The sequence below is a fragment of the Flavobacterium sp. KS-LB2 genome, assembly GCF_036895565.1.
Classification (GTDB): domain Bacteria; phylum Bacteroidota; class Bacteroidia; order Flavobacteriales; family Flavobacteriaceae; genus Flavobacterium.
This window is the reverse complement of the sequence record NZ_CP145904.1, coordinates 461,371-576,713: the sequence shown is the minus strand read 5'-3', so window position 1 is coordinate 576,713 and position 115,343 is coordinate 461,371. Positions and strand designations below refer to the sequence as shown.

Annotated in this window: 102 protein-coding genes, 5 tRNA genes and 1 pseudogene (2 of these 108 only partly in view); 48 read left to right on the top strand and 60 right to left on the bottom strand. The window is 34.1% G+C overall.

The window, feature by feature from the left end; all coding sequences use genetic code 11:
* From ftsA to mraZ, 12 genes are all read right to left on the bottom strand, one after another.
* Positions 1-88, bottom strand: partial view of a cell division protein FtsA gene (gene ftsA / locus V5J73_RS02560; RefSeq protein WP_338647387.1) — the 5' portion only. 1,292 nt of this gene lie to the left of the window's left edge; only the first 88 of its 1,380 coding nucleotides appear in the window; the start codon lies at positions 86-88; the stop codon falls past the left edge of the window.
* Positions 89-94: 6 nt separating this feature from the next.
* Positions 95-817, bottom strand: a complete 723-nt coding sequence (locus V5J73_RS02555) for a cell division protein FtsQ/DivIB (protein ID WP_338647385.1) — start codon at positions 815-817, stop codon at positions 95-97.
* Positions 804-2,153 carry a UDP-N-acetylmuramate--L-alanine ligase gene (murC, locus tag V5J73_RS02550; protein ID WP_338647384.1) on the bottom strand — a complete coding sequence of 450 codons (1,350 nt, stop codon included), beginning with the start codon at positions 2,151-2,153 and terminating at the stop codon, positions 804-806. The genes V5J73_RS02555 and murC overlap by 14 nt, the downstream gene beginning before the upstream one ends.
* 31 nt (positions 2,154-2,184) lie before the next feature.
* Positions 2,185-3,279 carry an undecaprenyldiphospho-muramoylpentapeptide beta-N-acetylglucosaminyltransferase gene (gene murG, locus V5J73_RS02545; RefSeq protein WP_338647382.1) on the bottom strand — a complete coding sequence of 365 codons (1,095 nt, stop codon included), beginning with the start codon at positions 3,277-3,279 and terminating at the stop codon, positions 2,185-2,187.
* A 30-nt stretch (positions 3,280-3,309) separates the two neighbouring features.
* A complete protein-coding gene (locus V5J73_RS02540; RefSeq protein ID WP_338647380.1) occupies positions 3,310-4,596 on the bottom strand; it encodes an FtsW/RodA/SpoVE family cell cycle protein in 1,287 nt (428 codons plus the stop codon).
* 74 nt (positions 4,597-4,670) lie between these two features.
* Positions 4,671-6,002, bottom strand: a complete 1,332-nt coding sequence (gene murD, locus V5J73_RS02535; protein ID WP_338647379.1) for a UDP-N-acetylmuramoyl-L-alanine--D-glutamate ligase — start codon at positions 6,000-6,002, stop codon at positions 4,671-4,673.
* 1 nt (position 6,003) lies between these two features.
* On the bottom strand, positions 6,004-7,233 hold the full coding sequence (mraY, locus tag V5J73_RS02530) for a phospho-N-acetylmuramoyl-pentapeptide-transferase (RefSeq protein ID WP_338647377.1): 1,230 nt from the start codon (positions 7,231-7,233) through the stop codon (positions 6,004-6,006).
* Positions 7,234-7,239: 6 nt separating this feature from the next.
* Positions 7,240-8,703 carry a UDP-N-acetylmuramoyl-L-alanyl-D-glutamate--2,6-diaminopimelate ligase gene (locus V5J73_RS02525; RefSeq protein WP_338647376.1) on the bottom strand — a complete coding sequence of 488 codons (1,464 nt, stop codon included), beginning with the start codon at positions 8,701-8,703 and terminating at the stop codon, positions 7,240-7,242.
* Complete coding sequence (locus V5J73_RS02520; RefSeq protein WP_338647374.1) at positions 8,700-10,706, bottom strand: penicillin-binding protein; 2,007 nt, start codon at positions 10,704-10,706, stop codon at positions 8,700-8,702. The genes V5J73_RS02525 and V5J73_RS02520 overlap by 4 nt, the downstream gene beginning before the upstream one ends.
* Positions 10,697-11,044: an FtsL-like putative cell division protein gene (locus V5J73_RS02515; RefSeq protein ID WP_114754267.1), complete on the bottom strand. Its 348-nt coding sequence runs from the start codon at positions 11,042-11,044 to the stop codon at positions 10,697-10,699. The genes V5J73_RS02520 and V5J73_RS02515 overlap by 10 nt, the downstream gene beginning before the upstream one ends.
* Before the next feature lie 12 nt (positions 11,045-11,056).
* Entirely contained in the window at positions 11,057-11,965 is a 909-nt protein-coding gene (gene rsmH / locus V5J73_RS02510) for a 16S rRNA (cytosine(1402)-N(4))-methyltransferase RsmH (RefSeq protein WP_199074766.1), read from the bottom strand.
* Positions 11,940-12,413: a division/cell wall cluster transcriptional repressor MraZ gene (gene mraZ / locus V5J73_RS02505; protein WP_338647372.1), complete on the bottom strand. Its 474-nt coding sequence runs from the start codon at positions 12,411-12,413 to the stop codon at positions 11,940-11,942. Before mraZ ends, rsmH begins: the two co-directional genes overlap by 26 nt.
* A gap of 382 nt (positions 12,414-12,795) precedes the next feature.
* Between mraZ and V5J73_RS02500 the strand changes: the two genes are divergently transcribed.
* Positions 12,796-13,569 carry an alpha/beta fold hydrolase gene (locus tag V5J73_RS02500; RefSeq protein WP_338647371.1) on the top strand — a complete coding sequence of 258 codons (774 nt, stop codon included), beginning with the start codon at positions 12,796-12,798 and terminating at the stop codon, positions 13,567-13,569.
* Between the two features lie 32 nt (positions 13,570-13,601).
* Positions 13,602-14,222, top strand: a complete 621-nt coding sequence (gene yihA / locus V5J73_RS02495) for a ribosome biogenesis GTP-binding protein YihA/YsxC (RefSeq protein ID WP_338647369.1) — start codon at positions 13,602-13,604, stop codon at positions 14,220-14,222.
* A 77-nt stretch (positions 14,223-14,299) separates the two neighbouring features.
* Here the strand turns inward: yihA and gldC are convergent, their stop codons facing one another.
* Together gldC and gldB are read right to left on the bottom strand one after the other, a co-directional pair.
* Positions 14,300-14,635 carry a gliding motility protein GldC gene (gene gldC / locus V5J73_RS02490; protein WP_091165314.1) on the bottom strand — a complete coding sequence of 112 codons (336 nt, stop codon included), beginning with the start codon at positions 14,633-14,635 and terminating at the stop codon, positions 14,300-14,302.
* Positions 14,635-15,591 carry a gliding motility lipoprotein GldB gene (gene gldB / locus V5J73_RS02485; RefSeq protein WP_338647368.1) on the bottom strand — a complete coding sequence of 319 codons (957 nt, stop codon included), beginning with the start codon at positions 15,589-15,591 and terminating at the stop codon, positions 14,635-14,637. Before gldB ends, gldC begins: the two co-directional genes overlap by 1 nt.
* A 101-nt stretch (positions 15,592-15,692) precedes the next feature.
* On the opposite strand from gldB, the gene nadE reads away from it, so the two are divergent.
* Both nadE and V5J73_RS02475 read left to right on the top strand, forming a co-directional pair.
* Positions 15,693-16,493: an NAD(+) synthase gene (gene nadE / locus V5J73_RS02480; RefSeq protein WP_338647367.1), complete on the top strand. Its 801-nt coding sequence runs from the start codon at positions 15,693-15,695 to the stop codon at positions 16,491-16,493.
* A gap of 95 nt (positions 16,494-16,588) precedes the next feature.
* Positions 16,589-17,218 (top strand): response regulator transcription factor, encoded by a 630-nt coding sequence (locus V5J73_RS02475; RefSeq protein WP_099714433.1) that lies wholly within the window; start codon positions 16,589-16,591, stop codon positions 17,216-17,218.
* On the opposite strand, the gene dnaG is transcribed toward V5J73_RS02475, so the two are convergent.
* From dnaG to rlmN, 6 genes are all read right to left on the bottom strand, one after another.
* Positions 17,215-19,188, bottom strand: coding sequence for a DNA primase (gene dnaG, locus V5J73_RS02470; protein WP_338647366.1), 1,974 nt, complete (start codon positions 19,186-19,188; stop codon positions 17,215-17,217). The two genes, V5J73_RS02475 and dnaG, sit on opposite strands and share 4 nt — an antisense overlap.
* A gap of 131 nt (positions 19,189-19,319) precedes the next feature.
* Positions 19,320-20,912 carry a hypothetical protein gene (locus tag V5J73_RS02465; protein WP_338647364.1) on the bottom strand — a complete coding sequence of 531 codons (1,593 nt, stop codon included), beginning with the start codon at positions 20,910-20,912 and terminating at the stop codon, positions 19,320-19,322.
* Between the two features lie 34 nt (positions 20,913-20,946).
* Positions 20,947-21,717, bottom strand: a complete 771-nt coding sequence (locus tag V5J73_RS02460; protein WP_338647363.1) for a hypothetical protein — start codon at positions 21,715-21,717, stop codon at positions 20,947-20,949.
* Positions 21,704-22,264: an RNA polymerase sigma factor gene (locus V5J73_RS02455; protein ID WP_338647362.1), complete on the bottom strand. Its 561-nt coding sequence runs from the start codon at positions 22,262-22,264 to the stop codon at positions 21,704-21,706. Before V5J73_RS02455 ends, V5J73_RS02460 begins: the two co-directional genes overlap by 14 nt.
* Positions 22,265-22,412: 148 nt before the next feature.
* Positions 22,413-23,390: a polyprenyl synthetase family protein gene (locus V5J73_RS02450; protein ID WP_338647361.1), complete on the bottom strand. Its 978-nt coding sequence runs from the start codon at positions 23,388-23,390 to the stop codon at positions 22,413-22,415.
* Positions 23,391-23,469: 79 nt separating this feature from the next.
* Positions 23,470-24,513, bottom strand: a complete 1,044-nt coding sequence (rlmN, locus tag V5J73_RS02445) for a 23S rRNA (adenine(2503)-C(2))-methyltransferase RlmN (protein WP_338647360.1) — start codon at positions 24,511-24,513, stop codon at positions 23,470-23,472.
* A gap of 110 nt (positions 24,514-24,623) precedes the next feature.
* Here rlmN and V5J73_RS02440 point away from each other — a divergent pair, with 110 nt between their 5' ends.
* Positions 24,624-25,265: an O-methyltransferase gene (locus V5J73_RS02440; RefSeq protein ID WP_338647359.1), complete on the top strand. Its 642-nt coding sequence runs from the start codon at positions 24,624-24,626 to the stop codon at positions 25,263-25,265.
* Between the two features lie 96 nt (positions 25,266-25,361).
* Here V5J73_RS02440 and V5J73_RS02435 read toward each other — a convergent pair whose 3' ends face one another.
* The 7 genes from V5J73_RS02435 to V5J73_RS02405 all read right to left on the bottom strand — a co-directional run bounded on the left by V5J73_RS02435 (position 25,362) and on the right by V5J73_RS02405 (position 31,800).
* Positions 25,362-25,937: a phosphatase PAP2 family protein gene (locus V5J73_RS02435; RefSeq protein WP_338647358.1), complete on the bottom strand. Its 576-nt coding sequence runs from the start codon at positions 25,935-25,937 to the stop codon at positions 25,362-25,364.
* Positions 25,937-26,338: a Sec-independent protein translocase subunit TatA/TatB gene (locus V5J73_RS02430; protein WP_338647357.1), complete on the bottom strand. Its 402-nt coding sequence runs from the start codon at positions 26,336-26,338 to the stop codon at positions 25,937-25,939. The genes V5J73_RS02435 and V5J73_RS02430 overlap by 1 nt, the downstream gene beginning before the upstream one ends.
* A 111-nt stretch (positions 26,339-26,449) precedes the next feature.
* Positions 26,450-28,693, bottom strand: coding sequence for a M1 family metallopeptidase (locus V5J73_RS02425; protein WP_338647355.1), 2,244 nt, complete (start codon positions 28,691-28,693; stop codon positions 26,450-26,452).
* 60 nt (positions 28,694-28,753) lie between these two features.
* Positions 28,754-29,260 carry a DUF6702 family protein gene (locus V5J73_RS02420; RefSeq protein ID WP_338647354.1) on the bottom strand — a complete coding sequence of 169 codons (507 nt, stop codon included), beginning with the start codon at positions 29,258-29,260 and terminating at the stop codon, positions 28,754-28,756.
* Positions 29,261-29,341: 81 nt separating this feature from the next.
* On the bottom strand, positions 29,342-30,097 hold the full coding sequence (locus tag V5J73_RS02415; protein ID WP_338647353.1) for a hypothetical protein: 756 nt from the start codon (positions 30,095-30,097) through the stop codon (positions 29,342-29,344).
* A 229-nt stretch (positions 30,098-30,326) separates the two neighbouring features.
* Positions 30,327-31,055, bottom strand: a complete 729-nt coding sequence (locus V5J73_RS02410) for a hypothetical protein (RefSeq protein WP_338647351.1) — start codon at positions 31,053-31,055, stop codon at positions 30,327-30,329.
* Positions 31,045-31,800, bottom strand: coding sequence for a hypothetical protein (locus tag V5J73_RS02405; RefSeq protein WP_338647350.1), 756 nt, complete (start codon positions 31,798-31,800; stop codon positions 31,045-31,047). Before V5J73_RS02405 ends, V5J73_RS02410 begins: the two co-directional genes overlap by 11 nt.
* 147 nt (positions 31,801-31,947) lie before the next feature.
* Between V5J73_RS02405 and pepE the strand changes: the two genes are divergently transcribed.
* The gene (pepE, locus tag V5J73_RS02400; RefSeq protein WP_338647349.1) at positions 31,948-32,655 is read left to right on the top strand and encodes a dipeptidase PepE; all 708 of its coding nucleotides are present in this window, start codon (positions 31,948-31,950) and stop codon (positions 32,653-32,655) included.
* 50 nt (positions 32,656-32,705) lie between these two features.
* Here pepE and V5J73_RS02395 read toward each other — a convergent pair.
* Together V5J73_RS02395 and V5J73_RS02390 are read right to left on the bottom strand one after the other, a co-directional pair.
* A tRNA-Gly gene (locus V5J73_RS02395) sits at positions 32,706-32,778 on the bottom strand.
* Positions 32,779-32,825: 47 nt separating this feature from the next.
* Positions 32,826-32,898: transfer RNA gene (locus V5J73_RS02390), tRNA-Gly, on the bottom strand.
* Between the two features lie 494 nt (positions 32,899-33,392).
* On the opposite strand from V5J73_RS02390, the gene V5J73_RS02385 reads away from it, so the two are divergent.
* Positions 33,393-34,982 (top strand): L,D-transpeptidase family protein, encoded by a 1,590-nt coding sequence (locus tag V5J73_RS02385; RefSeq protein WP_338647347.1) that lies wholly within the window; start codon positions 33,393-33,395, stop codon positions 34,980-34,982.
* Here V5J73_RS02385 and V5J73_RS02380 read toward each other — a convergent pair.
* Entirely contained in the window at positions 34,971-35,693 is a 723-nt protein-coding gene (locus V5J73_RS02380; RefSeq protein ID WP_338647346.1) for a murein L,D-transpeptidase catalytic domain family protein, read from the bottom strand. The two genes, V5J73_RS02385 and V5J73_RS02380, sit on opposite strands and share 12 nt — an antisense overlap.
* Before the next feature lie 188 nt (positions 35,694-35,881).
* Between V5J73_RS02380 and V5J73_RS02375 the strand changes: the two genes are divergently transcribed.
* From V5J73_RS02375 to V5J73_RS02335, 9 genes are all read left to right on the top strand, one after another.
* On the top strand, positions 35,882-38,275 hold the full coding sequence (locus tag V5J73_RS02375) for a DUF5916 domain-containing protein (protein WP_338647344.1): 2,394 nt from the start codon (positions 35,882-35,884) through the stop codon (positions 38,273-38,275).
* A 127-nt stretch (positions 38,276-38,402) separates the two neighbouring features.
* Entirely contained in the window at positions 38,403-40,820 is a 2,418-nt protein-coding gene (locus V5J73_RS02370) for a DUF5916 domain-containing protein (protein WP_338647343.1), read from the top strand.
* A gap of 140 nt (positions 40,821-40,960) precedes the next feature.
* Positions 40,961-42,478: a 2,3-bisphosphoglycerate-independent phosphoglycerate mutase gene (gene gpmI, locus V5J73_RS02365; protein ID WP_338647342.1), complete on the top strand. Its 1,518-nt coding sequence runs from the start codon at positions 40,961-40,963 to the stop codon at positions 42,476-42,478.
* Between the two features lie 123 nt (positions 42,479-42,601).
* Complete coding sequence (locus V5J73_RS02360) at positions 42,602-43,273, top strand: TetR/AcrR family transcriptional regulator (RefSeq protein ID WP_338647340.1); 672 nt, start codon at positions 42,602-42,604, stop codon at positions 43,271-43,273.
* An 18-nt stretch (positions 43,274-43,291) separates the two neighbouring features.
* On the top strand, positions 43,292-44,953 hold the full coding sequence (locus V5J73_RS02355) for a peptidase domain-containing ABC transporter (RefSeq protein ID WP_338647339.1): 1,662 nt from the start codon (positions 43,292-43,294) through the stop codon (positions 44,951-44,953).
* A gap of 2 nt (positions 44,954-44,955) precedes the next feature.
* Positions 44,956-46,302 carry an HlyD family secretion protein gene (locus V5J73_RS02350; protein ID WP_338647338.1) on the top strand — a complete coding sequence of 449 codons (1,347 nt, stop codon included), beginning with the start codon at positions 44,956-44,958 and terminating at the stop codon, positions 46,300-46,302.
* Positions 46,302-47,690, top strand: coding sequence for a TolC family protein (locus tag V5J73_RS02345; RefSeq protein ID WP_338647337.1), 1,389 nt, complete (start codon positions 46,302-46,304; stop codon positions 47,688-47,690). Before V5J73_RS02350 ends, V5J73_RS02345 begins: the two co-directional genes overlap by 1 nt.
* A 44-nt stretch (positions 47,691-47,734) precedes the next feature.
* Positions 47,735-48,553, top strand: a complete 819-nt coding sequence (gene map / locus V5J73_RS02340; protein ID WP_338647336.1) for a type I methionyl aminopeptidase — start codon at positions 47,735-47,737, stop codon at positions 48,551-48,553.
* Complete coding sequence (locus V5J73_RS02335; RefSeq protein ID WP_338647334.1) at positions 48,553-49,323, top strand: class I SAM-dependent methyltransferase; 771 nt, start codon at positions 48,553-48,555, stop codon at positions 49,321-49,323. Before map ends, V5J73_RS02335 begins: the two co-directional genes overlap by 1 nt.
* 64 nt (positions 49,324-49,387) lie before the next feature.
* Here the strand turns inward: V5J73_RS02335 and V5J73_RS02330 are convergent, their stop codons facing one another.
* On the bottom strand, positions 49,388-52,198 hold the full coding sequence (locus V5J73_RS02330) for a M16 family metallopeptidase (protein WP_338647333.1): 2,811 nt from the start codon (positions 52,196-52,198) through the stop codon (positions 49,388-49,390).
* A 167-nt stretch (positions 52,199-52,365) separates the two neighbouring features.
* Here V5J73_RS02330 and V5J73_RS02325 point away from each other — a divergent pair, with 167 nt between their 5' ends.
* The 3 genes from V5J73_RS02325 (at position 52,366) to pruA (ending at position 56,017) form a co-directional block, all read left to right on the top strand.
* The gene (locus V5J73_RS02325; RefSeq protein WP_338647332.1) at positions 52,366-53,631 is read left to right on the top strand and encodes a type IX secretion system plug protein; all 1,266 of its coding nucleotides are present in this window, start codon (positions 52,366-52,368) and stop codon (positions 53,629-53,631) included.
* 81 nt (positions 53,632-53,712) lie between these two features.
* Positions 53,713-54,099 carry a Co2+/Mg2+ efflux protein ApaG gene (gene apaG / locus V5J73_RS02320; RefSeq protein WP_338647329.1) on the top strand — a complete coding sequence of 129 codons (387 nt, stop codon included), beginning with the start codon at positions 53,713-53,715 and terminating at the stop codon, positions 54,097-54,099.
* A 289-nt stretch (positions 54,100-54,388) separates the two neighbouring features.
* Positions 54,389-56,017 (top strand): L-glutamate gamma-semialdehyde dehydrogenase, encoded by a 1,629-nt coding sequence (gene pruA, locus V5J73_RS02315; RefSeq protein ID WP_338647327.1) that lies wholly within the window; start codon positions 54,389-54,391, stop codon positions 56,015-56,017.
* Positions 56,018-56,152: 135 nt separating this feature from the next.
* Here the strand turns inward: pruA and rsmG are convergent, their stop codons facing one another.
* The gene (rsmG, locus tag V5J73_RS02310; RefSeq protein WP_338647325.1) at positions 56,153-56,782 is read right to left on the bottom strand and encodes a 16S rRNA (guanine(527)-N(7))-methyltransferase RsmG; all 630 of its coding nucleotides are present in this window, start codon (positions 56,780-56,782) and stop codon (positions 56,153-56,155) included.
* A 106-nt stretch (positions 56,783-56,888) separates the two neighbouring features.
* On the opposite strand from rsmG, the gene V5J73_RS02305 reads away from it, so the two are divergent.
* From V5J73_RS02305 to purT, 6 genes and pseudogenes are all read left to right on the top strand, one after another.
* A complete protein-coding gene (locus V5J73_RS02305) occupies positions 56,889-57,983 on the top strand; it encodes a fatty acid desaturase family protein (RefSeq protein ID WP_338647324.1) in 1,095 nt (364 codons plus the stop codon).
* Positions 57,984-58,052: 69 nt separating this feature from the next.
* Positions 58,053-59,240 (top strand): pyridoxal phosphate-dependent aminotransferase, encoded by a 1,188-nt coding sequence (locus V5J73_RS02300; RefSeq protein ID WP_338647323.1) that lies wholly within the window; start codon positions 58,053-58,055, stop codon positions 59,238-59,240.
* A gap of 464 nt (positions 59,241-59,704) precedes the next feature.
* The gene (locus tag V5J73_RS02295) at positions 59,705-60,511 is read left to right on the top strand and encodes a hypothetical protein (RefSeq protein WP_113665117.1); all 807 of its coding nucleotides are present in this window, start codon (positions 59,705-59,707) and stop codon (positions 60,509-60,511) included.
* Positions 60,498-60,974, top strand: a complete 477-nt coding sequence (locus V5J73_RS02290) for a hypothetical protein (protein ID WP_113665116.1) — start codon at positions 60,498-60,500, stop codon at positions 60,972-60,974. Before V5J73_RS02295 ends, V5J73_RS02290 begins: the two co-directional genes overlap by 14 nt.
* Before the next feature lie 159 nt (positions 60,975-61,133).
* The gene (locus V5J73_RS02285) at positions 61,134-61,490 is read left to right on the top strand and encodes a bleomycin resistance protein (RefSeq protein WP_338647322.1); all 357 of its coding nucleotides are present in this window, start codon (positions 61,134-61,136) and stop codon (positions 61,488-61,490) included.
* A gap of 62 nt (positions 61,491-61,552) precedes the next feature.
* Positions 61,553-62,713, top strand: a pseudogene (purT, locus tag V5J73_RS02280) (formate-dependent phosphoribosylglycinamide formyltransferase).
* A gap of 106 nt (positions 62,714-62,819) precedes the next feature.
* Here the strand turns inward: purT and V5J73_RS02275 are convergent.
* Positions 62,820-63,683, bottom strand: a complete 864-nt coding sequence (locus tag V5J73_RS02275; protein WP_338647321.1) for an AraC family transcriptional regulator — start codon at positions 63,681-63,683, stop codon at positions 62,820-62,822.
* A 92-nt stretch (positions 63,684-63,775) separates the two neighbouring features.
* On the opposite strand from V5J73_RS02275, the gene V5J73_RS02270 reads away from it, so the two are divergent.
* Together V5J73_RS02270 and V5J73_RS02265 are read left to right on the top strand one after the other, a co-directional pair.
* Entirely contained in the window at positions 63,776-64,138 is a 363-nt protein-coding gene (locus tag V5J73_RS02270; RefSeq protein WP_338647320.1) for a DUF983 domain-containing protein, read from the top strand.
* Positions 64,139-64,178: 40 nt separating this feature from the next.
* A complete protein-coding gene (locus V5J73_RS02265) occupies positions 64,179-64,502 on the top strand; it encodes a DUF6370 family protein (RefSeq protein ID WP_338647319.1) in 324 nt (107 codons plus the stop codon).
* Between the two features lie 38 nt (positions 64,503-64,540).
* Here V5J73_RS02265 and V5J73_RS02260 read toward each other — a convergent pair whose 3' ends face one another.
* Positions 64,541-66,184 (bottom strand): hypothetical protein, encoded by a 1,644-nt coding sequence (locus V5J73_RS02260; protein ID WP_338647318.1) that lies wholly within the window; start codon positions 66,182-66,184, stop codon positions 64,541-64,543.
* 225 nt (positions 66,185-66,409) lie between these two features.
* On the opposite strand from V5J73_RS02260, the gene V5J73_RS02255 reads away from it, so the two are divergent.
* The 6 genes from V5J73_RS02255 to V5J73_RS02230 all read left to right on the top strand — a co-directional run bounded on the left by V5J73_RS02255 (position 66,410) and on the right by V5J73_RS02230 (position 71,717).
* Positions 66,410-67,084, top strand: a complete 675-nt coding sequence (locus V5J73_RS02255) for a response regulator transcription factor (RefSeq protein WP_338647317.1) — start codon at positions 66,410-66,412, stop codon at positions 67,082-67,084.
* Positions 67,085-67,200: 116 nt separating this feature from the next.
* The gene (locus tag V5J73_RS02250) at positions 67,201-68,475 is read left to right on the top strand and encodes a HAMP domain-containing sensor histidine kinase (protein WP_338647315.1); all 1,275 of its coding nucleotides are present in this window, start codon (positions 67,201-67,203) and stop codon (positions 68,473-68,475) included.
* A gap of 80 nt (positions 68,476-68,555) precedes the next feature.
* Positions 68,556-69,281, top strand: coding sequence for a hypothetical protein (locus V5J73_RS02245; RefSeq protein ID WP_338647314.1), 726 nt, complete (start codon positions 68,556-68,558; stop codon positions 69,279-69,281).
* Positions 69,282-69,342: 61 nt separating this feature from the next.
* Positions 69,343-70,269: a bestrophin family protein gene (locus V5J73_RS02240; protein ID WP_338647311.1), complete on the top strand. Its 927-nt coding sequence runs from the start codon at positions 69,343-69,345 to the stop codon at positions 70,267-70,269.
* A gap of 205 nt (positions 70,270-70,474) precedes the next feature.
* On the top strand, positions 70,475-71,350 hold the full coding sequence (gene fabD, locus V5J73_RS02235) for an ACP S-malonyltransferase (RefSeq protein ID WP_338647309.1): 876 nt from the start codon (positions 70,475-70,477) through the stop codon (positions 71,348-71,350).
* Positions 71,351-71,465: 115 nt separating this feature from the next.
* A complete protein-coding gene (locus V5J73_RS02230; protein ID WP_338647308.1) occupies positions 71,466-71,717 on the top strand; it encodes a hypothetical protein in 252 nt (83 codons plus the stop codon).
* A gap of 35 nt (positions 71,718-71,752) precedes the next feature.
* Here the strand turns inward: V5J73_RS02230 and galE are convergent, their stop codons facing one another.
* Positions 71,753-72,766 (bottom strand): UDP-glucose 4-epimerase GalE, encoded by a 1,014-nt coding sequence (galE, locus tag V5J73_RS02225; protein WP_338647306.1) that lies wholly within the window; start codon positions 72,764-72,766, stop codon positions 71,753-71,755.
* A gap of 84 nt (positions 72,767-72,850) precedes the next feature.
* On the bottom strand, positions 72,851-73,981 hold the full coding sequence (locus V5J73_RS02220; protein ID WP_338647305.1) for a DegT/DnrJ/EryC1/StrS family aminotransferase: 1,131 nt from the start codon (positions 73,979-73,981) through the stop codon (positions 72,851-72,853).
* A gap of 230 nt (positions 73,982-74,211) precedes the next feature.
* Here V5J73_RS02220 and V5J73_RS02215 point away from each other — a divergent pair, with 230 nt between their 5' ends.
* From V5J73_RS02215 to V5J73_RS02200, 4 genes are all read left to right on the top strand, one after another.
* Positions 74,212-75,453, top strand: coding sequence for a 3-deoxy-D-manno-octulosonic acid transferase (locus tag V5J73_RS02215; RefSeq protein ID WP_338647304.1), 1,242 nt, complete (start codon positions 74,212-74,214; stop codon positions 75,451-75,453).
* A complete protein-coding gene (locus tag V5J73_RS02210; protein WP_338647303.1) occupies positions 75,440-75,886 on the top strand; it encodes a GNAT family N-acetyltransferase in 447 nt (148 codons plus the stop codon). Before V5J73_RS02215 ends, V5J73_RS02210 begins: the two co-directional genes overlap by 14 nt.
* A gap of 23 nt (positions 75,887-75,909) precedes the next feature.
* Entirely contained in the window at positions 75,910-78,078 is a 2,169-nt protein-coding gene (locus tag V5J73_RS02205; protein ID WP_338647302.1) for a S46 family peptidase, read from the top strand.
* Positions 78,079-78,266: 188 nt separating this feature from the next.
* Positions 78,267-78,491, top strand: a complete 225-nt coding sequence (locus tag V5J73_RS02200; RefSeq protein ID WP_338647301.1) for a PG1828 family lipoprotein — start codon at positions 78,267-78,269, stop codon at positions 78,489-78,491.
* Positions 78,492-78,658: 167 nt separating this feature from the next.
* Here V5J73_RS02200 and V5J73_RS02195 read toward each other — a convergent pair whose 3' ends face one another.
* The 4 genes from V5J73_RS02195 to mutS all read right to left on the bottom strand — a co-directional run bounded on the left by V5J73_RS02195 (position 78,659) and on the right by mutS (position 82,073).
* The gene (locus tag V5J73_RS02195) at positions 78,659-79,006 is read right to left on the bottom strand and encodes a DUF1508 domain-containing protein (protein ID WP_338647300.1); all 348 of its coding nucleotides are present in this window, start codon (positions 79,004-79,006) and stop codon (positions 78,659-78,661) included.
* A gap of 138 nt (positions 79,007-79,144) precedes the next feature.
* Positions 79,145-79,230 (bottom strand) — tRNA-Leu (locus V5J73_RS02190).
* Between the two features lie 12 nt (positions 79,231-79,242).
* A tRNA-Gly gene (locus V5J73_RS02185) sits at positions 79,243-79,318 on the bottom strand.
* Between the two features lie 148 nt (positions 79,319-79,466).
* Positions 79,467-82,073, bottom strand: coding sequence for a DNA mismatch repair protein MutS (mutS, locus tag V5J73_RS02180; RefSeq protein ID WP_338647299.1), 2,607 nt, complete (start codon positions 82,071-82,073; stop codon positions 79,467-79,469).
* 157 nt (positions 82,074-82,230) lie between these two features.
* Here mutS and V5J73_RS02175 point away from each other — a divergent pair, with 157 nt between their 5' ends.
* The 3 genes from V5J73_RS02175 (at position 82,231) to V5J73_RS02165 (ending at position 85,521) form a co-directional block, all read left to right on the top strand.
* Positions 82,231-82,680: a DUF1573 domain-containing protein gene (locus tag V5J73_RS02175; protein ID WP_338647297.1), complete on the top strand. Its 450-nt coding sequence runs from the start codon at positions 82,231-82,233 to the stop codon at positions 82,678-82,680.
* Positions 82,681-82,749: 69 nt separating this feature from the next.
* Positions 82,750-83,286: an RNA methyltransferase gene (locus tag V5J73_RS02170; RefSeq protein ID WP_338647296.1), complete on the top strand. Its 537-nt coding sequence runs from the start codon at positions 82,750-82,752 to the stop codon at positions 83,284-83,286.
* A 93-nt stretch (positions 83,287-83,379) separates the two neighbouring features.
* Positions 83,380-85,521 carry a T9SS type B sorting domain-containing protein gene (locus V5J73_RS02165; protein WP_338647295.1) on the top strand — a complete coding sequence of 714 codons (2,142 nt, stop codon included), beginning with the start codon at positions 83,380-83,382 and terminating at the stop codon, positions 85,519-85,521.
* Positions 85,522-85,559: 38 nt separating this feature from the next.
* On the opposite strand, the gene folK is transcribed toward V5J73_RS02165, so the two are convergent.
* Positions 85,560-86,696, bottom strand: a complete 1,137-nt coding sequence (gene folK / locus V5J73_RS02160; protein ID WP_338647293.1) for a 2-amino-4-hydroxy-6-hydroxymethyldihydropteridine diphosphokinase — start codon at positions 86,694-86,696, stop codon at positions 85,560-85,562.
* A gap of 136 nt (positions 86,697-86,832) precedes the next feature.
* Between folK and sppA the strand changes: the two genes are divergently transcribed.
* Together sppA and V5J73_RS02150 are read left to right on the top strand one after the other, a co-directional pair.
* Complete coding sequence (gene sppA / locus V5J73_RS02155) at positions 86,833-88,593, top strand: signal peptide peptidase SppA (RefSeq protein ID WP_338647291.1); 1,761 nt, start codon at positions 86,833-86,835, stop codon at positions 88,591-88,593.
* A 185-nt stretch (positions 88,594-88,778) separates the two neighbouring features.
* On the top strand, positions 88,779-91,400 hold the full coding sequence (locus tag V5J73_RS02150) for an AsmA-like C-terminal region-containing protein (protein WP_338647289.1): 2,622 nt from the start codon (positions 88,779-88,781) through the stop codon (positions 91,398-91,400).
* 293 nt (positions 91,401-91,693) lie between these two features.
* On the opposite strand, the gene V5J73_RS02145 is transcribed toward V5J73_RS02150, so the two are convergent.
* Complete coding sequence (locus V5J73_RS02145) at positions 91,694-92,488, bottom strand: DUF2797 domain-containing protein (RefSeq protein ID WP_338647288.1); 795 nt, start codon at positions 92,486-92,488, stop codon at positions 91,694-91,696.
* A gap of 94 nt (positions 92,489-92,582) precedes the next feature.
* Between V5J73_RS02145 and V5J73_RS02140 the strand changes: the two genes are divergently transcribed.
* Together V5J73_RS02140 and V5J73_RS02135 are read left to right on the top strand one after the other, a co-directional pair.
* The gene (locus V5J73_RS02140) at positions 92,583-94,106 is read left to right on the top strand and encodes a GH3 auxin-responsive promoter family protein (protein WP_338647287.1); all 1,524 of its coding nucleotides are present in this window, start codon (positions 92,583-92,585) and stop codon (positions 94,104-94,106) included.
* Between the two features lie 12 nt (positions 94,107-94,118).
* Positions 94,119-94,268, top strand: a complete 150-nt coding sequence (locus V5J73_RS02135; RefSeq protein WP_338647285.1) for a hypothetical protein — start codon at positions 94,119-94,121, stop codon at positions 94,266-94,268.
* Between the two features lie 58 nt (positions 94,269-94,326).
* Here V5J73_RS02135 and serB read toward each other — a convergent pair whose 3' ends face one another.
* From serB to V5J73_RS02115, 4 genes are all read right to left on the bottom strand, one after another.
* Complete coding sequence (gene serB / locus V5J73_RS02130) at positions 94,327-95,565, bottom strand: phosphoserine phosphatase SerB (protein ID WP_338647284.1); 1,239 nt, start codon at positions 95,563-95,565, stop codon at positions 94,327-94,329.
* Positions 95,566-95,727: 162 nt separating this feature from the next.
* Positions 95,728-96,960, bottom strand: coding sequence for an ATP-dependent Clp protease ATP-binding subunit ClpX (gene clpX, locus V5J73_RS02125; protein ID WP_338647283.1), 1,233 nt, complete (start codon positions 96,958-96,960; stop codon positions 95,728-95,730).
* An 87-nt stretch (positions 96,961-97,047) separates the two neighbouring features.
* Positions 97,048-97,722, bottom strand: a complete 675-nt coding sequence (gene clpP / locus V5J73_RS02120) for an ATP-dependent Clp endopeptidase proteolytic subunit ClpP (RefSeq protein WP_073351820.1) — start codon at positions 97,720-97,722, stop codon at positions 97,048-97,050.
* Between the two features lie 409 nt (positions 97,723-98,131).
* On the bottom strand, positions 98,132-99,457 hold the full coding sequence (locus tag V5J73_RS02115) for a trigger factor (RefSeq protein WP_338647282.1): 1,326 nt from the start codon (positions 99,455-99,457) through the stop codon (positions 98,132-98,134).
* 358 nt (positions 99,458-99,815) lie between these two features.
* Here V5J73_RS02115 and V5J73_RS02110 point away from each other — a divergent pair, with 358 nt between their 5' ends.
* Positions 99,816-100,907: a hypothetical protein gene (locus V5J73_RS02110; protein WP_338647281.1), complete on the top strand. Its 1,092-nt coding sequence runs from the start codon at positions 99,816-99,818 to the stop codon at positions 100,905-100,907.
* 171 nt (positions 100,908-101,078) lie between these two features.
* Here V5J73_RS02110 and V5J73_RS02105 read toward each other — a convergent pair.
* The 14 genes from V5J73_RS02105 to V5J73_RS02040 all read right to left on the bottom strand — a co-directional run bounded on the left by V5J73_RS02105 (position 101,079) and on the right by V5J73_RS02040 (position 113,439).
* Positions 101,079-101,150: transfer RNA gene (locus V5J73_RS02105), tRNA-Glu, on the bottom strand.
* A gap of 176 nt (positions 101,151-101,326) precedes the next feature.
* Positions 101,327-103,558: a multicopper oxidase family protein gene (locus V5J73_RS02100; protein WP_338647280.1), complete on the bottom strand. Its 2,232-nt coding sequence runs from the start codon at positions 103,556-103,558 to the stop codon at positions 101,327-101,329.
* Position 103,559: 1 nt separating this feature from the next.
* The gene (locus V5J73_RS02095; RefSeq protein WP_338647279.1) at positions 103,560-106,136 is read right to left on the bottom strand and encodes a heavy metal translocating P-type ATPase; all 2,577 of its coding nucleotides are present in this window, start codon (positions 106,134-106,136) and stop codon (positions 103,560-103,562) included.
* A 60-nt stretch (positions 106,137-106,196) separates the two neighbouring features.
* Complete coding sequence (locus tag V5J73_RS02090; protein ID WP_338647278.1) at positions 106,197-106,646, bottom strand: heavy metal-binding domain-containing protein; 450 nt, start codon at positions 106,644-106,646, stop codon at positions 106,197-106,199.
* A 106-nt stretch (positions 106,647-106,752) separates the two neighbouring features.
* On the bottom strand, positions 106,753-107,313 hold the full coding sequence (locus V5J73_RS02085) for an AraC family transcriptional regulator (protein WP_338648649.1): 561 nt from the start codon (positions 107,311-107,313) through the stop codon (positions 106,753-106,755).
* 2 nt (positions 107,314-107,315) lie between these two features.
* A complete protein-coding gene (locus tag V5J73_RS02080; RefSeq protein WP_338647276.1) occupies positions 107,316-108,053 on the bottom strand; it encodes a DUF3347 domain-containing protein in 738 nt (245 codons plus the stop codon).
* Positions 108,054-108,141: 88 nt separating this feature from the next.
* A complete protein-coding gene (locus tag V5J73_RS02075) occupies positions 108,142-108,951 on the bottom strand; it encodes a hypothetical protein (RefSeq protein WP_338647274.1) in 810 nt (269 codons plus the stop codon).
* Positions 108,951-109,481: a heavy-metal-associated domain-containing protein gene (locus tag V5J73_RS02070; RefSeq protein ID WP_338647273.1), complete on the bottom strand. Its 531-nt coding sequence runs from the start codon at positions 109,479-109,481 to the stop codon at positions 108,951-108,953. Before V5J73_RS02070 ends, V5J73_RS02075 begins: the two co-directional genes overlap by 1 nt.
* Positions 109,482-109,487: 6 nt before the next feature.
* Positions 109,488-109,958 carry a TlpA family protein disulfide reductase gene (locus V5J73_RS02065; protein WP_338647271.1) on the bottom strand — a complete coding sequence of 157 codons (471 nt, stop codon included), beginning with the start codon at positions 109,956-109,958 and terminating at the stop codon, positions 109,488-109,490.
* An 18-nt stretch (positions 109,959-109,976) separates the two neighbouring features.
* Positions 109,977-110,852: a DUF3347 domain-containing protein gene (locus V5J73_RS02060; RefSeq protein WP_338647269.1), complete on the bottom strand. Its 876-nt coding sequence runs from the start codon at positions 110,850-110,852 to the stop codon at positions 109,977-109,979.
* A gap of 153 nt (positions 110,853-111,005) precedes the next feature.
* Positions 111,006-111,377, bottom strand: coding sequence for a hypothetical protein (locus V5J73_RS02055; RefSeq protein ID WP_338647267.1), 372 nt, complete (start codon positions 111,375-111,377; stop codon positions 111,006-111,008).
* Between the two features lie 87 nt (positions 111,378-111,464).
* Positions 111,465-111,809 carry a phage holin family protein gene (locus tag V5J73_RS02050; RefSeq protein WP_338647265.1) on the bottom strand — a complete coding sequence of 115 codons (345 nt, stop codon included), beginning with the start codon at positions 111,807-111,809 and terminating at the stop codon, positions 111,465-111,467.
* Between the two features lie 44 nt (positions 111,810-111,853).
* Positions 111,854-112,621: an alpha/beta fold hydrolase gene (locus tag V5J73_RS02045; RefSeq protein ID WP_338647263.1), complete on the bottom strand. Its 768-nt coding sequence runs from the start codon at positions 112,619-112,621 to the stop codon at positions 111,854-111,856.
* Between the two features lie 104 nt (positions 112,622-112,725).
* On the bottom strand, positions 112,726-113,439 hold the full coding sequence (locus V5J73_RS02040; RefSeq protein WP_338647261.1) for a pyridoxine 5'-phosphate synthase: 714 nt from the start codon (positions 113,437-113,439) through the stop codon (positions 112,726-112,728).
* 114 nt (positions 113,440-113,553) lie between these two features.
* Between V5J73_RS02040 and V5J73_RS02035 the strand changes: the two genes are divergently transcribed.
* From V5J73_RS02035 to porG, 3 genes are all read left to right on the top strand, one after another.
* Positions 113,554-114,213, top strand: coding sequence for a CBS domain-containing protein (locus tag V5J73_RS02035; protein WP_338647260.1), 660 nt, complete (start codon positions 113,554-113,556; stop codon positions 114,211-114,213).
* A gap of 76 nt (positions 114,214-114,289) precedes the next feature.
* Positions 114,290-115,174 (top strand): NAD kinase, encoded by an 885-nt coding sequence (locus V5J73_RS02030; protein WP_338647259.1) that lies wholly within the window; start codon positions 114,290-114,292, stop codon positions 115,172-115,174.
* Between the two features lie 168 nt (positions 115,175-115,342).
* Position 115,343, top strand: partial view of a type IX secretion system protein PorG gene (porG, locus tag V5J73_RS02025; RefSeq protein ID WP_338647258.1) — a 1-nt sliver only. It continues 683 nt past the right edge of the window; only 1 of the gene's 684 nt is visible here; its start codon straddles the right edge of the window (only 1 of its three bases is visible, at position 115,343); its stop codon lies off the right edge, out of view.

Genomic DNA, 115,343 nt, shown 5'->3' with positions numbered 1-115,343 from the left:
ATTTCCCATACTCATTCTTCTTGCCTATCATGGCAACTATTTTAGTTGTCCCAATATCTAGACCTACTGCAATATTCTCTTTTTCCATTATCTATTATTTAGTGCAAACTACTTGTTCCGTAAATCGGAGGTCAATTTTTTTATATTTATACAACGAACTATCTAAAACCGCCTTTTGAAAAAAAGCTTTATAATTCTTGAATTTACGCTCAACATTTATCATTCTACCAAAATCTATTTGATAATCGAAATTTCTATTGAGCATTTTTAAACTTCCGTTAGGCATAATTTGAATTCCGATAATGTTTTTTTTCAAAAACGCATCGTCATAGATTAAGCGTAACAAACCAGATAAATCTTCGTTATTTTTTTTATTTATTCCCCCTGAAACAAGCGGAACTCTAGCTGTAAAATTCGTTGACAATGGCATTCTATTTCCTTTGTAATCAATATAAAAAGAACCATTATTGTCAAAAACTCTAGCAATAGGAGTCTTTTGTTTCACCACTGCTTTTAACACGCCGTCAATACTCACAAACACATCTGATTTTTCAATCATTTCTTGTGCATCGAGACTTGTTTCCAGTTTATTCAAATCTAGATTAACTTTTTCAATGCTTGATGCATCTTTTTTATTTTCTATTAACAATTTATTAACCGTTTCCGGCCTTACGAATGGATCGGTATTTCCTACAAAAAAAACAACAGATTTACTCAATTTTCTATTAGCATTACGATTTGACGTAAATGAAAACAGAAAAATTACCAAAATAAACATCAGTATTAATCGAATATTTGTCCAATTAAAGAGTTTCATTTATCGCTTTTTTAATTGATGGTACTAATTCTCCAATATCACCAGCACCAATTGTAACAATAATTGATGCATCACTTGCTAAAATGGTTGTAATTAAATCGTCTTTTGCAACTATTTTTTTATGACTATTAGTCATTTTACCCATCAGCCACTGTGAGTTTATTCCTTCCATAGGCAATTCACGAGCTGGGTAAATATCCAGCAAAACAACCTCATCAAAAGCAGATAAACTTTTGGCAAAATCATCTGCAAAATCTCTCGTTCTACTAAATAAGTGAGGCTGAAAAATAGCCAACACTTTTTGGTTTGGATACAATTCTCGAACTGCCTGATGTACTGCATTTATCTCCGTTGGGTGATGCGCATAATCATCTATATAAACCTTCGCTTTAGTTTTAATCTGATAGGAAAATCTTCTTTTTATTCCTTTAAATGAAGCTATGGCTTTTGCAATGGCATCGGTTGGGGTGCCGAATAATTTTGCCATTGCGATAGCCATTAATGCATTCATTAAATTATGTCTTCCCGGTAAACCAAAATGTAAATCTTTGATTACTTCCGTAGGCGTTTGTACATCAAAAACATAACTGCCATTCCCTATCCTAACGTTAAAAGCATTATAAACGGCATCTTCATTAACAGCACAAGTTACTCCGTCTATTGGCAATTCATTTGTTATAAAAAGATTGCTCTTATCCTCAATTTTAGAAGCAAATTCAAGGAACGATTCTTCAATCGCTTCACTAGTTCCATAAATATCCAAATGATCTGCATCCATAGAAGTTATACAAGCAATATTTGGATGCAAATGCAAGAAGGAACGATCAAATTCATCTGCTTCTACAACAGTTACTGTTTTTCCGCTTCCTATTAAATTCGAATTATAATTCTCTACAATACCGCCAATAAAAGCAGTAACATCGGCTCCACTCTCCTGCAAAATATGACCTAAAATCCCTGATGTAGTTGTTTTTCCATGCGTTCCAGCAACAGCAAAACAAAAAGTATCTTTGGTGATTATTCCTAAAACCTCTGCTCTCTTTTTTACCTGAAAATCCCTTTCTAAGAAATAATTCCACTCGAAATGTGTCTTAGGAACTGCGGGTGTAATAATAACCAAAGTATTTTCTACATAATAATCTTTAGGAATCGCATCGATGCTATCTTCAAAATGAATTGAAATTCCACTTTCAATTAATTCATTAGTAAGTGCAGATGGCGTTTTATCATAACCTGAGACATTCTTGCCTAGATTCTTGAAATAACGAGCCAAATTACTCATCCCAATGCCTCCGATTCCGATAAAATAGACGTTATGTATTTGATTTAAGTTCATTTTATTTTGAGTCTTTGGTAAATTATCTTTTTTATTTCTGTTTGATTAGCTTTACAATTTCGTCAACAATTTGTTTTGTCGCTTCTGGCATTGCTAACGCTTTTATATTTTCACTTAGCTGATTTTGCTTTCCCTGATCTTTCAGTAAGACTTCAAAAACGAGGCCGAATTGTGAATCAAGTTCTGCTTCTTTCAACATTAAAGCTCCTTTTTTATCGACTATGGCTTGCGCATTTTTAGTTTGATGGTCTTCGGCAACGTTAGGAGATGGAATAAAAATCACTGGTTTGCCCACTATGCACAATTCCGAAACAGAAGAAGCGCCTGCGCGTGAAATAACAATATCAGCAGCGGCGTACACTAAATCCATTCTTTCAATAAAAGCAACTACCTGAACATTTGCTGAGTTATATTTTTTATACTCTTCTAAATATAATTTTCCGCATTGCCAGATGACCTGAACGTTTTGAGAAAGCATACTAGCTAACTCTTTTTCCATTAATTGGTTTACTCTTCTCGCGCCAAGGCTTCCACCTAGAACCAATACTGTTTTTTTATTTGAATCTAAATTAAAATATTGAATTGCTTCTTCTCTTTTACTTTCGATATCAATTAAATCCTGACGAACAGGATTGCCAGTTAGTACCATTTTTTCTTTTGGAAAAAAGCGTTCGAGATTCTCGTAAGCCACACAAATCTTATTGGCTTTTTTACTCAACAGTTTATTGGTAATTCCTGGAAAGGAATTTTGTTCTTGAATCACTGTTGGAATTCCTGCTATTGCTGCTACTTGCAATAACGGACCACTTGCGAACCCTCCTGTTCCTATAACCACATCTGGCTTGAACTGATTGATTATCGATTTCGATTTTAACAAACTTGAAAGCAACTTAATTGGAAAAAGAGCATTATCAAATGTCAGTCTACGCTGTAAACCTGAAATCCAAAGTCCTTTAATATTATACCCAGCTTGAGGTACTTTTTGCATTTCCATTTTGTCTTTTGCTCCTACAAAAAGAAATTCTGAATCAGGAAAACGAGCTTTTAATTCATTTGCAATAGCAATTGCAGGATAGATATGTCCACCCGTTCCGCCACCACTTAGTATGAATTTATACTGTTTCATTTTTATTAATTTCTAATTTTATAAAACGACTTATTTATTTAAAACCGCATGCATTGGATTCTTAGCTTTATCTTCAATCGAATAATTCTCAGCCACAGCCTCTTCCTCTTCTAATTCTCTATCGATTAATTTTTGAAGTGCTTCTTCTCTTTTGGCTGCATCTTTCAATTCCTGTGCAATTTCCTCTTCTTTTTTCGTAACACTAATAATGATTCCAAGTGCAAAACAAGTCATCCAGATAGAGCTTCCTCCACTACTGATTAAGGGCAATGTTTGTCCTGTAACAGGTAATAATTCGACCGCGACGGCCATGTTTACCATTGCCTGAAATATCATGGGAAAACCCAATCCTACAACTACTAATTTACCAAACAGCGAATTGGCTTTGTGCGATGCGATTACAAATCGAAACAACAACAATAAATACAAAGTCAATACTCCTAAGCCTCCTATAAGCCCATATTCCTCAACGATTATGGCAAAAATAAAATCGGAGGAAGATTGAGGTAAAAAGTTTTTTTGAACGCTTTTTCCTGGACCTAATCCATATATTTTACCAGAAGCTATGGCAATTTTAGCTTTTTCTATTTGATAATCATCTTCATCAGGTTTGTCGCTAGTAAAGTTGTCAATACGACTAATCCAAGTATCTACACGGTTAGGAAAAGCATTTGGAAACGTTTTAGCAACAAGGATAAAAAATGCAAGAAATACGATTCCTGAACCAACCACGATTCCAATATAACGCAACGGATATTTTCCAATAAAAACCAACATCAACACCATAGAAAAAATCAAAGCTGTTGTAGAAAAATTCGCAGGAAGAATAAATATTAGTGTAACAAACACAGGCAACCAAAGCTCCCACATGGAAGATTTAAAAGTAATAGGTTCCACCCTAGTTTTAGACAAATAACGCGCGACAAAAATAAACAACACCATTGCTGCCAATGTCGAAGTTTGAAATGTAACTCCTATAAATGGTACTTGAATCCATCGACTTGCATTGGCACCGGCAATTACTGTTCCTTTTATTAAAGTGTAGGCCAATAATACCCAAACCAAATATAATGCTCCTTTAGAAACAGCCTTAAAATAGTGATAAGGCACTTTATGAACCATGAAAATAATGGTAAAACCAATACAAATATGCACCATATGTTTTACCAAATAGCCTAATGTATTTCCGTTTCCTTGACCAATATAGGCCAAATTACTACTAGCACTAAAAACAGGCATAAATGAAAACAAGCCCAATAAGGCCACGAATGACCAAATCCCTTTATCTCCTTTTAAATTGCTGACTAGTTGTTTCATTTTTTCTTTTGTATAAAGTTTTTTTGTTTGAAGTTTAAAGTTGTGCAACCTTAAACTTTAAACCTTAAACTTTTCTATAAATTCTTAACCGCTTGTTTGAATTGCTTTCCTCTGTCTTCGTAACTTTCGAATAAATCGAAACTAGCGCAAGCAGGTGACAATAAAACTGTATCTCCTTTTTCTGATAATCTTTGAGCCATTTTCACAGCATCGTTCATGTTATCTACTTCGATCATCATATCGACAACGTTACCAAAAACATCTATGATTTTTTTATTATCCACACCAAGGCAAATAATAGCTTTTACTTTCTCACGAACTAATGACATCAATTCATTGTAATCATTTCCTTTATCAACACCTCCAACAATCCAAACTGTTGGTGTATTCATGCTGTCTAACGCAAAAAAAGTAGCGTTTACATTGGTTGCTTTCGAATCATTGATGTATTGTACATTTTGAATTTTCAATACTTTCTCAAGACGATGTTCAACACCTTGAAAATTAGATAAACTCTCGCGTATTGTAGATTTTCTAATCTGCATCAATTTTGCCACAGAGGTTGCTGCCATTGCGTTTTTCATATTATGTTTTCCTTCTAAGGCAATATGTTCTGTGTCCATTGTAAACTCTTCTTGATTGATTGAAATTTCCATTTTGTTGTTTTTTATATAAGCTCCTTCGCTGAAAGTTTTTGTCAATGAAAAAGGAATTAATTTTGCTTTTGTTGTGTGAGTTTTAAACCATTCTGCAATGGCCTCATCATCGGCATCATAAATGAGGTAGTCATCCTCGGTTTGATTCATCGTAATTCTAAACTTTGCATCAATATAATTTTCATATTTGTAATCGTATCGATCTAAATGATCTGGACTAATATTCGTAATAATAGCAATATGTGGTTTAAAATTTAAGATTCCATCCAATTGAAAACTACTCAATTCCAGCACATAAGAATCATAATTATTATCTACTATTTGCCAAGCAAAACTCTTTCCTATATTCCCGCCTAATCCAACATTCAAACCTGCTGATTTCAGCAAATGATGGGTAAGCATCGTTGTGGTTGTTTTTCCGTTGCTTCCAGTGATTCCAATTATAGTAGCATCTGTAAATGGAGCTGCGAATTCAATTTCAGATAACACTGGAATTCCTTTTTCAATAAGCTTTTTTACTATTGGAGATTTATCGGGAATTCCTGGGCTCTTCATAACCACATCAGCATTCAAAATCAAATCTTCAGTATGCTTTTCCTCTTCCCAAGCAATTCCATTAATGATAAGAACCTCTTTATAATTTCCTTTTATCTTTCCGAAATCAGATACAAAAACTTCATATCCTTTTTTCTTACCCAGAATAGCGGTTCCAACGCCACTTTCTCCTCCTCCTAAGATTACTAATCTCATATTATCTTAGTTTTAAAGTAACAATTGACAAAATGGCCAGCATTATAGCAACAATCCAAAAACGGGTAACAATTTTACTTTCGTGGTAGCCTTTTTTCTGATAATGATGATGCAACGGCGACATTAAAAATATTCTACGGCCTTCGCCAAAGCGTTTCTTGGTATACTTGAAATAACTTACTTGTAAAACCACAGATAAATTTTCGACTAGAAAAATTCCACATAATAAAGGAATTAGCATTTCTTTTCGAACAGCAATTGCTAGAACAGCGATAATTCCACCAATGGTCAAACTTCCTGTATCACCCATAAAAACAGATGCCGGATAGGAGTTGTACCAAAGAAATCCGATCAATGATCCTACAAATGCGGCAATAAAAACCGTCATTTCTCCCGAATTAGGGATGTACATAATATTCAAATAATTAGAGAAAATAATATTTCCAGATACGAACGTAAATATTCCTAAAGCAAGCACTGAAACTGCTGATGTTCCTGCAGCAAGACCATCAATACCATCTGTTAAATTAGCACCATTAGAAACTGCCGTAATAATAAAAATAACCACTGGAATAAAAATCAACCAAGCCCATTTCTCATATCCTTCGCCAGTCCATGCCAATAATTCCGCATAATCAAATTCATTATTTTTAAAGAATGGAATTGTCGTAGCAGTAGATTTTTCCTCAACTGGAGCAGGCAAAATCACCGTTTCGGTAGTCGTTCTAAAAACGTCAGATGTTGATGTATCAGTACGTACTGTTACTGCAGGACTAAAATAAAGAACCGTCCCAACTATCAAACCTAAGCCTACTTGCCCTACAACTTTGAATATTCCTTTTAAACCTTCTTTATCTTTCTTAAAAATTTTAATATAATCATCTATGAAACCAATTGTTCCCATCCATAGTGTAGTAACAATCAATAAAACGATATAAATGTTATGAAGTTTTGCAAAAAGTACAACTGGAACCAGAGTGGCAAATATGATAATTAATCCTCCCATTGTTGGCGTACCCGCTTTTTCATTTTGACCTGCTAAACCAAGTTCACGAACGGTTTCACCCACTTGCTGTCTTTGCAAAAAACGGATAATTCTTTTTCCATAAATTGTAGATAGCAGCAAAGAAAGCATCAATGCTAATGCAGATCTAAAAGTGATGTATTGAAAAACACCTGTTCCTGGAACATCTAATATTTTGTCTAAATATTCAAATAAGTAATACAGCATATTTTTCTATTTATGGAGTTGTTCTAATATTTCTTTAACTATTTTCATATCGTCAAAATCATGACGGATACCATTTATTTCCTGATACGTTTCATGCCCTTTCCCTGCAATCAAAATAATATCATTGGGCTGAGCTAGTTGACAGGCCGTTTTTATAGCTTGTTTTCTATCAGTAATGGTTAATGTTTTTTTATAATTCTGAGGAGCAACACCTTGTTCCATTTCTGCAATAATTGTTTCCGGGTCTTCATTTCTTGGATTATCCGAAGTAAAGATTGCTTTATCACTCCAATCAGAGGCAATGCCAGCCATAATTGGTCGCTTGGTTTTATCTCTATTTCCGCCACAACCTACAACCGTGATTAGTTGTTCGTTTTTAGTACGAATGTCATTAATGGTTTTCAATACATTTTCTAAGGCATCCGGTGTATGCGCATAATCTACTATCGCTGTAATATTGGATGATGAAACAATAAATTGAAAACGTCCTGAAACACTTTCTAAATCAGATAACAATCTAAGTACTTCCAGACTATCCATTCCAAGCTCAACCGCAGTACCATAAATTGCCAATAAATTATAAGCATTAAATGTCCCTATCAGTTTTACCCAAACTTCATTTCCGTTTATTTTTAACAATAAACCAGACAATTGATTTTCCAGAATTTGCGCTTTATAATCGGCATACGATTTTAAAGCATAAGTCAATTTTTTTGCCGCAGTATTCTGCAACATTACCTGCCCATTTTTATCGTCAATGTTTGACAATACAAAGGCTGATTTAGGCAAATTATCGAAAAATGATTTTTTCACATCTCTATATTCTGCAAACGTTGGATGGTAATCCAAATGATCGTGAGACAAATTGGTAAAAATACCGCCAACAAAATGCAACGCTTCGGTTCTTTTTTGATGAATCCCATGCGAACTCACTTCCATAAAACAATATTCAACTCCATTCTCCACCATTTCTTTGAGGTAGTGATTTATCGTAATTGAATCTGGAGTCGTGTGAGTCGCTTTATATTCAACATCATCAACCAATATTTTAACTGTCGAAAGTAATCCTACTTTAAAACCTGCTTTTTTAAATAATTGATACAATAAAGAAGCAATAGTCGTTTTACCATTTGTCCCAGTTATCCCAACTAATTTTAAGTTTTGCGACGGATCTCCAAAATAATTTGCAGCCATAAATGCCAGGGCAGAATTCGTGTCTTTTACCTGAACATAGGTAATTCCTTTAGCAATATTCTCTGGAAATGTATCGCATATAACCGCTACAGCTCCTAGCTCAATGGCTTTTTCTATAAAATCATGTCCATCAGAAATGGAACCACGAATTGCTACGAAAATATCATTGGACTCGATTTTTCTAGAATCGAAATCCATTTTATTAATAGTAATATCCGTCGAGCCTTTTACGGCTTCGATAGCTACTTTGTATAATATGTCTTTTAATATACTCATGATAATTCCAATAGTATAGTTGTATTTTTTACAATATTCTGACCCGCAGCAAGTGATTGTTTTTTCACTTTACCAACTCCTGTGACCTTAACTTTTATGCCCAAATTGCCTAATAAAGCGACAGCATCCATCCCAGACATTCCTTTCACATTAGGAATTAATTGCAACTTCTTCTCTGATTTTACAAAATAAGAATCATAATTATTCTCTTGTTTAGCAATCTTTCTATTTAGGTTTTTAATCTCATTTGTTGAAGGCGCATCTGTGAAAATCTTTTGAGCAATCCTCTTGAAAACTGGTCCGGCAACGTCAGCTCCATAATAATTATTCATCGATGTATTTGGTGCATGAACTACAACAATGCAAGAATATTTAGGATGTTCAGCAGGAAAAAAACCTACGAAAGATGAAATATAATGTTTGTCATTTCCTCCATTTTTTCCATAATTTGCTTGCGCTGTTCCTGTTTTTCCTGCCATAGAAAAATCTTTCGAATATAGCTTTGCGCCTGTTCCTCTTTTTACCACATTTGACAACAACGCTTTTAATTTTTTGATAGTTCCATCAGAACAAATCTTCGGATTGATAATTTGTTTATCATATTTCTTGATGGTTTTATTCCATTCTTTAATTTCTGAAACGAATTGTGGTTTTACCATTTCTCCGTTATTTGCAACAGCATTATACAAAGTCAAAGTTTGCAGAGGTGTCATTGCTACACTATATCCAAAAGCCATCCATGGTAAAATATTAGGATTCCAATTTTTATCTGATGTTTGATGAACAATAGGTTTTCCTTCGCCTTGAAAGGGTAATCCAAGAGGCTTGTTCAAACCCATTTTATTTATTCTATCGATAAATTGCTGTGGATTATTTTTATAATTTTCTACAACAGCCTGAACTAAAATAGTATTGGAAGAAACTTCAAAACCTTTTCCAAGCGTAATTTTCCCATATCCACCTTCATGCGAATCACGAACTTTGTCACCTCTGTAAGTTATAACGCCACCATGACTATCGTAAACCTTAGATGTATCGACTTTATTATCATCTAAAAGCGCAATCATATCTACCAATTTGAAGGTAGAACCTGGTTCATGAGATTCTGCAACAGCATAATTTATAGTTTCATAATAATTACCTGATTTCTCGTCTCTTCCCAAATTAGAAATCGCTTTAACCTGACCGGTTTTGGTTTCCATAACCACCACACAACCGTGTTCAGCACCATATTCTTCCAATTGTTTCAACAAGGCATGATGCGCAATATCTTGAATGTAAACATCAATCGTAGAAATTACATCGTATCCATCTTGCGGATCAACTTCGTTTACATCACGAATGGGTTTCCATTGTCCTTTTGCAATTTTTTGTTTTAAAATTTTACCGTCTTTTCCGTTTAGATATTTTCCAAAAGCACCTTCTATTCCTACTCGTTTTAATTGACCACTTCCGTCAATTCTATCGTAACCAATGGTTCTTTCAGCAATTTTACCAATAGGGTGTTCTCTTACTGTTTCTTGTTCAATTATAATTCCGCCCTTGTAAGCTCCCAAATTGAACAACGGAAATCCTTTGATTTTAGAATACTGGGTATAACTTAATTTACGAGCAACTAAATAATATCTGTTCTTATTTGCTCTTGCTTTTCTTAATTCGTTTTCAAAAAAATTAGATGGTTTTCCTAAAACTGAAGCCAACGAATCAGATAATGACTTCACATTTTCCTCAAATGCTTCAGCTTTTGGAGCAACAGCATCAAAACGTATTTCATAATTAGGAATAGAAGTAGCTAAAAGACTTCCGTCTGCAGAATATATATTTCCTTTATTTGCTGGAATCACAAAATTCTTAACGGTTCTTTCCTTGGCTAATTTTCTATAATAATCGCCTTCGACCCATTGAATATTTGTCAATTTCACAGCAATAGCAATAGCCATCAATAAGATAGCGAATGCAACCAGATAAATTCTGTACGATATGTATTTATCTTCTACTGCCATATTTTTTTGAAAAAGCTTTTTTCTTCTTCTTTTTTAACTTTTATTTTTACAGGAGGAACTGTTGACGGAAAAATTTCTTTTTCTATCATTTTTTCTGAAACAGTCGATTCCATTTTCAATTTCATTAATTCTGATCGTCGGTCTACGAATTCTGAACGCAACTCTTTAACTTGATTTGTCAATTCAGCTATACGAAACACTTTCTGTTCAAATCGCTGTGTATTAGCAATCATAACTATAGCCAATAGAATTACAAAAACAATAAACCGCCAGTTTTTTACCGCATCATCATTTATAAGAAACCGCGCTTTCAATAGACTGTAAACTCCGTTTTTCATTTTTATGACTAATTAAATCTTCTCAGCAATTCTTAATTTGGCACTTCTTGCTCTATTGTTCTCTTTTATTTCAGCATTATCCGGAACAATTAATTTTCCAACAGTTTTAAATGGTACTGAAAAATTACCAAAAAAGTCACGTTCAGGCTCTCCTTCAAACATTCCGTTTTTCATAAATCTTTTCACCAATCGATCTTCTAATGAATGATATGAAATCACACTCAATCTTCCACCGGGATTCAATATTTCTAAAGATTGTTCCAAAAACTCTTTCAAAACATCCATTTCCTGATTCACTTCAATTCGAATCGCCTGATAAATTTGAGCCAATATTTTATTCCTAACTCTTTCCGGTAAATATCTCGCCAAGACCTCTTTTAATTCATCAGTCGTCTTGATTGGCTGTTCTTCTCTGGCTTCTATAATTGTTCTGGACAAAGCAGGTGCATTTTTCAATTCGCCATAATCCAAGAACACCCTTCTCAAATTCGCATCATCATACTCATTGACAACTCGATAAGCATTCAAATCATTTTTCTGGCTCATTCTCATATCCAACCCCGCATCAAAGCGAGTAGAAAAACCTCTTTCAGGAACATCAAATTGATGCGAGGAAACCCCTAAATCTGCTAAGATTCCATCAACACTTTTCACCCCATAAAAACGCAAAAACCGTTTTATAAAACGGAAATTCTCATTAATCAACGTAAATCTTTCATCAGGTAAGGCATTCGCCAAAGCATCTTCATCCTGATCGAAAGCAAACAGCTTTCCGTTTGGCCCGAGTCTTTTCAGAATTTCTTTCGAATGTCCTCCACCACCAAAAGTCACATCCACATAAATGCCGTCTGGCTTAATATTTAAACCATCTACTGATGCATGAAGCAAAACCGGATTATGATATTCCATTGTCGTCGTCATTTATATTTCCCATTACTTCTTCTGCTAAATCTGCAAAATCAACATCCTCACCATTTATTGATTTTTCGTATAAATCTTTATCCCAAATCTCAACAATATTAACTGCTGATGAGAACACAACGTCTTTAGTAATACTCGCAAACATCACTAAATCCTTTGGCACTAATAACCTGCCCAAAGCATCTATCTCAACCACTTTAACTCCAGCAGTAAACCTTCGGATAAAGTCATTGTTTTTCTTCACGAACCGATTCAGTTTATTGATTTTTTGCATCATCAAATCCCATTCGCTCATAGGATACAACTCCAAACAGGGCTGAAACACGGAACGCTTCAAAACAAAGCCGTTTTGAAGTGAAGTAGCCAATTGCTTTTTCAAAGGCGCTGGCAACAGCAACCTTCCTTTAGCATCGACTTTACATTCATATGTTCCAATAATTGTATCCAATCAAAAAGTTTTAAATGATGTTGAGCAAAAATATAAAAAATATTACCACAATTTACCACTAAATCCCACTTTGTTAATAAGTTTAACCACTTTGAAACAAAAACCCTTAATTTTTGGACAGTCAGAACGTTAGCTCTCTTTTGTTTTATTTGTAAGAAAGGTAATGTTATTAAAAAAAGGAGCTCAAATACAATGAAATTTCAATTTAAAATGGTAATAACAAGTTCAAAATAATTAAAATTTGAAGTTCGGATACGCAAAAAAGAGAAGCCTATTTTTTATAGCAACACACATAATTTTACAATTAAAAATTGTTGTAAAAATTCTTTTTTATTTATTAAATCCTATATTTGTCAAAATTGAAAATCCGCATTCAAAAAAAATGGAAAAACACTATAAAAAAGAAGGTAGATATAGCTATTATGAAGCTGGCGAAGGAACTCCAATTGTCATCTTACACGGGCTTATGGGTGGACTTAGCAACTTTGACGCTGTTGCAAGTTACTTTTCTACAAAAGGATATAAAATAATCATTCCAGATTTACCTATATACACTCAAAACATTTTAAAAACGAATGTAAAAAGTTTTGCAAAATACGTTAAAGATTTCATCACATTCAAAGGACTCGAAAGAGTCATACTTTTAGGAAATTCATTAGGCGGGCATATCGCTTTGTACCATACAAAAATGTACCCCGAAAAAGTTGCCGGACTTGTAATAACAGGTAGTTCTGGACTTTACGAAAGCGCAATGGGCGATAGTTATCCAAAAAGAGGTGATTACGAATACATCAAGAAAAAAGCTGAAGATGTATTTTATGACCCAAAAGTAGCTACTAAAGAATTGATCGATGAAGTGTATGAATCTGTAAATGACAGAATCAAATTGATTAAAACATTGACCATTGCCAAAAGCGCAATTCGTCATAATATGGCAAAAGATTTACCTAAAATGCATGTACAAACGTGTATAATTTGGGGTAAAAACGACAAAGTAACACCACCAGATGTAGCGGAAGAATTCAATAAATTATTACCCAATTCCACTTTGTACTGGATAGACAAATGTGGCCATGCCGCGATGATGGAGCACCCAGATGAATTTAATCGTCTTTTAGAAGACTGGTTAACGCATACGCATTTATCCGTACACTAATCCTAAAGAGGAGAATTTTACACCTAGAAAAAATGAAAATTAATACTGCCGAATTTGTTATCAGCAACTCTGATGTAACGAAATGTCCTAAGGACTTTATGCCAGAATATGCTTTTATAGGCCGATCAAATGTTGGAAAATCTTCCTTAATCAACATGTTAACGAATCATAAAAAGTTAGCTAAAACATCAGGAAGACCAGGAAAAACGCAACTAATTAATCATTTTTTGATTAACAACAATTGGTTTCTTGTAGATTTACCAGGTTATGGTTATGCTAAAGTATCCAAGAAAACAAAATCAATTTTTCAAGAATTTATTACTGATTATTTTGAAACCAGAGAACAATTAGTTTGTGCATTTGTTCTGATCGATATTCGTCATGAAGCTCAAACCATCGATATTGAATTCATGTCCTACATGGGCGAAAGTGAAATTCCTTTTTGTATCATTTTCACTAAAGCAGACAAAATTAGCAAAGTAAAAATCGATTCACATATTGCTGCGTATAAAAAACAAATGTTTGCAAACAATTGGGCCGAAATGCCTCATTATTTTGTGACTTCAGCAACAGAATCAACAGGAAAAGAAGAATTATTGAGTTATATTGATGAAGTAAATCAAGAGGTTTTTAAAAATAATAATCAGTTTTAAAGACTCTAGTTATAACATAAAAAAATCCCAAAACTTAAATTATTTAGTTTTGGGATTTTTTTGATTTAGAATCAGCTCTATTTTGTTAACTCCAATTTCTCGGCAAAATAATCACAGAAATCTTTCATAGTATCTGCCATTTTTTCGTCATCAGTAGCACGCTTAAATGTTTCAGACATCGCCACTAAAGTCTGGTGGAAGAAAATTTTCATTTCATCAACCGGCATGTCTTTTGTCCACAAATCAATTCGCATACTTTCTTTTGCCTTACTATCCCAGATAGACAACATAATCGCTTTAGCCTCTTCTTGCTCTACTCCACCGTCTTTGGCAGACCACATTAATTTTTCTGGAACACGATTTTCATCTAATTCAATTAGAAACTTAATTTCTGATGTATTTTTATTCGACATTACTTTTTGGGTTTGTATTTTGATTTAACAAATATTTCTTTCGCATTGGTTTTTAATAAATCTACCAAAGGCACATCATTATTTTTCATATAAGAGCGCACCATTTGCCATCCTATCCAGGCACCAACTTGCCCTGGTGATTCATTATCAATTTCCAAATAAAATTTAGAAAATGGCGCCGGATTTATAAACCGGGAAACTAACTTTTGATCATTACTGTAAAGCATTTCTTTTTCAATGAAATAACGCCACATATAGCTTTCATTTTCTTGGCACCATGCAATTTGCTCTGGAGAATACCCCATTTTTTCGGCATCAGTGTAGTCCGGCAAAAGCAAGTCTTTTAGATACAATTGTTTACCATAATAAATCATCTGGCTTAACAAATCTTTATCTAAAACAGGTGGGATTTTTTGGGCTGCAAAACTCGAAACTACATCTGGAGCAATTTGCCTTTCTTCAAAATTTTGTTTCAAATAATCTGGAAACTGATAAAATTTATGATTTTTACCTAAATACAATTCAAGTGAGATAACAACCAAACTATCTGCATAAATAGCTTTATTTTTATAATCCATTTCAGCGATTATAGTAATTACTTTTGGTGTTTTTGTTTTAGGAAAATAATATTTAATGTGTTTAAAAAGCGTTTCTAACTCTACCTTTACGGGTTCAAAATCTTTATATTTTTTTTGGACTTCTGTATACAACTCTCTCCATAAAGGATCTTGCATTTTATTTAGCCAAATACTATTGTCATTTCCTGGAGGAAAAAAAAACGGAAATTGTTTTTTTACTTTTTCTAAATCCTTTGGCGGAGTTTCAAAAAATATTTTATCAAAGCGCTCCACTTTTACTTCTAAAGGAATTACTGCTACAGCACTTTCGACTTTATTTTTCTTATCACAAGACAAAATAAAGAGACAAAAGACTACAAGAAACAGATATTTTTTCATATATATTAATTAAATTTGTTTCCAAAGAATCTTAAGGAAAAGAATGCGAAACAAATTGACTTTGCAAATATACATTCCTGTTTTTTAAAACGTAAACTATTATGACTAAAAAAAGCACATTCCAAGTTGAAAAAGTGAATGCCCATATTGTAAATTGGTTAAAAACATACGCAGAGAATGCAAAAGTAAATGGTTTTGTAATTGGAATTTCCGGAGGAGTTGATTCGGCTGTTACCTCTACATTATGTGCACAAACAGGATTAAAAACTTTATGTGTCGAAATGCCTATTCACCAAGCCCAAAGTCATGTAACTCGTGGAAGGGAGCATATTGAACAATTAAAAAATAGATTCCCAAATGTATCTAGTATTGAAGCAGATTTGACTTCTGTTTTTGAAACCTTCAAAACTGTTGTCCCAGATGTTTCAGACACGGCTACACTTCATTTATCACTTGCCAACACCAGAGCAAGATTGAGAATGACTACACTTTACTACTTTGCTGGAATTCATTGTTTACTAGTCGCTGGAACAGGAAACAAGGTGGAAGATTTTGGAGTAGGTTTTTATACAAAATATGGTGATGGGGGAGTAGATTTGAGTCCAATTGCTGATTTAATGAAATCCGAAGTATTTCTTTTAGGGCATTATTTAAAAGTTCCTGATTCCATTTTAAATGCATCTCCTACAGATGGACTATTTGGTGATGATAGAACCGATGAAGATCAACTGGGAGCAAGTTATGACGAATTAGAATGGGCGATGTACCAAGACGAAGCGGGACAATCTTCGGATGCTTTTTCTGGAAGAGAAAAAACCGTTTTCGACATTTACAAGCGATTAAACACTATTAATCAACATAAAATGACCGCAATTCCTGTTTGTTTTATCCCAAAAGAATAAAGAAATCACATTTTATATTGATTTACAATTAATTACAGAATTTATTTATTAATTTTACATTTCCAATTACAAATAATTCTAAAAATTTAAAAATCATGATTAAAGTATGTATAGCCGATAATTATCCTGTTGTGCATTTTGGAGTAAAATCTTACTTTAAAGATAATGCAGACATATCAATAGTTGCCAATGTTGGTAATTTTTTGATGGTACGGGATATACTTTTAACTAAAGAGATTGATGTGCTCGTTTTAGATTTGGAGCTGGAGGGTCTTTCCAGTATTTTTGAGGTCAAAGCAGTCTTGAAAAATTTTCCAAAAACTAAAATTATCATCTTCAGTGGTCTTTCAGAACAAATCTATGCACCCAACGCTATTAAAGCAGGAGTGTCAGGATTCATCCACAAAAAGGAAAAACTAGAAACTTTAGGAATTTCAATTATCAAAGTCCACCAAGGCAAGATAATTATTAATGAAACCGTAAAGAAAAATCTAGCATTAATTGCAAAACAAAGTAAGAGCGAGCGATTGTATCGTAAGCTTTCTAATCGTGAAGTAGAAGTTTTGCGCTATCTAAGTGATGGAAAGAAAAATCATGAAATAGCTGATATTCTAAAACTAAACGAAAAAACAATTAGTACATACAAGTTACGATTACTTACAAAACTAAATGTTACTAATTTAGTAGACTTGGTAAACAAAGCAAAAACTTTAGAGATCGTTTAGTACCGCGACATAACTCTCCCTAATTTTTTTGAAAAGGAATGGATCAATATATTATAATCCATAACCATAGATAAAGGCTCTGTATTATCTGAATCAACTTCGGATGATAGAGAGCTTTTTAATTCTTCAATTATTTTACCTACCAAATACCATCTTAGTGTTAAAATAGTTTCAGATACATTTTGACTAATTGTATCGTTTTTAGATTTTGGAAAAATATTTTGCCCCTCCCAATTGTGCAAAATAACTCGTTCATCTTCCATCAAAATATCTGTAACTTCTTGTGCAAATTCAACTTGTAAGTGCATGAGATATTGTTCTAAACTAAAACTCTCATTCTGATGATAATAGTTGATCAAGTTATTAAATATGTCTCGAAACAATGGATTTGCCAGTTCAACTTCATCCTCTTGCAAACTCAAATAAATTCTTTGATATACTTTATACTCTCTTTTTTCAACGACAGTTTCAATCTCACCTTCAGTATTTGTTCTCAAAAATGTATCTTCAAATTCTTCATTCTTGTTTCCATACAACAATAGAATCTCAATAATTTTTCTTTCCAAACGATATAAAATATCTACCTTCTCCGCATCAACAGGATTTTCATTTTTTACAACTTCAAAAGCTTTTTGCTCTTGTTTTTGCTTTTTGCCAACTTCTACAATGTCTTTTTGTACTAATTGTGCTAACGTACTCACCAAAACTTGCTCCGAGATATCCATAATTCTAGAACATTCTTGGATATAAATTTCGCGTTGAATTCTATCCGGAATTTTAGAAATACTGACTACCATATCCCGAATCAAATCTGCTTTTTTTATTGGATCATTTTTGGCTTCATTCATCAAAAGCGATGCTTTGAACTGAATAAAATCCTTGGCATTATTTTCTAGATATAAAACCAAATCATCGTAAGACGTTTTTTTGGCAAAACTGTCTGGGTCTTCTCCGTCAGGAAATGTGCATACTTTTACATTCATTCCTTCTTCAAGAATCAAATCAATTCCTCGAATGGAAGCACGCAAACCAGCCGCATCACCATCAAAAAGCACTGTAATATTCTTTGTTAACCTATTTATTAATCGGATTTGGTCTGGTGTTAATGCAGTTCCTGAAGAAGCCACTACATTCTCAATTCCAGATTGGTTGAACTGAATTACATCCGTATATCCTTCTACTAAGTAGCAATTATTTAATTTCGCTATTGACTGTTTGGCCTGAAAAATTCCATAAAGAACTTTGCTTTTATGGTACAATTCACTCTCTGGTGAATTCAGGTATTTTGCTGCTTTTTTATCATTAGTAAGAATACGACCTCCAAAACCAAGCACTCTTCCTGACATACTTTGTATTGGGAACATCACACGTCCTTTGAACCTATCGAAAGGTCTGTCATCGCGAGGAATTGTAAGTCCTGTACTTTCTAGGAATTCTAATTTATATCCTTTTCCTAATGCTTCTTTAGTAAAAGCATCCCAAGCTTCTGGGGAATAACCTAATCCAAATTTCTTAATGGTTTCATTTGTAAAGCCACGTTCTTTAAAATAAGAATAGCCAATTGCTTTCCCTTCTTCAGAATTCAAAAGTGTGTTATGGAAATACGTTTTTGCAAATTCTGAAACCAAATACATACTTTCTCGAACATCTGTATTGGCTTTCTCTTCATCCGTCTGCTCCGTTTCTTCAATTTCTATATTGTATTTTTTAGCCAAATAGCGAATGGCTTCCGGATACGTAAATTTTTCATGTTCCATTAAAAAAGCCACAGAGTTTCCTCCTTTACCAGAACTAAAATCTTTCCAAATCCCTTTGGCAGGAGAAACCATAAACGACGGAGAACGCTCTTCAGAAAAGGGACTCAGTCCCTTGAAGTTACTTCCCGCACGTTTCAAATGTACAAAATCGCCAATAACCTCCTCTACACGAGCAGTTTCGAAAACAGTATCTACAGTGGCTTTTGAAATCAAAATATATGGAAATTTAATTATTGAAAAGTGTGTAAAAATACGCAAATCAAAGTTTATAATTCAATATCTAAAATAAAAAAAGCACTTCTTTCAAAGTGCTTTTCAAAGCATAAAACTAACTAAAACAATTTCTAATTAAAATCAAAACGTAGTCCTAATGAAACATTATTTTGTTTTACTGCATTATCTTTAAATAAAGGATTCAAGTCATATTTCAAGTACAAACTGGTAGATTTATATCCTACATAAGTGCTTAATCCATATATAAAACTATCAACATTAAAATCACCTTTAGTTATTTCTCTTGATTTATACCCATCAATATTATAATTGATATATTGCTTCGATTTTAGATTTGTACCCACGTACCCTCCTAAACCAATACGGAAACTATCGTGTGTTTTAAAATAAGTCTTCCCATCTCTTTCTTTGGATTTTGTGAAGTCAAATTCTAAGTGCATTGGAAATACTAAATTTACATTCTTGAAACGAGAATCATCCTGATGAATAGGATTTACCTGAAGGTTTGTTTGGTTTCCATCTACTACAAAATACCTATTGTCTGTAGCTCGCAAATTATTGTACATTACAGAAAACCCATATTTTGCATGCAATAGATTGTTGTTTTTTAAAATTCTAGTATTATAACTCAATCCCCACTCGTAAAAATGAGAGCCCAAATACCTAAAATCTGATTTTTGTACAGAGCCATCAGTCACTACATTATTTAATCCTGTGGCGAATACAAATTGTGAAGTAGTTCTTTTGGATTGGCGCTCTTCTTTATCTTCCTGACCATTATAAACCTTCATGGAGGTGATATTAATTTCGGTTTGAGAACCAATTGAATTTGGGTTGTTACCTAGAATAATAGTTCGGCCTCCGCTTCTACGATCCTTTTCATCTGCTACTTTCCCATCGACTTTATCTTGTACCAATTGATTTAACTTTGCTTGTTCAACACCCACTTTTGCCTCAATGGCCGCAGCATGAATTTTTGCCTTATCCATTTTAAGGTTACTTGCTTGCTCCTTAGTGATAACACCTTTTTCTAAGTCCCTGTCAATTAATTCTACAGCCACTTTTAGGGCATTTTTTTCATTATCTGTAATGGCTTTAATTTCGTTACTAATAGCTTTGGCTTTGGTTTCAAAGGAAATTACTTTATGATCTCTTCCTTTATTTTGTCCAGTTTCTTCAAGGGAGTCATCAACTATTTCAATTGCTACATCCTTAAACAAAATTTGTCCAGTTTCATTTAATAAAACACCATACGAAATAGCTGTTGCCTCAGTTGGGACATATAAAATCACCTCATATTTAGTCCAATTCTTAGTTCCTTTGATAGGTCTTCGTTGCATATTATCAAAAGCTAAAACTGCTGCAGTATAATAATCTACTCGCATCCACAACCCTGCCCATGACTTTACATTTTCACTTTTTACATACGCAGTCATTTTAACTGTTTTTCCTAAAAATGCATTCGGTTGTATGGTTTTCATTATAGTCCCAAAACCATTCGTTTTACTTGGAATCGATTTAATTTTGTAAACCGTCTGGTTGTTTTTTTCAGCGCCTGCATCTGATCCCATTTCATAACTTTCTGCTTTTGAACCCCTATAATGCCAGTCTGAACTATTTTTTATAGCGTCTACTCCTTGAGCATTTACCTTACTTAGTAAGGAAAGCAACACAATTGTTGTGATTAAAATAATTTTTTGCATGATTTTCGTTTTTTGATTGATGATTGATTTTTATTTATTCCTCGTAATTTCTATTAACTAAAACTGTTTTTATAGCATTAAAATTTTTGTTCAATCTGTTTAATGCAGATTCTCTAAAAGATTGATTTAATTCTGTTTCAGCACTTGATAACAGACTATTTGGATTTACAGAAATAGCTTTTCTACTTTTTTCAATTACTTTATCGGTAGCGTTTGGTTCAAATTTAGTATTCGTAACTTCTGCTAATAATTTTTCTGCTGAAACGTATCTATTACTACCTGTTGATTGATAATTTTTATCTTGAAAATAATTATCACTAGCCCTATTTTCTTTTGAATGATTTCTGATTGAAACTTCTGCAACTTGACTTTGATTTAAATTAGTAGCAACTATATTCGATTTTTCTTTTAAAATTGGACTTTTAGCACTTCCCGAATTTGTTTTTGAAACGACAGTAGTACTTGTAATTTTTTCACCCTCTGTTTTTAGTTTTACTTTATTATCAGGAACTACAGTAATTTCTGGAGTCGCTGAATTTTGAATAACAACCTCCTGCATCTGATTTTCAATAGCATTTTTATTTTGACTGAAATAAACTGTTCCTATCAATAGAAATCCAATAAAACTCGCAGCTATATACATCCAAGGAAATTTAGTTTTGGATTTTCGCTTCGCCTGTTCGCTATTGCTCGGGTCAGCAGCAGTAAGCATTGAATCTAGTCTGCTCCACGCCATTTCTGACGGTTGGATCTCCCGAGAATTCAATTGCTCTTTGAACTGTTTTTCTAATTTATTCGGTTCCATTACTGTAATTTTTTAACTTGTTAATCTGTCCTTGAAGCATTTTTCTGGCATGTGACAATTGTGACTTTGATGTTCCTTCAGTAATCCCTAACATACTGGCAATTTCTTGATGTTTGAATCCTTCAATTGCATATAGATTAAAAACCATTTTATACCCATCCGGCAAACTGTCTATCAAAAATTGAATATCAGCTATTGAAAATTGGCTTTCAATGTTATTGAAGCTTTCTTCAAAATAGGTTTCATCTTCACTATATTTTAGCTTTTTCTCCACTCGGATAAAAGAAATACATTCATTAACCATGATCCTTCTAATCCAACCTTCAAAACTTCCTTTGTGCTGAAAATTCTTCAGATTCGTAAACACTTTCATAAAAGCAGTAATCATGATATCTTCGGCCTGATGAATGTCTTTTATGTATTGGCGGCAAACACTTAACATTTTTGGAGAAAACTGGGTATAAATTTTCTGTTGTGCCTGCCGATTATTCTCGACAGCTAACTCGATTAATTCATTTTCCTCCTGATATAAGTTGATTACTTTCAAAATCTTTATAAAGTGTTTCTATAAGTATAGACGATTGGCAATGCAAAAAGGTTGCATCATAAATAGATTTTTTTCTGGTTCTACAATTTAAAACCAAAAAAAGTCAATAAAAGCAGTAGTTAACGAGAGAAAAATAATTTAAAAAAAGTTATTTTTTTCTTTCAATCACATAATTCACCATCAAAATCAGCGCGTCTTTAAACTCAGAATCCGAATAATTATCTAAAAGCAAAAGGGCTTCTTGCTGGAATTCTACCATTTTTTGTTCTGCATAAAGCAATCCATTATTGTTTTTTACAAAAGCAATAACTTCTTTGACGCGTTTTTTATCTTTATTATGGTTTTTAATAGAATTGATCAGCCATGTTTTCTCTTTGGAAGTACACGTATTCAAAACATGAATAAGAGGCAGCGTCATTTTTTGTTCTTTGATGTCAATTCCGGTAGGTTTCCCAATGGCTTCATCGGTATAATCGAATAAATCATCTTTTATCTGAAAAGCCATCCCGATAAGTTCTCCAAATTTTCGCATATTTTCTACCTGAACTTCATCTTCAATAACGGATCTTGCACCAAGAGCGCAACAGGCAGCAATAAGTGTCGCTGTCTTTTTTCGGATGATTTCATAGTAAATATCTTCTGTGATGTCAAGTCTTCGGGCTTTTTCAATTTGAAGTAATTCGCCTTCACTCATTTCGCGTACAGCGACAGAAATAATTCGTAGCAAATCGAAATCTCCATTATCTATAGAAAGTAACAATCCTTTGGACAATAAATAATCACCCACAAGTACCGCAATTTTATTTTTCCAAAGTGCATTCAACGAAAAAAAACCTCTTCTGCGATTACTGTCATCCACTACATCATCATGAACTAATGTCGCAGTATGAATCAATTCAATAACACAAGCACCACGATAGGTTCGTTCATTAACAATTCCTGCCGAAACCATTTTGGCTGTCAGAAAAACAAACATAGGTCGCATTTGCTTTCCTTTCCTATTTACAATATAGTACGTGATTCTGTTCAACAAAGCCACTTGCGAACTCATCGATTCATAGAACTTTTTTTCAAAAAGTTCCATTTCATTGAAAATCGGCTGTTTTATTTGTGAAGTAATATTCATTAGAATCCAAAGATACAATTTTAGCCTGCAATCTTACTAATGCTAGCATTCTTTTGAATATTTTTCGAAAAGAAAATCATTACGCTTCTTTGTTTGCCAATTGCCCACAAGCAGCGTCAATATCTTTTCCTCGGCTTCTTCTCACTTTTACCACAATTCCGCTAGCTTCAAGTGCCTTTATGTACGCATTAATTGATTCTTCAGAAGCTTGTTGAAATTCACCGTCATCAATTGGATTATATTCGATAAGATTTACTTTGCAAGGAACGTATTTACAGAACTTCACCAAAGCATCTATGGAAGCTTTGTTATCATTTATATCTTTCCAAACGACATATTCGTAGGAAATTTTACTTTTGGTTTTTCGGTACCAATATTCTAATGATTCGCGTAAATCTGCCAAAGGAAAATTAGCACTAAACGGCATAATTCTAGAACGAATTTCATCTATTGCAGAGTGTAGCGAAACGGCTAATTTGAATTTCACATCATCATCAGCGAGTTTTTTTATCATTTTAGGAACTCCCGAAGTCGAAACCATAATACGTTTAGGTGACATACCTAAACCTTCAGGAGACGTAATCATTTCGATTGCTTTCAACACATTATTATAGTTCATAAGCGGTTCGCCCATTCCCATGAAAACAATATTCGATAACGGATGATTGTAATACAAACGGCTTTCTTTATCAATGGCAATTACCTGATCATAGATTTCAGCCGGTTCCAGATTACGCATTCTTTTTAATCGTGCTGTAGCGCAAAAATTACAATCCAAACTACAGCCTACTTGACTCGATACGCAAGCTGTTGTTCGTGTATTTGTAGGTATCAAAACCGATTCTACTACCAAACCATCATGCAAACGTACCGCATTTTTCACGGTTCCGTCTTCACTGCGCTGCATCGTATCTACTTTGATGTGATTGATAACAAAATGCGTTTCAAGCATTGTACGTGTTGCCTTAGAAACATTGGTCATATCCTCAAAACTATGTGCTCCTTTGCTCCACAGCCACTCATACACTTGATTCCCACGAAAGGCTTTGTCACTATTAGCGACGAAAAAATCACGTAATTGTTCTTTTGATAAGGATCGTATGTCTTTTTTCTCGATTTCCATGGTGCAAATTTAATGACAATTTGTTGATTTATTTCATCAATTCGAATAAATGCTCGTATGTTGATTTGATAATTTAATAACTTTGCCAATCATTGAAAAAAAATCAAATAATGCATTTCATTTCTCAAGATTTAGAAGATTATATCGAACAACATTCTCAAAAAGAACCTGCTTTACTCGCTGCGTTAAATAAAGAAACCTACCAAAAAATTCTGCTGCCTCGAATGTTGAGCGGACATTTTCAAGGGCGGGTTTTGAGTATGTTATCTAAATTGATTCGACCAGTAAACATCCTTGAAATTGGCACTTACACAGGCTATTCGGCATTGTGTTTGTGCGAAGGCATTCAGGAGAACGGACAATTGCACACGATTGACATCAAAGAAGAATTAGTTGATTTTCAACGAAAACATTTTGACAAATCTCCTTGGGGAAAGCAAATTGTACAACATTTAGGAGAAGCAGTTGCTATTATCCCCACGCTTGACATGAAATTTGATTTGGTTTTTATCGATGCCGACAAGGAAAATTACCTCAACTATTTTGAATTAATCCTGCCAAAAATGAATAAGGGTGGTATCATATTATCCGATAATGTGCTGTGGAGCGGTAAAGTATTAGAACCACTGAATCCTAAAGATTTGAGCACAAAAATATTGTTGGAATATAATCAATTGCTGGCAAATGATCCTAGGATAGAAACCGTTTTATTGCCTATACGCGATGGTTTAACGGTGAGTAGAGTCTTGTAAATTCAACTATTCCTTTTGAAGACAACTGCCTACCCCTGATGGAAGCGGCATCCCACGCCTTTTTGCGTGGATACAGCGTACAGCAGGAAATTGCTCCTAGTCCTTTAACTTTAACGGAAAATACTTTTGTTGGGCCATTTTGTATACTTTATACATCAAAAAACCCGAGGTAAATCCAACGAAATAACCTGTCAGTATGTCTAATGGGTAATGCAATCCAAGATAAATTCTACTGTAAGCAAAGATTAGTGGCCAAAGAAACAGGAAACCGAAAAATTTGATTTTATCCTTAAAATTAAAAAACAAAAATGTAGCTACTGCCATTGAATTTGCTGCGTGTCCAGAGAAAAAACTAAAGGAGTTTCTGACTTGAACGATACGTATAAAGGAATTTATTTCGGGATTATTACAAGGGCGTAACCTTTGAAATCCATTTTTGAATAAGTTTGTTGTTTGATCTGTAATTGTAACCAAGACCGCTACAAAAAGCAACAAATACAAGGTTTGCTTAGCGCCAAGTTTTTTATAAATAACATACAAAAGGAGCAAAAAAAGCGGAATCCAGTTGCTTTGTTTGGTAATAAACAACCATAGACCGTCATAGGTTTCCGATCCTAGTCCATTCAAAAATACAAACAATTTTACATCTAAAGACAGTAATTTATCCAGCATTACATCTGACGTTTTATAGGTCCTGTAACTTCTTCTATTACTTCTTTAGTAGTTTCTATTTGAGTGGTTGTGTCGCCAACTATACCGTCTTTAACTTTATTAATTTCTGAAGTAATGCTTCCAGTTATGTCGCTCATTTGAGAGGTATCTCCCAATAGGTTTTCCTTAGCTTTATTGATTTCTGATGTAATACTTCCTCTAAAATCGGTTAGTGTCTGTGCATCAAATCCATTTGCTTCTGCGCCTTTTTGAATTTCACTTTTTATGTCATTCGTGGCATTTTTTAATTGTGCCATTGCTTTACCCATGGTGCGGGCTATTTCTGGTACTTTATCCGATCCAAAAAGCATCAGTACGATAAACATGATGAAAATTAATTCGCCTCCTCCTATGCCAAACATATTTCTTATTTTTTAGTGCTACAAATATACCTAATTTTGAATCTTTGACTTTTAATTTTTTCATAAAAAAAAGACTCTTTTCAGAGTCTTTTTTAAATTTATGTCTTTAATTTAATCAAATTTAGATTTCACTTCTTCTTTAGGCCAAGTGTTATTAGTCACATCAATATCAGCTGTTTCTAATTTCGGGTCAATCTGAATCTTTTTGATTGCTTTTTCAGTTGCATACACTTTCTTAGCGGTATCGTTATTTTTTCTCCAAATTTGAGCTGGATATTTAAATGTTTCTTTCGTATCATCTTCGTAAGTCAATTCAACGATGATTGGCATTAACATTCCTCCAGGCTTATTAAACTCTACTTCATAGAAATATTTAGGAGATTTTAATTTTGTTTTTTCATCCGCAGAAAAATTTTGATTAACGTACTCTGATAGTAAATTTACATCTGCTATTGCTAATGCTTTCTTATCCTTAGCGGATAATTCCTCACTTGTACCAGGAACTAAATAAACAAAAGGTCCTTTTTCTTGACCAAAACGCCCTCTTCTAACTACTGCGTCTTTTAATTCTTTAGTTGCCGTCTCAGAAACATAATATTGTTTAACTTCTTTCACTCCGATATCTACAAAATCAGTAGAGTAAAACCATCCTCTGAAAAACCAATCTAAATCTACTGCCGATGCATCTTCCATAGTTCTAAAAAAATCTTCTGGTGTAGGATGCTTAAATTTCCATCTGTTTGCATATACTTTGAAAGCATGGTCAAACAATTCTCTTCCCATAATCGTTTCTCTAAGAATATTTAAACCTGTTGCTGGCTTACCATAAGCATTCGCACCAAATTGAACTATCGTTTCAGAGTTTGACATAATAGGCTCCAAGAATTTTTGATCGCCACTCATGTAAGGAACAATTTTACTCGCTGGTCCACGACTAGAAGGGAAATTTGTACCCATTTCTTGTTCAGCCATATATTGCATAAAAGTATTCAAACCTTCATCCATCCAAGACCACTGACGCTCGTCAGAATTTACAATCATAGGAAAGAAATTGTGTCCTACTTCATGTATAACCACTCCAATCATTCCGTTTTTTGTTCGTTCGCTAGTTACTCCTTTTTCATCAGGTCGACCATAATTCCAGCAAATCATTGGATATTCCATCCCTTGATCTTCTGCCGAAACTGAAACTGCTTTTGGATAAGGATAATCAAATGTATGAGCAGAATAACTTTTTAAAGTATGAGCAACAGTTCTAGTTGATGTTTCTCCCCAAAGTGGATTACTTTCTTTAGGATAAACTGAAATTGCCATAACAGTTTTGTTCGTCAATTGAACTGCCATTGCATCTAGAATAAACTTTCTAGAAGTAGCAATACCAAAATCTCTTACGTTTTTAGCGCTAAATTTCCATGTTTTTTTCTTTTCTGAAAACCCTTTTTCACTTGCTTCTGCTTCTGCTTGAGTAACAATTACAACTGGTTTGTCAAAAGATTTTTGAGCCAGCTCATATCTTTTTACCTGCTCAGCAGTAAACACTTCACTTCGATTCATTAATTCTCCCGTAGCTTCCATAACGTGATCTGCAGGCACAGTGATATTTACATCAAAATTCCCGAAAGGCAACGTAAATTCTCCCGTTCCCCAAAATTGCATATTCTGCCATCCTTCAACATCATTATACACTGCCATTCTAGGATAGAACTGAGCAATTACATATAATTTGTTTCCTTCTTTTTCGAACAACTCATAACCTGAACGACCGCCTTCTGCTCGGTAGTTATTTATGTTATACCACCAATTGATAGAAAAAGTAAATTTTTCACCTGGTTTCATTGGAGTCGTTAAATTAATACGCATCATAGTTTGATTTATCGAATAAGACAAAGGATTCCCTTTTACATCTTTTACGAATTCAATATTAAAACCACGCTCTTGTTCTTGTTTTAAAAACTTGTTTGCAAAATTTCCAGCAGGAAAAACCTGTTCCATTCTTTGGCTTTCCGCCAAAGGAGTTTGAGAGGTTTTAGCAGCTTGATTTTGGTCTAACTGTACCCATAAATACTCTAAAGTATCCGGAGAATTGTTATAATACGTAACGGTTTCTGAACCTATTAATGTAGACTTTTTATCATCTAACTCTACATTTATCTTGTAGTCAGCTTGTTGCTGATAATACGCTGGACCTGGCGCTCCTGAAGCTGTACGAAACATGTTAGGTGTTGCTAACAGGTCATACATTTGACTAAACTTATTGGTATCGTATTTTCCTGTTTGTTTTGGCGCAACAGGTGCCGTTTTCTCTTGGGCAAATAACATTGCCGGAAGCAGTAATAATAAGGTGATTTTTTTCATAGGTAGAAATCTGGTTATTCAGTGCGTGAAAATAATAATTAAAAATACATTTATCTTAATTTATTCATATTTTAACATTCCCTTTGATGTAGATTCTGTAAAAAGTAAGGTGTTTTTTATCCCACTCACGTTAAAATGCATAATATTCTGTTGCTCTGAATTTCCTTCTGTGATAACTGCGTTATAAATCTCTAATGAATTAACTTTAGGAATCTCCTTCATACTTAAATAACAGATAAGTACGTCTCCTTCCATTTCTTTACTTAAAAAATTAATAGCTTTAGATTGTCCATTAATTTTAATAGAGAATTTTTCGTTTAAATACTTTTTCAATAAAATTAAATCCTCATCGGTTTCTTTTTCAGAACCCAAATTGACTTTTTTAGCATATTTTTTTCCTACTGCGCTATTCAAATCATCAACAAAAATACGAGCGGTAATTTGAAGCATTTTCTTTTGGGGAGCATAATTAACTTGATATAATGCTACATAAAATTTATGTACACTAAAAGAGGTCAACGTTAAAAATAATAACCCAAAAAAAGTAATTAAGATTGTTTTTTTCATTCGAAGATTCTATTTATTTTTTTTTCGGAATATGGCATCGCCATTCTTCAATAGTATTTGTATTCTGAAATCATGGCGATTTCATTTTTCAAAAGTAGTAATTCTTTTAAACTCTTCGTTCTTGGTGATTAAAAAATCAATTAGTAAAAATTCGTCTTCTTGTTTCAAAAGGCTTTTTGATTTTGAATCATTCTCGCAATAATCCAGAAAAAGTCCAATTTCTTCATTTTTCAACTTCAAGGTATTGGTAAAAAAATACGTATCAATTCCTTTAGAAACAACATTAGAAAAATCTAAATTAGAATCCAAATCGATTTTTTTAGCTGAATCCTTCGTGAACAATTTAGAAACCATTTTATAAATTCTAACAAAATCCATTCCGTTTTCTATACTCCCATCCGATGGCATTGTTCTATTTACTGGTGAAGATTTTGCATCGTCAAAAAACTGTAAATCAACAATACCTTGCGTATTTCCTTTTATTGGTTTCAGCTCTGCTTTGCGCTTCACGAGAACTTCTTTTAACAAGGTCGTTTGCGTATCTAAATTAACCTCAAACAAAGGTTTCGAAAAATCCTTATCTTGAATCACAATTTTTTTAGACTTGAAAGCGGCGCTTGAAACCAACAAAGTGTCTTTGGCTTTCGCCAAAATATCAAAAAAACCTTGATCGCTTATAAAGGTTCTCGTTTTTGAATTTAAATTAAAAACATACCCGTTATCTACAGTTGCAGATTCATTTGTAAACTGACCGTGCAGCGACTTCCTATTTTCGTTTTGACCAAAAGAAAATTGGCAAAAGAAAATCAAACAAAGAATTCTTATTTTGGTTTTCATCTTGGATTGTTTTTAAAATGTTATTTTAAACTTAGTGCTTCACTTTCGCTAAAATAAAAAATTCCCCGTCTTTGATTGTGAGGGCTATTTTTTTCGTTTCCTAAATTTAAGACATTTATTTCACTTATATTAGTAGAATTCACACTAATTCTAACATTAAAGTAACTTTTCAGCAGGAGTTTGTCCAAAATAAATTTGGCACATTGAAAACAAAAGAATAGGCAGTAATTTATTTATTTTCACCCGCAATAATTTCATTATAATTTTCCGCCAACTTCACAATTAGAAACATCGTCAATGTCTTGTTTTTAGCTCGCAATGCATTTGCAAAACCAGCGTCATCAATACAATAATATTGAAATCCTCTAATGTAATCATTGGGAATTTTTAAGGTTTCAATGTAATATTTGTCTTCAAAAAGAACTTCGATTCTGGCTAATAATTGTTCTTTTTTCTCCACAATAATTTCCTTTTTTAGCATGGCTTTCCGTCCTGAAATAGCATTGAGTAATCCATCAATACCATTACCAGAAGTCGCTGTGTATAATTTCCTCTCTGCTGGCGTATATTTTTTTTGACCATACGGTATTATGCCCAAACTCTCTGCTGTAATAGACGATTCACTTATGATGACTTCCTTCAAAATAATACTTTTTGGCATCATGAGTACCGTAATACTTTCCTGCAATAAATCCTGCTTGTCAATTTTCTTTCGGAGACCTTCTAAATTAACAGCAGTAAACACTAAAACATCACCTTCTCTTACTGCTATAGTAAAGAAACCATTCGCATCCGAAAAAGCAGTTTTATCCGTTGTTACATTCTCAATAGTAATGCGATCAACCGCAACAGAATCGGCGATAATTTTTCCTCGAAGTTCTTTTATGCTTCCAGCTTGGGCAAAAAAAACTTGAACGAAGAAAAAGACAATAAGCTGTAGCGTAATTTTAATTTTCACTTGCAATTATTTCTTTATACTTAGTTGCTAATTCCCCAATTAAGAAAGTAGTCATGGCAACATTTTTAGATTTCAAAATCGTCACGAATCTTTCGTTCTCCACAATATAGTATTCAAAGCCTTTGACATATTCAGAAGGTATTTTTAATGTATTTACAAAATAATCAATAGTAAACATATTCTCTAATTGCCTCATATACGATTCTTTCTTTTCGACTTCAACTTCTTTTTTAAGCATTTTAGTCCTTCCTGAAAACCAATTCAATAATGGATCCGCTGAGATTGAACCACCCATCATCGAGCCTGCATTAGCAGTGGCATTAAGATTACTGGCAGTATATAACTTTCGTTCTGCGGGAGTGTATATTTTTTGTCCCTTTGGAATTATCCCCATTGATACTGCATTGATACCGCTTCTTACAATAACTTCGCGCAATTGATTTACTATCGGCATCATTTTCACAGAAAGCATTTCTTGTTCAAAATCCTTTTGGGTTAAGGCAATTCTAACTTCTTTAAACTGCCCTTCGGTGAATAATAATGTATCTCCAACTTTAGCCAAAATAGAAAAATCACCCTCTTTATCTGTTACTAATGCCTGCTCACTTTTTAAATTTATCACATAAATACCTTCTAAAACAGTAGCATCAGCGGTCACTTTTCCTTTTAATTTTATTCGAGGGGTTTCTTGTGCGACAACATTTGTTGCTACAAAAGCCAAATACAAGCACACAATTCTAATCATCCTTATTTAATACATTAGTGACAGCTCGTAAAAGTATCTTAATGCGTTCCAAATTAATTGCTAATAGGTTGGTAAAAAAATGTTAATTAAAAATGTGAAATCAAAAAGACTGATTTAATACCTTTAGCACAAATTATCGACTGAAAAATGAAAAATATACTAATCGCAAGCACTTCTACTCTTGCCAACCAGAATTATCTGGACTATTTATTACCTGAATTACAAGTGCATTTTCAAGACTGTACTACTATTCTTTTTATTCCTTACGCGCGACCAGGAGGCATTTCCCATGAGGAATATACTGCAACGGTAGGTTTGGCTTTTGCCAAAATAAATAAAAAAGTAATTGGAATACATGAATTTGAAGATGCTGGAAAAGCTTTAAAAAACGCGGAAGGAATTTTTACTGGAGGCGGAAGCACATTTGTTTTAGTGTCTCAATTATACAAAAACAATACTATGGAAATCCTAGCTGAAGTTGTAAAAAATGGAACGCCATATTTAGGGACTAGCGCAGGAAGTAACATTTGCGGACTTACGATGCAAACAACAAATGACATGCCAATTGTTTATCCTCCAAGTTTTAAAACATTAGGATTAATTCCTTTTAATTTAAATCCGCATTATTTAGACCCCGACACCAATTCTAAACACATGGGAGAAACTCGTGAAACCAGAATAAACGAGTTTCACGCTTATAATTCGGCACCAGTTTTAGGATTAAGAGAGGGAAGTTGGCTGGATGTAAAAGGAGACACAATTACTTTAAAAGGTGATTTGACAGCTCGACTGTTTAGACAAAACCATACACCCGAGGAATTAGAAAGTGGAAGCGATTTAAGTTCTTTAAAGTAATCCAAGAACGGCACAAAAAAAGCCGAAACAATTATGTTTCGGCTTTAAAGAGCGAAAGACGAGGCTCGAACTCGCGACAACCAGCTTGGAAGGCTGGAGCTCTACCAACTGAGCTACTTTCGCATTAAATAGTAAAAATAAAAAACCTCAAACTTTAATTTGAGGCTTAGAGCGAAAGACGAGGCTCGAACTCGCGACAACCAGCTTGGAAGGCTGGAGCTCTACCAACTGAGCTACTTTCGCATTAACAACAGTGCAAATATACTTAATAAGTTTGCTTCAATGCAAGTTTTTTTATTAAAAAATCACAAACTTAGTGACTGCTTCTTTTTTTCAAAAGCATATAAAAATCCTAAAGAATTTATTATGAAATTATTATACCTTTATTATGCTTAAAATAAAATTAAAAATAAAATTAAAAAAATCACTGCTTTAGAGAATTTTCAGTAAAACATAAAGTATTTCGGACTGAAAAATTAATTAAAAGTTGTCATTTTGATCGAGTTCCTATACCTATAGCATTTCATTTTAGCGTGTTTGACAAAATAGTCAACCCGCATTATTCCATCATTAGAAGTAAAACAAATTAATTTATTACAATAGAACCCCTTCTCAAGTCAAAAAGACACTTCACCATAACGAGGTGCAACACTCAAAAAGAAGGCATTTAATACCTTGAAACCAACTAATTCTCTCTTAAAATAAATTAGAGGACACTTTTTTATTTAAAAAATCGAATGATGAAAACGTTAGCTGTTGTACTATTAATTTACGCAACTATTAGTTGCCAAAAGGAAAAACTAAAAAGCGAGGCATTCTCCTATAATGAGATCAAAAATTCTCCTGACTTAATTGTCGAAAAATCAATTAGAATTGACACTGTTCTACTACATTCTTTTAATAATAAAACACTTTCTGACTTCTATAAATCTACTAATTACAGAGCAATTTGGCAATCTGAAAATAAGAGGAAAATAATTCTAAAAGCACTCCTTAAATCTGATGAAGAAGGCTTAAATCCAGACGATTATAAAATAAAAACATTAAGTGATTTCGAAAAAAAATCAACAACATTAAACAATTCTGATTTAGTGAAATACGACATTCTACTTACGTCCAGTTTTCAAAAATACATTGCACACTTGACTAACGGCACATTAAATCCAAGAAAATTATACAAAAACTGGGATTTAAAAGAAAACTACATTGACCTAAATGAAACTTTGACCAATTTATTGGCCAGCGACTCACTAGCAGATAAAATAGAACAATTAAAACCCAATCATATTGTTTACAAAAAATTAAAAAAAGCACTGCAATTAATTCATACTTTCCCTAAAGATAATTTTAAAGCATTAAAAATTGCTGGAATAATTACCCCAAACGATACAAATCCATCTATAATTGACATTAAAAAAAGATTGAATTACTGGAAAGAATTAGAAACCCAAGATAGCTTAACCCCAATCTACGAGAAAGAAACAATACGGGCACTAAAAAAATTTCAAGAGCGTCATGGCTTAGCAATTGATGGAATAATTGGTCCTAAAACAATTTCCTGTCTCAATATTTCTAAAAAACAACGAATTCAGCAAATCATAGTAAATCTGGAACGTTGGAAATGGTATCCTAAAGAAATGGGGAAAGAATATGCAATCATAAATATTCCCGACTATAGATTGTCATTAATAAAAGATAAAGACACACTAAGAACACACAAAGTAATAGTAGGAAGAGCGAAAAGAAAAAGTCCAATATTATCGTCGAAATTAACTCAGGTTGTTTTTAATCCAACTTGGACTGTCCCACCCACTATTTTGCGGGAAGATGTTATTCCTGCTATTTTAAAAAACAGAAGCTATCTCACTAAATCAAACATCAAGGTATATGATTACAACGGAAAAATTATAGGTCCATACGAATGGCAACTATCCCAGGCCAAAAGGTATCGTTATGTACAAAGCCCTGGCACTTTTAATTCACTGGGAATGATTAAGATTATTTTCCCAAACCGATTTTCTGTTTACTTACACGATACTAATCACAGGGATTATTTCGACAAAATAGATCGTTCGTTGAGTTCCGGTTGCGTTAGAGTTGACAACCCATTAGAATTAACTGAATATTTATTGAATGATCCCGTCAATTGGAATCTTGGGAAAATCACAGAAATTCTACAAAGCGAAAAAACAAAATTCGTAAAAATCAAAAAAGAAGTTTCCTTTCACTTATTATATTGGACTGCTTGGAGCAAAAACAACAAACTTATTTTCAGAGATGATATTTACAATCTAGATGCCGATTTATACACTAAATTAAGAAATTGATTGTGCTCCAAATTTAGAAACTCTTGAAGGATGATAAATAAAAAAACAAGATTTGTTTTTTATTGCACTAATAATTTCTTTAGACAATTCTACCGGCACAGCGGGACAACCTTGACTTCTTCCTAATCTATGATTGTTTTTTATAAATGAATTAGAGACATAATCAGCCGCGTGCATTACCACACCTCTAGCTCTTGCGTTGTCATTAACCCCTTTTTCTAAACCATCTAACCTAAGTGACATACCGTGTTTACCATTATATATTTCACCTGTAGCATAAAAACCTAAACTGCTTTTATACGATTCTGCTGCATTTGAAAAATTTGAGGCATACTCATCACCTGTATTTCTTCCATGAGCAACAAGAGAATGAAACAATATATCTCCAGTAACAAGATTAATTACCCAAAGTCTTTTGGTATTCGAAGACAAACTAAAATCAATTAATGTTAAAATATCTTTCTTAATTAATCCTTTTTCTTTCAACGAATAATATCCTTTTAAAGCCTCTGCAAAACTTTCTAATTTAGGCAAAGCAAATTTATCAGAATGTAAATTACTATACGCCATTTCAATTTTAGCCTCAACATTAGACGCTACCACTTTGGTATAAACCACTGGTTTAACATGACTTGATTCAGGAAAGCTTGTTTTACTAGAAGAAAAAGCAAATAGTAAAAACATAATAGTAGGAAATAAGTTATAAATCATTGACTATCTTTAAGTTATAAATAAATTCGGGATTGCAAACCTACAGCAAAAAATAAGAATTGAAACATTTTTAACAAAATATTAGTTCCTATACAACGTTTAACTTGACCAAATATTGAGTGAAAAACCACAAAAAACACAATTTCTATGTTAATTTTGTTATTTTTGTTTAGAATCAATCCCAATTTATGTCAAAATTACATTCTATTAGTATCTTTTTTTTAATATTCATTAGTTCTACCGCTTACAGCCAAAAAAAGACGCTTCAGGCAAAATCCATAACTGAAAACATAACAATTGATGGAAAGATAAATGAAAAAATTTGGGAAACTGCTTCAATTGCTACCGATTTTGTAATGTTTGAACCGGATAATGGAAAACCAATAAGCACCGATAAAAAAACAGAAGTAAAAGTGCTTTACGATAACAATGCCATTTACATATCGGCATTGCTTTATGACAATGAACCCAATAAAATTCAACGCGAAATAACAGAGAGAGATGTTTTTGGAGTATCAGATCACTTTTCAGTTTATATAAACGGATTCAATGATGGTCAACAGGATTTCCGTTTTTTTGTAAGTGCCGCAGGTGTTCAAATGGATTGTTTGGCAACAGAAGATTTTGAAGATTTTACTTGGGATGCTATTTGGGACAGCGAAGTAAGCGTAACTGAATTTGGTTGGGTTGTAGAAATGAAAATTCCTTATGCAGCTTTACGATTCTCGAAAGCAGATACACAAACTTGGGGTTTAAACTTCATGCGTGAAATAAAGCGTGACGTACAAAAATATACTTGGAATAGAATTGACACTAAAATTGGCGCTGTAATTCCACAAGCAGGAATCCTTCAAGGAATTGAAAAAATACAAACTCCTACCCGACTTTTTATAATTCCATATACATCCGCCTACTATCAGCAAAGCGATATTGGCTCTGACAGAACTTTCAAAGCCGGATTAGATATAAAATATGGAATTAACGACTCCTTTACATTAGATGCTATTTTAGTACCTGATTTTGGACAGACAAAATTTGACAATGCTATCTTAAACCTATTGCCTTTTGAACAAAGATTTGAAGAAAACAGACCTTTCTTTACAGAAGGAACAGATTTGTTTAACAAAGGAGGTTTGTTTTATTCGCGAAGAATTGGCGGTGCTCCAAGTACCGAACCAACAACCGCAGCAAATGAAGAAATCATTAATTACCCTAGTACAGTCAATTTACTAAATGCAATAAAAATATCTGGTCGAACTCAAAAGGGTTTAGGAATTGGATTCTTGAATGCCGTTACTGAAAAAACTAAAGCTACTATTTTAAACAATGACACTGGTGACACTAGAAAAGAAGTCATTGAACCTTTGACCAATTACAATATGTTTGTCCTAGACCAACGCTTTAATCAAAACTCTTCTGTGACTTTTGTCAATGCAAATACTACCAGAAACGGTAATTTTAGAGATGCAAATGTTGCGGCAGTATTGTTTGATTTAAACACAAAATCAAATACCTATAATCTATACGGTGACTTTAAATACAGCTCGATCAATACTATTAAAGACTATGATGGATTTAAAACAGAAATTGGTTTTGAAAAAACAAGTGGACAATATAGATACGGTTTTTCTGGAAAATATCTTTCTGAAAATTACGATGTGAATGATTTAGGCATCAATTTTTATTCTAATTATCACAATGCCTATGGACATGCAAGCTATAGAATAGTAAATCCAACCAAAATTTTTAACACTTTCAGATTAAATGAATATATAAATTTTGAAGTGGACAACACGTCTAAAAAATTACAAACTGGTGCTTTTGGGACAGAAATACGGGCGACAACATTAGGGAATGATTCTTTAGAGCTTTTATTCGAATTAACACCCGTCAAAACATTCGATTTTTACGAGCCACGTGAATATGGCAAATATGTATTTCTTCCAGAAAAAGTGATTACCATTCTAAATTTCACGTCAAACGACAACAATCCTTTTACACTAATTATCCAACCTGCATTTACAAAATACAATGAGAGTGGTAGAAATAATTATGGCTTTTATTTAGGTCCAAAATACCGATTCAGCGACAAATTTTCTTTAGCATTCGCAGCTGAATACACCAAAATGAATAATGATCGTGGATGGGTTGATTTTGATGATTCTGGAATTATATTTGCCGAACGAAACCGAGAAATTCTTCAAAACGATCTTACTGGAAAATATTCCTTAAACAACAAAATGACCATTAACTTAACGGCTCGCTATTATTGGTCGTATTCTAAAAATCATGAATTCTTTACCTTACAAAACAGCGGTTATTTAACTCCAAATACTAGCTATGCACAAAACAAGGATCGAAATTTTAATTCTTGGAACTTTGATTTATCGTACTCGTGGTGGTTTGCACCCGGAAGTGAAATATCCATTTTGTACCGTAACTATGGACTAGAAAGAGCTGCTATAGTGGAAAAAGATTTATCTAGAAATCTAAAAAGTATTTTTAATAGCGACCTAACCAATGTACTCTCAGTAAGCATTCGCTATTTTATTGATTACAATGCCGTGAAAAATAAATTTTAATTTAAACTGTAACATTCAATTGAAAAGAGAGTCTATTAACTCAAACTATTCAGTGGATTGGTAATTGCTCCGTTTGAAGCTATTTGGTTTTACTAAATTTCGCATCAATCAACCAATCAATCGTTTCATGAAAAATTATCTTTTATTTTGTTTTCTACTGTTGTCATTCTTTGGCTACAGCCAAAAAAAAGTCTTACAAACAAAATTCATTTCGGAGAAAGTTGAAATCGACGGAAAACTTAACGAAGACATTTGGCAATCAGCTTCAATAGCAAGTGATTTTATAACATTTGAACCAGATAATGGTAAACCCATTCCTGAAAATAAAAAAACGGAAGTGAAAGTTTTATACGATAATGACGCTATTTATATAGGCGCCATGATGTATGATGATAATCCTGATAAAATATTACGAGAGATTACACAGCGAGACGATTTTGGGACATCAGATATTTTTGGTGTTTTTATAAATGGTTTCAATGACGGTCAACAAGATTTTCAATTTTTTGTAAATGCCGCAGATGGTCAAGCAGACTGTATCACCACTGACACCAATGGAGAAGACTATTCATGGGATGCCGTTTGGAAAAGCAAAGCCGTAATTACCGACAAAGGCTGGATTGTAGAAATGAGAATTCCTTATGCAGCATTACGCTTTTCAGCAGAGAATAAACAAACTTGGGGACTTAATTTTTTTAGAGAAGTGAGACGAGATCGTTTCAAATACACTTGGAATTTCATCGATTCAAAACTTGGTACTTTTACCCAACAAACAGGAATACTAGAAGGAATTGAAAACATAAAACCACCTACTCGACTTTTTCTTCTACCCTATTCTTCCTTTTACGTAGATGCTAATTCGCGTCAAAAAACAAAGGGAACTCTAAAAGGGGGACTCGATTTAAAATATGGTATAAACGATGCTTTTACACTGGATATGATTTTGATTCCTGATTTTGGCCAAACCAAATACGACGATCAAATATTGAATTTAGGTCCATTTGAGCAACAGTTCAATGAAAATAGACCTTTTTTTACAGAAGGAACCGACTTGTTTAGCAAAGGAAACCTAGTGTACTCGAGACGCATTGGTGGAAACCCAAGCAATTACCCAACCACTCAACCCAATGAAGAAATAATTGATAATCCCGCAAGTGTCAATCTTATAAACGCGTTGAAAGTTTCAGGAAGAACTAAAAACGGATTAGGCGTTGGAATTTTAAATGCCGTTACTGAAAAAACAGCTGCATCAATTCGAAATAATGACACTCAAGAAATCAGAAAAGAAATAGTTGAACCACTTGCAAATTACAATGTTTTAGTACTAGATCAACGCTTTCGCAAAAACTCCTCAGTAGCATTTGTAAATACTAATGTAACTAGAAACGGGAGTTTTAGAGATGGAAATGTAACCGCATTGGTTTGGGATTTAAATACTAAGAAAAATACATATAACCTTTCAGGTGATTTTAAATACAGCTATATCAATGATCTAGAGGACAAAAAAGGAATTAATTCACAATTAAATTTCTCAGAAACTAGCGGAAAATTTCGTTATGGAATAGGCGCTGATATTATGACAAAGGATTTCGATAACAATGATTTAGGCATTAATTTTGAAACAAATTACTACAGTATTTATGCCAATTCCAGCTATCGAATTCTGAACCCTACTAAAATTTTTAACTCATTCAATGCTAGAATAAACGGCTATTCACAATTTCAAAAAGAGACTGGAAAAATACAAGCTAGCAACATTAACTTTCAGATTAATTCAAACACGAAAAAAAATCACTATTTCGGAATCGGCTTTGATGTCAATCCTATAGAAACATTTGATTACTATGAACCAAGAGCGGCAAATAGGTACGTAATCAGACCTACAAAAATAGGCGGATTTGTTTATATTTCAACTAATTATAATAATGCTTTTGCTATTGATTTGAATCCATCCTATGCCGTTTTTGATGAGGCAGGACGAAATTCTTATGGTTTTTCAATCGGTCCAAGATATCGGTTTAATGACAAATTATCGCTGAATTATAACTTCAATTTTTTCAGACAGAACAATAATAAAGGGTACATTGACAGTATTAATGACGACATGAATTCGGCTACGCCAAACACAATTGTTTTTGCCAATAGAAACGTAATTACCTATTCGAATACCCTTTCTGGAAAGTATTCGTTAAACAGCCAAATGACCTTTAATATTTCGCTGCGTCAATACTGGTCGTATGCCGAAAATAAAAATACTTTATCATTAGAACAAAACGGAAGACTGGCTGATTTTACAGGATATACAACTAATAAAAATTCGAGTTTCTATTCTTGGAATGCTGATTTGTCTTTTTCTTGGTGGTTTGCACCAGGAAGTCAAGTTTCAGTCTTGTACCGAAACAATGCTGGGGCATTTGAAAGAGAAATCAATAAAAAATTCAACGATAATGTTACCAATCTATTAAATAATGATGCGTTAAGTCATGTTTTCTCTATTAGTGTGCGTTATTTTATAGATTACAATCAAGTTAAGAATAAATTCTAAATGCATTAATTTTAAAAAAGACAAGGTTCCACAACAAAATAATCATTATTTGTTATTCTTAGCCTCCGAATGTATAATAGTGATTTTCATTCATTCGAACATTTTTAGAAATACTTTATCTTTGTTTAAAATATAGTACAATGAACAAAAAAGTAATTCTTATGATTTTGGATGGTTGGGGAAAATCTCCAGATCCAAAAGTATCTGCTATTGATAATGCTAATGTGCCATTTATTAACAGTTTATATAGAAATTATCCTAGCGCCCAACTTAGAACAGACGGTTTGAATGTTGGACTTCCTGAAGGACAAATGGGAAACAGCGAGGTAGGACACATGAATCTGGGCGCCGGTAGAATTGTCTATCAGGATTTAGCCAAAATTAACCTTGCCGTTGCACATGACACTTTAGCAAAAGAGCAAGTTTTAGTTGATGCTTTTACGTATGCGAAAACAAACAATAAAAAAGTACACTTTTTAGGTCTAGTTTCAGATGGTGGTGTACATTCTCATACATCACATTTACGCGGCTTAATCGACGCTACACAACAACATGGATTGCAAAAAGTTTTCGTTCATGCCTTTACTGACGGCCGTGACGTAGACCCAAAATCCGGCAAACACTACATTCAGGATTTACAAGATTATATTGCTACTACTACCGTAAAACTGGCTTCGGTTGTGGGACGTTATTATGCCATGGATCGAGACAGACGTTGGGAAAGAGTGAAACTCGCTTACGATTTATTAGTAAACGGAATTGGAACTCATTCAACAAATGCAGTTGCTTCTATCGAAGAAAGTTATGAAGTTAATGTAACCGATGAATTTATTCATCCAACAGTTATTGTTGATGAAGATGACAAGCCATTGGCCACAATTGAAGAAGATGATGTGGTTATTTTCTTTAACTTTAGAACGGACAGAGGAAGAGAATTAACGGAAGTTTTAACTCAAATGGATTGTCATGAACAAAACATGCACAAACTCAATTTGTATTATGTTACGCTTACTAATTATGACGAAACGTACCAAAATGTAAAAGTCGTTTATAACAAAGATAACATCACTGAAACTTTAGGTGAAGTTTTAGAAAAAGCGCATAAAACGCAAATTCGTATTGCCGAAACAGAGAAATATCCACACGTTACTTTTTTCTTTTCTGGAGGAAGAGAGCTACCATTTCTAGGCGAAAGCCGCATCTTGAAAAACTCTCCAAAAGTGGCTACTTATGATTTACAACCGGAAATGAGCGCCTTTGAATTGACAGATGCTTTAGTTCCTGAATTAGAGAAAGAAGAAGTAGATTTTGTTTGTTTGAACTTTGCCAACGGCGATATGGTAGGACATACTGGGATTATGAGTGCAGCCATAAAGGCCTGTGAAGCTGTTGATCAATGCGTAGAAAAAGTAATCACAACTGCACTAGCCCATAATTACACAACAATAGTAATTGCAGATCATGGAAATTGCGAAACAATGATTAATCCTGACGGCAGTCCCAATACAGCGCATACTACAAATCCAGTTCCAATTATTCTAGTAGACAAAGACTTAAGAGCGATTCATGATGGAGTTCTTGGCGATATTGCTCCTACTATCTTGGAATTAATGGGAGTTGAAAAACCAGAGGTAATGACTTGCCATTCTTTACTTTAAACAAATTAACTATAAATATTTGAATTAAAAGCTACTCCATACGAGTAGCTTTTTTGATAAATAAAAGTTAAAATCTCATTATTAATAGTAATACTATTATATTTGCATAAAATATTATCAATTATGAATACAATACTATCCAATTTAAAAATACAAGTCAACGAGAAAATCTATGTTAAGGATCCGGAAACGTCTCCTTTAGGTAAAAAAATTGTAGAACAAAGTATCCTTTTAATAGACCAAATTGGATTTGATAATTTTACATTCAAAAAATTAGGGGAGAAAATTGGATCCAATGAAAGTTCCATTTATCGTTATTTTGAAAACAAACATAAACTATTGGTATATTTATCCTCATGGTACTGGAGCTGGATGGAATACAAACTGGTTTTTTCAACAACAAATATTTTAGACCCAAAAGAAAAACTCAAAAAAGCAATAACTATCGTAACAGAAAAAGTTACTGATGATAACAACACGGAGCACATTAATGAATCTATTTTAAATAAAATCATTATAGCTGAATTTACTAAGACATTACAAACAAAAGAAGTAGATCAAGAAAACAAAGAAGGTTTTTTTCTGATTTATAAAAGAGTCATTAATCGAATTGTAGGCTTTGTAAACGAAGTCGACCCGGAATATCCTTATGCTAAATCACTAATTTCAACAATTGTTGAAGGAAGCTTGCATCAGCACTTTTTGACGGAGCATTTAAAAACGATTACAGATTGTAATGAATCTGTTACTACGACTCAATTTTATCTGAATCTTGTAGAAAATGTCCTTCTCTAAACCATTAAAAAAGCCATTATGACTCCATTAAAACGTTTTTATAACTTACTTGCACTAGACCGAAAAGATGTTTATCAAATTTTCTTCTATGCCATATTTGCAGGAATAATCAGCTTGTCATTACCACTCGGAATTCAAGCAATCACAAACTTTATACAATCAGGACGAGTTAGTGCTTCTTGGATTGTCTTAATTATTTTAGTGGTTTTTGGTGTTGCATTAGTTGGAATTCTATCTTTAATGCAACTGCGTATTACTGAAAATTTACAACAAAAAATATTTGTTCGTTCTTCATTTGAATTCGCAGCTCGCTTGCCAAAAATAAAGATGGACGAATTATACAACACCTATCCACCAGAATTAGCCAATCGCTTTTTTGACACGATGACAATCCAAAAAGGGACGTCAAAGCTTTTAATCGATTTTTCGGCAGCGCTCTTACAAATCGTTTTCGGAATAATTTTATTGTCATTGTATCATCCGTACTTTATTATATTTGGTGTTTTGCTATTTTTTCTTCTGTATTTCATCTTTAAATTCTCTTATAAATCAGGACTGGAAACCAGCTTAAAAGAATCAAAATTCAAATATAAAGTAGCCAGCTGGTTGCAAGAAATGGCTCGAAATAATTTTAGTTTTAAAAATGACCTCAACTATAATTATGGTTTGCAAAAAAACAACAGCCTAGTTGGTGATTATTTGAATTATCGAGAAAAACATTTTAAAGTAATGCAAAGACAATTCAGCCAATTAATTATTTTTAAAATCATAATAACTGCGAGTTTATTGTCAATTGGTGGGTTTTTAGTGTTGTCCCAACAAATGAATATTGGGCAATTTGTAGCCGCAGAAATTATCATTTTATTGGTTATAAATTCAGTAGAAAAAATAATACTCGGACTGGAAACATTCTATGACGTGCTAACCTCTATTGAAAAAATTGGACAAGTAACTGACTTACATTTAGAAGAAGAGACTACTTTTGAAAGTGACACCTGCTACACAAATATTTCCTTAGAGACAGAAAACCTCAACTTTAAATTCCCAGATTCAGATAAAGAAATATTAACTGCTATTTCACTAAAAATTGAACAAGGCGATAAAATAGCCATTGAAGGAGAAAATGGATCTGGAAAAACAACTCTTATTCGAATATTATCCGGTTTATTGCAACCCACATCTGGTTCTTTTTACATAAATGATGACACATTTAGAAAAATCAACCTAAAACAATACAGATCTCAAATAGGAAGCATTATCCACAGCGAAACACCTTTTGAAGGCACCTTATTAGAAAATATTACTTTCAATGACAATTCAATAAGCAGTGAAGATCTAAAATGGGCAATTGATGGCGTACAACTTTCTGGATTCATCAAATCATTACCAAAAGGTCTGGAGACTCGCATTTATCCTGAAGGAAAACAATTATCGTCATCCAATGCGCAAAAAATGCTATTAGCAAGAAGTATTATTCATAAGCCCAGAATACTTTTTTATGAGGATCCAACTGATATGATGGATGAAAAAGTGGCTAATGAAATTATTGATTTCATTACTTCCGAAAAAAACAAATGGACGATTATTGTTTCATCTAAAAATCCGCATTGGAAAACTAAATGTAATAGAAAAATCATCATGCAAAACGGAGCTATTCAACTCGATTTAAAAAATAATTAGTCATGCTAAACATATCCGATAACAAAACAAAATTGCCGTTACTCGACCGATTTACAACCATAAAAAATTTAACAAACAGACCACATTATAAAATTTTAAATAAAATTATAGCTGGAGTTTCTATTCTGGTTTTAGTGGCGCTTTTTCTACCCTGGACACAAAATATTTCTGGAACTGGAAGCGTGACTACATTAAAACCAGACCAACGCCCTCAATCGATTCAAAGTGTAATTTCTGGTAGACTTGAAAAATGGTACGTACAAGAAGGTGATTTTGTCAAAAAAGGCGATACAATCCTATTTATATCTGAAATAAAAGAGGATTATATGGACCCAAACTTAGTGCAAAACACAAAAAACCAAATGGATGCCAAAAAACAATCCTTACAATCCTATGGATCAAAAGTAAATACACTTTCAGGTCAAATTCAAGCAATTGAAAGAGAAAAAATCTTAAAACTAGAACAAGCACAAAATAAAATCAAACAATCATTTTTAAAAATAAAAAGTGACAGCATGGATTTAGTGGCTGTAAAGACACAACTAAAAATAGCCAACACACAATACAATCGTTCGGTTGAGTTGAATAAAGAAGGCTTAAAACCACTCACTGATATTGAAGAAAAAAGACTGAAATTACAAGAAGTCGAAGCAAAAATTATCACTCAGGAAAACAAATTGTTAACCAGCAAAAACGAGTTAATTAATGCTAAAGTTGAAATAAACAGAATTGGTGCTGAATATGCAGAGAAAGTTTCTAAAGCAAATAGTGATAAATTTACCGCGCTAAGCAGTCAGTACGATACGGATGCACAAGTGAATAAACTTGCTAATCAATATGCAAATTACAGCATTCGAAATGGCATGTATTACATCAAAGCTTCACAAAATGGATATGTCAATAGAGCGCTTCAATCTGGTATAGGAGAAACTATCAAAGAAGGAACGCCAATAGCTACTATAATGCCATCCGAATATGATATTGCCGTAGAGACTTTTGTAAACCCAATTGATTTGCCGTTATTAACCAAAGGAGAAAAGGTTCGAGTTTGGTTTGATGGATGGCCAACAATCGTCTTTTCAGGATGGCCAGATATGTCCTATGGAACATTTGGTGGTGAAATTGTTGCTATCGAAAATTTTATCAGTGAAAACGGGAAATACCGCGTGTTAATTGCACCTGATAAAAACGAAGACAAATGGCCCAAACAACTGAGTATAGGTGCAGGAGCGCAAACTATTGCCTTATTAGACAATGTTCCGGTGTGGTTCGAATTGTGGAGAACCCTAAATGGATTTCCTCCAAATTATTACAAACCATCAGCCAAAACTACAAAAGAAAAGAAATAATGAAACAAGTATTTTTAGCATTTTTATTCTTTGGATTTGCTGCCACAGCACAAGGTATATCCTCAAAAGAATTCACGTATACTGAATTTCTGGGTTATGTAAAGAAATACCATCCGTTAGTTAAAAATGCCAACTTAGAAATCAATAAAGCACAGGCTAATTTGATGATGGCCCGCGGTGGCTTTGATCCAAAAATAGAAGTTGATTTTAGCAAAAAACAATTCAAAGACACTGAATATTACTCGATTTTGAACAGTAGCTTCAAAATTCCAACTTGGTATGGAATTGAGATTAAAGCGGGCTTTGACAACAACGAAGGCGTTTATCTCAATCCAGAAAATACGGTGCCCAATCAAGGATTAACTTCTCTTGGAGTAACGATTCCGCTGGGACAAGGGTTGTTTATCAATCAAAGAATGGCCGATGTAAGAAAAGCAAAAATGCAAATGCAACTAAGCCAATCCGAAAGAAAACTGCAAGCTATCACAGTTTTATACGATGCTTCCTTGGCTTATTTTAATTGGAAAAAAAACTTCAATGAAGTGCAGTTGTACGAAGAGTATAATGAAAATGCACAAATTAGGCTTAAAGGAATTCAATCATTGATCAAGCAAGGAGACAAACCGGCAATCGATAGTGTTGAAGCCGGTATTATTGTAAAAAACCGAATATTGAATTTAGAAGATTCCAAACTTAAATTGGCTAAAGCCAAATTAGAACTCGCTAATTTTCTTTGGTTGGAAAACAACATTCCACTTGAATTGGCAGATGAATTAATTCCAGAAATACAATTAGAATTTACGATCCAAGAAAGTTTAAAAACCAATGATTTATTGAATACTGACTTCTCGATCACCAATCATCCAAAAATCAATGCGTTACAGAGCAAAATTGATATGTTAAACGTGGAAAAGAAATTAAAGGCCAATATGCTGTTGCCAAAAATTGATATTGGATACTCTTATTTATCAGAACCCAGTTATATTGACAATTATCAATTTGAGGATTATAAAATTGGATTGGATTTTTATTTTCCTTTATTTCTGCGCAAAGAACGTGGAAGCTTGAAATTGGCGAAGTACAAAGTACAGGAAACCGAATTTGTATTGGATCTAGAAAAAGTGCAATTAACCAATAAAATTAATGCCCAAAAAATGGAAATTGAATCGCTTTTAAAACAAAAAGCATTAATCAAAAGTTTGGTTCAAGACAATATCACAATGTTAAATTCTGAAGAGCGTTTGTTTTCTTTTGGCGAAAGCTCTTTATTTTTAATCAACACCCGAGAGAATAATTTAGTACTTGCACAGCTTTCAAAGATCGCTTTGGAGAACCGTTTTTACATCTCAAATTCAGAGCTTTTTAAAATTATGGCTAATCCGGATTAAATAATTTATAAAATCGTACTTTTGCAAACTGAAAATTCGAAATTATGATTATTGTAAAATCACGTGAAGAAATAGAATTGATGCGCGAAAGTGCGTTAATCGTATCAAAAACATTAGGGATGATTGCTTCTGAAATCAAAGAAGGAGTTACTACTTTATATCTGGACAAATTAGCTGAAGAATTCATTCGTGATCATGGGGCTGAACCAAGTTTTCTTGGATTATATGGTTTCCCAAATTCACTTTGCATGAGTCCAAACGCTCAAGTTGTTCATGGAATCCCAAACAATACGCCTTTAAAAAGTGGTGATGTAATCTCTGTAGATTGTGGCGCATATAAAAACGGATACCATGGTGATCATGCCTATTCTTTTGAAATAGGTGAAGTTGCTCCTGAAACTAAAAAATTATTGCAAGTAACTAAAGAGTCATTATACGTTGGAATCCGCGAATTCAAATTAGGAAACCGCGTGGAAGACGTAGGAAATGCAATTCAAAAATACACCGAAGCGCATGGTTATGGTGTAGTTCGTGAATTAGTAGGTCATGGCGTAGGACAAAAAATGCATGAAGATCCTGAAATGCCTAATTATGGTAAAAAAGGAAGAGGAAAACTTTTTGTAGAAGGAATGGTTGTCGCTATTGAACCTATGATTAACATGGGAACCCGTAACATAAAACAACTAAAAGACGGCTGGACAATCCTTACTGCCGATGGGAAACCAAGCGCTCATTTTGAACATGATGTTGCAATTATTGATGGGAAACCAGAGATTTTATCGACTTTTGGATACATCTACAAAGCGTTAGGAATTGTTAGTAATGAAGAAGATGAGTTTAGACAAAAACCTTTGGTTCTGTAATGAAAAAACTTTTTAAACTTATACTTAATACGATTCCTCGTCCTTTATTAATCAGGTTGAGCTATGTAGCCCGTCCTATTATCGCTTTTTCATTAAGAGGAACTAATTTTACGGATCCAATCGACGGGAAAAGCTTCAAATCGATGTTGCCTTACGGATATGAAACACAACGCAACAACGTGCTTTCACCAAGTACACTTTCATTAGAGAGACATCGTTTGCTTTGGCTATATTTGAATGAACAAACTGATTTTTTTACTTCGACAGCAAAAAAGAAAGTATTGCATTTTGCACCAGAGCAAGCTTTTTATAAATTGTTTCGAAACCAGAAAAATCTGGAATACACCACAACCGATTTATTTTCGCCTTTGGCGGATGTGAAAGCAGACATTTGTAATTTGCCTTTTGAAGACAATCAATATGATGTTATTCTTTGCAACCACGTTTTAGAACACATTCCGGATGACACCAAGGCCATGCAGGAATTATATCGTGTCTTGAAACCTGGTGGAATGGCAATTTTACAAATTCCACAGGATTTAAAAAGAGCGACGACATTTGCTGATGATACGATTACTGATCAAAAAGAACGCGCTAAGATTTTTGGGCAATACGATCATGTTCGTATTTATGGACGTGATTATTTTGATAAACTACGAAGCATTGGTTTTACAGTAGTTGAAGAGGATTATACCAATAAAATCGCTCCTGAATTAGTTGCAAAATATTGTTTAGCAAAAGGAGAAATTATTCCAGTTTGTTTTAAATAATATACATCATAAAAAAACCTGCTAAAATTACTTTTAGCAGGTTTTTAATTTATTAGGAGTCGGTTTATTTTTTCTCCGGCATCAACATTCCAATTACTTTATCTTTAGTAAGGTATTTTTTGGCAATGTCTTGAATATCCTTAGCCGTTACTGCATTTACAGTTTCTTCAAACTTCAATACCTCTTCAGCACTACTTCCATTGGTATACGATCTTGTGAAATTAGACAACCAGTATCTGTTTTCTTTACTGTCTTTTCTAAAATCAGCTAATTCCCCTTCTTTAAATTTAGCCACATCTTTTTCATCTGGTCCTTTATCAATAATGTTTTGAAGTTCTTTCAAAGCAGAAGCAGTCAATTTTTCAGCATTATCTGGTCCGCATGGGAAACCTATCGTAAAGTTGTACGATCCACTTGGAACTTTATTCATGCTTCCTCTTGCAGAAACACCATAAACACCGCTTTCGTTTTCACGTAATTGCTCGATCAGTTTTATAGTCAAAACTTCCCCTAATGCTTGCATGCTCATCGCATCTTTAGCGGAATACTTCGCATCTCCATAATACATGATAGTCACATTACTTTTAGGATCTGTTCCTTTATTAACCACTTTTTTCAAGTCTCCTTTTAGCATTCTGTATCCTAAATCTACAGCTTTTTCTTTTTTGTCCGTAGCTGGCAACGAGGCTAAATATTTAACCGCATAGGCTTCCATAGTTTTATCATCTATGTTACCTACAAAGTAAAACTCAAAATCAGCAGCATTAGCAAAACGCTCTTTGTATTTCTTGTATGCTAATGCATAATCCGTTTCTCCCCATGTTTTTTCATTAGGAATCAACCCGTTAAATCTTGGATTTTCTTTATTTAAATACGAATAAAACTCTTGCTGAAAATAAAAATTAGGAGTTGAAGCCATATTATTAAAGAAAGCAGATTGTTTTTGCTTGTAGCCTTCAAAAGCAGTAACATCCATATTTAAGTCAGTGAAATAAGCATGCGTCATTTGGAATAAATATTCTAAATCCTTAGGCGTAGCATTTCCTCTCAAACCTTCAGTAGCAGTCCCAATATAAGGACTTACTCGTGCTATTTTACCCGTCATGAATTTATTAATATCATTCAATTTTAATCCTGAAAATCCAGCTTCTGCCAAAGCGCCATTAGCAAATTGAACTTTTTTCAAATCCTCGTTAGAGTACAAATTAGTTCCTCCTAGACTGACTGCCTCAAAAAGAACCTCATCATTTTTGAAATCAGTATTCTTATACGTCACTTTCACACCATTAGATAAGACTAGCGTCTTTGTACCAATTTTAGCATTGTTCTCACGTGTAACAATAGTACCCGGTTTTACTTCGTTTCGTATTAAACTTGTTGCCACCGCGGCATCTTCATAAGGTTTAAGGTCGTCTACATTTACTTTTAAAGCATCAAGAACTTGCTGTTCTGTCGCTTTTTTTAAACCTTCTTTTTCTGGACCAGTAAGAATAATGACACGATTGTCTTCTTTTACATAATCTTTAATCAAACTATTTACATCGGCTAAAGTAATCAAAGGCATTACTTGTTTCATCGTTTGATACGTCCATTCAATTCCAGGAACTGGTTCTTTCTCTAAAAAATTAGCTTGGTATTCTCCCACAAAATTAACTGAATTCGTCTTTTCTCTGTCGTTGTATGCTTTTTCAATAGAAGCCAAGAAATCTAACTTTGAACGATCTAATTCCCCTTGCGTAAATCCAAATTTCTTAGCTCTTTCATTTTCAGTCACCAATACTTTCAAGGCACTCAATTGCTTATCTTCTTGAGACATTGCCACAGATTGATATGCTTTTTTATTTCTTGCAAAAGTACCACCATAATACGAATATCCATAGGTAAATGGCGGAGTTGCTGAATTGGTTAGTTCATCTAATCGCGTATTTAAAAGCGTAGAAAACAATCCCTCAACAATGTAATTTTTGAAATCTCCTAAATTTACAATTGGTTTTGGAGCTGCATAATCTTTATAAATCAATTGTACTTGAGCACTAGATGCTTCTTTATCACTTTCAACAGCTACAAAAGTTTCCTTGTGATTAGGAACATCGTAAAATTTTCTTGGCTTTTCTTTTGCTGGATTTTTATAACCTGAAAAATGAGAAATAATTTTCTTCTCCATTTCGGCAACATCAATATCTCCAACAACAATTACACTCATCAAATTAGGACGATACCAATCTTTGTAGAAATTAATTAACGATTGGTGTTTGAATTTTTCTAAAATCTCTTTTTGACCTATTGGCAAACGCTCCGCATAATGTGATTCATGCATCATCTTTGAAATATAACGTCCCAACATCCTTTTTTGAGCACCTAAACCCAATCTATATTCTTCTAGAACAACGCCTCTTTCTTTATCGATTTCTTCTGGTGTCAATACCGTATTAAAAGCCCAATCCTCGATAATTTGAAATCCTTTTTCTAATTTTTCAGGGCTATCAGAAGGAATAGGTAAAAAATAAACCGTTTCATCAAAACTTGTATAAGCATTTAAATGTTGTCCAAACTTTACACCAATACTTTGCAAATAATCAACTAATTGATTTTTAGGAAAACGCTTCGTTCCATTAAAACACATATGCTCCATAAAGTGAGCCAATCCTTGTTGGTCATCCTCCTCAAGGATAGAACCAGCATTAACTACCAACCTAAGATCTACTTTATTCTCTGGTTTGGCATTTTTCTTGATGTAATAGGTCAAGCCATTTTCAAGCTTCCCTGTTTTTACACTTGGATCAAAAGGAATTGCTTTTGAATAATCCATTTGCTGTGCAAAAACAGCTAATGGAAACAGCATGATTCCGAATACTAAATTGTTGATTTTTTTCATAGGTTTTGTTTATTTGAAGTAAAAATAATACGATTACTACTAATATTTGACAATATTATATTTTAATTAACAGAAATTACATACAAAATATATTTACGCTTTGAAAAGCATTATCCGATAAAAACGAAGAGTATTCCTTATATTTACAAAATCTTAAGCGCTGTAAAATGACAAAAACTTTTTTTAAAATAGTTGCCTTTTTTCTTTTGATTTTCACGGTCAATTCTACCTCTGCACAAGTAGAAAAAGAAATAACCGCGCCTTACAATATCAAAACAATTTCTTTTTTACAAAGTGATCGAAATGTCATTCCAATTTTCAAATTAGGAGAAGGATTTCAACTGCAGTTTGACGACCTCTTTGGCAACGAAGCAAATTATTATTACGAAATAATTCATTGTGACTACAACTGGGTACCAACTCAAATACCAAAAAACGAATACCTACAAGGTTTTGACAACCAAAGAATTCAGGATTACACTAACTCCTTTAATACATTACAAATCTATTCCCACTACAAATTATCAATTCCCAATCAGTTTACACAACAGTTGCGAATCAGCGGGAATTACATCATTAAAGTTTTAGATGAAAACAAAGAAGTTGTATTTTCAAGAAAATTTATTTTATTTGAAGATCAGGTTACAGTTCCCATGCAGGTAAAACGAGCACGAACCACAAGCAATATAGAACTGAAACACAATTTAGAATTCACTGTAAAATCAAGCCTAATAACGTTTCAAAATCCTATGAAAAACGTTAGAGTGGTGCTTCTTCAAAACGGACAATTTAACACCGCCATAAAAGGTATCCTCCCACAATACACCATTGGGAATGATTTAATCTATAAATACGACACCGAAACACAGTTTTGGGCTGGCAATGAATTTTTGTTTTTTGAAAACAAAGACATACGTTCTGCAGCAAACAACATAGCAAAAATAGATTCTAATACCGCTATTTACGGTTCTTATCTGTACACCAATGCCGCACGAACAAATTTCCCTTACTCCTTTACTCAAGATGTCAATGGTGATTTTGTTGTTAATAACATAAACTCCACTAATCCCGAAATTGAAGCGGATTATGTTTGGATTTATTTCAGCCTTTCTGCCCCTACTTTCAGACTTAAAAAAAATATTTATATAGGTGGAATGTTTAATAACTACAATTTCACACCAGAATACAAAATGGATTATAATTCTCAAAAGGACCTTTATGAAAAAGCCGTTTTAGTAAAACAAGGATTTACAAACTATCAATACATTGTGGCTGATGACAAAGGAATTATTGACTATGAAAATGCAATTGACGGGAATTTTTATCAAACGGAAAATGACTATACTATATTAGTTTATTACCGAGAAAATACAGAACGATACGATAGAGTTGTTGGAAAAGGAGTAGCTAATTCAATAAACATCACCAACTAAAAAAACTTTTCAAAAATTTAGTAAAACGAGTTCATTTTTTGTAAATTTGTCAATAATAAACACATATTCATCCATTTAATCATGGTTTCTCAAATAACAAGAGGCATAAAAATTTCCGTTTTGACTAGTTTTGAAGGAACGTACTTCAAAAACTACAAGATTCACTTTGCTTTTAGTTATGTAATTACAATTGAAAATCACAGTAAAGACTCTGTTCAATTGATTTCTCGCCATTGGGAAATCATCGATTCCCTAAATGATATCGAGATTGTTGACGGAGAAGGAGTAATTGGGAAAAAACCTGTTCTAAAACCAGGCGAATTTCACACCTATAGCTCTGGCTGTTTACTTTCATCCCCTTATGGCGCAATGAAAGGATATTTCAATATGATTAACTTCACCTCCACAAAGAATTTCAAAGTTATCGTGCCTACTTTTAGGTTATGTGCCCCTTTTGCTTTAAATTAAAATTACTTTTTCCTCAAGGAGCTTATCCAGCTATACATTTCAAGTTTTTGCCCTCTCCTTTATTTTTTTCTAAGCACAATAAGGAGCTTCTAAAGTCGCTCTTATTCTGCAAGAAAAAATATAACGAGATCACAAAAAGCTTTCCATTTCTATCTGGGCTATTACACAACTTCAATACACATCCCTCTTAGTTTACTTCAAAAATTGTCTTTTTTCAAACAATCCTTCGTACTTTTGTGTAATATTTCAAAACATACTAAACCATTTCTAATTTTATAATTTTACAAATATGTTAAAAGGATTTTTTCATGTACCAAAAGCGGTAAACGAACCAGTAAAAGGATACGCACCAAATTCACCAGAAAAAGCAGCTGTACAAGCAGCTTACACAAAAATGTGGAATTCAACAATCGATGTACCTTTATATATCGGAAGCGAAGAAATTAGAACTGGAAACACAAAAAACATGACTGCGCCTCACGACCATAAACATGTCGTAGGAACGTATCATTTAGCCGAAAAATCTCATGTTGAAAAAGCGATTGCAAACGCATTAGAAGCGAAAACTGCATGGGCAAATATGGCTTGGGAACAAAGAGCAGCTATCTTCCTAAAAGCAGCTGAATTAATCGCTGGTCCATACAGAGCAAGAATAAATGCCGCAACAATGATTGCGCAATCAAAAAACATACACCAAGCCGAAATTGATGCTTCCTGTGAATTTATCGATTTTTTACGTTTCAACGTAGAATTTATGACCCAAATTTACAACGATCAGCCTAAATCAAATTCGGATATGTGGAACCGTTTAGAGTACAGACCTCTTGAAGGTTTTGTGTACGCGATTACACCGTTCAACTTTACTGCTATTGCCGGAAATCTTCCTGCAAGTGCTGCTATGATGGGAAATGTTGTGATTTGGAAACCAAGCGACAGCCAAGTTTTCTCTGCACAAATCATCATTGAAGTTTTCAAAGAAGCAGGAGTTCCTGATGGCGTTATCAACGTTGTTTTTGGAGATGCTTTGATGATTACGGATACTGTTTTAGCAAGCCGTGATTTCGCTGGAATTCACTTTACAGGTTCAACTCACGTATTTAAAGATATCTGGGCAAAAATTGGAACAAACATTCACCATTACAAAACTTACCCAAGAATTGTTGGTGAAACTGGAGGAAAAGATTTTATCATCGCTCATCCAAGTTCGAATCCAAAACAAGTAGCAACAGGAATTGTTCGTGGTGCATTTGAATTTCAAGGTCAAAAATGTTCTGCAGCTTCAAGAGCTTATGTTCCACAAAGTTTGTGGCCAGCTATAAAAGAGCAATTAATCACCGATACAAAATCGATGAAAATGGGTTCTCCTGAAGATTTCGGAAACTTTATTACTGCGGTTATTCACGAAGGTTCTTTCGACAAATTGGCTGGTTTTATTGACCAAGCTAAAAAAGATGCCGATGCCGAAATTATCGTTGGAGGAAATTATGACAAATCTGTTGGTTATTTTATTGAACCAACGATTATCGTAACCACAAATCCTCATTACTCAACCATGGAAACGGAATTGTTCGGACCTGTAATGACGATTTTCGTTTACGAAGACGACCAATGGGAAGAAACATTAGAACTAGTTGATACCACTTCAGAATATGCATTAACAGGTGCAGTTTTCAGCCAAGATCGTTATGCAATTGAGCAAGCGACTACCAAATTGCAAAATGCGGCCGGTAATTTCTACATCAATGATAAACCAACGGGAGCTGTTGTAGGAATGCAACCTTTTGGTGGCGCAAGAGCATCAGGAACTAACGATAAAGCAGGTTCAGCATTGAACTTATTACGTTGGGCTTCGCCAAGAACCATCAAAGAAACTTTTATTACTCCGGTTGATTACAGATATCCGTTTTTAGGAGAATAAATCAGTCCTAAAGTTTGAAAGTCAAAAGTCTTAACGGACTTTGTAAATATAAAAGCCGAATCTAAAATTAGATTCGGCTTTTTGTATTTTTTTACCCGCTTTTATTTTTCGGCTATATGACTTTCAACCTTATGATTACGATTGAAACTTCAACGGCAAATGCACCACTTTCTTAGTTTCAAAGAATTCATCTTCGAAGAAATCAGCTAGATTATATTCCGTCGCCTTTGGGAAATCCTTTAATTCTTCGGTTAAATCGCCTCCTTTTAGATACAAAATTCCGTTTTTCAATTCGTGTTTGTTGTTCTTTTTGATTTTGGTTTTTACCCAAGAAACAAAATCTGGCATATTAGTTACGGCACGACTGACGATAAAATCGAAATCACCTTTTACATTTTCGGCACGTATTTGCTCTGCTTTTACATTTTTCAATTCCAATCCTTCGGCAACAGCCTGAACCACTTTTATTTTTTTTGCAATGACATCAATCAAATAAAAACGTGTTTCTGGAAAAAGAATCGCCAATGGAATTCCTGGAAAACCACCTCCAGTCCCAACATCTAAAACATAAGTTCCCGGTTCGAATTTTATAATTTTAGCTATTCCCAAGGAATGCAGAATATGTTTGGTGTACAATGCGTCAATATCTTTTCTCGAAATAACATTGATTTTTTCATTCCAATCATGGTATAAAAAATCTAATTTTTCGAACTGTTCTTTCTGAATGTCAGTTAAATTAGGAAAATACTTAAGAATCTCGTCCATCTATTATTTTTTTTAACAAAAGTAATACTTTACAGTTAAAATTTTTATCTCAATTTTGTATATCGAAAAATTTATAATAATTACCTTTGAACTTTATTGAAAATATATGAATAATAATGCGCCAACATTTGCTAAGCAAGATAGCCTAAAGTTTTTTAGAACACTTAACTCACGGGTTAACAATTACTTCAAAGAAAACAACATTCAAAAAACTGGAAACTGGAAACTCTATTTGAAAACTATAATTCTCTTCTCCGTTTTTCTTGCACCTTATTTTTTAATTCTAACACTTGGAATGCCATTTTGGGCACATCTTCTGTTAGCCATCGTTATGGGAATTGGAATGGCTGGTGTCGGAATGAATGTGATGCACGATGGAAATCACGGATCGTATTCTAATAAAACCTGGGTCAACAAATTCATGGGTGGAACTATTTATGTTTTGGCAGGAAATGTATACAACTGGCAAGTGCAACACAATGTTTTACATCATACCTATACGAACATTCCTGGTCACGATGAGGATTTAGATGCTGGACGTGTTATACGTTTTACTAAAGAAGCAAAATGGTATAATTTTCACCGTTTTCAACAATATTATTCTGTTTTTCTATACGGATTACTAACGTTCAACTGGGCCATCACAACTGATTTCAAACAGATGAGAAGCTACTTGAAAAGAAAATTATCGTACGGAGAAGCAAAAAGCCCAAAAACACTTTGGACTACCTTAATTATTACAAAAATAATTTATGTTTCTATCTGGATTGTTTTACCAATCGTTATTGGAATTACATGGTGGAAAGTGCTTATTGGTTTCTTCGTGATGCATTACACAGCTGGTTTAATATTAAGCGTTGTGTTCCAATTAGCACACGTTGTAGAAGAAACAATTAATCCATCTCCAAATGAATTAGGTGAAATGGACAATACTTGGGCGATACACCAATTATTTACCACTACTAATTTTGCTCCAAAAAACGCAATCGTAAACTGGTACACTGGCGGATTAAATCACCAAATTGAGCACCATATTTTTCCAAATATCAGTCACGTACATTATGGTAAAATTGCCAGTATCGTAAAAGAAACTGCGCAGGAATGCAACTTGCCGTATTATGAATACAAAACAATGCGAAGTGCTGTTATTGCTCATTTCAAGCATTTGAAAGAATTGGGAATGAAACCGGAACTTACATAGTCATATAACACCAAGAGATGCACTGCGGTGCATCTCTACTAATTAATAAACTAACTACAACCTATTACAATGAATCCATTATCCGATAGAATTAACAATCTAGCAACATCACAAACACTAGCAATGGCTGCTTTAGCCAGAGAATTAAAAGCACAAGGAAAAGACATTATCAGCTTAAGTTTAGGCGAACCTGACTTTAATACGCCTGATTTCATCAAAGAAGCAGCGAAAAAAGCGATTGACGAAAATTACAGTACTTATTCTCCGGTAGAAGGATATGCTGAATTAAAAGAAGCCATCTGCAGAAAATTCAAAAGAGACAATAATTTAGAGTACAAACCGTCTCAAATTGTAGTTTCAACTGGAGCAAAACAGTCCTTATACAACATTGCACAAGTAATGCTAAACGACGGTGACGAAGTAATTTTACCGGCACCTTACTGGGTTTCATATTTCGAAATCGTGAAATTATCCGGTGGAGTCCCTGTAGAAGTTCCTACATCTGTAGATACTGATTTCAAAATCACACCTGAACAATTAGAAGCAGCGATTACACCTAAAACAAAAATGATGTGGTTCAGTTCTCCTTGTAATCCAAGTGGATCGGTGTACAACAGAGAAGAATTGACGGCATTAGCCAAAGTTTTGGAGAAATATCCGCATGTATATATTGTAGCTGATGAAATCTATGAGCACATCAATTTCTCAGGGACTTTTTGCAGCATCGCATCTATCCCGGGAATGTTAGAAAGAACAATTACCGTAAATGGAGTTGCTAAAGCTTTCGCCATGACAGGATGGAGAATTGGATATATTGGCGCACCAGAATTCATTGCAAAAGCATGTACAAAAATTCAAGGCCAAGTAACCTCAGGGGCAAATTCTATCGCACAACGCGCTACTATTACAGCAGTAGATGCTGATCCAAGTGTATTGAAACACATGGTTGATGCCTTCCATAGCCGTAGAGATTTAGTGGTAGGATTATTAAAAGAAATTCCAGGCGTAAAAATCAACGTTCCTGAAGGAGCTTTTTACGTATTCCCGGACATTTCTTCTTTCTTCGGAAAAACTTTGAAAGGAACCGAAATCAAAAATGCAATGGATTTATCAATGTACCTTTTGGCCGAAGCTAACGTAGCAACGGTAACAGGTGACGCTTTTGGAAATCCTGACTGCATCCGTTTCTCATATGCAACCAGCGACGAGATCTTGAAAGAAGCATTAAAAAGAATCAAAGATGCTTTGGCACTATAGTCAAACCTCATAAAATCGAAAGTTAGAAACTCAAAAATCCAACTTACAATACCATCAAAGCCTCAAGACATTCTTGGGGTTTTCTTGTTTTTGGGCGTGACCACAAGGGTCGGGATTTCCGCTGCAATCTTTATATTTTTAAAGAAAAAACATAAAGGATTTCCACTTCACTCCCTCACGCAAACCCTGCTAGAATCATGTTTATTTTAATGTGTTACGGACTGCTCGTGAGCAGTCCTTACAATTCTCAACACAAACAAAAAAACAATGAAATTTCTGATGATTTGTATTTTTAATTTTATACTTTTAAGAGATTAACTTAAATTTCGTTTGGCTACCTAAAGCCGCAAAATTTAGGTAGATTTTAATAACGATATAAATCCTGTCAGCAAGTTAACTAGCGACAATGCACACACAAAAAAGGAAGAAGTCAATAAATTTAGAAATAACAATTTAAAAATTATATGAAGAAAGCAAATAAGAAATCTTTAATTTTTAGCGGAGTTTTTCTATATCTAAATGATGAAAGATTATATATTGATAATTTTCAACAGAATCTTCCGACGGGTTCATATACAAACAATGATGATAGTAAAGTTCAAATTTTCAATATAGAATATGAAGAAAATTACATGAAAATGAATTTTGGAGAAGGAATGGTAGGACCAAGAAATCCAAATGTTTATAATTTTAATACAAACGAAGAAGAGCCAAATCCTAGACAAAAAAATCAAGTTGAACCTAGACAAACTTTTGCAATCATTGATTTTAAAACTAGCTTTCTATGGATTAGTAATTCGAAAAAGAGGACTGCCTTAATAGAATTATTTAAAAGATATTTCCCTACTTCATCAATTGTTATAAAAGAAATTTATGATGAAACACAATTCATCGAGATGTTAAAAACACTTGATAATATAAAAATTTCTGCAGTGCCGAATTTATTCAGTGATTCAGGATTATTAAGCAAAATTTTATCTGAAGAGATCAATGGATATGAGGCTAGTGTTGCCACTTTAAGTTTAAGTTATAATAATAGATTGACAAATAATTATTTAATCGACAAAGTTAAATCAATATTTAAACAAAAAAATTCACTAAAAAGCATTGTTATCTCAGGTAAAGATGAAAATAATTTAGGAATGCTTTTTAATACCGAAGGCTTTTCACGAAAAATTGATATTGAGGCACTAGTTGATGAAGATGAAATGTTTTCATCTGATGATGTATACAATATATTAATAAGTAAAGTAAAAAATGAAAACACTTAAAATAATACTTAAAATTTTCATTTCAGTTTTTGCAATATCCTTTTTTGCAATAAGTTTTAACTTGAATAATAAAGCTTTTGAAGTTGTTGCCACTTTTTTATCAATAACAACAGGTTTTTCAATCACTGCATTATCAATTATTGCTACTTCTCCTTTCTCAAAAAATCTTTATAACCAAGAAAGTAGTAAAAACAATTCTAAAACTTTACTTCACGAACTTGTAGATAGGTTTAAAACATCTATGATACTTTTTATAGCAACTATTTGTCTTATTGTCTTACTAAATTTATATCCTGAAAAATATATTCCAACTATATTTAAAGTTTTTGAAACTGAAATTACCACAATGGCAATTTTAAAATCTTTTGTACTATATTTTTCAATTTTATCCCTAATTTCGTTCGTTATTTTATTTAACACCTTTTCAAAATTTGTAATTAAATCCGGAAAATTAATTAAATAAAGCAATACCATCAAAAGCTAGAGTTAAGAGCATAGCACTAGCTATGAATTGAAATCACTAAACCAACTTTGCAAATAAAATTCTTTTATTACCACAAACAACAGCAATAAAACAAGTGATCAAACTAGATTTATAGAACTAATCAAAACCTAAACCATCATGCTAACCGCCATCAACCCAAAGTTACCCATGCGCAACAAAACGATTACACGGAATTTCTATATCAACCAATTGGGTTTTCAGGAATGGGGCAATGCAGACTTTGAAGGGTATTTGATGGTACAAAAAGACAGCATTGAAATTCATTTTTTTGAGTTTGCAACCATTAATGCTGTCGAAAATTACTCAGGAGTTTACATTCGGGTGCAGGATATCGAAACCGTTTATAAAAACTTTTTGAACAACGGCGTTGCCATTCATCCCAATGGTCCTCTGGAAATCAAACCTTGGGGACAAAAAGAATTTTCGATATTGGATCCGGATAATAATCTATTGACTTTCGGGCAAAGTTTGTAGCGAATAGGCAGTCATAAAAAAGCAATTTAGTATTTTTACATTCTAATTAAGACTTCAAAAAAATGAAAATACTACTTCTAGGATCAGGCGAATTAGGAAAAGAATTTACAATCGCTGCACAACGCATCGGACAAATCGTAATCGCTGTGGACAGATACGAAAATGCTCCGGCAATGCAAGTTGCCCATGATTTTGAAGTCATCAATATGTTGGACGGAGATGCGTTAGACAAAATCGTCGCCAAACACAAACCAGATTTCATCGTTCCTGAAATCGAAGCCATTAGAACCGAGCGTTTTTATGATTACTAGAAACAAGGAATCACCGTAGTTCCTTCTGCGAAAGCGGCAAACTTCACGATGAATAGGAAAGCAATCCGGGATTTAGCGTCTAAAGAATTAGGTTTAAAAACTGCCAAGTATCGCTACGCCACCACTGCCGAGGAATTGCAAAAAGGAGTTGAAGCCGTTGGAATGCCCTGCGTGGTAAAACCCTTAATGTCTTCGTCCGGAAAAGGACAATCAACCATTAAAACCGAAGCTGATATCGAAAAAGCATGGAATTATGCTGTGCAAGGTTCCCGCGGCGATGTCGTAGAAGTAATTGTAGAAGCTTTCGTCAAATTTAATTCGGAAATTACATTATTAACCGTGGTTCAAAATAATAACCCAACACTTTTCTGTGCGCCAATAGGTCATCGTCAAGAACGTGGCGATTATCAGGAAAGCTGGCAACCCGCCAGAATATCCGACAAGGATTTATACGAAGCGCAAGACATGGCCGAAAAAGTTACCGAAGCTTTGGGTGGCGCAGGACTTTTTGGCGTAGAATTTTTCTTAGCTGATGATGGTGTTTATTTCTCGGAATTATCCCCTCGTCCGCATGATACCGGAATGGTAACTTTGGCGGGAACACAAAACTTCAATGAATTCGAATTGCATTTAAGAGCCATTTTGAGTTTGCCCATTTTCGAAATTACATTAGAAAAAGCGGGAGCGAGTGCTGTAATTTTAGCTTCGGAAAACTCAACCAATCCAACCTATTCCGGAATAGAAAATATTGCTTCCTTACCAAAAACGGATTTCAGAATCTTTGGCAAACCAACTTCAAGACCGTATAGAAGAATGGCTGTGGCTTTAGTCAATGATACTTTAGAAACTCCAATTGAAGAAGTGGTAGAAAAAGCGAAGAAAGCAGCCAGTTTGGTTACCGTGCACTCTTAATTTAATATCGATAGTATTGTCAAGTCGAGCGCAGTCGAGACTCAACGCTTAGTCTCGACTGCGCTCGACTTGACACACGTCTTAAGGAAACGACATTGATCCCCCATTACTTTTTAGAAATACGAAAATCTGTCGGAGTCATTCCTGTGTTTTTTTTAAACAATCGGGTGAAATACGAATAATCATCAAAGCCTAATTCCGTTGCAATTTCATTGACAGTAAACTTTTTATCCATCAGCATGCGTTTCGCTTCAAGGATAATTCTAGCTGTAATCACTTCGGTTGTGGTTTTTTGCAACATTTCATTACAAATCCTGTTCAAGTGTTTCAAAGTAATAGTAAGTTGTGAAGCGTAGAAAAAAGGCGCCTTTTCTGTTTTAAAATTATGCTCTAAAAGTACTTCGAAATTTTTAATTTTCACATTATACGAATGTGCTTCGTGCAAATGTGTTTCACTATATTTTCTAGCAATTTCAATGTGAATAATATCCAACAAATTCATTATTTTATCTTGCTTCAAAAGCTGATTCGATTGTATTTCTACAATCAGACTTTCAAAATAAGGCAGAATCGCTTTCAATTCGGATACATTGAAAACCATTTCAGGCTTATTGTCCACCGAAGAATAAAATGGATAGTCGGCGATTGTTTTTTGCCCAAAATAAAGATTATACATTTCCTGAGAGTAGAAAATTACAAATCCTTCCACGTCATCAGATAAATTCCAATGATGCATTTGTCCGGGTTGCAGAAAAAACATACTTCCCGGCTGAATCGTAAATATATCGAAATCAATTTCATGTGTTCCCGAGCCTTTAGTAAAAAAAACCAACACATACGAATTATGCCTATGTGGTTCCTCAACAAAACTATGATCAATTAAGTGATTTTTAAAGGTATTAATATACAAATCACTATTCACTGAAGTACAGTTAAACCGTTGAATGTTATAAATAGGATATTTTTTCATTTTGGCGAAAATGTCTTTATTGTGCTATAATTAGCGAATATAGAAAACATCCATGACATGAATAAGAAATACCTTTGATAAAAATAATTACGATGTCAAATTCTATTGTACATATCTTGAATAATGATTGCCCTCATTGTCTTAAAGGCAAAGTTTTCAATGAAAAAAGTATCTTTTTCAATTTTGGATTCCCTAAAATGAATGAATATTGCTCTCACTGTAACTATAAATTCGAAAAAGAACCTGGTTACTTTTTTGGAGCTATGTATGTAAATTATGGTTTAACAGTGGCTCAAGGAATTGCTACCTATGTTATTGCTCAATTCTTCTTTAAAGAAACTTTCGATTTAAGAATTATTCCGATTATTGCCGTCGTAATTCTTGCAATGGCTTCTATAAATATTCGTCTTTCCAGATTATTGTGGATTTACATGTTTAAAAATTATTCGATGTAAAAAAACCAGTATCTTAGCTGAAGTAAAAATTGAAATCTTTATGAAAAAGTTACTATACTTAGCTATTTTATTCTCTGCGACACTTGCAAGCGCTCAGGATAAAGAGAAAAAAGAAGAACCAAAGCCTCAAATTGTCGAAGCCTCGTGCGGACAATGCCAGTTTGGAATGGAAGGACACGGTTGCGAATTAGCAGTTCGCATTGATGGAAAATCCTATTTTGTTGACGGATCTTCCATCGATTCTCACGGAGATGCACATGCTAGTGATGGTTTTTGCGCAGCTATTCGAAAAGCAGAAGTAGTTGGAAAAGTTGTCGATAATCGCTTCAAAGCCACTTCTTTTAAACTATTACCTAAAAAATAAAAAAAGGGCTTAAAGAAAATACTTTAAGCCCTTTTTTATTACTTTGATTTCATACTTGCCTTTATATTAATATTCTCAAAACTGGAGACATCAATTACTTCCTCTAAGTCCACATCAAAAGAAATTTCAATACTGTCTCCTACAATTGTAACTGGCAATTGGTTCGATATTTGAGAGGAACCTACAAAAATATTTGGATAATCTTTCACTTTGAAATAATAAAAGCTATTCCCGTTTTTGACATCATTTTGGATTCGGGTCACTACGGATTTTAGCGATTTTTTAGTAGAAATACTATTCGGGTTTATTTTGTTATCCGACATATTATACACATTTTTAAACGAAGTCAACGTTTCTCGCATCGTATTGCCCACACCAACAATCGTATAATCTGAAATAGCAACCATTGCAAACATTTTCACCAGTCCACCATCATCTTTAAGTGTCATTACATACGTGGGAATGTTATTAATATTATAGGGAATTGGCAAAGAAGCCTTATATCCTTTTTCCTGAACTTTTCCTTGGGCAGAGCTTTGGGCAGCATATTCTGTTGCGCCACCTTGTTTATAAAAAGTTGTTTCTTTGGTTCTGGTATCCACCAAAACAAAACCAACGGCAGATTCTTCTTTCCCCACCGAAGTCAATCCAGTATACCAATACGATTTATTGTCTTTCCCGTAAACCAATGTCAATCCTTCTGTAATTTGGAGTTTATCCTGATTAGAGAAATTCCAGTATCCGTGAATGTATTCGCCCCAATCATTTAACTGATCTTCGATGAAATCCAAAGGCTGAATACGGTCTATCCATTTTGGTGTTTTAGCAATTGAATATTCGTTTATAACACCAGATTGGGCATCAACCACAATAACTCCAGTAGCTTCTTTTCCGGAGAATCCAATTTTTTTCCCATATTTAGTAACAATCCAAAACGGATTTCCAGCATCATCAATCTCAAAACTAAAATCAGCCAAACCAACCGTAGCATTTCCGTTAAAATAAACGTGTCTGTGAATGTCGCTTTGAAAATAAGCGCCTTGCTGGTATTTAATCTTGATATCCTTCCCTCCTATACTCTGAACTAATTTTACATCACGTTCATTGGTTGCAGAAACCATAACATATCCCGCAGTTCCTTCTTGGTTGTTAAACCATTTCAAAAAACCCGAATGCAATAATGGTGCAACCCAGTACAAGTCATTATTTACTTTTTGGATGCAAAAATCACCTAATTCTACCTGACTTCCCAAAGCAGGCTGTGAACCTAAAATTTTCTCGCCAAGAAGATGTGCAAGCTCCTCATCGACCACACGGATTTTATCAATAGAAATTGGAGCTATGTGATTGGTTATTTTTTGACCGTTTTTGACTTCGCCTATTAACTTTTGATAGGAATCACTCCTGAACATTTTAAGGCTGGTTACAAAAGGGAGTGCCGTGCAATACACTAAAAGTATTGCTGCAAGAATATACCAAACCTTGTTTGGCTTAGAAACAATCTTAACTTGTTTAGTTTGTTGTGAAACCGAGAGACCAAGAGAAAATAAAATCCCAAGAATCACCAATAACAATAAAATTACAGCAAAACCCGTGAAGCCATAATGAAGCACTGGCAGGTTACTGTAAAAAAGTAACAACCCAAAAAGGAGTAAGAAAGCAATGGAGAAAATCTTTTTCATAAAGCTAATTTTTATATTTTATTAGTAATCGAAAAATAAAAAATGTTACAGGAAAAGTTCGTAATAATTTAATACTGAAGCCTAAAAGATTCCTTCTATTTAAATCTAAAAATGAAAAATGAAACTTTCAACAAATTATAAGGTTTTGTTAATATTAGTTTAACACCTATGTTTTGGAAAAAAAATAAAAGTTTAAACATTAGATTTGTAAAAAGAGTAATCCTAATGAAGTTATTAATTGTTGAAGATGAACCAAATCTTTCGTCTATTATCCGTAAAGGATTTTCAGAAAAAAACCACGAAGTAAGTGTTGCACTTGATGGTACAACTGCATTAGATTTGCTTTCGAATCACAATTTTGATGTGGTGATATTAGATGTAATGTTACCTGACATTAATGGAATTGAAATTTGTAGACGTTTGAGAGCTGCTGAAAACTTTGTTCCAATTTTACTTTTAACTGCTTTAGGAAGTACTGAAAATATAATCAACGGATTGAATTCTGGTGCCGATGATTACTTATTAAAACCGTTTAAATTTTTAGAACTTGATGCAAGAGTTAATGCACTTTCTAGAAGAGCCGGACAAGTACAAAAACCGAATGAAATCATAAGCATTGCTGATCTTCAAATCAATTCAAAAACAAAATCTGTGACCAGAAATGGAGATTCCATTGTATTGACAGCTAAAGAATTTAAATTATTGTATTACCTAGCCATCAACTCTGAATCTATTTTATCCCGTGAACAACTTTTAGACAATGTGTGGGATATTAATTTCGATATGAATACTAATGTAATTGATGTTTATATTAATTATTTAAGAAAAAAAATTGACAAACCATACGAAACTAAACTGATTCACACCATGAAAGGTTTAGGTTATGTACTGAAACTATAAAAATGCAGATTAAGAAAAAAATTACTTTTACCTATATTGCGCTTTCCACCCTGAGCACACTTTTACTAAGTTTGGTGGTTTTTTTCTTGTTTAAACAAAACAACCAATATCATTTTTTGAAAAGATTACAAGATCGAGCTAAAATTGTGGCGTCTATTCATTATCAAAATGATCCTGTAAAAACTCGTTATTTCAAAGAATTTAAAGCTAATGGACTTGAAGAACTAATTAATGAGAATAATTATGTTTTAAAAGTCAGCGGAAAAAATACCTTTGAATACAACACCAATCTTGATTTACCAGCTGACTTTTATTCGAAAGTCATGGCGAATGGTTCGAATTGGATTGAGGATAATAACCGTTATTTTTATGCCCAGACTTTTACAGAATCCAATCAAAAATATATTGTAATCATTACTGCAATAGACCGCAGAGGAAATGTTAGCAGCATTTATATCATTCAAATTCTCTTTTTTGGCGGATTAGCTTTTATATTATTGGCCTACTTTCTAGGTAGATTTCTAGCACGAAGGGTTATCAATCCAGTAGCACGAATTACGGATGAAGTAAAAATTATAAGCGCATCAAATCTCCACAACCGACTTCCTGAAACCAATAGTTCAGATGAAATTGGCGATTTGACAAAGACTTTTAACAACATGTTGGACCGACTGGAAACTTCATTTGAAATACAAGCAAATTTTATCAATAATGCGTCACATGAACTAAAGACACCCGTAACAACCATAATTGCAGAAGCCGAAATCATGCTTTTGAAAGAAAGAAATGTTTCGGATTACATTGTATCTTTAGAGAATATTCACAGCCAGGCATCCCGACTCGGTGACCTTACCGAAAGCCTCTTGAAACTGACGCAAAGTGGTTATGATGGAAAAAAACAATTATTAGATGTTGTTCGAATTGATGAACTCCTTATGGATGTAAAATCTGATATTGATAAAATTTATCCCAATAACAGAGTCACAATAAAGTTCATGAAATTTCCAAGTGACCCGAGTTTATTGGAAATTCCCTGTAACAAATCCTTACTAGAACTTTCGTTGAACAATATCATTGCCAATGGTGTAAAATATTCGGATAACGAAACCGTCTTTGTGACTTTATCCGTCAACAATTCAATCATTAAAATTTCAATTACTGATATTGGCATTGGTATTCCTGCAGAAGATATTCCGCATCTTTACGAGCCCTTTTTTCGAGGAAAAAAAGCATCCAAATATAATGGTTACGGATTGGGACTTCCACTTGCCATGAAAATCATCCGAATGCATAATGGAGAACTTCAAATACAATCAGAGCCTGACAAAGGGACAATTGTAAACATTACTTTTAAAACTACCAACATTAAAAATTCTAATGTTAATTCTTAGAATATTCTAATTTTAATTTAAGGTTACCATAAGCTAGGTGCTTTTATTTTGTGTGTATAAAGAAATCAAATCTAATACATATGAAAAATATCCTTATCCCATCGACATTACAAAACGACACTATCAATGCGGTAAAAACGGCTATAAAATCATCTAATGGAACTCCAAGCCAGCTCATATTGATGTTACTTGCAGATATTCCTGATACCTTTTCTTCGTCTAGTTTATTACGAGGCATCAATAAAGGACTGACTACCACCCAAGAAAATGTTTTGGAGATATGCAGAGAAATAACGCAAGAATCTAACAATTGCAACTTAAAAATCCACCATCAATATGGTATTTCGGCTCCACTTTTCAAAAATATTCTGGAGCATTTTACTATTGGATTAACCATTGTTACACCTTCTTTTAAATCTTCTAAAAAGAAAATTAATTCAATGTGTGTACAAATTATTTCTAATAGCAAATGCCCCATTTTACACACAAACGAGACCTTAGATAAAGAAACATTCAGCCAAGCAATGTATCTTAAAAATTCAGATTCAATGCTAGAAACCGAAGATCTTCAAGCGTATATAAACACTCTTTTTTCTTTAAAAATCGTTAGCGAAACTAAGATAAATGAAGAGGGAAAACGTGACGAAATACATCCGCTTTTAGCTGACGCCATATCAAAAAACAACATTGATATTTTGATTGAAACTAGAAAACCTAAAAAATTAAAACGACTTAAAAAAGAAAAGAAAGCACTTAACGAAACATTAGGGTTACCCGTTCTTTCCCTATATGAAGAGGTTTCTTAACAAAGAAAATGATTGTTTCAATTTTACAACAAAATATATGCTATTAAAAAAGAAAATCCCAATGAAATATGTGTTGGGAAAAATAAAAACAGAACTAACATTAGTGATTCTGTTTTGTATCGCCTTTGAGGTTTTTCATTATTACTTCAAAACAGTTTCGGTGAACATTCCTATCGCAATACCTACTATTATTGGTACAATTATCTCATTATTGTTAGCATTCAAATCCAATCAAGCCTATGACCGCTGGTGGGAAGCAAGAATAATATGGGGTGCTATCGTGAATGATTCCAGAACACTATTGCGTCAAATTATTGTTTTCTATAACGACCCTGATTTTTCTGTTGAGGCAAACGATTTTAAAGAAAAATTTGCAAAAAGACAAGCGGCTTGGTGCTATAGCTTAGGGCAATCACTTCGAGAAAAAGACCCTATTAAACCCATAAAAGAGTTGCTTAATGAAGAAGAATTACGATTCGTAAAAAGACACAAACATGTGCCAAACGCCATTTTAATGTTACACGCCAAAGATTTAAAAAAAGCGTTAATCAGCCATAAAATTAATGCATACCAACAAGTTGAAATTGACAATACATTAACACGATTGTGTGATGCTATGGGTAAATGTGAACGGATAAAAAACACCATTTTCCCAACAACGTATAGTATGTATATTCGATTTGCGTTGTGTTTATTTATAATCCTATTGCCTTTTGGATTGATCAATATCATTGGCTGGCTACAAATTCCATTAGTGACAACAATTGCTGCAGCTTTTTTCTTAATCGAAAAAATGGCAATTCATTTGCAAGATCCATTTGAAAACAGACCTACAGATACTCCTGTAAGTGCAATTTCAAATACAATTGAGAAGAACCTAACCCAAATGGTAAACGAATATAGAGATGAGTTTGAGGAAGAATTTTACCCTTATCAATCATCGAATCAAGCGATTCAACCGTTAAAGAATGCATATTTCGTTCTTTAGTATTTTGATTTTTAGTGCTAATCCACTCGATTAATTCGAGTGGATTTTTTTTTGACCAAATGTCTATTTGTAAAACTGGAATCTATTTGTCAGTAACAAAAGGGAAACACCGATAGTTTTAAATACCGTAAAAAATAGTATTTTTGCATTTCGATTGAAAGCTAATTTTTCAATCTTTATTTTTTTCAATCTTTAAAACAGACACATGAAAGCATACGTATTTCCAGGTCAAGGCGCACAATTCACAGGAATGGGTAAAGACTTATATGAAAATTCTACTCTTGCAAAAGAATTATTCGAGAAAGCAAATGAGATTTTAGGATTTCGCATCACAGACATCATGTTTGAAGGAACTGCCGAAGAATTAAAAGAAACTAAAGTGACCCAACCAGCTGTATTCTTGCACTCGGTGATTTTAGCAAAAACCTTAGGTGAAGATTTCAAACCTGAAATGGTAGCAGGACATTCACTAGGGGAATTCTCAGCATTGGTAGCAAATGGTGCTTTGTCTTTTGAAGACGGATTAAAGTTAGTTTCTCAAAGAGCTTTGGCAATGCAAAAAGCCTGCGAAATAAAACCATCGACTATGGCTGCTGTTTTAGGATTAGCTGACACTATTGTAGAGGAAGTTTGCGCTTCGATTGACGGAATTGTAGTAGCTGCAAATTACAACTGTCCTGGACAATTAGTAATTTCAGGAGAAACATCAGCAGTCGAAAAAGCATGCGAAGCGATGAAAGCAGCTGGTGCAAAACGCGCATTATTATTACCTGTTGGAGGCGCTTTTCACTCTCCAATGATGGAACCGGCTCGTGAAGAACTCGCTGCAGCTATTGAAGCTACGACATTCGCTACTCCTATTTGCCCAGTATATCAAAATGTAACCGCAAGCGCAGTATCTGATGCTGACGAAATTAAGAAAAACTTAATCATTCAATTGACAGCTCCTGTAAAATGGACGCAATCTGTTCAACAAATGATAAAAGACGGCGCTACATTATTTACCGAAGTTGGTCCTGGAAAAGTATTAGCCGGATTAATTGGCAAAATAGATAAAGAAGCAGTTACTGCGAATGCATAAAACAGTAATCAATTGATACTGCTAAACAAAATCCTCATAAGCTTATGTTTATGAGGATTTTGTTTATCTTTATAGTAAGAGTTCACTCAATTATACACTTTTTAAAATAAAAAAAATGAAAAAAGTACTTTTAGGATTATCTTTTGCGGCAATTTTAATGACTTCTTGCAAAAAAGAAACAAAGGAAGAAGTTAAAGAGGCGACAGAAGCCGTTGGTAATGAAATGGAAGAAGCTATCGATACAGCCGCTGTAAAAGTTGATGCTGCAGCTGATTCTACTAAAGTTAAAGCAGGAGAAGCTCTTGAAAAAGGAGCTCAAAAAATGGATGAAGCTGCTCAAAAATTGAAAGAAGCAGCAAAAAAATAAATAAAAAAAAGGGTTGTCATTAGACAACCCTTTTTTTATTTTCTAATCTTCTGTTCCCATTTCCAGGCACTTGCCATCGCTTCTTCCAGAGTGGATTGCGCTTTCCATCCCAAAATATCATTGGCTTTATCCGTATTGGCGTAAGCCGATGTAATATCTCCCTCTCTACGACCAACAATTTTGTAAGGCAGTTTTTTACCGCTTACTTTTTCAAAAGTATGTATCACTTCTAAAACGGAACTTCCTGTTCCAGTTCCCAAATTAAAAGTTTCAACTTTAGCCGTATTTTTTTTATTCAATAGGCGTTGTAAAGCAATCACGTGGGCTTTTGCCAAATCGACTACGTGAATATAATCACGAACAGCCGTTCCATCTGGAGTTGGGTAATCATCCCCATAAACAGCTAATTCTTTTCGTAATCCAAAACCAGTTTGCGTAATAAATGGCACCAAATTCTGAGGAACTCCAATAGGTAATTCTCCAATCTCTGTGGATGGATGCGCCCCAATTGGATTAAAATAACGCAATAAAATTGCATTGATATTAGTTACTTTGGCAGTATCAGTGATAATTTCCTCTCCTATTTGTTTCGTATTTCCGTAAGGCGACATCGCGGTTTGAATAGAGGCGTTTTCAGTAATTGGCATCGTTTCGGCTTGACCGTACACCGTACAAGAAGAACTAAAAATAAAACTCGCTTCTGGTTTTTGCTGCAATTCCTGCAAAATATAAACTAACGCATTGATGTTATTTTCATAATACAACAACGGATTTTCTACGCTTTCACCCACTGCTTTTGAAGCTGCAAAATGAATGACACCTGAAATATCATGATGTCTTTTGAAAAAATCCTGTACTTTATCTTTTTCACGTAAATCTAATTTTTCGAACGCTGGGACTTTCCCCGTAATATTCTGAATTCCATCCAAGACATTCAAGGATGTATTAGATAAATTATCTACAACGATGACTTCATATCCTTCGTTTTGTAATTCTACCACTGTGTGAGACCCAATAAAACCTAAACCTCCTGTAACTAATATTTTCATGATTTTTATTTGTATTAACGCAATTTATAGCGTCTCTTAATATTTATCGCATATAAAAAAGACGCGATAAATCGCGTCTTTACATTATTTCAAAAATTCTAAAACGCTATCTGTAATAAATTTAATTTGCTCGTCATCCAATTCGGTATGCATCGGCAATGAAAGTACTTCCTGAACCAATTGATTAGTAACTGGAAAATCTTCTTCTTTATACCTAGAATCCAAATATGCTTTTTGCGAATGCAGCGGAATTGGATAATATATAGCACACGGAATCCCTTTTTCTAACAGGTGTTGCATTAAACCATTTCTATCAGCATCTATAATTCGTAAAGTATATTGATGAAAAACATGACAATCACAAATTTCACAAATACTAGGTGCTATTATATTTTTATGTCCTTCAAAAGCTGCTGAATATTTTCTGGCTGCATCTTGCCTAGCTTTACCATATTGATCTAACAAAGGTAATTTAGCATTTAAAACCGCGGCCTGAATACTGTCTAATCTTGAGTTCACACCTACAACATCATGATGATATCGCTCGTACATTCCGTGATTTACAATTCCACGAAGTTTATGAGCCAACGCATCATCATTGGTAAAAATTGCTCCACCGTCTCCGTAGCAACCTAGATTTTTGGAAGGAAAAAACGAAGTCGCGCCTACATGTCCAATAGTTCCAGCTTTCTTTTTAGTTCCATCAGAAAATTTACAATTGGCACCTATCGCTTGCGCATTATCTTCGATTACGAATAAATTATATTCTTTGGCAACAGCCATAATCGCTTCCATATTCGCAGCACGACCAAACAAATGCACGGGTACAATTGCTTTCGTTTTAGGTGTAATCGCTTTTTTAATCCCTTCAATAGAAATATTCATATTATACATATCTACATCGACTAAAACGGGGGTCAATTGCAATAAAGCAATTACTTCCACTGTCGCTGCAAAAGTAAAGTCGGCCGTAATAACCTCATCTCCTGGTTTTAAATCCAATCCCATCATTGCAATCTGTAAGGCATCAGTCCCATTAGCACAAGGAATTACGTGCTTTACGTCAAGATATTCTTCTAAAGATTTTTGGAATTGATGTACCTGAGGTCCGTTAATATAAGTATTAGTATCTAAAACCTCCTGAATAGAAAGGTTAACGGTATCTTTTATTTTTTCATATTGACTTTTTAAGTCAACCATTTGGATTTTTTTCATTGCAATTTTTGTTTAATGTTCGAAAGGTTATAGTTTTTAGAAACCACAAACACTTTCTTAAAACGAAGAACAAAAATAGTTATTTATGAGTTTAAACCAATGCAACCCACATTAAAAAAAGATTTTATTCCAATGAGATAAAAAGCGAGTTGCTGACACCTAAAATTTATTATATTGATGCGGAAGAAATAAAGATAAAGAAAACGTATTTTAGCCCCAAAATTTAAATGATGCTTTTTCTTTATACTTTAATGGTTCAGTTTGCTGGCTTTTTATTAAAAATAGCGGCTTTTTTCAGTCCAAAAATGAAACTTTTTGTCGAAGGTCGTAAACCGGTTTTCACAATTTTGGAACAAAAAATAAAACCTGCCGATAAAACAATTTGGTTCCACGCTGCCTCCTTAGGCGAATATGAGCAGGGCTTACCTGTAATTGAAAAAATAAAAGAGCAATTCCCATCACATAAAATCATTCTGACTTTTTTCTCGCCATCAGGTTATGAGGTTCGAAAAAACAACACCGTAGCTGATGTAACGGTCTACTTGCCTTTGGATACTAAAAAAAATGCATACCAATTTTTGAAACTCATTCATCCAGATTTAGTATTTTTTATCAAATATGAATACTGGCCAAATTATTTATCTGAACTCAAAAAACGAAATACCAAAACCTATTTAATTTCTGGAATTCTGAGAAAAAACCAACTGTTTTTCAAATGGTATGGTGGCTTTTACAGAAAAGCATTAAACACATTCACTTACTTTTTTGTACAAAATGAAACTTCAAAAAAACTACTACAACAAATAGATAAAACGAATGTTTCGGTTTCTGGCGATACTCGATTTGACAGAGTTGCCACAATTTTAGACAAAGACAATTCCTTAGATTTTATTGCTCAATTTAAAGAGAATACGCTAACAGTCGTTGTAGGAAGCTCATGGCCAAAAGATGAAAATTTACTAGTGAACTTTATTAATTCGAATACACTAAAGGTCAAATTTATAATTGCACCACACAATATCAAAGAAGAACAAATTCAGCAATTAAAAGACAGCATCACTAAAAAAACCATTTTATTCTCTGAAAAAGAAGGAAAAAATCCTGCTGATTTTGACGTTTTCATCATTGATACTATTGGTATTTTGACAAAAATTTACAGTTATGCTGATATTGCGTATGTAGGTGGTGGTTTCGGAAATTCTGGCATTCACAATGTGTTGGAACCAGCAACTTTTGGAGTTCCAGTACTCATCGGACCTAACTATTCGCATTTTGCAGAAGCAGTCGCATTAGTAAATATGGAAGCTTGTATTTCTATTAACACTATTGAAAAGCTGGACGAAGCATTAAAAAACCTTATCACAAATGATGATATCAGGCAAGAAAAGGGCCATATGTGTAGCACTTTTGTGCAAATGAACAAGGGTGCAACAAGTATCATTCTAAAACACATCTTAAATGATTCAATTTAAATCAGTAGCAATTTCTGATATTGAAACGGTTGTCAGCATGATGAAAGCATTTTATGCAATTGATAATTATCCTATTGATGTTGATGTCTCCAGAACTTTATTTAAAGAATTTATTTCGAATGAAAATCTGGGAAAATCATGGCTCATTTTATCTGATAATGAAATTGTAGGCTATGTTATTCTAACCTTTGTTTTTAGTTTTGAGTACCAAGGTAAAATTGCTTTTTTAGACGAATTATATTTGAACGAAAAAGCCCGAGGAATTGGAATTGGAAGTCAAGCCGTACAATTTGTTTTAGAGGAAAGCAAAAAATTATCATTAAAATTAATCTATCTAGAAATAGAAAATCACAATCAAAACGCACAAAAATTGTATATTGCAAACGGTTTTGAATTACACAATCGGAAATTAATGACCTACAAAATCAAGTAAAATTGCAAATTAAATAGATAAACATGAAATTTTTAAAACTATTCCTATTATTATTCGTTATTCAGACACAGGCACAACAAGGTGGTATGTGGATTCCTTCCTTATTAAAAGGAATGAATGAAAACGAGATGAAAAATTTAGGCATGAAAATGTCTATTAAAGAGATCTATGATGTCAATCAATCAAGTATGAAGGATGCCGTTCCACACTTTAATGGCGGTTGCACCTCTGAAGTTATTTCCCCAAAAGGATTGATTTTGACCAATCACCATTGTGGATATTCTCAAATCCAATCACATTCAACTGTAGAAAACGATTACCTGACAGACGGTTTTTGGGCTTATAAAATGGAAGATGAATTGCCAAATGAAGGTTTGACTGTAACTTTCATTGTCAAAATAGAAGATGTAACCGTATCTGTTCTGGAAGGAACTGCTGCGCTTACAAGTGAAGCTGAAAAACAGAAAAAAATTCAGGAAAACATTTCGGCATTAAGCATTTCTTTACCAAAAGAAAATTGGCAAGAAAATAAAATTCGTACATTTTATGAAGGAAATCAATACATGCTCTTTGTAACCGAAACTTTTACTGATGTTCGTCTAGTTGGTGCTCCACCTACATCAATAGGAAAATTTGGTTCTGATACTGACAACTGGGTTTGGCCACGTCATACTGGAGATTTTTCTCTATTTAGAATCTATGCTGATAAAAATAATCGACCAGCAAAATATTCAAAAGAGAATGTTCCTTACACTCCAAAACACTTTTTACCTATCTCACTTGATGGCGTAGCCGAAGATGATTTTACTTTGGTATTTGGTTATCCTGGAAAAACAAATGAATATTTGCCTGCTGTTGCAATTGAACAAATTGTAAACGAATTAAATCCGGCAAAAATTGAGATTAGAGACAAAGCTTTGAAAGTTGCCGATGGTTTTATGCGAAAAGACAACGCTATCAAAATTCAATACGCTTCAAAATATGCGAGTATCGCTAATTATTGGAAAAAATGGATTGGCGAAACACAAGGATTGAAAAAATCAAATGCGGTAGCTGCAAAAAAAGAAACTGAAAAAGCATTTCAGCAAAAAATAGCAAAAGCAGGAAAAGAAAAAGAATATGGAACACTATTAGCTGATTTCGAGAAAAACTACACAGCAATCGCTCCTTACGCTTTGGCAAGAGACTATTTTATGGAAATAGTTCAACGCAATACTGAATTACTGAGCACTGGATATAAATTGTACCAATTAGAGCAAGTTTACAATGCAAGAGGAGAGCAAGCGTTCAATGACAGAAAAAACAATTTGATTACCGGACTAGCTGATTTCTACAAAAACTTCAATGCAACTGTTGATGAAAGAGTTTTTGAACAATTGATTGAATTATACGCTACAAAATCTTCCAAACAGTTTTTGCCACAAAGTTTGATCAATATCAATGCTAAAAATTTAGCATTGGAAATATATTCTAAATCCAAACTTCAAAATTATGACAGTTTGAAAAAATTACTATCCGGAGATGCTCGTACGGTCATAACAAACTTAAATGCCGACCCAGGCTTTGTTCTAGTAAAAGAATTATCCGATAAATACGCAAAAGAAATTGCGCCAAAATACGACGAAATCAATTTAACTATTACAGCATTGCAACGCACCTATATGAAAGCGCAATTGGAGTTGAATACAGATGGTCGCATTTTTCCAGATGCAAACAGTACCCTAAGAGTAACTTATGGAAAAGTAAAAGGATACGAGCCTAAAGACGCTACACTATACACACCAATAACCTATTTAGATGGGGTAATGGAAAAATACATTCCAGGTGATTACGAATTTGATGTTCCTGGAAAATTAATTGATCTTTACAAAACAAAAGATTATGGTCCATATAGCGAAAATGGGAAAATGCCGGTTTGTTTTATTGGTACGAATCATACTACTGGAGGTAACTCAGGAAGTCCAGCCATGGATGCTTACGGAAACTTAATAGGACTTAATTTTGATAGGGTTTGGGAAGGAACCATGAGCGACATCTATTACGACCCAAGTATTTGTAGAAACATTATGGTAGACATACGCTACGTCCTATTTATCATGGATAAATATGCTGGTGCAAAAAATTTGATAAGTGAACTAAAACTAGTTCACCCAAAGAAAAGTAAACCTTTGAAAAAGAAAAACTTACAGTAAAATCAAGGAATCAACAACGATATAAAGCATTTATTGATTATGTGTCTTAATTGGCATAATAATTGTTATTTGTTTCGGCGTTGACAAAAAATATTATTTTTTAAAAAAAAAATAAAAAAATATTTTACATATTAAAAAATTTATATCTTTGCCACGAATTAATAATTAACCTTTTATATTAAATTAAGATGAAAAAAGTATTTTTAAGTTTAGCTGCTGTTGCTGTTTTGACTGTTGTATCATGTAAAAAAGCTGACGCTCCTGCTGAGGACGCTGCTGCTGTAGTTGATTCTGCTGCTGCTGTTGTTGATTCTGCTGCTGCTGTAGTTGATTCTGCTGCTGTTGTTGTTGATTCTGCTGCTGCTGTTGCTACTGACGCTGCTGCTACTGCTACTGAAGCTGCAAAAAAATAATTAGAACTTAAATTCTAAAAATTTTAAAGCCATCCGCTATGCGAGATGGCTTTTTTAATTTGTATAATTCCCAATTATCTCATTTATAAGAGATCAATAAAAAAGCGAGTCTTGAAAATATAATTTTCAAGACTCGCTTTTTGTATTTACATATTTACCCGAGTGCCTTAATCCGAAAAAATAAAATCATTTCCAGAAAAATCCAATACCTCTGAATTTGCACCATATCGCACGATTTCATCGATTCCTTTCTGCAAACGCAACGATGTCGTATATTTTCTACTTGTTGCAAAATGATTCCCTTCCAGCATTAACTTAAAATAGAATTTCCCACTAGAAGATTTAAACTTTAAAAAGTCAGCCAAACCAATTGTAGCTTTAAATTTTTCAATGTCCTCTTCGCACTCAAACTTAAGTTCATAACTTAAACTTGTAAAAACAACTTTTCCTTTCCTGGAAGTAAAAACAAACTTATACTCGTCGTTATATCTTTTACTAATAACAAAAGCTCCCATGAAATTTTAGATTTTAGATTGTCGTTTTTGAATTCTAGACACAATGATTCGAATTTACTTTTACAGAAACTCTTTCTTATGAGTTACAAATTCTTATAAAATAAAAAAAGCTCCAAACATAGTTTGAAGCTTTTTTAGTACTCAGAGCGGGACTTGAACCCGCACGAACATTGCTGTTCACTGGATTTTAAGTCCAGCGTGTCTACCAATTTCACCATCCGAGCATTATGTGGTGTTGGAGCGAAAAACGGGGCTCGAACCCGCGACCTCGACCTTGGCAAGGTCGCGCTCTACCAACTGAGCTATTTTCGCATTTTCAATTCTTTGAAAGAACCGCGATACTTGTTGTGTATTGCGGATGCAAATTTAGGACATTTATTGAATTATACAAGCCTTTTTTATAAAAAAATCACAGATAAAAGGTAATGTTCTGATACCGTAAACTTTAAACCAAAATAAATTATTTTCTAGTCAACATTCTTTTAATCTCATTGAGTTTCATCAGTGCCTCCATAGGCGTAATCGTATTTATATCCAGACTTATAATCTCATCTTTGATTTCCTCCAATAAAGGATCATCTAGATTAAAAAAGCTCATTTGCATGTCGTCTTGCGCCGCTTTAATTCCGTTCAGGGCATCGCTAGAATGATTCTTTTCCAATTTCTTCAAAAGCTTTTGTGCTTTCAAAATTACAATCTGAGGCATTCCCGCCATCTTTGCTACATGTATTCCAAAACTGTGTGCGCTTCCCCCTTTTACCAATTTTCGAATAAAAAGCACCGTATCTTTCAATTCTTTAACAGCCACATTAAAATTCTGAATTCTTGGCAATGATTCACTCATTTCATTCAACTCGTGATAATGCGTTGCAAATAATGTTTTGGGTTTTGAAGGATGCTCATGTAAAAACTCAGCTATCGCCCAAGCAATAGAAATTCCATCATAAGTACTCGTACCTCTCCCAATTTCATCCAAAAGCACTAAACTTCGATCCGAAATGTTATTTAAGATAGAAGCCGTTTCATTCATTTCGACCATAAACGTAGATTCACCCATCGAAATATTATCGCTGGCTCCTACTCTAGTGAATATTTTATCGACAACTCCCATTCTCACGCTTTCTGCAGGAACAAAACTTCCCATTTGAGCTAATAGCACGATCAAGGCAGTTTGACGCAAAATAGCGGACTTTCCAGACATATTTGGACCCGTAATCATAATCAATTGTTGTGTTTCTCTATCCAAAAAAACATCATTGGCAATGTAAGGCATACCAACAGGCAATTGTTTTTCGATAACGGGATGCCTACCATTTTTAATTTCTAGTTCGAATGTTTCGTCAAGTTCTGGACAAACATATTTATTTTCGATGGCCAATTGCGTGAAAGAACACAAACAGTCTAGTTGTGCCACCAAATTAGCATTCATTTGAACCGGTTTGATATACGTAGCAATCCAACCAACTAATTGTTCGAACAATTCTACTTCTATTTTATGAATTTTTTCTTCAGCACCAAGAATTTTAGTTTCGTATTCTTTTAATTCCTCGGTGATGTAGCGTTCAGCATTGACCAAAGTTTGTTTTCGAATCCATTCCACAGGAACTTTGTCCTTATGCATGTTTCTAACTTCAATGTAATAGCCAAAAACGTTATTAAAAGAAATTTTCAACGAAGAGATTCCCGTTAGTTGTGATTCTCGTTTTTCAATTCCTTCCAAGAATTCTTTTCCAGAAGTTGATATTGCACGCAACTCATCTAATTCAGCATTGATTCCTTTGGCTATCGCGTTTCCTTTGGCAATAGCCACAGGCGCATCTTGATTCAAAACAGTTTTGATTTTTTCGCGTAACAATTCACAACTGTGCAAACTATCTCCAATTACTTTTACTGCTTCTTGCGGACTTTCTAAAGCTAAGTTTTTTATCGGAATAATTGCATCTAAGGATTCTTTAAGATACACCACTTCGCGAGGTGATACTTTTCCCGCAGCAATTTTTGAGATTAGACGTTCCAGATCAGAAATTTGCTTAATTTGATTTTGAATGTTCTTTAAAACGGACTGATTCTCTTTTAAATAAGAAACCACTTCATGGCGGTTTTTTATTTTAGCACTATCCTTCAGAGGAAGCGCCAACCAACGTTTCAACAAACGACCACCCATTGGCGAAAGCGTTTTATCAATAACATCCAATAGTGTAACCGCATTAGGATTATAACTGTGATACAATTCCAGATTGCGAATCGTGAAACGATCCATCCAAACATAAGCATCTTCGGCAATACGCTGAATAGATGTAATGTGCTGCACTTTATTGTGTTGTGTTTCGGATAGATAATACAAAATAGCTCCCGAAGCAATAATTCCTTCTTTTAATTCTTCGATTCCAAATCCTTTCAAAGAGATGGTCTGAAAATGCTTCGTTAAAGTTTCGAATGCGTAGTCTTCTTTATAAATCCAGTCTTCCAGATAAAAACTATGATAGTCCTCTCCGAAAATTTCCCGGAAATCACTTTTATTATTTTTTGGAATTAAAACTTCGCTTGGATTAAAGTTTTGCAACAGTTTATCAATGTATTCTGCATTGCCTTGCGCCGTTAAAAACTCCCCTGTTGAAACATCCAGAAAAGAAATCCCTATTGATTTAGTAGTAAAAAAAACAGAGGCTAAAAAGTTATTGGTTTTAGATTGCAAAACCTCATCATTCATAGAAACACCAGGAGTCACTAATTCCGTAACCCCACGCTTTACAATGGTTTTTGTCATTTTAGGATCTTCGAGCTGGTCACAAATTGCCACACGAAGTCCAGCTTTGACTAATTTTGGTAGGTAGGTATTCAAGGAATGATGCGGAAAACCAGCTAGTGCAGTTTCCGTCTCTGAACCCGCTCCGCGCTTCGTTAAGACAATTCCTAATATTTTTGAAGCACGAACTGCGTCCTCTCCAAATGTCTCATAAAAATCTCCCACACGAAACAAAAGACAAGCATCAGGATACTTTCTTTTGATCTCATTGTACTGCTTCATTAACGGAGTTTCCTTAACTACTTTATCTTTAGATGCCAATTGTATTTATGTTTAAAAAATGAAAAAATATCAGCGAATTTATATATTTTAAAACAAATAAATAAGGAGTTCAAAAAATTAAACTATTTTAAGAAAGATTTAAGTCTTAATTTCTATTTTTTATTTAGATTTGTACTTACTTTAAATTGAAATAGATATGAAAAAAATAATTACCCTAGCTATGCTAGTTGTTTTAGGAGTGGCAACTTCTACTGCACAAGAAACTTCAAAAAAATTAAAAGCATCAACAACTAAGGCAGTTACTGCAAAAGTAAATGGTGCAGGAATGGTTTTTGTAAGCGAAACTATTGACTATGGTACTGTTGCCTATAACTCAGATGGTAGACGTGAATTTGTTTTCACAAATAACGGTAACAAACCTTTAATCATTACTAATGCTCAAGGATCTTGTGGTTGCACCGTTCCTACTTATCCAAAAGAACCAATTGCTCCAGGAGCAAAAGGAGTTATTGGAGTAAAATATGATACTTCAAGAGGCGGTCAAGCTTTTACTAAAACAGTAACATTGACAACTAACGCTGTTGTTCCAACCAAAACACTTACAATAAAAGGAAATGTTTTAGCTGCTCCTGCCGCAAAAAGCTAAATTTTAACTAAATACACAAAAAAGCTTCCATTAACTTCGGAAGCTTTTTTTTTGAATAATTTACAAAATATGAGAAAGCTAGAAAACAGCGAACTGGATCGAAAATCTATTGAAGCCTTTAAACAATCTGAAAAAACACCTCTGATTTTAGTATTAGATGATATCCGCAGTTTGCATAATATTGGCTCCGTATTTAGAACTGCCGACGCTTTTCTAATTGAAAAAATATATTTATGTGGTATTACTGCCACACCTCCAAACAAAGAAATTCACAAAACAGCATTAGGAGCGACAGATACGGTAACTTGGGAACATCACGAAAGTGTTCTTGCTGTTATCGAAAAATTAAAAGCCGAAGAGGTAATGACACTTGCTATAGAACAAGTAGAAAGCGCCATTTTTCTTCAAGATTTTAAAGTTAAAAAAGGAGAGAAATATGCTTTGGTTTTTGGAAACGAAGTATATGGTGTTTCACAGGAAGCAGTTGCACTATGCGATGGTTGTATTGAAATCCCACAATTAGGCACCAAACATTCCTTGAACATATCCGTTAGTGCAGGAATTGTAGTTTGGGACTTATTTCAAAAACTGAACTGGCCAAAATGATTTTTTAATAAAACACCAATTAGGTAATACTTTTATCGCATGAGAATTTATAACTTTTTGAAATTATCGTTAGTTTTTTTATCGCTTGTTCCAATGGCAGATTGTTCCGCCACTTCCTTTTATTCGAGAAAGAAAAATACTGCTGAAATCTCAAAAAGCCTTATAAATAAATCACATCGTAATTGTATCAAAAATCTAAATCCATTATTAATTGCAGATAATGCTCCACGAATTACAGCAACTGGAAATCAGAATTACTGTCCTGGAACCTCATTAAAAATAGTAACCGATGTTAGCATAACAAACTCAGATATCACTGACACAGGCTCAGATGCGATTTACATTCAGATTTCTTCGGGATACGTTAATGGGCAGGATTTAATTCAATTAGCCAATCCCTCATTACATCCAACAATTATTTCCAGTTGGGATATTGCCTCAGGAAAATTAAAATTATACAGCCCAACTGGAGCAGATGTTTTATATAGCGACTTTGTAAAAGCGATAAAAGACATTGAATATAGCAATTCATCCGCTTCTCCTTCAGGGACTCGGAATTTTTCAATAACAATAGGGCAAGCCAATTATTTACCTCGAAATGGACATTATTACCTGTACGTCCCAAACTTAGGAATTAGTTGGACCGCCGCCAAAGCTGCAGCTGAAGCAAGCACTTATTACGGATTACAAGGCTACCTAGCTACACTCACGGCAGCCGACGAAGCAAAAATATCTGGAGAGCAAGCAGTTGGTAATGGCTGGATTGGTGGTAGCGATGCTGGATCAGAAGGAGTCTGGAAATGGATGACTGGTCCTGAAAATGGAACTGTTTTTTGGAACGGAGGAATAAATGGCTCCTCTCCAACTTACGCAAATTGGAATTCTGGAGAGCCTAATAACAGCAATAATAATGAACATTATGCGCACGTTAAAGCCCCTGGTGTTCCAGGAACACCAGGATCATGGAACGACTTACAATTAAATGGTGATTCAAGTGGCGATTATCAGGCAAAAGGATATATTGTTGAATATGGAGGAATGCCTGGAGATCCAATACTTGAAATTGCAACTAGCACAACCTTAACAATTGCACAAATAACAGAAACAATGCCTGCTTCACGATGTGATTCCGGCACAGTTACGCTACAAGCAACCTCCTCTAATGGTACGGTGAATTGGTATGATGCCGCAACTGGCGGAACTTTATTAACAACAGTCAACACCTATACAACACCATTTTTATCAGCTACAACAACTTATTATGTTGATGCCGGATGCTCTAATAGAACAGCAGTTACAGCCACCATAAATACTATTCCCACCATTACAACTACCAACTCTCCTGTTTCCAGATGCGGATCAGGAATGGTAACACTTCAAGCAACCACTAATGTTGGTAATATAAACTGGCATTCTAGTTCAACCAGCAGCACAATCATAGGAACTGGAACAAGCCTCACTGTACCCAATGTTACTAATAATTCAACCTATTACGCAGAAGCAATTAACAACGAATGTACTAATGTAAACAGAATTCCCGTTGAAGTTATTATTTATTCCCCTCCAGCTGTTCTGGATCAAGAGGTAACACTATGTAAGTCAAGCACACTAACACTTGATGCACAAATTCCTAACATGAATTACTTATGGTCTACCGGCGAAACAACATCAACAATTACAGTTTCAACTCCTGGTATTTATACCTTAGACGTTACCAGTCTTACACCTGAAAATTGTACCAGCAGAAAAAAAATCACTGTTGTTGAGCATACAACTCCGGTGATAAACACTATTGATGTAAACGGTACAACGGTTGTAATTTATTTAATAAAATCAGAGGAATATTTTGAATATTCTGTTGACGGAATCAACTATCAAAGTTCGAATGTATTTTTCAATGTATCGAGCGGTTTACAAACAGCGTATGTAAGAGAAGTCAATTCTTGCGGGGCAGACAGCAAAACATTTGTAGTTTTAATTGCTCCAAAATTCTTTACCCCAAACAACGATGCCTATAATGACGTATGGGAAATAAAAGGATTGATTAATTATCCAGAAGCAGAAGTGACCATTTTTGATCGCTATGGAAAATTAATTACTAAACTAAGTGCAACCAATCTAACTTGGAACGGAACTTTCAATAAAAATTTATTACCGGCTGACGATTATTGGTACATCTTGAAAATCGACAATACAAAACCTGTATTAAAAGGACATTTTTCTCTAAAAAGGTAATTGAAAACTAATATAATAATTCAGAAAAGCAGTATCTATTATTGATTAATCTTCTTCTGTATTTCTTCTAAAATAAAAAGATAATCTTCTTGATTTTTTACAAAATCTCGGTCCGAAACATCAATGATGAGAACATTCAAATCGGTTTGGGATTTAATATAATCCAAATAACCGCTATTGATTTTATCTAAATATTCTGCTGGAATTTTTTGTTCGTAGCTTCTGCCACGTTTCTTAATATTTTGCAAGAGTCTTTCTGAATTTTGATACAAATAAATGTACAAATCTGGCTTTGGCATTTCTCTGTAAATGATATCAAAAAGATTTCGGTACAAGCGATATTCATCTTCAGCTAAAGTTATTTTAGCAAAAATCAACGATTTAAAAATATGATAATCAGCCACCAAAAAATCTTTAAACAAATCAAATTGCGCTAAATCATCGGACAATTGCTGGTATCTATCCGCAAGAAATGACATTTCAAGTGGAAACGCATATCGGTTTTGGTCTTTATAAAATTTAGGCAAAAAAGGATTATCCGCAAAACGTTCTAACACGGTTTTTGCATTAAAATCTTCGGAAATTTTTGTAGCCAAAGTTGTTTTACCAGCTCCAATATTCCCTTCAAAAGCAACATAATTAAACTGCTCCAGAGCGATATGTTGCAATGGATTTACCAAATCCTGAACAATTGTACAATTGCTTTCATCTGGTGACAAAGCCAATAATTCCGAAATATTTTTTTGAAGAATAGGATGTTTCCAATCTAAATTCAAATCCTGAAGGGGCAACAAAACAAAATTCCTGTTTTGCATTAAAGGATGTGGAATTTGTAGTTTTTCTGACTCAATAATTTCCTCATCAAAAGCAATTAAGTCAATATCGATGTTTCGGGATTGATATCCTAAACCAGCACTACGAACTCTTCCTAATTTTTTTTCAACTTTTAAAACTTGTGCTAAAATTTTCTGAGCAGAGCTAGTGGAATGAATAAGCAAAGCACAATTATAAAAAGCATCACTATCAAAACCCCAAGACGGGCTCTCATATAATCTGGAAACTTTAATTACTGTTCCTATTCCCTGATGTATTAATGCTATGCAAGTTTCGATATTTTCCAATCGATTGCCTTGATTACTGCCTAGGGATAAAATGACCTGATGTTGTGATTTCATATTAAGCGCAAATTAACTAAAAGAATTTCAGAATAGAAGTATCTTTGCAAAGAGTGTTAATAACTAATTTTAGAATTTCAACCCTTAAATTTGTAACAAATTGACCTCATTTGCGACATATTAAAAAAATATAATTATGAGATTTTTAGGAAATGTATTGGCGACCATTATAGGTATTTTTGTTTTTTTCATGTTGTTCTTTTTTGGGATCATCCTTATTGGAGCCATTTTTGGAGGAGAATCTGAAGGCGTAACAGTAAAAAGTAATTCCGTTATCGAATTGAACTTGGAAGACATCAGAAATGATTATGCTGGAAAATACAAAGATCCGTGGGTTACAATTTTTTCAGAAAACAAAAAAGTAGGCGTTACTGATATCATCAATGCCATTGAAGAAGCAAAAACAGACAATGATATTAAAGGTATTTCTATTCTAAACAATGCTTCATCATTGGGTATGGCGCAAAGTAAAGCCTTGAGAGATGCTCTGGAAAGCTTTAAAAAATCAGGAAAATTCGTCATGGCTTATGCCAATTCGTATTCACAAAAAGAATATTATTTAAATTCGGTGGCCAGTCCAATTTATATAAATCCGGTTGGAGAAATGGACTTCAAAGGTCTTTCTGCTGAACTTATGTTCTTTAAAGATTTTCAGGAAAAATCAGGGTTAAAAATGGAAGTAATCCGTCACGGAAAATATAAAAGTGCCGTAGAACCGTTTTTAGAAAATGAAATGAGCGATGCCAATAGAGAACAAACTACAGCCTTATTAAATTCTGTTTGGAGCTCCATCACTGCTGATATTTCTAAAAGCAGAAATATACCTGTAGTAAAATTAAATGAAATTGCTAACGGACTTCTTGCTCGAACTCCAGAAATGGCAAAATCCCAAAAATTAGTAGACATTATTGCGTATGAAGATGTGTACCATAATGCCATCCGAAAAGCGCTTAAAGTAGACAATAATGAAGACTACAACACTGTATCCGTTATAGATTACGCCCAAAAAATCGCTACTACATCACAAACTTTTGACAGCACAGATCAAATCGCTATTATCTATGCCCAAGGAGAAATCATGGGTGGTGAAGGCGATGTGAATGTTATTGGCGAAGGTTCTATGCGTCGCTCGTTACAAGAAGCTCGAAAAAATAAAAATGTAAAGGCGATTGTACTTCGTATCGATAGTCCAGGTGGAAGTGCTTTGACCTCAGATTTGATTTGGAGAGAAATCGAATTGACTAAAAAAGTAAAACCAGTAGTGGTTTCTATGGGAAATTATGCCGCTTCTGGCGGGTATTATATTGCTTGTAATGCCAATACTATTTTTGCTGAAGAAAACACAATTACTGGTTCGATAGGCGTTTTTGGAATATTACCTAATTTTACTCCATTAGCCACTAAAATTGGGATACATACAGAGCAAGTTAAAACGCATCAAAACTCAGCAAATTATAGCCCTTTTGTACCAATCGATGCTAATTTCAAAGCGGTTACATTAGAAGGTGTTGAACATATTTACAAAACCTTTGTTACGCATGTCGCACAAGGTCGAAAAATGACATTTGCACAAGTGGATGCTATCGCTCAAGGAAGAGTTTGGACTGGTTCAGAGGCCCTAAAAATAGGACTGGTAGACAAAATTGGAGGCTTAGATGACGCCATTGCAAAAGCAGCATCTTTGGCAAAAATAAAAAGCTATAGCACCCAAAATTATCCAGAATACGAGAAAAATTTTGATGATCTTTTAGCCAATCTCCCTTTTGCAAAATCTAAAGCAGATTTCATAAAAGAAGAAATAGGAGAAGAAAATTATCGTATAATGCAAGAAATAAAAAAATTGCAAGCGCAAAAAGGAGTTCAAGCCTTAATGCCTTTTGAAATTAATATTCATTAAGAACTTATAATCCATCAGAAAATCCGTTTAATCAATTGCTTAAACGGATTTTTTTATGCCTTAGTGTTAAATTACTGTTTATAAAAAACACCAAAAAAACCATGCTGTGCTAAAAATACTATTTTTGTAAAGAAATAGAAGGCATTATTTTTGTTACACTTGGTAGAATCTAAAGAAAGTAAATTATGGTAAAGAAAGTTTTAAAAATTATTGGAGTCCTCATCATCCTACTAGTAGGAACTTTATTTGCTGCTCCTTATCTATTTAAAGACCAAATAAAAGCTAAAATCTCTGAAGCAATCAATGCCAAAGTAGACGCTAAAGTATCCTTTGCAGAAGTAGATTTAAGCTTGTTCAAAAATTTCCCAAATGCGAATGTAACATTAGAAAAGTTAGTGATTATCAACAAAGCACCTTTTGAAGGGGATACATTGATTTCATTAGGAGAACTAAATTTAAAAATGTCTATCAAGGAACTTTTTAAAGGTAAAACTGAAGCGATAGCAATTGACGGAATCACTTCGAAAAATGGACTAATCAATATCATTTTCAACAAAGACGGAATTGGGAATTATGACATTGCTTTGAAAGAGGAAAAAACTGCAGACGATGGAAAAAGCAGTCCGCTATCCTTAAAAATTCAAGACTATAAAATTGAGAATTTCAAGTTTCGTTATTTCGACGAAAGTTCAAAAATAAAAATGGTAATCGACAGCTTGAACCATGAAGGAACTGGAGATTTTGCAGCACAAAAATTAGATTTGGTTACCAAATCAACTGCAAAAGTATCGCTGGATATGGACAAAGTCAATTATATGAATAATGTTGCGTTGACTCTGGACGCCGTTTTGGGAATTGATTTAAACAATAGTAAATACACCTTCAAAGAAAACAAAGCGTTAATCAATCAATTGCCGCTGGAATTTGATGGATTTATTCAAATGGTGGAATCCGGTCAGCAATATGATTTGAAATTTAAAACGCCAACTTCCTCTTTCAAAAATTTCTTAGGAATTATTCCTGCGGCATATGCTGCTAGTTTAGACAACGTGAAAACAACTGGAGATTTTACCGTAATCGGTTTTGCCAAAGGCTTATATTCTGACACAACGGTACCAAAATTTAATATTGAAATCGCTTCCAATAACGCATCTTTTCAATATCCCAATTTACCAAAATCAGTTCAAAACATTGTTATTGACACTAAAATAATCAACAAAACGGGGATTCTAAATGATACGTATGTCAATTTGGACAAACTTTCTTTCCAAATTGATCAAGATGTTTTTAATGCCAAAGCCAACATTAGAAACATAACAGAAAACGCAATAGTCGACGCAGCATTAAAAGGAACTATCAATCTAGCCAATCTTTCTAAGGCCTATCCTATAAAACTGGACAAGCCCTTATCTGGGATTTTAAAGGCTGATGTGACTACAAAATTCGACATGCAATCCGTTGAGAAAAGTCAATATGAAAATATCAATAATGCGGGAACGATGAGTTTATCCGGTTTCAAGTATGCGGATGAGAACGGTAAAACAATGAATATCAGCACTGCAATAGTTCAATTCAACCCTAGCCAAGTGAATTTGAAACAACTGAATGCAACTACCGGAAAAAGCGACATTAGTGTAACGGGAGTTTTAGAGAACTTCTATGGATTTATATTTAGAAACCAAGAATTGAAAGGAAACTTCAACATGAATTCGAAACAATTAGCTGTTGATGATTTCATGACAACTGGGGAACCTGCGAAAACAGAAACAGCAACGGCTAAAAAACCAGATGCTATGAAGATTCCTGCTTTCTTAAATTGTACGCTTACCGCAAAAGCGACTACGGTTTTATATGATAATTTAACCTTGAAAGACGTATCAGGAAAACTGATTGTGAAAGATGAAAAAGTAACTTTAGAAAATGTAAAAACTTCTATTTTTGGAGGAACAATTGGCGTGAATGGAGCGGTTTCAACAAAAGGAGAAACACCCGTTTTCAATATGGATTTAAAATTAAATCAAGTCGACATTGCGCAGTCGTTCACGCAACTGGATATGTTGAAAAAAATTGCGCCAATAGCTGGAATCATTAATGGAAAATTAAATTCAAGCATCAAATTAAACGGAAATCTTGATGCAACAGAATTTACTCCTGACTTGAAAACACTAACCGGAGATTTATTGGGACAACTCCTTTCGACCACTGTAAATTCTAGTAATTCGACTTTATTGACGGCTTTGGGTTCTAACTTGAAATTCATTGATGTGAGTAAACTCAATTTGAACGATTTGAAAGCGGCGGTAACATTCAAAGATGGAAAAGTAAATGTGAAGCCTTTTGACATCAAGTATAAAGACATTAAAGCAACAATTGGAGGAACACATGGTTTTGACCAAAGTATGAATTACAATTTAAAATTTGATGTTCCCGCAAAATATCTGGGTTCGGAGGCCAATGCTTTAATTGCAAAATTATCTGCTGCTGACGCTGCAAAATTAGAAAGCTTTCCGATAAATGCTGTATTATTGGGTAATTTTACCAATCCAAAAATCACAACTGACATTAATACTGCTGTTACTAAATTGACGACACAGCTGGTAAATCAGCAAAAAGACCGACTAGTAAAACAAGGAACATCCGCGTTGACAGACTACATTAATAAAAATAAGAAACCCGGAGACACTACAAAAACTGCGACTCCTGCAACTCCAGCAACCAAAGAAGCCGTAAAAGCAAAAGCAACCGATTTACTTAACGGATTGTTTAAAAAGAAAAAGAAAGTAGTCGATACGACGAAAGTCAATTAATCCGACTTTTAGATTTACTAGAAAGAGGAATCGCAACTGTTGTGATTCCTCTTTTTTGTTTATACATGAATTTCAATATGGTGCCAAGCGCGAAAAATAGGGTTCAAAAACACTACTTCTGTTACAAATTCTAATCATCTACAGTTACGAGTCTTGCGTAAGGGATGGAAGCGGCATCCTTTTATGGCTCTCGTTTTTTTGCGAGAGCCATAAAAGATACAGCGGACGACCCGACCCATTTGAAAAAATATTTTTCTTATTTTTTCAAATGGGATACGCCCCAATACATGTACTTATACATTAATTTGTACCACATATCCTTCAGAACCGCGAATATTAAAAACCGTTCCGTCTTCAAAAAGTAAATATTGCCCTTTTATTCCGGTCAATTTTCCTTGAAACTGCGGTGTTTTATCTAAACTCAAACTATTTACTTTAGTGGGATACTGTAAAACGGGATAATGCATCTCATACAAATCATTCTTTTGCGAATAAAAGTATTCCTGAACTTCCGTTGGAATCAAATTCTCAACCTTTAATCGTTCTGCGATTAAGTCAATTTGCTCCACATTATTCGTCAGCATTTTGCGCCAATTGGTTTTATCAGCATAATGGTTTTTCAACGCTACCTCGGTAATTCCGGCTAAGTATCGGTTAGGAACTTCCACAATCGAGATGGCTTGGGTGGCACCCTGATCTATCCATCGCGTTGGCATTTGGGTTTTTCTAGTCACTCCTACTTTGACTTCGCTTGATAAAGCCAAATACACGATATGAGGTTGTAATTGCACTTTTTCTTCATAAGCTAAATCTCGATCTTGAATCCCAAGATGGGCGGTACTCAACTCGGGTTTCATAATCCAATCGCCAACAGCCGCACTTGAATAGAAGCAATCATAACAAAATCCCTGACGGAATATTTTCTTTTTCTTCCCACAATTCAAACATTGGAATCCTACAAAATTAATTTCTAGATTTTTGTTCAGCAACTGATTTACATTTAAAAAACTATTTTCAAAAACCAAATAATATTGAATTGGGTTTCCAAATTCAGTTTGCATTTTTGTAAGTACACCTTCGTATGTCATTGTGATTAAAGTTTCAGGTTTAACGCAACAGTTAAACAAATTTTGTTATTTTTGGTAAAGTTATAACTCACAATTCATAATTCATAATTTAAAAATGCCACTAACCATAATCAATTCGTTTGCCTCTTGGGTTCTCAAACAAAGAATTCATCAGATCGAACTTTTCTTGAAATATCCAAATGAGGTTCAAGAAGAATTGCTTATGAATTTATTACAGTCGTCAAAAAACACTGCTTTAGGCAAAGAATATGATTTTGCTTCGATACATTCTTATGCGACTTTTGCCGAAAGAATTCCTATTTCAACCTACGAAGAATTACAACCATTGATTGAAAGAACCCGCAAGGGCGAGCAAAATGTTTTTTGGGAAACACCTATAAAATGGTTTGCCAAATCCAGTGGAACAACTAATGCCAAAAGTAAATTTATTCCGGTAAGCAACGAAGCGCTAGAAGATTGTCATTATAAAGGAAGTAAGGATTTGTTGTGTTTGTATTTGAATAACAATGAAGATTCCGAACTATTTCTTGGAAAAAGCTTGCGTCTTGGCGGAAGTTCCCAAATTTATGAAGATAACAATACGTTCTTTGGAGATTTATCAGCGATACTAATCGAAAACATGCCTATTTGGGCGGAATTCAGCAGTACGCCAAGCAATAAAACCTCTTTGATGAGCGAATGGGAAACCAAAATTGCAGCGATTATAAACGAAACCAAAAACGAAAACGTAACCAGTTTCGCAGGGGTTCCTTCTTGGATGTTAGTTTTAATGAATAAAATGCTGGAAGAAACCGGACAAGGAAATCTATTCGAACTTTGGCCCAATTTGGAAGTATACTTTCACGGAGGCGTAAATTTCGAACCGTACCGAGAACAGTACAAAAAAGTACTCCCTAAAAAAGATTTTAAATACTACGAAATATACAATGCCTCTGAAGGTTTTTTTGCCATTCAGGATTTGAATTATTCGAGCGACTTATTGCTAATGCTGGATTACGGCATCTTCTATGAATTTATTCCAATGGATACTTTTGGAACACCAGATCAAAAAACAATCCGATTGGCAGATGTAGAATTGTTCAAAAATTACGCATTGGTCATCACGACAAACTCTGGCTTATGGCGTTATATGATTGGTGATACCGTTCGTTTCACCTCATTGAATCCGTATCGAATTCGGGTTACCGGCAGAACCAAGCATCATATCAATGTTTTTGGTGAAGAATTGATGGTCGAAAATACGGATCAGGCTATAGCCAAAGCGTGTAAACTTACCCAAACTGAAGTAGTCGATTATACCGTTGCTCCTATTTTCATGAAAGGCAAAGAGAAAGGCGCTCACGAATGGATGATTGAATTTAAAGACACTCCCACAGATGTATCTCAATTTCAAAAAGCATTAGACGAAGCCATTCAATCCTTAAATTCTGACTACGAGGCGAAACGCTACAACAACATGACTTTGAATCCGTTAGTAATTAATGTAGCACGGAAAAATTTGTTTTACGATTGGTTAAAAGATCGTGACAAACTGGGCGGTCAACACAAAATTCCAAGATTATCCAACCAAAGGGATTATTTGGAACAATTGAAAAGCATGCAGTTTCAAACAGCATAAAAAATGGAAAAGATGAAAAACACCTTCTACATCTTGATAACGCTACTTTTTCTGAGCTCCTGCGGACCACACAGAATGAGTTGTGGTGCGAGAGGAATTTGCAAATCTCCCGAAAAACAAACATTGGAAAAACCTGAAAAAAAATTTACCGTTAAAGTATAAAAAAAGCTATCCAAAAAGTAATTTAAGGGATAGCCTTTCATCTGATTATTACAGTATTTTACTCCTCCTCCATCATATCGATATGCCTGTCATGATAGCCCAACAAATACAAAACACCATCCAATCCTAAACTGGAAATCGAACTTTCTGCTTTCTCTTTTACGGTAGGTTTAGCATGAAAAGCAATTCCTAAACCTGCCAAATTCAACATCGGCAAATCATTAGCACCATCACCAACAGCGATAGTTTGATTGATGTGAATCCCTTCTTTTAGCGCAATCGCTTTTAGATATTCCGCTTTCTTTTTACCATCAACAATTTCACCAAGATAGTTACCCGTTAACTTACCATTCTTTATTTCTAATTCATTAGCGTGAACATAGTCAATACCTAATTCTTTTTGCAAATACTTCCCAAAAAAGGTAAAACCTCCGGACAGAATAGCCGTTTTGTACCCATAATATTTCAAGGCTTTCATCAAGCGATGCGCGCCTTTTGTAATAGGCAGATTTTCAGCAACGGATTGCAACACATCTTCACTCAACCCTTCTAGCAAAGCCATACGTTGCTTGAAACTTTCGCTAAAATCAATTTCACCATTCATCGCCGATTCTGTGATAGCACGAACTTGCTCACCCACACCCGCTAACTCTGCTAATTCATCAATTACTTCCGTTTGAATTAAGGTTGAATCCATATCAAAACACACTAAACGGCGGTTTCTTCGGTACATATTGTCTTCTTGAAACGAAATATCTACATCTAAAGTTCTAGAAATTTCCATAAAACTAGCTGTCATAAAGGATTTGTCAACGATAGTTCCTGTCACTGACAATTGAATACAAGAACGTGGAAATTCTTCCTTTTCAATAATAGAAACTCGCCCCGTTAGTCTTTTGATTGCATCAATATTCAAATTTTGGTTCGACAATATTTTAGTGACAGCTGCCAATTGAACTGCTGTTAAGGTTTCACCCAAAACATTAATGGTATAGCGTTGTTTGCGTTGTCCTTTGACCCATATTTCATAATCCGCAATAGAAATTGGTATAAACTTAACTTTCACACCCAATTCATAGGCTTTGAACAATAAATCTTTTAAAACAGGAGCGGAAGAAGAACCCGCTTTTATTTCAAATAAGATACCTAAAGAAAGCGTATCGTGAATATCTGCTTGTCCAATATCTAAAATAATAGCATCATAATTCGCCAAAATAGATGTCAAACCTGCAGTTACACCCGGTTTATCCTGACCTGAAACTTTTAGTAAAATAACCTCTATATCTTCTACTTGCATTTTATAATTATTTGATTTAGAATGGACAAAAATCGACAATCTGACGTTGATAAAAAAAAATAATCCCCCTTTTTATGAACAATAACAAATAGTGTAATTTACAAATAAAAAAACCTGTTCAAATGAATGAACAGGTTTGTTTTTTTGAGAAAATCGCAATTTTTATGATGCAATTTCCAAACGTTTCAATAAATTTTTATTCAATGTTTCTTTAGCATACTCCACATCAATTTCTAATGTTTTATCATCAGAACTTGGCAATTCATACATAGCATCCGTTAAAATTGCTTCGCATAATGAACGCAATCCACGAGCTCCTAATTTATATTCTAAGGCTTTATCCACAATAAAATCTAAGGCTTCATCTGTAATAGTAAACGTTACTTCATCCATCAAAAACAATTTCTCGTATTGTTTGATTAACGCATTTTTAGGCTGTGTCAAAATTGCACGCAAGGTTTCTCTGTCTAAAGGATCCATGTGTGTCAAAACTGGCAAACGACCAATAATCTCCGGAATCAATCCAAAATCTTTGATGTCTTTTGGAATAATGTATTGCAACAAATTGTCTTTGTCAATGTTATCCACATTTTTTGAAGTCGAATAACCAACAGCTTGACGGTTCAATCGTTTTGAAATAATTCTTTCGACACCATCAAAAGCACCACCGGCGATAAACAAAATGTTTTGCGTATTTACCTCAACAAATTTTTGGTCCGGGTGCTTGCGTCCTCCTTTTGGTGGCACATTTACAACTGTTCCTTCCAATAATTTCAATAATGCTTGTTGCACCCCTTCACCAGAAACATCACGCGTAATAGACGGATTGTCACTTTTGCGAGCAATTTTATCTATTTCGTCAATGAATACAATTCCACGTTCTGCTTTGGCAACATCATAATCAGCAGCTTGCAAAAGACGCGTCAAAATACTTTCGACATCTTCCCCAACATAACCTGCTTCCGTAAGAACTGTTGCATCAACAATAGCTAAAGGCACATCCAACATTTTTGCAATGGTTTTAGCTACCAATGTTTTTCCTGTTCCTGTTTGTCCCACCATGATGATGTTACTTTTTTCAATCTCAACCTCATCGTCTAATTGCTGTTGCATCAAACGTTTGTAGTGATTGTAAACCGCAACCGACATTACTTTTTTAGTTTGGTCTTGTCCAATTACATATTGATCTAAGAACGCTCTGATTTCTTTTGGTTTTTTCAAAATCAAATCACCAACCAGTTTTGAACTTCCGCTGGATTTTAATTCTTCTAAAACAATTCCGTGAGCTTGTTCGATACATTTATCACAAATATGTGCATTGATTCCAGCAATCAATAAATTGGTTTCTGGCTTCTTTCTTCCACAAAACGAACACTCTAATACTACTTTTGCCATTCCTTTTAGTCTAATGTCATAAAGTCAAAAGTCGTAAAGTCTGAGCAATGCTTTTGACTTTCTGACTTTTGACTTTCGACTAATAATTTATCCTCTTATTAAAACCTCATCAATCATTCCGTATGCTTTTGCTTCTTCAGCAATCATCCAATAATCACGTTCGCTATCAGTATGAACCTTATCGAAAGTTTGTCCGGAGTGGTGCGAGATAATTTTGTATAACTCATCTTTCAGTTTCAACATTTCGCGTAAGTTGATTTCCATATCAGTAGCAACTCCTTGTGCTCCTCCTGATGGTTGATGAATCATTACTCTTGAATGTGGCAAAGCCGAACGTTTTCCTGCAGCTCCTGCACATAACAGCACCGCTCCCATAGAAGCTGCCATTCCTGTACAAATAGTCGCTACATCTGGCTTGATGTATTGCATTGTGTCATAAATCCCTAATCCTGCGTAAACACTTCCGCCTGGAGAATTCAAATAAATTTGAATATCCTTAGAAGCATCGGCGCTTTCAAGGAACAATAACTGTGCTTGAACGATGTTTGCGATTTGGTCATCAATTCCTGTTCCAAGGAATATAATTCTGTCCATCATCAATCTGGAGAAAACGTCTAATTGTGAAATATTCAACTGACGTTCTTCGATGATATATGGAGTCATGTTTTTAGGAGTCATTGCGCCTACGATTTTATCGTAATACATGGAGTTTACACCGTGGTCCTTTGTAGCAAATTTTTTAAATTCTTTACCGTAGTTCATATTTTTTTGTTCTAAGTTTTACGTTATATCTTGTGATTCCATTTAATGCAAAGGTCATACCTCTTTATAAATGATGTCAATATGTCTTATTTTTTAGCCCAGATGGAAGTAAAAAGCTTTTTGAATTCCGTTTTTTAGTTTTTTTATTCTTGCAAAGCGACTGGAAGAAGCTCTTGCAGGAATTTAAAAAACAGAAACGGAAGAAAAAACTTGAAACGTACAGCTGGATTAGCTCCTGAAATTAATTCAAACAAAAGAGCGCCAAAAAATATTTTTTCTGACGCTCAAATATAACTATTTTTTATTGTTTTGTCTTTGTAATAAAATCTTAAAATTTGAAACAACTAACGAAATTTGATTCCCATTTTTCAACTTTTGACTTTATGACTTTTGACTTTACGACAATACTTTATTCTCCGTAAGAAGCAGCAATAAATTCTTCGTAAGTCACTTCTTTAGTTGTAGGATTTGCTTTTTCTTTGAACAATTCCAATAATTTCTCAGCAACAACTTGGTCAGAAAGTCTTTTCACTTCGTCTTGGTTAGACAAAACTCTAGCTACAATTCCTTGAACTTCTTCGTCAGTAGGATTTGTTTGCCCGAATTGCGCCATTTGTTGACGGATATTTTTTGTAGTGAATGTTTTCAAATCTTCAAAAGTGATTTTGATGTCAGACTGAGCCATTGCTCTACCTTCGATCAATTGAAAACGCAATCCTTTTTCAGAACGTGCATATTCTACTTCAGCTTCCTCAGGAGATAATTTTTTCTCACCAACAGTTTGCAACCATTTTTTAAGGAATTCAGCTGGTAAATCAAATTTTGTGCTTTCGATTAAGAACTCAGTAACATCACCTAATAATTTTTGGTCTGCTTGTTGTGCAAATTGATTTTCAGCATCCTCTTTGATTTTTGCTTTCAATTCTTCAAGTGAAGAAACTGCTCCAGCTCCAAACAATTTATCGAACAATTCTTGGTTTAATTCTGCTAATTCAGCAGTGTTGATTGCTTCGATTGTGAAGTTTACATCAACATCTAAACCGTGAACATCATCATGACTTACTTTCATCACGTCCATCAATTGGTGGTCGTCTTCAAATAAACCTTTCGTATTTACAGTCACTACATCACCTACTTTTTTACCTATGAACAAGTCAAAAGTCGCTTTGTCTTTGAAAAGATCAGCAGCAATAGTGGTAGCGTTATTAATTCCTTTTTCTTCGTTAGTGAATGTTCCTGTCACATCCGAATCTGCAGCAACAACCTCTTGAGGAATTGCAGTTCCAAATTGTTTTTGAATTCTTTCCACTTGACCGTCGATTAATTTATCGTCAGCAGTAACCACATATTTTACGATGTCGTTTTTAGCCTCTAAGTCTAAAGTGAAGTTTGGTACCAAACCAATTTCATATTCAAAAACCAATTCTTCAGCATCCCAAGAAAAATTTTCGTTTACTTTAGGAAGTGGCGTTCCAAGAAGGTTTAATCTTTCTGATTGTACAAAACGCTCCAATGCTAAATCAACCACTTTCTGAACTTCTTCTTCTTTGATTTTTTTACCGTATTGTTTTTCAACAAGATCTTTAGGCACCGCTCCTTTTCTAAATCCCTTAACAGTTGCCAAAGGCATTTTTTCGTTTATTCTTTTTGCAACTTGTCCTTTGTAATCCATGTGAACAACAGTCATTACAATTGTTTCATTCACAGCGTCTATTGCTACTCTTTTGATATCCATCTTCTTCTTTAATTTACATAATAAAATTGGGTTGCAAAATTATAAAATTTTTGCAACCCAAACAAGCTTTTTAGTACTGAACCTTCGGGATTGAATTTTAGGCAGTTATTTGACAAAATCAGAGGTTAGAAAAGGAAAATAATTTGGGCGTGTCCCTCCAGATGGCGCTGTCGTCCCTCCTAGCAACTTCGGGTCAGGCTGTTCGTTATAATCTTTTATTGCGCTGCGCTTCATAAAAGGATTTTCACTGCCATCCTTCACGCGGGTCGTGGTTTTCAAGAATATAAAATCGCTTTAATATTTTGTAATAATTTATTTATATATTTAAGCATCAAAAAACAAATACCCTTGCAAAATAATGATTGAGAAAACTATTTACACATTGAATGCTAGAGGAAATATGCTATTAGAAATCACTAAAGAATATTTCCAACTAAATGATGAAATAATGCATTCAGAGATCACTAAAATGTTCAACACTCTAAATAATATTCTAAAATCCAAGAATTTAGAATATTCAAAACTAAAAAAATGTCTGATACCTCAAAGTGACAGAAAAGAAATAGGACTAATATTTGACACTTCTAAAATAAAAAATAATTGGTATGGTAAAGAAATATTTAATAATATAATTCCTCTTTTTGATGAGAAAAGTTCTCATAGTATACTCTGTGGTGATTACATAGGTACCAATGAAAACCAAAAAATGTTATATTATCATTTCTTCAAAGAAATCCGTCAATTAAAAGACATTGAATATAAACATTCAACTCAATTCTATATTGTTTACATTAACAATTTATCAAATCAAAGATTTAATCATTTTATTGAAAATCTAAAAGAAGTCCAATCTTTCATTGGTTATTTCAACTTAACAAACCAATCTCCTATTAAATCATTATTATCCACAATGCTTGTAAATATTTTTATAAAACAAGATAAAAATATCATAATGAGTCACGAAGATGATAGAAATAACAATGAAGACATAAATATTTTGGGTTATAAATTTGAAGAATCAAATTTTATAATCAAAAGCATACAAGAGTCATATTATGGAGTCTTTCTTTCCTATAAAATCGAACGAGAAATCATTAAAGGTTTTGAATGTGATTTAAATTTCTCATTAAATTCAATGAGTCCACTCATTTCAAAAATAGAGATAATTGAGATTAATGAAGATAAACTCGAATACTTAAAAACCGAAAAAACTGGCAAACTAGAAATAGCAAACTTAATCACATATTCAAAAGAAGAATTAATTGATATTATCCAAAGTAAAATCAACAGCAATTACATATATAACATGACCGTTTCAAAAGAACATAATGTTTTAAAATTTGTCATAATAATTGAACTTTTAAATAAAGTTAGTAAAACAATTAAAATAACAATCGTATTTGAATACATTCCTAAAGAGAAAAAATTAAGAGTGATAACTTTATACTAGCCAGCCAGCTCCACAAAGTGTTCTTTCAAAGAATAAATTTATCGCATAAGCTGCGCAAATGTCTCTGACTTTGCGCCCACAATAATGAGCAAATAATACAACAACCAAAACCAATAAAAAAAGCCTTGAAAATTAGTTTTCGAGGCTTTTAAGAAAATTGTTTATGAGTTGTAGCCCGTAGCGGAATCGAACCGCTCTTACATGGATGAAAACCATGCGTCCTAACCGATAGACGAACGGGCCATTTTTCAATGTTTCGGGTGCAAAAATAACACTATTTTTGAGATGCACAAAGCCAAACCCAAAAACCTTCCAATAAAAATAGTTTTTGTAATACCTGTAAAAGACAATCACTTCATTATCATAAACCTACTAAAAACAAGAATCCCTTTTGCAACAAACTATTTTTTTTAAATCCTTTAATAATTCAAACTCAATCCAAAACCCATTCCCATATCACTGTCATAATGCGTGGTAATCCCAAAATTTCTTTTGACAATATACCGCAAACCCGCCATGTATTCTTTGTCCGTATTCCACATTAAATTCATACGCAATCTTTTGGAAACCGGAATATCCATGCGTTCCAATTGCAGTCTGAAATTCCCGTCGGTATACACTTCGGCTTGTGCTTTGATGAGCATTGGCAACGTATATTCGACTCCGGCACTGAAAACAGCGCGATTGTCTTTGGTATTGGTTTGACCAAAAAGATTCTCTTCCATTGCTCCCATTTCCATTTTTCGGTACCTCCAATCAAAACCGATGAACGGCATCAGCCATTGCATTTTCCCGATGTATCTTCCAATATGCGTTTCGGTTTCGTACCCGTGATGATTGGTGTAGCCCAAACGCCATTCGGTACCAATACTCCAACGCGTGTTTTGAATCATCAACATTCCATCATTCCCGTTGGTGGCAAAATCATTTTCGGCCATCACATGAAAGGCTCTGTCATCAGCGAATAATTTGCGTTGTGCTAATTTTGGATTTGGAATCAAAGGATTTGGCTCTTGATTTTCATAACTAAAAACCCTGCCCATTCCCGCCATCATGTGATAGAGAATGTGACAATGAAAAAACCAATCGCCTTTAACATTTGCATTAAACTCAATCGTATCGGTTTCCATCGGCATAATATCGATAATATTTTTCAGCGGTGCGTATGCTTCTTTTCCGTTTAGCACTCTAAAATCATGTCCGTGTAAATGCATCGGGTGGCGCATCATGGAGCCATTGAAGAGTACAATTCGGACATTCTCGCCTTTTTTAATTAGAATTTTATCCGCTTCCGAAACTACTTTATTGTCCAGACTCCACACATAGCGATTCATGTTACCTGATAATTCAAAACGCAATTCTTTCACCGGTGCATCTTTTGGCAATGTTGTCTTGGTTGGTGATTTCAGCATGGCATAATTCAAAGTTGTAATCTCCGAAAGTGCATTAGAGTCGTACTGATTGTGGTTACCATGTTCCGCTTCCTTTTGACTTTCGGCTTTTGACTTTTGACTGCTTCCTGTAATTTCAGGATACATCACCACATTCATGTCCATTTGGTTGAGCGACATTTGCATGCCCATATCATCTAAATCGCCATTCATTTTCATCATGCTGTTCATCATTTTCATCCCTTCAAAATACTTTAATTTAGGCAAAGGTGAAATTAATTGCTTGATGCCATCTCCTAAATACAACGAAGCCGATTTGGTCCTGTCCTCCGAAGTGACTAAAAACTCATACGCCGTTTTATCGGCAGGAATCGTTACAACAACATCATAGGTTTCAGAAACAGCAACTATTAATCGGTCGACTTCAACAGGTTCCACATCATTTCCGTCACTGGCAACAACGGTTATTTTTCCGCCGGCATAATTCAACCAAAAATAAGTCGAAGCACCACCATTGGAAATCCGCAACCGCACTTTATCTCCCGCCTTAAATTGCGAAAGCTGACTTTCACTTTTCCCGTTAATCAGGAACTTATTGTAATACACATCACTTACGTCCATGGCGTTCATTCGCTTCCATTCATTCGTAACCTTTGTTTTGAAATGTCCTGCTTTTATAGCTTCAGCATAGCTTTGCGTGGTACCTTTTTGAATCGCAAACCAGTCCGTGGCATTGTGCAATAACCGATGTACATTTTCTGGTTTCATATCAGTCCATTCGCTAAGAATGATTGGAACTGTTGGCAGATCGTCTATTCCTTTTCTAAAGGTTGGGTCTTCATTTCTTTTGTTCATGATAAACAAACCGTACATACCAATTTGTTCCTGTAACCCAGTATGACTGTGGTACCAATGCGTTCCGTGTTGAATAATTGGAAACGTATATTTATGCGTCGTTTTAGGCTTGATTGGCATTTGAGTCAAATTCGGCACACCATCTTCTTTATTGGGTAAAAATAATCCATGCCAATGCAGTGAAGTATCTTCATTTAATTCGTTATGCACATAAATTTCGGCAATATCGCCTTCGGTAAACGTTAGTGTTGGCATTGGAATTTGTCCGTTTACGGCAATTGCTCTTTTGGGTGTATCGCCAAAAGTGACAATCGTATCCCGAACATATAAATCATATCGAACTACTTTTTGTGCTTTAACATTCAAAGCAAAAAGCACGATTATAATTATAAAATATCTTTTCATCTTACAGTTTTAAATTACGCAATCGCAACGCATTTGCAATTACGGAGACCGAGCTAAAACTCATGGCCAAAGCCGCAATCATTGGCGAAAGCAACACTCCAAAAAACGGATATAAAACGCCTGCGGCGATTGGAATTCCCAACACATTATAGAAAAAGGCAAAGAATAAGTTTTGCTTGATATTTTTCATAACGGCATGACTTAAATTTTTGGCTTTTACAATTCCTTGCAAATCGCCTTTCACTAACGTTATTTTAGCACTTTCAATAGCCACATCTGTTCCAGTTCCCATCGCAATCCCGATATCGGCTTGAGCCAAAGCCGGAGCATCGTTAATTCCGTCGCCTGCCATGGCTACAATTTTCCCTTCGGATTGCAATCGTTGAATCTCTTTGAGCTTGTCTTCGGGCAAACAACCCGCTTTAAACGAACTTAAATTCAATTGTGTCGCCACTGCTTTTGCCGTATTTTCATTATCGCCCGTTAGCATAATCACCTCAACTCCTTGGCGCATCAGTTCTTTTATTGCTTCGGCGCTTGTTGCTTTTATGGCGTCAGTTATCGATACAAATCCCACTACGACTCCGTCCACTGAAATGTAAGAAACCGTTTTCCCTAATTTCTGTTCGGCTACAATTTGATTTTCTAATTCCGCCGAAACTTTGGCATTCACTTGCTCCATCAATTTTTTATTTCCGAGCGCCACTTTTTTATTGGTAACTGTGCCAATAACTCCTTTACCGGAAATCGCTTCAAAATCCTTGACTTCGATTAAGGGAATGTTTTTCGCTTTCGCAAAAGTGACTACGGCTTGCGCCAAAGGATGTTCGCTGTACTGATTTAAAGAAGCAATGCTTTGCAACAAAGAATCTTCGTCATTATTCAATGAAAATACTTTTTCAACAGAAGGTTTACCTTCCGTAATCGTTCCTGTTTTATCAGTAATTAGAACATTAACTTTGTTCATATTTTCCAGTGCTTCGGCATTTTTTATCAAAACTCCCGATTGCGCTCCTTTCCCAACACCAACCATCACCGACATGGGCGTGGCCAATCCCAAAGCACATGGGCAAGCAATTATTAATACAGCAATGGCATTGATAAATCCATAAACCATTGCGGGTTCAGGACCAAATTGTGCCCAAACAAAAAAGGTAATTATGGAAGTTATAACAACAATAGGTACAAAATACTTCGCAATTCTATCGGCTAATTTCTGAATTGGTGCTCGGGAACGACTGGCATCATTTACCATTTGTACAATTTGTGAAAGCAGGGTTTCTGAACCGATTTTTTCAGCAATCATCACAAATGATTTGTTTCCGTTGATGGTTCCTGCAATAACAGCATCATCCATTTTTTTATCAACTGGAATCGGTTCTCCTGAAATCATCGATTCATCAATAGTACTTTCGCCATCGGTTATTTTTCCATCAACCGGAATTTTATCTCCTGGTTTCACACGCAACAAATCCCCTTTTTTTATGTCGTGAATCGAGATAACCATATCTTTTCCATCGCTAACTAAAATAGCTTCGGTCGGCGCTAATTTCAATAATTCTTTTATGGCACCACTAGTTCTGCTGTGGGCTTTGGCTTCTAATAATTGGCCTAGTAAAACTAAGGTTAATATGACTGTTGTCGCTTCAAAATATAGGTGAACAGTTCCGTGATGCGTTTTAAATTCATCTGGAAAAATATTTGGAAAAAACAATCCTACTAAACTAAACAGAAAAGCAACACCCGAACCAATTCCAATCAACGTAAACATATTGAGATTCCATGTAACAATAGATTTCCAAGCGCGCTCAAAAAACATCCAACACGCATAAAAAACTACCGGAAGCGACAATACTAATTGTACCCAATTCCACTTTTCAGTATCCATGATTTTCATCATCGGATTATTCGGAATCATATCTGACATGGCAATAATAAAAATAGGAACTGTAAAAACTATCGCGATTTTCATTTTACGAACCAAGTCATCGTACACCTTGTTTTCTTCAGAATCGGTGGGTTCCATTGGTACTAAATCCATTCCGCAAATGGGACACGAACCCGGTCCGTCTTTGATAACTTCTGGATGCATGGGACAAGTATAGCTTGTTTTTGCACCAGTTAATTCGGGGGCTTTTACCAAATCCATTCCACAAACCGGACAACTTCCTGGTTTATCATAGACTTTTTCGCCCTCACAATGCATCGGACAATAGTATTTACCTTGCGCATTCTCTGGTAAAATTACAATTGGTTTCTCTTGTTGTTTGTTTGAACCGCAACACGATTTCGCTATGGGCTCCTCTTTTTTTACAGAACTACAACACGATTTCGCGATTGAATTCTCAGTTACTTCAAGAGAATTAGCCTCATTATTCATTGTGATTGTATAATTTCCGGCAGCAGTTAAAGCTTCTTGTAAGTTAGTAGTCGGAATGTATTTATCCATTGTTATCGTTGCTATTGGCGGATCCAAAGTAAGTGTCGCTTGAATCCCTTCAATAGCATTCAATGTTTTTTCGACTTTGGAACGGCAACCATCGCAAGACATTCCAGTGACTGTATAGGTATGTTTCATAATATTGAGTTATAAAAAAAATCGGTTCTATAAAAAGTATAGAACCGATTTTAAAAAACTTTAATGTTGATGATTCTGTTCTTTTTTGTCACTTGCTTTTGGAGTCATTTGCATTCCACATTTTGGACATTTTCCGGATTTATCACTCATTTCTTTAGCGTGCATCGGACAAGAATACATTGGATTTTTAACTTCTTGAGGAGCCATTTTCATTCCGCATTTAGAACATTTTCCTGGTTTATCAGCAGTTGTTCCGTCCATTTTACATACGTATTTTGCAACAACTTCTGTTTTTTTTCCTTTCCCTGAAGTATCGTGTTTTAATGTTTTTACTAATTTCATTCTACATTTACTGCACTCTCCTTCTTTAGAACTCATCTCTTTTGGGTGCATAGGACACGAATACATTTCTTTTTGAGTTTCCTTTTGGGACGATTTCACAGCTTCTTGAGCTGATGCCATTGAATTTACTGCTAAGAACACGCTTAGTACGATAATTAATGTTTTCATTTTTTCTATTATTAAAATATTAAACTAAAGATTCATTTCTACTGTTCAAAGGTACTCGACCTGATATTTTGACTTGTTGTAGAATTTTGGAAATGATTTGTAAATTTTACAACCCATCAATTTGCAATCTATTATTTTCTTTTAATTTTTTAAAATGAGTTGGCGTAACGCCAGTGATTTTTTTAAACTGATTACTCAAATGCGCTACATCGGTATAATTCAGTTTAATTGCAATTTCACTTAAAGTTAATTCTTTATACATTAATAACTCCTTTACTTTTTCGATTTTTTGAGCAATAAAATAATGCTCAATAGTCATGCCTTGAACTTCTGAGAATAAATTACTCAAAGTGCTATAATCTTGTACTAATTGTTGCGATAAATAGTGTGATAAATTAATTTTTAATTCATTCTCTTGATGGTGCACCAAATCAACAATGAGGCATTTAATTCTCTCTATAAGTATCGTTGTTTTGTCTTCTAACAATTCAAATCCTAGCGATTGCAGTTTTATCTCTAACTCCTGCTTTTGATTCTCTTTAAAATTTTCTACTAGTTCGACTTCTCCTAATTCAACTGAAACAGGAAATATTCCTATTTTCTCGAGCTCGGATTTCACAACCATTTTACAGCGATTGCACACCATATTCTTGATGTAAAGCTTCATCATTATTGAACAATAGCTATTCTTCTACCACAATTTAACATTTCAGAACCAAAATAAGGATTGATTACCTCCTTAGTCTCACTTATCCAATAGCCCGTTTTGCCTTCTCCATACATAGGACAATAATCCTGATATACCGTTTGTTGTGTTCCAAAAGCCTTTATTAAATCATAGACATCTTTGCTCAATAACGAAAAATATTCTCTTTGATGGTCTATTTTTCCAGCATTATCACCTATGTGTTTGACATGCGCTTTGGCATCAGCCAAAATAGCATTATATCTATTTTTTGAATCGCTATCCAAAGAGGTTGAACTAGTACTATTTAAAGTAGTAATCAATGTTTTTGCAGCAGTTGCCGTTCCTTTTGAATCGTCTTTGGTCAGTGTGTTTTTAATTTTGAGATAATTCAGAACTATTGCGTCGGTTGGAAAAGCTGTTTTGTTAGTATTTCTAATTTTAATTATTCCGCGAGTCTCCACAACAGTTTGGCCCGCAGGAACTACTGTTTCTTCTTTTTTAGTCGTGGTTGTTTGCGCCACCTTCTCGGTTAATTCCATTCCACATTCAGAGCATTCACTCCCTTTTTCGCCTGTAATTTCAGGATGCATTGGACATGAATACAATTCAGCACCTGCTTGGTTCGTTACTGCTGTATCGGTTTTTGTTTCTTTATTATTTTGGTTACAAGAAACACACATTACTGCTAATGTGACTATTGATAAGATTATTTTTTTCATTTAATATATATTTAATTATTGTAGCAAATTGCTTGACTATTTGATGGCTATTTTTTGAAAATTCGTTTGGTAAGGTTTTTTACTTATTTTATTTTGAAACATTAAAAAAGTTATATTCCAAGTTTAGATAAAATCCATTTGGCGCAGACCGCAACATAGAACTGTATAGTTCTTGTCTATAAGCAACATCAATTCGCGCTTGACTATTGATAATAAACTGAATAGAAGGCACAATATCTAGATATGATTTTCCATTTTCGTTTAATGTCTGTCCAACAAACTCAACCATTGTATTGATGTTTGTTTGCTTGAAGTTAGTGTATTTTTTTGGATACATCAATCTTCCAAACGATAGTGTATAATTGGTAGCGTTATCACTTTGCGCCACTGGAAAACTATAATCAGGCTTATTATCGAAAGCCTTTTCAAAACTTACCGAAGTACTAATCGCTACTTTCTTGATAAGTTGCGTGGCTACAATTCCTGTTTCAAAACCAGTATTATGTCCCATAATCTCTAACTGTTCCTGATGAATATCGGCATTATTGAAACTATATCGACCGAAAGCTGCCATCCTAAAATGACTCTGCAAATCATCGGTAGACAGGAAACGATATTTAGTATAAAAACTGGCGCCTTCAGTAACCAATTGATTGCTTCTATTGCTGACAAACATGGAGGTTCTCACCATCAAATTTTTATTGATACCCCAAGTGACTTCAGGCATGATATGATAACTATAACCTGACTTCATTTGTTCTTTGAAAATAGATTGTCCCAAACGAATTCCTAATGAGCCTGAAGGAACATTACTTGCCGGATCAGTAACTACAAAAAGCTCCTGAGCCGATATTCCTTGAATAAGAAATAGTGTAAATACGATTAAAAATCTTCTCATTAAATTGCTGATTTAATATGGTAATCGTCTTCGTTGTCTGCGGAATATGACGCTGTTTTTGATAACGTTTTGAGTAGTTTTTTATGTTCTTTTTGCGTTACATATCCTTTGTCATAAACTCTAACTTTTGTTTCTCCGTTACTATTTTTAAGTTTTTCATCCAATAAAACGAAAGTAGAACCGTTTAGTAAAATGGTTTTATCCTCAGCCATTTTTAAGCTTTCTGTTGGCACTGTAATTACTAATGAACCGATAAAAAAACCGGCTTTTTCAACACCTGCTTTCAATACTTTTGGCATTATTTTACTTTCTTTTTTAAAATAAACGGTAAATGTATTCGTATTCAAATCCGTACTCACACTATCTACACCAACGGTTGCTTTCAGTTGTTTGTTTATTGCATTGGAACACATAGAACACGTTAAACCTGTTGCCATTATCTCAGCTTTTGAGATTTGAGAATAGGATTTTGCACTTGTAATTAAAACCAAACAAGCGATTAGAATGAGTTTTAAATGTATATTTTTCATTTTGTTTTATTTTTTTATCTGCATTAAAATTTGCTCTTCTGTAGGATTGATAATAACCAGTTTTCCTGATGCATCAAAAAGATAAGCGCTTGGTAACTGCTCTACTCCAAAAAGTAGTGCTGATTTTGCATCAAATCCTTTCGAATCAATCAGCTGCTCGTACGCTAATTTATCTTTTTGAATGGCATTCATCCATTTTGTTTTATCTGTATCCAAAGAAATTCCAACAATTTCGAAGTTTTCCTTTTTATTTTGATTGTAAAACGGAACTAACTTTTTATTAGCAATTCTGCAAGGTGCGCACCAAGATGCCCAAAAGTCTATTAAGACTGTTTTCCCTTTTAGCGAAGCCAAATTTATTGATACCGCCTTGCTGTTTGTCAATTGAAAATCAGGCAAACTATCGCCAATTTTCATTTGAGCGCTGGCCACTGAAATGGTGAATATCAAACTACACAACAAGATTATTTTTTTCATACTAAGGTCTTAGTGTAATTATTGAATCGTTTCAACCGTTTTTCCGCACGTCATCATTTGAGAACCGTAATATGGATTCTTAACCGCACTCTCTTTGCTCAACCAGTTAGCTCCTTTTCCGTCATTTGCCATAGGGCAAAACTGAAGATAAACCGGAGTTTCGTATTTGGCCACTTTTATCAATTCATAGATTGATTTTGAAAAAGGGATGAAAATTTCTCTTTGGCGTTTGATGTCTTGTGTTTCAGCAATTTCTTTAGCACCAGCCATTAAAGATTTCATTTCTTTCATCCAAACCATGTGCACATCCATAGCAAGCTCGTCCATTTTTACTGCATTTAATGCTATTAGAACTTCTTTCGCCACAGTAGCAGCCGCTTTTCCATCTGTTTTCACCAAAGCATCTTTCAGAAGAAAATAGGTATCAAAAACAACTTTTAGTTTAGTATCCACTTGCTGTTTTACAACTGTCGCATCAGAATGAGTGGCGTGGTTTGAATGATTTTCTGTAGTGGTGCTTTCCATTTTCATTTCGGTAGAAACGGCTACTTTTGCCTCTCTTTCATATTGACAACATCCGTGTAAAGCGTCATAAGTAGCATCTGGAGCAAGAAATTTATCACTATCATAACCGGCTAAAGCAATGCGTTTCAAGATTTCGTCCTGACTCGTTTTAGTCGAATCATACGTAAGTGTTGCCATTTTGGAATCTTTATTCCACTCTATCTTAGACACTTTTTTAAGGTTTCCGGCGGTTTCTATCTTGCTCTTACACATGTCACAGTTTCCGTATATTTTAACGGTTTCTGTTTTGCTGTTTTTAATTTGCGCGCTTGCACTTGTAACTGAAAGCAATAGAATTATTGCCATCAATATTTTTCGTATTGAATTCATTGTATGTATAATTTTGATGTGAATTAGCCACAAAAAAGATTAAAAACTATAGTGTATTAACTATGTTTCAAATTGTAATGGACTAAAAAAATAATGATTGTAAAGCATATAATGCTTTGAAAAAGACAGTCTTTTGGCTGTCATAAAAGTAATTTAGCTTATTTTAGGAGGAAGCCAAATAGAGCGAAAATGGGAAGAAATGAATATTTCCGAGTAATAGTAATTTTGTTTTTCAGTAGAAAAACTAAAAACTTGGTTGTTTAATTCGGTATAAAAAACCGAAGTTAAACCCAATTGAAATGCTGAACTGCTGCATGTAACATTTTTACAAGCCCCTTTGCAGCCGTCATGAGAACTTTCATTAGATTTTTTTTCTTTCTTACAACAGTCTTTTTTATTTTTTTCTGAAGAAGATTCTTTTTTGCAACATGCCTTCTCTGTTTTTATTCCACATGCAAAAGCCACGCTTGGTATCATAAAGAAACCAAGCATAAGCAATAACACTATGTAAAACTTTTTAGACATTGTTTATCTTATATACAAGCACAAAGGTATAAAATTAACAAATACTGTAAATTAATTCATTCACAAATACGTGTTAAAAAGAACTCCTTATTTTCCTTCTCCTAATATTCCATTCATTATGGACTGTAATAATGACAAAATGATACTAAAGAATAAGGCGGTCCAAAAGGTATCTACACTAAATCCGCCCACAATTTTTGTACACAACAAAATCATTAATGCATTGATGACTAGTAAAAACAATCCTAAAGTAATAATGGTAACTGGCAAAGTGAGTACTACCAATATTGGTTTGATAAATATATTAAGTAACCCTAGAACAATGGCTACAATTAATGCTGTAGTAAATCCATTAACATGAACTCCGGGCATAAAGTTTGCAATTAGCAACACTAATCCCGAAGTGATAAGAATTTTGATCAGTAAATTCATAGAATTTTGTTTTAAATTTTTAATAAATGTAGTGAAAATTTAAATTATCTCGTTTCTTTCAAAAAAGAAGTCACTTTTTGATAAAACTCAGCTGGGTTTTCGGCATGAAGCCAATGCCCTACATTAGGAATCGTTTCGATGCTTGAATCTGGAAAATGTTTTTTTATGTTTTCAAAATCACTGTCCAAAATATATCTGGAATTTCCACCACGAATAAATAATGTTGGTTTCTCAAAAACGGAATTTTCGGGTAATGGCACACCTATTTCCTCTATTTTATTATTGAAAACTGCCAAATTGAATCGGAACGCCAATTGCCCCGGTTCTTGCCAATATAAATTTTTCATTAAGAATTGTCTAGTTCCAAAATCAGGAACAAACTGTTCCATAATTTCTTCGACATCGCCTCGGCTTGGTTTTTTTGAAAAATCAACGGCATTCAATCCCGCCAAAATATCCTGATGGTGTTGCGGATAAAATTTTGGACCAATATCAGCCACAATCAATTTATCTACTAATTCCGGATGTGTCGTTGCTAAAAGCATGGCTACTTTTCCGCCCATAGAATGTCCTATGATGTTGATGTTTGCTAAATTATGAGCTTGGCAATACTCGTAAACATCCTGCGCCATGATTTCATAACTGAACTCTTCTGAATGCAAGCTTCGACCGTGGTTGCGTAAATCGAGAATATGAACTTGAAAATCAGTCGCAAATTGCGTTCCGAGTGTTTTCCAATTATCAGACATTCCCAGAAATCCGTGAAGAATTAAAAGTGGCTTGCCTGAACCTTCTATTTTTGAAAAAAGCATATAATTTTAGATTTTAACGTTATAATTTAAATTACAAACCATTAAGAAACCAAGGTTGTTAAGTTTTACACTTTATCCATTTTAATTTCTTAATGTTTGAAAAACTATTTTAATTTTTGAAGATACATGTTCACCACATTATCTAATCCCAGATAAATGGCTTCAGAAATTAATGCGTGACCGATGGAAACCTCAAGCAATCCGGGAATGTTTTGTTTGAAAAACTGAATGTTGTCCAAACTCAAATCATGACCTGCATTGATTCCTAATCCAAGTTCATTCGCCAAAATGGCTGATTCTGTGTAAGGTAAAATTCCGTCTTGATTCCCTAAATTGTATTGATGTGCAAATGCTTCGGTGTACAATTCGATTCTTTCGGTTCCAATTTTTTTAGCCCCTTCGATCATTTCGAGAACAGGATCTACAAAAATGGAAGTTCTGATTCCGTTACGTTGAAACTCCTGAACGATTTCAGTTAAATAAGAAGTGTGTTTTATGGTATCCCAACCCGCATTAGACGTTATCGCATCAATTGCATCTGGAACTAGAGTTACTTGAGTCGGTTTTATTTCCAGGACGAGATCAATGAATGTTTGCTCTGGATTTCCTTCAATATTATATTCGGTGTAAACGACAGACTTTAAATCTCTGGCATCTTGATAGCGAATGTGGCGCTCATCTGGACGAGGATGTATCGTTATTCCTTCGGCACCAAACTTTTGAATATCGGCGGCTACTTTTAATAAATCAGGAACATTTCCTCCGCGAGCATTTCGCAAAGTAGCTATTTTATTGATGTTTACACTTAACTTTGTCATTAGAACACTTTTTGATTTTGATACTAGTATTTACTTGGAGCAAAAATACAAAGTAAAACTTAGGAGATTTTGCTTATTTTTGATTATTTTGCATGAAATATCGCCGATTGATTTATGACAGAAATTACAGAATATATTACCAATGACTTTAAAGCAATTGACAGCCTAGATTCTATTGCTGCTGTTCAGGACTTTTTTAGTGAATTACACTTTTCACATTTTCCAATTGTTGAAGAGGGCGTTTATATTGGCAGTATAGCATCCGAAGACATCGAGACTTTTGACAGTGATAAAAAAGTAGCGGATTATCGTTTTACTCTTGAAGGATTTTTCACCAGAACCAATACGATGTGGCTGGATGTTTTAGAAGTTTTTGCAAAAAACCACACCAATTTAGTTCCCGTTTTGGACGAAAATAATACTTATGTTGGCTATTATGAAATAGAGGACATTATGAAATTTTTTCATGAAACCCCTTTTTTAAAAGAACCTGGCGGAATCATTGTTGTTAAAAAAGGAGTTTTGGATTATTCTATGAGTCAAATTACTCAAATTATAGAAAGCAATAACGGAAAACTTTTAGGACTGTTCATCTCTGAAGCTGATGTGGATAGCGTAGAAGTTACATTGAAAATAACATTAGGAACTATGAATGAAATCATACAAACTTTTAGAAGATACAATTATGAAATCATATCAGAACATCAAGAAGACAATTACATCAATAATTTAAAGGAGCGTTCTGATTATTTAGACAAATACCTTAATATATAGTTGTCACTTTACCGATTATTTGTTTAATCGATTAAATGACAAAATAAGCCATCAACATTAAACGAGTAAACAAAATATGAAAGTAGCTATCTACGGTCAATATTATCAAAACAGTACAGAACCCATCATAAACGACATCTTTGTTTTTTTTAACAAAAATAATGTAGAGATGATTATTGAGTCTCATTTTTTATTGATGCTTAACGAAAGGAAGATTGTAGAAAAAAAATACAAAACTTTTACATCTCACACCGAACTTGACGATAGTTTTGACATGTTGATAAGCATCGGCGGAGACGGAACAATATTAAGAGCAGCTACACTAGTAAGAGATTCCGGCATCCCCATCTTAGGTATAAATGCAGGTCGATTGGGCTTCTTAGCATCTGTACAAAAGGAGAATATTGCCTCTTTCATGCAATTTATTATTGATAAAAAATATACGATTTCTAAACGTGCTCTACTGAGTTTGACCTGTTCACCACCAAATGAATCCGTTGACGCAATAAATTTTGCAATGAATGAAATTACGGTTAGCCGAAAAGACACCACCTCCATGATTACGATTGAAACGCACTTAAACGATGAATACTTGAATTCGTATTGGGCAGATGGTTTAATTATTTCAACACCTACAGGATCCACAGGATACTCCCTAAGTTGTGGCGGTCCAATTTTGACTCCTGATGTAAAAAGTTTGGTTATTACTCCCATTGCTCCGCACAATCTTACCGCAAGGCCCCTGGTAGTTCCAGATGAAACTGAAATTAGACTAAAAGTCTCAGGAAGGGAGGAATACTACTTAGTTTCCTTAGATTCCAGAGTAACCTCGATAAAAAACGAATCAATTCTGACATTAAAGAAAACTCCTTTTCAAATTAATATGGTCGAAATCCCAGGAGAAACATTTTTAAAAACACTTCGCAACAAACTACTTTGGGGAGAGGACAAAAGGAATTAAATCATTTTAATCAAACGCTATACGATTTTATCAATTTTTCTCGTTTTAGTAAAACAAATAGACATTTAGTGCGAGTTTAATAGTAAATTATTAAAAAAACGCACATTTAACTGAATGGGTATTGAATCGAATTGATAATTATTATATTTGCACGCAATTTTTGATTAAA

Bases quoted from the DNA above. Each gene is read 5' to 3' on its own strand.
- V5J73_RS02555 (WP_338647385.1), bottom strand. From the start codon at position 817: ATGAAACTCTTTAATTGGACAAATATTCGATTAATACTGATGTTTATT.
- murC (WP_338647384.1), bottom strand. From the start codon at position 2,153: ATGAACTTAAATCAAATACATAACGTCTATTTTATCGGAATCGGAGGC.
- murG (WP_338647382.1), bottom strand. From the start codon at position 3,279: ATGAAACAGTATAAATTCATACTAAGTGGTGGCGGAACGGGTGGACAT.
- V5J73_RS02540 (WP_338647380.1), bottom strand. From the start codon at position 4,596: ATGAAACAACTAGTCAGCAATTTAAAAGGAGATAAAGGGATTTGGTCA.
- murD (WP_338647379.1), bottom strand. From the start codon at position 6,002: ATGAGATTAGTAATCTTAGGAGGAGGAGAAAGTGGCGTTGGAACCGCT.
- mraY (WP_338647377.1), bottom strand. From the start codon at position 7,233: ATGCTGTATTACTTATTTGAATATTTAGACAAAATATTAGATGTTCCA.
- V5J73_RS02525 (WP_338647376.1), bottom strand. From the start codon at position 8,703: ATGAGTATATTAAAAGACATATTATACAAAGTAGCTATCGAAGCCGTA.
- V5J73_RS02520 (WP_338647374.1), bottom strand. From the start codon at position 10,706: ATGGCAGTAGAAGATAAATACATATCGTACAGAATTTATCTGGTTGCA.
- V5J73_RS02515 (WP_114754267.1), bottom strand. From the start codon at position 11,044: ATGAAAAACGGAGTTTACAGTCTATTGAAAGCGCGGTTTCTTATAAAT.
- rsmH (WP_199074766.1), bottom strand. From the start codon at position 11,965: ATGACGACGACAATGGAATATCATAATCCGGTTTTGCTTCATGCATCA.
- V5J73_RS02500 (WP_338647371.1), top strand. From the start codon at position 12,796: ATGGAAAAACACTATAAAAAAGAAGGTAGATATAGCTATTATGAAGCT.
- yihA (WP_338647369.1), top strand. From the start codon at position 13,602: ATGAAAATTAATACTGCCGAATTTGTTATCAGCAACTCTGATGTAACG.
- gldC (WP_091165314.1), bottom strand. From the start codon at position 14,635: ATGTCGAATAAAAATACATCAGAAATTAAGTTTCTAATTGAATTAGAT.
- gldB (WP_338647368.1), bottom strand. From the start codon at position 15,591: ATGAAAAAATATCTGTTTCTTGTAGTCTTTTGTCTCTTTATTTTGTCT.
- nadE (WP_338647367.1), top strand. From the start codon at position 15,693: ATGACTAAAAAAAGCACATTCCAAGTTGAAAAAGTGAATGCCCATATT.
- V5J73_RS02475 (WP_099714433.1), top strand. From the start codon at position 16,589: ATGATTAAAGTATGTATAGCCGATAATTATCCTGTTGTGCATTTTGGA.
- V5J73_RS02465 (WP_338647364.1), bottom strand. From the start codon at position 20,912: ATGCAAAAAATTATTTTAATCACAACAATTGTGTTGCTTTCCTTACTA.
- V5J73_RS02460 (WP_338647363.1), bottom strand. From the start codon at position 21,717: ATGGAACCGAATAAATTAGAAAAACAGTTCAAAGAGCAATTGAATTCT.
- V5J73_RS02450 (WP_338647361.1), bottom strand. From the start codon at position 23,390: ATGAATATTACTTCACAAATAAAACAGCCGATTTTCAATGAAATGGAA.
- rlmN (WP_338647360.1), bottom strand. From the start codon at position 24,513: ATGGAAATCGAGAAAAAAGACATACGATCCTTATCAAAAGAACAATTA.
- V5J73_RS02440 (WP_338647359.1), top strand. From the start codon at position 24,624: ATGCATTTCATTTCTCAAGATTTAGAAGATTATATCGAACAACATTCT.
- V5J73_RS02435 (WP_338647358.1), bottom strand. From the start codon at position 25,937: ATGCTGGATAAATTACTGTCTTTAGATGTAAAATTGTTTGTATTTTTG.
- V5J73_RS02430 (WP_338647357.1), bottom strand. From the start codon at position 26,338: ATGTTTGGCATAGGAGGAGGCGAATTAATTTTCATCATGTTTATCGTA.
- V5J73_RS02425 (WP_338647355.1), bottom strand. From the start codon at position 28,693: ATGAAAAAAATCACCTTATTATTACTGCTTCCGGCAATGTTATTTGCC.
- V5J73_RS02420 (WP_338647354.1), bottom strand. From the start codon at position 29,260: ATGAAAAAAACAATCTTAATTACTTTTTTTGGGTTATTATTTTTAACG.
- V5J73_RS02415 (WP_338647353.1), bottom strand. From the start codon at position 30,097: ATGAAAACCAAAATAAGAATTCTTTGTTTGATTTTCTTTTGCCAATTT.
- V5J73_RS02405 (WP_338647350.1), bottom strand. From the start codon at position 31,800: ATGATTAGAATTGTGTGCTTGTATTTGGCTTTTGTAGCAACAAATGTT.
- pepE (WP_338647349.1), top strand. From the start codon at position 31,948: ATGAAAAATATACTAATCGCAAGCACTTCTACTCTTGCCAACCAGAAT.
- V5J73_RS02385 (WP_338647347.1), top strand. From the start codon at position 33,393: ATGATGAAAACGTTAGCTGTTGTACTATTAATTTACGCAACTATTAGT.
- V5J73_RS02380 (WP_338647346.1), bottom strand. From the start codon at position 35,693: ATGATTTATAACTTATTTCCTACTATTATGTTTTTACTATTTGCTTTT.
- V5J73_RS02375 (WP_338647344.1), top strand. From the start codon at position 35,882: ATGTCAAAATTACATTCTATTAGTATCTTTTTTTTAATATTCATTAGT.
- V5J73_RS02370 (WP_338647343.1), top strand. From the start codon at position 38,403: ATGAAAAATTATCTTTTATTTTGTTTTCTACTGTTGTCATTCTTTGGC.
- gpmI (WP_338647342.1), top strand. From the start codon at position 40,961: ATGAACAAAAAAGTAATTCTTATGATTTTGGATGGTTGGGGAAAATCT.
- V5J73_RS02360 (WP_338647340.1), top strand. From the start codon at position 42,602: ATGAATACAATACTATCCAATTTAAAAATACAAGTCAACGAGAAAATC.
- V5J73_RS02355 (WP_338647339.1), top strand. From the start codon at position 43,292: ATGACTCCATTAAAACGTTTTTATAACTTACTTGCACTAGACCGAAAA.
- V5J73_RS02350 (WP_338647338.1), top strand. From the start codon at position 44,956: ATGCTAAACATATCCGATAACAAAACAAAATTGCCGTTACTCGACCGA.
- V5J73_RS02345 (WP_338647337.1), top strand. From the start codon at position 46,302: ATGAAACAAGTATTTTTAGCATTTTTATTCTTTGGATTTGCTGCCACA.
- map (WP_338647336.1), top strand. From the start codon at position 47,735: ATGATTATTGTAAAATCACGTGAAGAAATAGAATTGATGCGCGAAAGT.
- V5J73_RS02335 (WP_338647334.1), top strand. From the start codon at position 48,553: ATGAAAAAACTTTTTAAACTTATACTTAATACGATTCCTCGTCCTTTA.
- V5J73_RS02330 (WP_338647333.1), bottom strand. From the start codon at position 52,198: ATGAAAAAAATCAACAATTTAGTATTCGGAATCATGCTGTTTCCATTA.
- V5J73_RS02325 (WP_338647332.1), top strand. From the start codon at position 52,366: ATGACAAAAACTTTTTTTAAAATAGTTGCCTTTTTTCTTTTGATTTTC.
- apaG (WP_338647329.1), top strand. From the start codon at position 53,713: ATGGTTTCTCAAATAACAAGAGGCATAAAAATTTCCGTTTTGACTAGT.
- pruA (WP_338647327.1), top strand. From the start codon at position 54,389: ATGTTAAAAGGATTTTTTCATGTACCAAAAGCGGTAAACGAACCAGTA.
- rsmG (WP_338647325.1), bottom strand. From the start codon at position 56,782: ATGGACGAGATTCTTAAGTATTTTCCTAATTTAACTGACATTCAGAAA.
- V5J73_RS02305 (WP_338647324.1), top strand. From the start codon at position 56,889: ATGAATAATAATGCGCCAACATTTGCTAAGCAAGATAGCCTAAAGTTT.
- V5J73_RS02300 (WP_338647323.1), top strand. From the start codon at position 58,053: ATGAATCCATTATCCGATAGAATTAACAATCTAGCAACATCACAAACA.
- V5J73_RS02295 (WP_113665117.1), top strand. From the start codon at position 59,705: ATGAAGAAAGCAAATAAGAAATCTTTAATTTTTAGCGGAGTTTTTCTA.
- V5J73_RS02290 (WP_113665116.1), top strand. From the start codon at position 60,498: ATGAAAACACTTAAAATAATACTTAAAATTTTCATTTCAGTTTTTGCA.
- V5J73_RS02285 (WP_338647322.1), top strand. From the start codon at position 61,134: ATGCTAACCGCCATCAACCCAAAGTTACCCATGCGCAACAAAACGATT.
- V5J73_RS02275 (WP_338647321.1), bottom strand. From the start codon at position 63,683: ATGAAAAAATATCCTATTTATAACATTCAACGGTTTAACTGTACTTCA.
- V5J73_RS02270 (WP_338647320.1), top strand. From the start codon at position 63,776: ATGTCAAATTCTATTGTACATATCTTGAATAATGATTGCCCTCATTGT.
- V5J73_RS02265 (WP_338647319.1), top strand. From the start codon at position 64,179: ATGAAAAAGTTACTATACTTAGCTATTTTATTCTCTGCGACACTTGCA.
- V5J73_RS02260 (WP_338647318.1), bottom strand. From the start codon at position 66,184: ATGAAAAAGATTTTCTCCATTGCTTTCTTACTCCTTTTTGGGTTGTTA.
- V5J73_RS02255 (WP_338647317.1), top strand. From the start codon at position 66,410: ATGAAGTTATTAATTGTTGAAGATGAACCAAATCTTTCGTCTATTATC.
- V5J73_RS02245 (WP_338647314.1), top strand. From the start codon at position 68,556: ATGAAAAATATCCTTATCCCATCGACATTACAAAACGACACTATCAAT.
- V5J73_RS02240 (WP_338647311.1), top strand. From the start codon at position 69,343: ATGAAATATGTGTTGGGAAAAATAAAAACAGAACTAACATTAGTGATT.
- fabD (WP_338647309.1), top strand. From the start codon at position 70,475: ATGAAAGCATACGTATTTCCAGGTCAAGGCGCACAATTCACAGGAATG.
- V5J73_RS02230 (WP_338647308.1), top strand. From the start codon at position 71,466: ATGAAAAAAGTACTTTTAGGATTATCTTTTGCGGCAATTTTAATGACT.
- galE (WP_338647306.1), bottom strand. From the start codon at position 72,766: ATGAAAATATTAGTTACAGGAGGTTTAGGTTTTATTGGGTCTCACACA.
- V5J73_RS02220 (WP_338647305.1), bottom strand. From the start codon at position 73,981: ATGAAAAAAATCCAAATGGTTGACTTAAAAAGTCAATATGAAAAAATA.
- V5J73_RS02215 (WP_338647304.1), top strand. From the start codon at position 74,212: ATGCTTTTTCTTTATACTTTAATGGTTCAGTTTGCTGGCTTTTTATTA.
- V5J73_RS02210 (WP_338647303.1), top strand. From the start codon at position 75,440: ATGATTCAATTTAAATCAGTAGCAATTTCTGATATTGAAACGGTTGTC.
- V5J73_RS02205 (WP_338647302.1), top strand. From the start codon at position 75,910: ATGAAATTTTTAAAACTATTCCTATTATTATTCGTTATTCAGACACAG.
- V5J73_RS02200 (WP_338647301.1), top strand. From the start codon at position 78,267: ATGAAAAAAGTATTTTTAAGTTTAGCTGCTGTTGCTGTTTTGACTGTT.
- V5J73_RS02195 (WP_338647300.1), bottom strand. From the start codon at position 79,006: ATGGGAGCTTTTGTTATTAGTAAAAGATATAACGACGAGTATAAGTTT.
- V5J73_RS02175 (WP_338647297.1), top strand. From the start codon at position 82,231: ATGAAAAAAATAATTACCCTAGCTATGCTAGTTGTTTTAGGAGTGGCA.
- V5J73_RS02170 (WP_338647296.1), top strand. From the start codon at position 82,750: ATGAGAAAGCTAGAAAACAGCGAACTGGATCGAAAATCTATTGAAGCC.
- V5J73_RS02165 (WP_338647295.1), top strand. From the start codon at position 83,380: ATGGCAGATTGTTCCGCCACTTCCTTTTATTCGAGAAAGAAAAATACT.
- folK (WP_338647293.1), bottom strand. From the start codon at position 86,696: ATGAAATCACAACATCAGGTCATTTTATCCCTAGGCAGTAATCAAGGC.
- sppA (WP_338647291.1), top strand. From the start codon at position 86,833: ATGAGATTTTTAGGAAATGTATTGGCGACCATTATAGGTATTTTTGTT.
- V5J73_RS02150 (WP_338647289.1), top strand. From the start codon at position 88,779: ATGGTAAAGAAAGTTTTAAAAATTATTGGAGTCCTCATCATCCTACTA.
- V5J73_RS02145 (WP_338647288.1), bottom strand. From the start codon at position 92,488: ATGACATACGAAGGTGTACTTACAAAAATGCAAACTGAATTTGGAAAC.
- V5J73_RS02140 (WP_338647287.1), top strand. From the start codon at position 92,583: ATGCCACTAACCATAATCAATTCGTTTGCCTCTTGGGTTCTCAAACAA.
- V5J73_RS02135 (WP_338647285.1), top strand. From the start codon at position 94,119: ATGAAAAACACCTTCTACATCTTGATAACGCTACTTTTTCTGAGCTCC.
- serB (WP_338647284.1), bottom strand. From the start codon at position 95,565: ATGCAAGTAGAAGATATAGAGGTTATTTTACTAAAAGTTTCAGGTCAG.
- clpX (WP_338647283.1), bottom strand. From the start codon at position 96,960: ATGGCAAAAGTAGTATTAGAGTGTTCGTTTTGTGGAAGAAAGAAGCCA.
- clpP (WP_073351820.1), bottom strand. From the start codon at position 97,722: ATGAACTACGGTAAAGAATTTAAAAAATTTGCTACAAAGGACCACGGT.
- V5J73_RS02115 (WP_338647282.1), bottom strand. From the start codon at position 99,457: ATGGATATCAAAAGAGTAGCAATAGACGCTGTGAATGAAACAATTGTA.
- V5J73_RS02110 (WP_338647281.1), top strand. From the start codon at position 99,816: ATGATTGAGAAAACTATTTACACATTGAATGCTAGAGGAAATATGCTA.
- V5J73_RS02100 (WP_338647280.1), bottom strand. From the start codon at position 103,558: ATGAAAAGATATTTTATAATTATAATCGTGCTTTTTGCTTTGAATGTT.
- V5J73_RS02095 (WP_338647279.1), bottom strand. From the start codon at position 106,136: ATGAAACATACCTATACAGTCACTGGAATGTCTTGCGATGGTTGCCGT.
- V5J73_RS02090 (WP_338647278.1), bottom strand. From the start codon at position 106,646: ATGAAAACATTAATTATCGTACTAAGCGTGTTCTTAGCAGTAAATTCA.
- V5J73_RS02085 (WP_338648649.1), bottom strand. From the start codon at position 107,313: ATGAAGCTTTACATCAAGAATATGGTGTGCAATCGCTGTAAAATGGTT.
- V5J73_RS02080 (WP_338647276.1), bottom strand. From the start codon at position 108,053: ATGAAAAAAATAATCTTATCAATAGTCACATTAGCAGTAATGTGTGTT.
- V5J73_RS02075 (WP_338647274.1), bottom strand. From the start codon at position 108,951: ATGAGAAGATTTTTAATCGTATTTACACTATTTCTTATTCAAGGAATA.
- V5J73_RS02070 (WP_338647273.1), bottom strand. From the start codon at position 109,481: ATGAAAAATATACATTTAAAACTCATTCTAATCGCTTGTTTGGTTTTA.
- V5J73_RS02065 (WP_338647271.1), bottom strand. From the start codon at position 109,958: ATGAAAAAAATAATCTTGTTGTGTAGTTTGATATTCACCATTTCAGTG.
- V5J73_RS02060 (WP_338647269.1), bottom strand. From the start codon at position 110,852: ATGAATTCAATACGAAAAATATTGATGGCAATAATTCTATTGCTTTCA.
- V5J73_RS02055 (WP_338647267.1), bottom strand. From the start codon at position 111,377: ATGTCTAAAAAGTTTTACATAGTGTTATTGCTTATGCTTGGTTTCTTT.
- V5J73_RS02050 (WP_338647265.1), bottom strand. From the start codon at position 111,809: ATGAATTTACTGATCAAAATTCTTATCACTTCGGGATTAGTGTTGCTA.
- V5J73_RS02045 (WP_338647263.1), bottom strand. From the start codon at position 112,621: ATGCTTTTTTCAAAAATAGAAGGTTCAGGCAAGCCACTTTTAATTCTT.
- V5J73_RS02040 (WP_338647261.1), bottom strand. From the start codon at position 113,439: ATGACAAAGTTAAGTGTAAACATCAATAAAATAGCTACTTTGCGAAAT.
- V5J73_RS02035 (WP_338647260.1), top strand. From the start codon at position 113,554: ATGACAGAAATTACAGAATATATTACCAATGACTTTAAAGCAATTGAC.
- V5J73_RS02030 (WP_338647259.1), top strand. From the start codon at position 114,290: ATGAAAGTAGCTATCTACGGTCAATATTATCAAAACAGTACAGAACCC.